Raw genomic sequence first — 113,852 nt, 5'->3', positions numbered from 1 at the left:
CGACCTCGTGGTGATCGTCACGCCGCCCGAGACGGTGCCGGAGGTGGTGGCGGCGGCGGGGCGCAAGGGGTGCGGCGCGGCGGTCGTCATCACCACGGGCCTCGGCAGCGGGCCGGATTCGCTCGCCGAGGCGGCGCGGGCGGCGGCGCGGCGGCATTCCCTGCGCCTCGTCGGCCCCGACAGCATGGGGCTGGCGGTGCCGCGGGCCGCCCTCAATGCCAGCCTGCTCGCCCGGGCGCCGCTTGCCGGCGACCTCGCGCTGATCTCGCAATCGCGCACCGTGGCGGCCGGCATCGTCGCCTGGGCGCAGGCGCGCGGCACCGGCTTCTCGGGCATCGTCTCCCTCGGCAACGCCCTCGACGTCGACATCGCCGACTGCCTCGACCATTTCGCCGCCGACATCCACACCCGGGCGATCCTGCTCTCGATCGGCACCGTGACCGACGCGCCGAAATTCATGTCGGCGGCCCGGGCCGCCGCGCGGGCCAAGCCCGTGGTGGTGCTGCGCTCCGGCCGGCACGACGTCGCCGCGCAGGCGATCGACGGGCGGCAAGCCACCCATACGGGCCTCCTCGCCCGCACCGACGCGGTCTACGACGCCGCCTTCCGCCGCGCCGGGCTCCTGCGGGTGCAGGATCTCGACGAGATGTTCTCGGCGGTCGAGACCCTGGGCCGCCAGCGCCCCTTCCCGGGCCGGCGCCTGGCGATCCTGGCCAACGGGCGCGGCGTCGGCGCCATCGCGGTCGACCGGTTGATGGATCTCGGCGGCAGCCTCGCCGGGCTCTCGGACGCCACGCGGGAGCGCCTCGCCGCGGCGTTCCCGGGCGCCGCCCCGGGGGCCTGGCGCAACCCGGTCGATATCGGCGCCGATGCCGACGGGCCGCGCTACGCCGCCGCCCTGGAGGCGCTGATCGCCGACCGCGACAACGACGCGGTCCTCGTCATCAACGTGCCGACGGCCCTGTCGGGCGGCAGCGCGGTCGCGACCGAGATCGTCGAGGCGGTGAAGAACGGCCGCAAGGGGACCTTCCGGGCCCGCCCGGTCTTCGCCGTCACCGTCGGCGACGAGGCGGCCGGGGAGATCCTGAGCCAGGCCGGCATCCCGCGCTTCGCCACCGATGCCGACGCAGTCGAGGGATTCACGCATCTCGTGCGCTACCGCGAGGCGCAGGACGACCTCACCACCACCCCGGCGGTGCTGCCCGACGACCTCGTGCCGGATGCGGGTGCGGCCCGGAGCATCGTCGATCGCGTGCTCGCCGAGGAACGGACGTGGCTCGACCCGCGCGAGATGGCGGACCTGCTCGCCGCCTACGGCATCCCGGTGCAGCCGGTGACCCTCGTGCCCGACGCCGACGCGGCGGCGGAGGTCGCCTGGCCGATCATCGCGGCGGGCGGCACGGTGGCGCTCAAGCTCGCCTCGCCGGACGTGGTGCACAAATCCGATGTCGGCGGCGTCCGGCTCGGGCTGACCAGCGAGGCGGCGGTGCGGGAGGCCGCCGCCGAGATGCGGGCCCGGGTGGCGCAGGAGCGGCCGGGCGCGCGGATCACCGGCTTCGTCGTCCAGGCGATGCTGCGCCGGACGCAGGCCCGCGAGCTGATCGCCGGGCTCGCCGACGACCCGGTCTTCGGCCCTGTCGTGGTGTTCGGCCGCGGCGGCACCGCCGTCGAGGTGATCGACGACCGGGCGCTGGCGCTCCCGCCCCTCGACCGGCGCCTCGCCGCCGACCTGATCGGCCGCACCCGGGTGGCGCGCCGGCTCAAGGCCTATCGCGACGTGGCCGCCGCCGACGAGGCGGCGGTCGCCCTGGTGCTGGTCAAGCTCGGCCAGCTCGCCGCCGACCTGCCGGAACTGCGCGAGCTCGACATCAACCCGCTGCTGGCCGACCGCGACGGCGTCATCGCCCTCGATGCCCGCGCCTGCGTGGCACCGCTGCCGCCGGAGCGCCGGCGCGACGCGGGCACCGGCCCGAGCCATGCCCGCTTCGCCGTGCGCCCCTATCCCCGGGCCTGGGAGCGGCGGATCGCCCTCGACGACCAGGCGATCCTGGTGCGGCCGGTGCGGGCGGAGGACGAGGGACTGTTCGAGGCGTTCTTCAAGCAGGTCAGCGCCGAGGACCTGCGCCTGCGCTTCTTCGCCCCGGTGCGCGACTTCAGCCACGCCTTCCTCGCCCGCCTCACCCAGCTCGACTACGCCCGCGCCATCGCCTTCGTGGCGATCGAGGAGGCGACCGGCACGATGATGGGGGCGGTCCGCCTCCACGCCGACGCCAACCACGAGACCGGCGAATACGCGATCCTCGTCCGCTCCGACCTCAAGGGCCTCGGCCTCGGCTGGTCGCTGATGGGGCTGATGCTCGACTGGGCGAAGGCCGAGGGGTTGCGCCACGTCGAGGGCCAGGTGCTGCGCGAGAACACCACCATGCTGGCGATGTGCCGCAAGCTCGGCTTTACGGTGAGGACGGACCCCTCCGATCCCGATCTGATGCTGGTGCGCCGCGCGCTGACGGAGGAGAGTGCCGCGCCCTCCCCTTGAGACTCAAGCTCTCGCAAGACTCTGCTCCCTGATGCGCGACACCCCTCCCCTCGACATCGCCGGCGGCCTGCTGCTCACCGCCGCCGCCGGCTTCGTCGATGCCGTCGGCTTCCTGCGGCTCGACGGCCTCTACACCTCCTTCATGAGCGGCAACTCGACCCAGTTCGCGGTCTCGCTGGCCCAACCCGGCCATCCGATCGCCTGGGAGATCGCCCTGCTGTTCGTCTCGTTCCTGGCCGGGGGGTTCTGCGGCAGCCTGGTCTCGCTGCACCTGCCGGGACGCTGGGGGCCGGTGGCGGTGCTGGGCCTCGAGGCCGCGCTCCTCGTCACCGCCCTCTCGACCGCGTTCAGCCCGGCGCTCCAGGGTCCGGCGCCGCCGCTGCTCGCCGCCGCCATGGGGGCGCAGAACGCGGCGCTGCGCCGGAGCGGGGGCTTCCGCCCCGGCGTCACCTTCGTGACCGGCACCCTCTACAGCCTGAGCCACACCCTCGCCCAGGCCGCCGCCCGGGTCGGGCCGGCCTTCGGCTGGGTGCCGGATGCCTGCACCTGGCTGGCTCTCGTCGGCGGGGCGGTGGCGGGGGCCCTGGCCTATCGCGGCTACGGGCTCGAGGCGCTGGTGGTGCCGGTGCTGGGGGTCGGGCTGGTGCTCGCCATGGCGGTCGGACGGGCGGTGCGGGCGGAGGCGACGGCGTGACGGATCGCCCGCGCGACTTCCTCCACCTCCGGCGCGAGCCGGCGAGCGGCATCGAGGCGGTGACGGCGCGGTTCCTCGGCCATGCCTACGACATGCATCACCACGACGAGTGGCTGGTCGGCGTGACCCATGACGGCGTCCAGGACTTCTACTGCCGCGGGGCCCGCCGGCAGAGCACGGCGGGACGGGTGATCCTGATCGAGCCCGGCGAGCGCCATGACGGCCAGGCCCTGCGGGAGCCGGGCTTCCGCTACAGCATGCTGTACCTGCCGCAGGCCTGGCTGCGGCGCGCGATGGGCGGCAGCGACGCCGGAATCGGCTTTCGCCGCACGCTCGCCGACGACCGGCGCCTCGGCGGCGCGATCGGCCGAGCCTGCCACGCCCTCTTCGGCACCGCCTCGCCGCTCGCGAGCGACGCGGCCCTCGACGACCTGGCCCTGCACCTGCGCCGCCATCTCGGCGCCGCGGAGCCCGCCCCGGTGCCGGCCGGCGATCCGGCGATCGCCGAGCGGGCGATGGACTGTCTCCAGGCCCATGCCGCGACGGCATTCGGCCTCGACGCGCTCGCCCGCGCCGCTGGCGCCGCCGACCGGTTCCAGCTCGCCCGGATCTTTCGCCGGCGCTTCGGCACCTCGCCGCATGCCTGCCTGATCGAGCTGCGGCTGGCCCGGGCCCGGGCGCTCCTGCGCGCCGGGGTTCCGCCGGCGGAGGCCGCGCTCGCCGCCGGCTTCTCCGACCAGAGCCATCTCGGCCGCCGGTTCCGCCGCGCCTACGGCCTCACCCCGGCCGCGTACCGTTCCGGGCGCACGAACGTTCCAGACGCCGCCCTCCCGCCCGGCTAGCCCTGCGGTCGATCACCCGCAGGGAGAGACCCCCGATGTTCGACACCAAGGTGGCCATCCTGGTCCGCGACGACCTCGCCGTGTGGCAGAAGCTGAACGTCACCGCGTTCCTGGCGACCGGCATCGCCGGCGCCGTGCCCGACGCCATGGGCGAGCCCTATTGCGACGCGGCCGGCCGCCGCCACGCGCGCCTCCTCGGCCAGCCGATGCTGATCTTCGCCGCGACCGAAGAGGTGCTCCGGCGCGCCTGGCAGCAGGCGATCCAGCGCGACCTCGTGCGCAGCGCCTATGTCCGGGCGATGTTCGGGACCGGGCACGACGCGGCGAATCGCGAGGCCTTCCGGGCCGAGCCCGCCGACGCGCCCGACCTCGTCGGCCTCGCCCTCCACGGCCCGAAGAAGGACGTCGACAAGGCGACGAAGGGGGCGGCGTTGCATCCGTAACGGGCAGGATCGTCGGAGGAGCAGGCAAAGCGCGGGCTCCTCCTCTCCCAGCAGGCGGGGAGAAGAGGACCCCTTCGCCATTTCCGGATGCCGGACAGCCTCCCCCGCGAGGACCCGCTGCATGTGCGGGCGGCATCGGGGCGGGCCGAGGCCGAGCGGCAGGCGGACTTCGCCCGGCGACCCGGGGTGGGGAGCGTCTGACGGGCAGTCCTTCGCGTTCCTGCTCCTCACGCCGCTCGCTGCCACCCTCCGCGACATCCCGGGCCCGCGCGGCGGAACCCGGGATCCATCACCGCTGACGGTTCGGGACGGAGCGGCGCGTTGTCTCCCAATTCTGCATGATCGGCGCCTACGAAGCCCGGGTTCTCGTCCGCGGCGAGCCTCGTGACGACGTCGAGACTTCTGAGGCAGGACCGGCAGGCGACAATCCCCGATCGAGGATCGTCACCCCTTCAGATGGTCCAGCGGCAACGCCGTCGTATATTTCACCTGATCGAGCGCGAAGCTCGACCGGATCTTTGCCACGCCGGGGATCCGGGTCAGGTGATCCACGATCAGGCGCTGGTACTCGGCCAGGTCCTCGACCACCACGCGCAGCATGTAGTCGGCCTCGCCGCTCATCAGGTAGCACTCCATCACCTCCGGCCGGTGGCGGATGGCGTCGGAGAAGGCCTGGAGGGCGGCCTGGGTCTGCCTCTCCAGCGAGACGTGGACGAAGACGTTGACGCGAAGGCCCAGCGCCTGCGGGTCGGCGACGGCGACGCAGCGCCGGATGATGCCCTTGGCCTTGAGGTCGGCGACCCGGCGCCAGCACGGCGAGGTCGAGAGGCCGACCGCCTCGGCGAGGTCGCCGATGCCGACCTCGCTGTCCTGCTGCAGATGCTCGAGGATGCGGATCGAGGCCGGGTCGAGGTCGACGGGTCTGGCCGGCACGGTCTGGCCTCATGCAGGGTGAAGCGCGGTCGAGACGACCGTCTATCACGCCTCACGCGGCAGGCGCATCCCGATCGTCCGCATCCGGATCGTTCCAGAGCCACGCCGCCCCGCGCACCCCCGAGGCGTCGCCGTGGCGGCTCTGCCGGATCGGGGTGTCGAAGCCGCCGCCGAAAACGTGCGGGGCGACGCGCTCCGGGAGAGCGTCGTAGATCTCCGGGATGGTCGAGAGGCCGCCGCCGAGCACGATCACGTCCGGGTCGAGGAGGTTGACGACGCCTGCGACGCCGCGGCCGAGCCGGTCGAGCCAGGCCGCGAAGGTCTCCCGCGCCGCCGCGTCGCCCTTGCGCATCGCCGCGACGATCGCCTCGCCGGTCATCGCCCGGTCGGTGCGCCGCGCGTGGTCGGCGGCCAGCCCCGGCCCGGAGAGCCAGGTCTCGAGGCAGCCGTGCCGGCCGCAATAGCAGGCCGGGCCCGGGCGCTCGTCGTCGCGGGGGGCGGGCAGCGGGTTGTGGCCCCATTCCCCGGAGATGCGCTGGCGCCCGGACAGGGCCCGGCCCGACAGGGCGATGCCCGAGCCGACGCCGGTGCCGAGGATCACCGCCCAGACGACGCCCGCCCCCTGCCCCGCCCCGTCGACGGCCTCCGAGACGGCGAGGCAATTGGCGTCGTTCTCGAGCCGAACCGGGCGGCCGAGGACCCGGGCGAGGTCGTCGCCGAGGGCTCGGCCGTTGAGCCAGGTCGAGTTGGCGTTCTTGACCAGGCCGGTCGCCGGAACGAGGGCGCCGGGGATGCCCACCCCGACCGTCCCGGTGCCCCACGCGTCGCCTTCGAGCGCGGCGACGAGGGCCGCGATCGCGCGGAGCGAGGCGTCGTAATCGCCGCGCGGGGTCGCGATCCGCCGCTCGCCCAGCACCCGGCCGGACCCGTCGAGGGCGATCCCGGCGATCTTGGTGCCGCCGAGATCGATGCCGATGCGAAGGCGCGCCATCGCCGTCAGGGCGCGACCGGGACCGGCTTCTCGTCGGCGATCTCGGTGCCGATGGCGAGGGGATTGGCCATCACCTCGCGCAGCTTGACCGGGTCGAGCTCGCCCTCCCAGCGGCTCACCACCACGCAGGCGACGCCGTTGCCGACGAGGTTGGTGAGCGCGCGGCACTCCGACATGAACTTGTCGATGCCGAGGATCAGCGCCATCGCGGCGACGGGCACCGGGTTGCCGGGGATGGCGCCCAGCGTCGCGGCCAGCGTCACGAAGCCGGCGCCGGTGACGCCGGACGCGCCCTTCGAGGTCAGCATCGCGACCGCGATGATGGTGGCGTACTGCCCGAAGCTGAGATCCGCCCCGACGGCCTGGGCCAGGAACAGGGTCGCCAGCGTCATGTAGATGTTGGTGCCGTCGAGGTTGAACGAGTAGCCGGTCGGGATGACGAGGCCGACCACCGAATCCGAGGCGCCGAGGCGCTTCATCTTCTGCATCATGTGCGGCAGCACCGTCTCGGACGACGAGGTGCCGAGCACGATCAGCAGCTCGTCCTTGATGTAGGCCAGGAACTTGATGATCGAGAAACCGGAGAAGCGCGCGATCAGCCCGAGCACGACGAGCACGAACAGGAGGCTCGTCAGGTAGAAGGTGGCGACGAGGCCCGCGAGGTTGCCGAGCTTGCCGATGCCGTACTGGCCGATCGTGTAGGCCATGGCGCCGAAGGCGCCGATCGGCGCCAGCTTCACGATCATGCCGATGATGCGGAAGAAGATCTCGCCCGCTGCCTCGATCGCATGGATGGCCGGCTTGCCGCGCTCGCCGAGGCCCGTGATGACGACGCCGGTCAGCACCGCGACCAGCAGGATCTGCAGCAGGTCGCCGCCTGCGAAGGCGTCGAAGTAGCTCTTGGGGATGATCGCCATGATGTGGGCGATCGTCGAATCGGCCTGCGCCTTGCTGACGTAGCCGGCCACCGCCTTGGCGTCGAGCTGCGCCGGATCGGCGCCGAAGCCGGCGCCCGGCTGCACGATCTCACCGACGACGACGCCGATAACGAGCGCGAGCGAGGACACCACCTCGAAGTAGATGAGCGCCTTGAGACCGACGCGGCCGACCTTCTTCAGGTCGCCGATCGACGCGATGCCGTGCACGATGGTGCAGAAGATGATCGGTGCGATCATCATCTTGATGAGCGCGATGAAGGCGTCGCCGAGCCATTTCATCGCCTTGGCGGTGTCGGGCGCGACGTAGCCGAGCAGGACGCCGAGCGCGATGGCGATGAGGACCTGGATATAGAGAACCTTGTACCAGGGCTGCGACGAGCCCGGGGCCGCCGCGGAGGGCGTGGCGTGCTGCATGTTCGTTCTCTCCCCACGATGCCGGCCGACGCGCGAGCGGCCGTCGCGTTGCGGCCTTGGCCGCGTGACTGTCATGTGGAACGGGCCGCGGCTCCGGCAGTGTAGAAAGGCCGGACCGCTCCGTCCAAATCGAAAATCCGGGAAAACCCTTCGGCTTTCTCCGTCCCTGCCCCGGCACCCTTGCGGCAACCGAAAACCGGCCCGCCCGTCTGCCGTCCCGTCCGGCGACCGGTCGCGGGCCGCCCGCGCGCGGCATGCCGCGCGCGGGCGGCGGCGTCAACGATTTAGCGGATTAGAGCAAGCGGTTCGATCGTGCCGGCCCGATTCGCCGCAGGCTGCGCCGCGCCCGAGACCCACCGGACCGGTTCCAATCGCACCGCCCCGGATATCCCGATTCGTTCGTCGCGATGATCGAGGAATCGATGTTCAAGCCTAAAATATTATTTTTTACATCTCTGAATTTTCAGTGATTTACGTTGTCAATACAAAATTTGACATCGTCCGCAAGTCGACATTTATAATTTTCGAGCTACGAAATTCGTGTCGTTCGGAGACTAAGCGATGACACCGTCATACGATATTTATCAGCAAGTATTTTCCATTTCCATGATGTCCAATAACCTCATCAGAATGAAAGGCGCAAAATTCGACCTTCAGAAGCAGTTGGAAAATCACATCCAGCTCTACCTGACCTACAAGGACCAGACACCGTCTGCAGGCACGGCCGCCACGGATCTGATCGGCGACTGGACGGTGACCTGGGGACCGATCGTCTACCAGGCCGAGGATTCGGACGTGGCCGACAACGCGATGCTGGTGGCCTGCAGCAACGTCACGCTCCCCGATGGCTCTACCAGGAAGATGGCCGTCGTCGCCATCGCCGGCACCGCGGCGATGTCGACCGTCGACTGGGAATGTGAGGACGGCGCCGCCGGCGACGGCAGCGCGATCACGGGTGTCGTGCCCTGGAAGGACTTCATCGCCACCCCGACGCATGCGGCCTCCCCGCCGGTCGCGGGCGAGGCCGTCATCTCCGTCGGCACCGCGACCGGCCTCTGCACGCTGCTCGGGATGACCGACCCGTCGCTGACGAACGCGCCGACGCTGCGCCAGCACCTCGCCACGCTCGACGCCGACATCCTGGTCGTCACGGGCCACAGCCTCGGCGGCGCCCTGTCGGCGGCGCTCGGCCTCTACCTCGTGCAGACCGGCACGACGCCGCAGATCGCGACGACCTACGTCTATCCGACCGCCGGCGCCTCGCCCGGCAACGACGTCTTCGCGCGGACCTTCGCCCAGGCGCTCCCGGCCGTGCGGGGCGCGGTGGCCTGGCAGTCGTGGAACCTCGACATCTGGAACACCCTCGACGTGGTGCCTCAGGCCTGGAGCACCGTCGGGACCGATCCGACGATCCGCACGCTCCACAACGTGAACGTGATCTACGGGAACGACGACCACTGCCCGCCGCGGTTCCTGAAGATCCCCACTCCGGGCCACGTCAAGGCGCTCTCGGCGCGCCTGCTGGGGTGGTCGCTGGACTCGACGGTCGCCTACACGCCGATTCCGGGCGCAAGCTTCCCCGGCCACACCGTCAATGTCATCCCGGACCATCCCGGCAGCGACATCGGCATGCCGGTCCTGGTCCCGCCGGTCGATTTCATCGGCTTCGCCGCCCAGGCACTCTACCAGCACGGCATGGCCTACGGGATCGCGATCTTCGCCGACCAGACGAGACGGTTGCCGGAGGACCAGAGCGACCCGGCCCCGAACGTCACGCGGGAGGGCCTCAAGGAGCTGCTCGGCTACTTCGAGACCTTGTTCAAGGCCAAGGGCGAGCGACCGTCCTGCCCGAACCTCGAGCCCCACGTCGAGGCCGCGGAGTAGCGCGCGGCCCGGTCGACGCGCGTGCCGCCGCGGAGCGCGCGGCGGCACGCCGACGGCGCCCTCAGGGCGTCGGCTGGGTCCGGCGCGGGCGCACGGTCCAGCGCTCGAAGGCCGGAGTGCCGTCGTCGCGGGCCGCGTCGCCCCCCGGCACCGCGGCGCCCAGCGCCTGGGACAGGCTCTCGATCACGTCGTCGATGCGGGTGTCCTGGTGCGGCTCCGGCGGCGGCGGGGCCGGCTCGGGGTGGGCCTCGGCCTGGGGCGGCGGGGGCGGTGCCGGCTCGTGGACCGGCTCGGGGTGAGCCTCGGCCTGGGGCGGCGGGGGCGGCGTCGGCTCGGGGGCCGGCGTCGCGATGCGGCGCAGCGCGTTGACCACGCCGGCATCGTCGCCGTTGCGGCTCGGCGCGGCGTAGCGGCCGAAGCCGTAGCGCGGCTCGATCAGGTCGAGCACGGCGTCGAGGGCGGCGTTGGACAGAGCGATCTCGCCGGGCTGCGGCACGCCCTGGAGGGCGATGCTGCGGCCCTCATAGGCCGGATCGGCGCTGACCTCGGGCCCGAACCACGGCGGGACGGAAAAGCCGTTGGCCTCGTCGGGGTTGTCGAACACCACCGAGACGATGTCGACATGGGCGGGGGCGACGTAGCGGTCGACGAGCACGTCGCGGCCGTTGCCGAGCGCCACCTGGGTGCGGTCGTAGGCGGCGCGGCCGGCGCAGACGTCGAGGAGCGCATCGCCATGGGCGCGCGGCACCTCGGTCCGCTCCTCGCTCGAGGTGCCGCCGTCGGAGGTGACGAGGACGAGGTGGCACTGGCCGCCATCGACGCGCACGAACGAGGTCCGGCCGGATTGAGGCGGGAAATAGCCTTCGGTGATGCGGGAGGAGCCGCGCTCCTTGCGGATCAGGCGGACCAGCGCCGGCGCAACCTGGAAACGTCGTACGAGGGTCATACGCTCAACTCCACGGGGGTCGCGGCCAAGAGACCGCCTGAGAGGCGATCGGCCGCGATCGGCGTCAACTCTCGCGTATCGACCGATCACGGCGACGGAATCAAGACCATGGCCCCGCCGCTCCCCGGTTTATTGACGGAATTCTATCGCGGCGGCTGCTCGGGAGGGGGATTGCTGGCGCATCCGGCCGGTCGCACCAGGCTCGCGGCGATCAGCGCCTCGGCGGCCGCGGCGAGCGTACGGTTCGGCCCTTCGGCGCCGAAGATCTGCCCGCAGGCGAACGCGCCCTCGATGAGGAGCAGGAGGGCATCCGCCAGGCGCACCGGCGACGTGATCCCGGCCGCACCATCCTCGATCCCGGCTGCGCCGGCCGCGGCGGCGGCTGCGGCGAGGCGGGCATGGAGCACGCGCTTGCCGTCGAGCACCGCCTCGCGGACGGGATGGCCGGCCTCCGGATACTCCACCGCGGCGTTGCTGAGCCCGCAGCCGCGAAAACCCGGCCGGGCGCTGCGCTCGGCGATGCCGGAAAGGAACGCCACGAGGCCCGCCCGCGGGTCGCCCGGATGCGCCGCCAGGGCCTCGTCGAGCCGGCCGACGAGGCCGGCGGCGTAATCCTCCAGGCAGGCGACGACGAGCGCGTCCTTCGAGGCGAAGCCGCGGTACAGGCTCGGCTTCGTCACCCCGGCCCGGGCCACGATCTCGTCGACGCCGACGCCCCGGATGCCGCGGCTGTAGAACAGCTCGCGGGCGGCCGCGCGGATCCGGTCGCCGGCCCGGGCCGGCTCGCTTCCATCCGCCTTTCGACCGTCCGCTCTCCGTGTCACCCTGGCGCCCCTTGACGATGTTACTGACCGGTACGTAACGTCCTAGCACGATTCGGGGAGGGTGTCCCAGCATGAGTTCGACAGTGTCGCCGCCGGGCCTCGCCTCCCCGGCATCCCCCAGCCCCGCCTCTCCGAGGCCGCGGCCGTTCGGCCAGAACTACGCCTTCGTGGTCGTGGGCGTGATCTTCCTGTGCCTGCTGGCGGCGGCCGGCCTGCGGGCCTCGCCGGGCGTGCTGATCCTGCCTCTCGAACAGGCCTTCGGCTGGAGCCGCTCCACCACCTCCTTCGCCGCCGGGCTCGGAATCTTCCTGTACGGGCTCGTCGGCCCGTTCGCGGCGGCCCTGATGCAGAGCTTCGGCATCCGCCGCACGCTCCTCTGCGCGCTCGCCCTGATGGCGGGCTCGACGGCGCTGAGCGCCCTGATGAGCGAGCCCTGGCACCTCATCGCCACCTGGGGCGTGCTGTCGGGCCTCGGCAGCGGCTGCGTCGCCATCGTGCTCGGCGCCACGGTGGTGAACCGGTGGTTCGCCGTGCGGCGCGGCCTGTTCATGGGGCTCCTGACCGCCAGCACCGCCACCGGCACGCTGATCTTCCTTCCCGGCCTCGCGGCGATCGCGCAGGCGGGCGGCTGGCAGCCGGTGGTGCTCACCGTCGCCTGCGCCATCGCGGCGCTGATCCCGGTCGTCGCCTGGCTCCTGCCGGAGCGGCCTTCCGACATCGGCCTCACCCCGTACGGCGCCGCTCCCGGCACGGCGTCCGAGCCGCCGCGGCGCGCCAATCCCTTTCGCGCGGCGATCGACGGGCTGGTGCGGGCGAGCCGGAAAGGCGATTTCTGGCTCCTGTTCGGCACGTTCTTCATCTGCGGGCTCACCACCAACGGGCTGGTGGGCACCCACCTGATCTCGTTCTGCGCCGACCAGGGCATCCCGGAGGTGCGGGCCGCCGGCCTTCTCGCGCTGATGGGCGTGTTCGACCTCATCGGCACCACGGGCTCGGGGTGGCTCACCGACCGCTACGACCCGCGCAAGCTGCTCTTCGTCTATTACGGCCTGCGCGGCCTGTCGCTGATGGCGCTGCCCTTCACCGACTTCTCGTTCTACAGCCTGTCGATCTTCGCGGTGTTCTACGGCCTCGACTGGATCGCCACGGTGCCGCCGACGGTGCGGCTCGCCAACGAGGCCTTCGGGGAGCGCGACGCCCCGATCGTGTTCGGCTGGATCGCCGCCGGCCACCAGCTCGGCGCCGCCACCGCGGCCTTCGGCGCCGGCCTGGTGCGGGCCTCGGAAGGCCGCTACCTCGAGGCGTTCCTGGCCGCCGGCCTCACGGCGCTGATGGCGGCGCTGATGTCGCTGATGATCGGCCGGATGCGCCAGACGGCACCGGCGGCGGCGTGAGGACGCGCGGGACGCACCGCGCGGCGCGTCCCGCATCCGATTCTCCTGTTTCGATATCGGCTTCGCGCGCCTTGCCCTGGTCGGGGCGACCGGTCTACCCCATCTGTTCGGCGGGCCGACCGGGCTCGCGACGTGAAGGCCGTTCTTCCGAGGTCATCGATGCTCACCGACACTCCCGCGGCCGGTAACGCCCCTGCGGGCGCCCTGATCAAGGACACCACCACCGCGACCTTCCGCCAGGACGTGATGCAGGAATCGCTGCAGCAGCCGGTGCTGGTCGATTTCTGGGCGCCGTGGTGCGGGCCGTGCAAGCAGCTCACGCCGATCATCGAGAAGGCCGTCAAGGACGCCGGCGGCAAGGTGAAGCTCGTCAAGATGAACATCGACGAGCACCCCCAGATCGCCGGCCAGCTCGGCATCCAGTCGATCCCGGCGGTCATCGCGTTCCAGCGCGGCCAGCCGGTCGACGGCTTCATGGGCGCCCTGCCCGAAGGCCAGGTTAAGGCCTTCATCGAGCGCCTCGTCGGTCCCCTCGGGCCGACCGCGGTCGAGGACCTGATGGCCGAGGCGAACGCGGTGGCCGAGGCCGGCGACACGGATGCCGCCGCCGAGATCTACGCCGCGGTGCTCGGTCAGGAGCCGGGCCATGCCGGCGCCATCGCGGCGCTCGCCCGCCTCGTCCTCGACCGCGACGACATCGAGGGCGCCCGCCGCTTCCTCGACGCGGCCCCGCCGGAGGCCGCCAAGGACCCGGCGATCGCCGCGGTGCGGGCGGCGATCGAGCTCGCCGAGCAGGCGGCGTCGCTCGGCGACCTCGCCGGCCTGCAGCAGCGGATCGACGCCGACCCGGCCGATTACCAGGCCCGGTTCGACCTCGCGCTCGGCCTCAACGCCAAGGGCAAGCAGCAGGAGGCGGTCGACCAGCTGATCGAGATCGTCCGCCGCGACCGCACCTGGAACGACGACGGCGCCCGCAAGCAGCTGCTGCAGCTGTTCGAGGCCTGGGGGCCGATGGACCCGATGACGATCCGCGGCCGGCGCAAGCTCTCGACCCTCATGTTCTCGTAGGGGGTCATGAAGTCCTGTCCGGCGCGGCATTACGCCGGACAGGTATCCACGCCGGAGGGCAGCGCCCTAGTTGGTACGCTGTGAGCCTGGGCCCGAGACGAAGGGGCCCTGGATCCCTTCGTTTCGCGCGGGAGCGACGCCGATGAGCATGAACGTCGCCTACAAGGGTCCGGCCGATTGCCCGGTCGTGATCCCGGTCTTTCCGCTTCCCGGCGCTTTGCTGCTGCCGCGAGGCCAGATGCCGCTGAACATCTTCGAGCCGCGCTACCTCGCGATGGTGGACGATGCCCTGCGCACCGACCGCGTGATCGGCATGATCCAGCCCGATGCAGAATCCGGCGAGACGCCGCTCTCGCCCAAGCTCTTTCGGGTCGGCTGCGCCGGCCGGGTCACCCAGTTCGCCGAGACCGGCGACGGCCGCTACCTGATCTCGCTCACCGGCATCGCCCGGTTCAGGATCGAGGAGGAACTGTCCACCACCACCGGCTACCGCCGCTGCAAGGTGACCTTCGCGCCGTTCGAGAGCGATTTCCACGCCCGTGCCGGCGAGGACGCGGTCGATCGCGCCGGGGTGCTGAAGGCCCTGCGCGATTTCGTCGATGCCAACGACCTCAAGGTCGACTGGGCCGGGATCGAGGAGGCGCCGAACGAGGCGCTGGTCAACGCGCTCTGCATGATGAGCCCGTTCGGCCCGCGCGAGAAGCAGGCGATGCTGGAAGCCCCCGACCTCAAGACCCGGGCCGAGGTGCTGATCGCCGTGACCGAGATGGAGCTGGTGCGGGGATCGGGCAGCGAACCGACGCTGCAATAGGCGGCGGTTTGGGGTAAGCCCTGGCGACCGTCATGTCGGAAGGAGCACCCGTGACCGATTCCACCCTCCCCGCCGAGGCCACCCGCATCGACCCGAAGCTGCTCGAACTGCTGGTCTGCCCCCTCACCAAGGAGCGGCTGGACTACGATTCCGCCCGCCAGGAGCTGATCAGCCGCTCGGCCAAGCTCGCCTATCCGATCCGCGACGGCATCCCGATCATGCTGCCGGAAGAGGCGCGGCAACTGGCGGATTGAGCGCGTTAGTATTCCTGCCCGGAGGCAGGATGGACGCCCCCTGCCCCGCCGCACAGGGTCATCCCGGGGCCGCGCAGCGGAGCCCGGGATCCAGAACCGCGGATGGTTCAGAAGCGAGCGGGCAGCCAGCCCTTTCGTTCTTTTTCACCCGAGCGTCTGCTCGATGGGAGCGTCAGTCGATCTGGCGCACCCACCGTACCTCTCCACGTCATCCTGGGGCTCGGCGCGGCCGAGAACTCGGGATCCGTGACCGCTGACGCGGAAGGCTGCGGCGGTCGCCGTTCCGATTCATTCCGAAAGGTCGGCGGTGATGAATCCCGGGTTCCGCTGCGCGGCGCCAGGATGACGATGGAGCGTCTCTCGACAAGCCGAGCCTGACTGGGCACCCGGTGAAGCCTCGATCGCTCCCCTACTTCGCACCCGGCCCGTAGGGCGGCCGCGGGATCGCCCGGTGGGCCGCCCGCAGGGCCGCCGACCAGCGCTCGCGCAGGTCGTGGAAATACGGCTCGCCGGCCTCGATCCGGTGCAGGACCTCGGTGTCGCAGGTGTTGCGGCGGATCACCGTCAGGTCGATCGGCAGGCCGACCCCCAGATTCGACCGCATGGTCGAATCCATCGAGACGAGGCCGACCTTGAGTGCATCGTAAATGTCGGTCCGGAAGGTTACCGCGCGGTCGAGGATCGGCTTGCCGTATTTGTGCTCGCCGATCTGCAGGAACGGCGCGTCCTGGCTGCAGGCGATGAAGTTTCCGGCGGAGTAGATCATGTAGAGCCGCATCGGCCCGTCGCCGATCTGGCCGCCGAACAGGAACGACACCTCGAAGCGCAGCTGCGCCGCCTCGAACCCGGCGCGCTCGATCGCCCGCACCTTGCGGATCGCCCGGCCGATCAGCTGCGCGGCGCGGAACATCGTCGGCGCGTCGTAGATCGTCTCGGGCTTGCCGGTATCGGGATCATCGACGCCCTCGGTCAGCAGCGACAGCACCGACTGCGTCACCGAGAGGTTGCCGGCCGAGGCGAGCGCCAGCACCCGCTCGCCGGGCTTCGTGAACATATGGAGCTTGCGGTAGGTCGAGATGTCGTCGAGCCCCGCATTCGTGCGGGTGTCGGCGATCATGACGAGACCCTCTTCCACCAGGATCCCGACGCAATAGGTCATCGCTCACCGCCCCCCGGCGATCGTCAGGCGGGCGGTCCGGTACCGCACGCGCGGCGCCACCCTGGCGCAGGCCCCTCGCTTAATCCAGTCCCTTCCGCTGCCGCGAGGTGAGGTGACGCGGGGCTATCGCGGCGGCGCCACAGGGGCCGCCCGTCAGCCCTGCGCCTGCGACTGGCCCTGCGCTTGCTGGGCTTGCTGGACTTGGGCCTGCGGCGCCCGGGCGTCGTCGACCCGCACCCGCACGGTCATGGTCTCGGTGCCGCCGCCGGTGCGGCTGCCGCGGACCGGAGCGGCGTCGAGGTAGTCGAGGCCGATCGCCACCCTCAGATGGGCTTCCGTGACCGCGATGCCGTGGGCCGGATCGAACCCGACCCAGCCGAGATCCGGCACCCGTGCCTCGACCCAGGCATGGCCGGCCTCCTGCTCCGCGGTGTCGGGCCGCCAGTAATAGCCCGAGACGTAGCGCACCGGGATCTCGAGATGGCGCGCCGCCGCGATGAAGACGTGGGCGAGGTCCTGTCCCACCCCCTTGCGCAAGGCGAAGGCCTCGGCGGCCGTGGTGGCGGCGCCGGTCGGGCCGGGGGCGTAGTCGACCGCCCGGTGCACGCCGGCGAGCAGGCGGTGCAGCCGGTCGAGCGGGTCGATGCTCGCGCCCACCGCCTCCTCGGCGAAGGACCGGATCGCCTCGTCGGCGACCGCGAAGCGCGATTCGCGCAGGTAGAACGGGTCGGGGAGCCACTCGGAGATGCCGCGCATCACCCCATGGGTCTCGGTGGTCTCGACCTCGCCGGTGACCCGGATGGTCAGCGCCTCCTCCAGCCCGTCGGCACTGAACACGTGGACGATGTTGCCGAATCCGTCCTCGCGCCGGCTCAGGCGGCCGTCGACGGTCGGCTCGATGCGCCAGGCGCGCACGTGCTGGCCGTCATGGTCGCGCGGCGTCAGCCGCAGCATCTGGATCAGGCCCCGGGCCGGGCTGTCGTACTGGTAGACCGTCTCGTGGACGACGCGGATGCGCATGGGATCGCGACGCTCGCTGTCACGCAAAAGCTGGGCCGTGCGGGGCGGTGCTATACACCGTCCCGCGGGAGGGCGAAACCGCCCGGGAGCCGGGTACCCGCCCGGGGGGCCGTCAGCCCAGATACTGCTCGACGATCGCGGCCCCGAGCCGGTTGTTCTCGGCGATGAAATCCTCGATGAACTCGTGCAGGCCGGCGGCGAAGATCTCGTCCACCGTGAGGTCGTCGAGCTTGGCCAGCATGCCGCGGGCGAGACGCTGGCTCGGCCCGCGGCGGCCATAGGCGTCGGCGATGCGGTCGAGGTTGCGCACCAGCATCTCGTAGCAATTGGCCAGGGAGCGCGGCATCTCGCGGTTGAGGATCAGCAGGTCGGCGACCAGCCAGGGCTTGATGCTCTCGCGGTAGACCCAGTGATAGGCGGTGAGCGCCGAGACCTCCCGCAGGATCGTGGTCCACTGGAAGTAATCGAGGCTGCCGCCGACCCGCTCGGTCTCGGGCAGCAGCACGTGGTACTTCACGTCGAGGATGCGGGCGGTGTTGTCGGCGCGCTCGATGGCGACGCCGAGCCGGGTGAACCAGTAGCCGTCGTTGCGCAGCATCGTACGGTAGGCCGAGCCGTCGAAGGCCAGCGACACGCCCTTCACCCAGTCGAGGAAGCGCGCGAATTCCTCGCGCGTCATGTCCCGTCCCTCGAAGCTGCGCAGGTGCAGGTAGGCCTCGTTGATCGCCTCCCACATCTCGCTGGTCAGCGCCGTGCGCACGGCCCGGGCGTTCTCCCGGGCGGTGTGCAGGCAGGAGCGGATCGAGGACGGGTTGTTGGGGCTGAAGGCCAGGAAGTCGCGGACGGTGTGCTCGTTGATGCTGTCGTAGAGCGGGCGGAACAGCTCGATGTTGCCGGCCGAGGCCAGCGCCGATTCCCACTCGTTGGCGTCGGCGCCGCCGTAATTGGCCGGCAGGGCGGAGAGGCGCAGGGCCGCGTCGAGGATGCGGGCGACGAAATCGGCACGCTCGGCGTAGCGCGAGAGCCAGTACAGGTTGTCGGCGGTGCGGGAGAGCATGGCGGCGAGAGGCTCACGCTGGGACGGTACGGGCGGACCGGGCCGGGAGCCCGGTCCGGCGAGGCTAGGCCGGACGGGTCAGCCGTCGAGCACCCAGGTATCCTTGGTGCCGCCGCCCTGGCTCGAATTGACCACGAGCGAGCCCTCCTTGAGGGCGACCCGGGTCAGCCCGCCGGGCACGATCCGGATCTCGTCGGCACCGCTGAGCACGAAGGGCCTGAGATCGACGTGGCGGGGCGCGACGCCGGAGGCGACGAAGGTCGGGCAGGTCGAGAGCGCGAGCGTCGGCTGGGCGATGAAGCCGTCCGGCGCGTGGCGCAGCTTGCGGCCGAATTCCTCGATCTCGCGCTTGGTGGCGTGCGGGCCGACCAGCATGCCGTAGCCGCCCGAGCCGTTGACCTCCTTGACCACGAGGTCGCCGAGATTCGACAGGACGTAGTTGAGTGCGTCCTTCTCGCGGCAGCGCCAGGTCGGCACGTTGTGCAGGATCGGCTCCTCGCCGGTGAAGAAGCGCACGATCTCCGGCATGTAGCTGTAGACCGCCTTGTCGTCGGCGATGCCGGTGCCCACCGCGTTGGCGAGCGTCACGCTGCCGCTCTGGTAGGCGCTCATCAGACCGGGCACGCCGAGGACCGAATCGGGCCGGAACACCAACGGGTCGAGGAAGTCGTCGTCGATGCGCCGGTAGATCACGTCGACCCGCCGCGGCCCCTCGGTGGTCCGCATGTAGACCACGTCGTCCTTGGTGAAGAGGTCGGAGGCCTCGACGAGGTCGACGCCGAGCTTGTCGGCCAGGAAGGAGTGCTCGTAGAAGGCCGAATTGAAGCGGCCCGGCGTGAGGAGCACCACGCTCGGGTCGCGGGCCGCGCTCATCGGCGCCAGGCTGCGCAAGGTCGCCAGCAGCGCGTCCGGATAGGCCTCGACCGGCGAGACCCGGTGCTTGGAGAACAGCTCGGGGAAGAGCCGCAGCATCACCTCGCGGTTCTCCAGCATGTAGGAGACGCCGGACGGCGTGCGGGCATTGTCCTCCAGCACGAAGAACTGGTCCTCGCCGGTGCGGACGATGTCGATGCCGGCGATGTGGACGTACTTGCCATGCGGCACCTCGAAATCCCGCATCTCCAGCCGGTAATGCGGGTTGCGGTAGACGAGGTCGCCCGGGATGATTCCGGCCTTGATGCATTCCTGCGGGCCGTAGATGTCGGCCAGGAACATGTTGAGCGCGGTGACGCGTTGCTTGAGGCCGCGCTCCAGGAAGCCCCATTCGGGCTTGGTCAGCACCCGAGGGATGATGTCGAACGGGATCAGCCGCTCGGTCGATTCATTGTCGCCGTAGACCGCGAAGGTGATGCCGATCCGGCGGAAGAACAATTCGGCCTGACTGCGCCGCGTGTCGAAATGCTCGGGCGGAGTCGTATCGAGCCAGGTCTTGAGCGCCGCGTACGCCTCGCGCACGGCGGCCGGGTCCAGTCCGCTCTCCTGGATTCCCGTCATCTCGTCGAACGCGCTGAGCGGCATGGGCGTCCCTCTGTTTGCAACGAAGCTAGACGCAAGACGGGGGCCAAGGCAAAGGAAATGCGTCCTTCCCCCCTGCCCGCGCACGACTTTGCGCAGCGTCAGGCGGCGCGGCGCGGGGGACGCCGCGGCTGGAGCGAATCTGCTCAATTTCGCGGCACGGCGGCGGGGACCGCTGATACCCCGCGGCGCTCAGATCAGCTTCAGCCCGCGGAAGCTCGCATGCCCGTCGCGGCCCACGATGATGTGGTCGTGCACCACGATGCCCAGCGGCCCGGCCACCGCGACGATGTCGCGGGTCATCTTGATGTCGGCCTGGGACGGGGTCGGGTCGCCGGACGGATGGTTGTGGACCAGGATCAGGGCGGTGGCCGAGAGTTCGAGCGCCCGGCGCACCACCTCGCGGGGATAGACCGGCGTGTGGTCGACGGTGCCCCTCCCCTGCACCTCGTCGGCGATCAGGCGGTTGCGCTTGTCGAGGAAGAGCAGGCGGAATTCCTCGCGCGGGGCGAAGGCCATGGCGGCCCGGCAGTAATCGATCACCGCGGCCCAGGACGAGAGCAGGGTGCGCTCGGCCACGGCACCGCGGGCGAGGCGGCGGCCGGCCGCCTCCATGATCTTGAGATCGGTGACGACCGAGGGGCCGATCCCGTCGATCTCGAGCAGCCGCTCGGCCGGGGCGCTGATGACCTCGGCGAAGCTGCCGAAGCGGGCGATCAGCGCCTTGGCGATCGGCTTCACGTCCCGGCGCGGAATGGCGCGGAACAGCACCAGTTCCAGGAACTCGTAGTCGGGCAGGGTGTCGCCCTGCGCGAAGCGGGCGCGCAGGCGGTCGCGGTGGCCGTGGTAATGCGGTTCCTCGGCCTTGTTGAGCGCGGGCGCGGCAGCACCCGCCTCCGCGAAACCGGGGGTGGGGCGGGGCGGGCGAGCCATGGCGGGCCGTCAGCTCGGCGGGCGGTCAGGCGGCCACGGTGTCGCGCGGCTTGTCCAGTCCCTTGGGCGAGAGGGTGAAGATCTCGACGCCGGTCTCGGTCACCGCCACGGTGTGCTCGAACTGGGCGGAGAGCGAGCGGTCGCGGGTCACCGCGGTCCAGCCGTCGGCCAGCACCTTCACGGCCGGGCGGCCGAGATTGATCATCGGCTCGACGGTGAAGAACTGGCCGGGGCGCAAGGCGACGCTGTAGCTCGGCTCGACGTAGTGCAGGATGGTCGGCGCGTCGTGATAGGTGCGGCCGAGGCCGTGGCCGCAGAAATCGCGCACCACCGAGCAGCGCTCGCCCTCCGCGAAGGCCTGGATCGCCGCGCCGATGTCGTTGGTGGTGCCGCCGGGCTTGATCGCCGCGATACCGCGCATCATCGCCTCGTGGGTGATCTCGCACAGGCGCGCCGCCTTGCGCGGCACCTCGCCGACATAGGCCATGCGGCTCGAATCGCCGTGCCAGCCATCGACGATCAGGCAGATGTCGAGGTTGACGATGTCGCCCTCGCGCAGCGGCTTGTCGTTCGGGATGCCGTGGCAGACGACGTGGTTGATCGAGGTGCAGATCGATTTCGGGTAGCCGCGATAGTGCAGCGAGGCCGGATAGGCGCCGTGATCCATCGCGAAGGTGTAGGCGAGGCGGTCGAGCGCCTCGGTGGTGATGCCGGGCGCCACCGCCTCCATCAGCAGGTCGAGGGCCTCGGCGGTCAGCCGGCCGGCCTTGCGCATCGCCTCGAAGGCCTCGGGGCCGTGGATCGGCGGCTCCTGCCGGCGGCCATCCTTGACCGCACTCTGCTCGTCACGACTCATCGGGGGCCCGGGAAATGCTGCTGGCGGCGCTCTGGATGTCGTCCGATGTAGGCGCTTCCGGCCCCGAAGCCAAGGAGGCCGAGACGGTAAGACGGCCGAGACGGCAAGGAGCGCGGACGGCCCGCGTCAGCGCGGGTCGACCCAGGCCCGCGGGCGCGCCGGCGCCGCCGCCGGGGTGCGTTGCGCCACCCGCACCGGCCGCGCCGAGACCCGGCGTGCCCCGTCCTGGCGCCGCACCCGGCGGGCGCTCCGCCTCGGGCGCCGGCCCGATTCGCCCCAGGCCGCGCCGACGACGCCGCCCACCACCGCGCCGATCGGCCCGGCGACGAGGGCACCCGCCACCGCGCCCGCGCCGGCCCCGACGACGGTGCGGCTCTGGGCCTGGGCGGCGGGGGCGCCGAGCAGGGTCGCGCCGGCGAGGGCGGCGAGAACGGCGAGCCTCGGCAGGAAACGGGTCACGGGCGATCCTCTCGTGGTCGGTGAAGCCGGTGGGGCGCCCCGATGTCGCAAGACCGTGACCAAAGGACGGCGGACCCTTCCGGGCCGGCCCGCACCCCTAGGCGCGGCGGCCCCGAGGGGCTAGGAGAACCCGAGATTCGGGGCCCGATGCGGCCCGGCAGCCAGGAATTCTGAGGCGATGGCAGACAAGGCGGTCCCGCACTTCCATAACCAGGACGGCGTTCCGGTCATCCAGGTCGGCTCCAAGGAGTTCATGTGCATCGGCGCGCTGCCGCCGTTCGACCATCCCCACGTCTTCCTCGACATGGGCGCCGACCACGAGATCATCTGCCAGTACTGCTCGACCCTGTACCGCTACAAGCCGGGCCTGAAGGCCGGCACGGCGGAGCCAGCCTCGAGCGTCTGGGACGACCGCGCCCGCCTCGCCGCCGAGTAAGCCTTGCTGCGGGAGTAGATCTTGGCTCAGGAGCGCCAGCCGGGGAGCCGTCCGGTCCCGGACCGGCCGGGCCTGCGCGTCGCGGTGGTCGGGGCCGGCATCGGCGGACTCACGGCGGCCCTGAGCTTGAGCGCCCGCGGGCACGACGTGACCCTCGTCGAGCGCCGCACCGCCTTCAGCGAGGTCGGGGCAGGCCTGCAGCTCTCGCCCAATGCCAGCCGGATCCTGACCGATCTCGGCCTCGGCATGCCGTTGCGCCGGGTCGCCGGCGAGCCGGCCCGGGTGCGGATCCGCAGCCTCGCTACCGCCCGCGACATCGGCGAGATCGCGCTCGGCGAGGCGATGCGCGAGCGCTTCGGCGCGCCCTACTGGGTGGTGCACCGGGCCGATCTCCAGACCATCCTGCTCGACGCCGCCCGCAGCCGCCCGGGCATCCGCCTCCGCGTCGGCCGCGCCGTCACCGGGGTGCAGGAGGGCGCGACGGCAGTCACGCTGACGCTCGCCAGCGACGGAGGCCGCACCGAAACCCTGACGGCCGACCTCGTGGTGGCGGCCGACGGGGTGCGCTCCGCCCTGCGCAAGGCCCTCGACCGGCGGGCCTTGCGCCCCCGCGGCGAGGCCGCCTGGCGCGCCACCCTGCCCCGCGAGGCGGTGCCCCCGGATTTCCTCGCCGACGAGACCGGCCTGTGGCTCGGCCCCGGCCGGCACGTGGTGCATTACCCGATCAATGGCGGGCGCCGGCTCAACCTCGTGGCGGTGGTGCCGGACGAGGGCGCCAGCGACGATTGGGGCGCCCGCGGCGAGCCCGCGCGCCTGCGCGCCGCCTTCGCCGACGCCGCCCCGCCCCTCGCCGGCCTGCTCGCCCGGCCCGAATCCTGGCTGGTCTGGTCCCTGGTCGACTGCCCGGCGGCCCGCCCGATGGCCCGCGGCCGGATCGCGCTCCTCGGCGACGCCGCCCATCCGGTACTGCCGTTCCTGGCGCAAGGCGCGGCGCTGGCGATCGAGGACGCCGCGGTGCTCGCCGCCTGCCTCACCCCCGCCCAGCCGGTGCCGGCGGCGCTCGCGGCCTATTCCCGCGCCCGGACCGAGCGGGTGCGCACCATCCAGGCCCATGCCCGCCGCAACGGCCGCATCTACCACGCCGGCCCCCTGGTGTCGGCCGCCCGCGACGTGGTGATGGGGCGGCTCGGCCCGATGCAGATGACCGAGCGCTACGCCTGGCTCTACGGCTGGCGGCCGCTCGCGCCGGCCTGATGGGCCTTGATCTGCGCCCTGCCCCCGGCTAACCCGGAGCGGCAGGGCAGCGCCCGCGCGGACGTGGCGGAATCGGTAGACGCACGAGACTTAAAATCTTGCGACCTCTGGTCGTGCGGGTTCGAGTCCCGCCGTCCGCACCAGCACTTAGCTCAATGTCAGGGGTTGCGGTCGAGGTCCGGGGTAACGCCACGGGTAACAGCGCACGCCGCCTCCGATGGTTCAAAATGCCTCAGATGGCGTCGTTCTAGCTTCCTTAAGGTCATAGAGTCCGGCCGGCGAGGCAGGGGCGTCATGCACCTACCTGCGGCCGGGCCGGGTTGTCAGACACGATGCACCAAGGCGGTGCGCTCAGCCTCAAGGATGGCGTCTGCCACATCTAGGCGGGCTATCGAGCGGCTCAGGTAGGCGTCGGCGATAAGCCGGTGCCGTTCCGATCTCACGAAGTCGGCACGTGCGCCTCGCGTGAGCCACACGGAGCGGATCAGGCGGAGCAGCCTCATTGGCGCGTGCCCCTATTGGGTTCAAAGTCGTCTAATGCCTGGGCTAAATCGCGGGACATCCGCTCGACTTTCAGCATCAAAAAGCAAAGTGCTTCCTGTTGCTCATCGAGCAGCCTAATTGTCCGCCACGTTGCCCCATCCTTAGGATCGGTCATCGATAGACAATGATCCAGCACGATCCGTGTCGCGGTGACCGCATTTCGCAGGTCGTATGCGTCCGACGACAGGTCGGTTAGGTCCGACTTCCGTTTCCCTGTCATGACATCCCTCCCATCAGGTCGGAGGGGTAGGGCTCGGAACGCCCGTCGAGTGCCCAGGCAGGCAACCAGCCGGGGCGTGTCATGATGGCCGCGTCTCGCTCGTTGTGGTCCGGCTCGTCTCCGAAGCCTGGGTACTCCTCCGGGAGCGTCAGACCCATGGACGACATGACTGCGCGGACAAACCGAATTGCTCGCTTGGCCTCAGTGTCAAAGTGCTCGTTGGCCGCCTCACCCTCCAGCATGATCGCCATGGCGAAAACGAGAGTGCGCATTCCTGTTGCTGTGCGCGGCGCAGGAAGGTCAAAGGCTTTGTCGGCCTGATCCCACAACCAGTGCGACACCTTGGTAGCGGCAGCCTCCTCCAGGCTGTTGAACCGCGCTTCGTTGCTGACGACGCGGGCTTGCTGGTGCCAGCGGTAGCCGATCAAGAGGCGGCGGTAGGCTTCGGCGTGGAGGGGGTCGCTCGCCTCACCGGCGCCCGAGTGGGCGAGACCGATGCCGGCGGGCACCGTCGAGGCAGCAGCGAGGCCTGTGAGGATCGCGCGGCGGGAGGTGGAGCGCTCAGCCATGACGCGCCTCCTCGCCCCGAAGCGCGCGGCAGAGTCGCTTGTAGCGGATCAGCTGCTCTTGCAGCCCGTCCGCATCGCCGATGCCGTTGTCGTCGGCGTCCTCACGGTCCTCCGGGCTCGGCGGCGAAACGAATGTGCCGCACAGGCTCGGCTCCGCGTCGCAGCCGTCCTCAAGATCGGGATCGCCGTCGAGGGCGTCGAGCAAGGCGATGTCCGCCTCGATGCAGCCGGCAATTGCGTCGCGCAGCTCGTGGATGCGGTGGCGCTCCACATCCATCTGAGCGGAGAGGTCGACGGGCATGCCGGCGTCGGCGAAGTAGGACTCTAGGCCCTGGCGCAACGCGACCAGCGCGGGAGCCTCAGGCTCAGCCTGCCGCATGGTGCGGAGCGCGACTGTGACAGGTCCGACCTGTGTGGAAGGCGAGCGTGAGCGTTCACCGGCGCGGGCCGGTGCTGTAGAATGATGGGTAGCCATGAGACGTCCTCGTACGACGTGTGTGGTCAGGGTCGGCTGAGCGGTTGCAGCCCTTCAGCCGACCCGGTATAATTAGCGCTAGAAAATGGGGGTTGGCAATAGCTAGCGCTAGAAATTCCTCACGAGGCCGCCCCCGCATCGACGCGACCCCGGTGAACGTGCGACTGCCACCAGAGCAGCTTGCGCCGCTCGACGCTTGGATCGCAGACCAGCCCGACCCGAAGCCCTCGCGGCCGGAGGCGATCCGAGAGGCGCTGGCGGAGCACCTGAAGGCGAAGGGCTATCTGAAGTGAAGGGCTGCACGGCTCTGGCTGTCGGTTTCCTGGTAGCCTCCAATTGGTCGCAAGCCGCCAACGCTCAGGAGAAGGCGCCAGACGACGAAGCACAACGCGTCCAGACATACTGCTTCGGACCGAACGCCAGCATGGCGGAAGGACGAGTCTGCTTCGGCAAGCAGGAGACGCGGATCAAGCGTCAGCTCGATGCCGCCGTTCGCAAGAAACTCTTCGACATCGGCGAGATCGCGAAGCGTACTCAGGACGATGGACCGCCGAACGGGCGTGAGACCGCCGATCGTGTGCGCGCATTGTTTAACAAGGAGCAAGCGGCCTGGGTGAACTACTCTGCCGCTCTATGTCGAGCACTGTCGGAATTTGGTTCCGGCACCGCAGGGGCAGTAGATGATGCCGCTCTTTGCCGAGTGCGTGCGATGATGAGGCGGATCGCCGATCTAAAGCGATAAACTGTGGCACTACAGCTACCCTGGTCACAACATTGGCTTGAGAGACAAAATTGGAAGCAAGAAATATTGTAGATCTTGAATTCATGCGCCGCGCTACGGCCATTCGTATAGGCCGTCTATATTATCCCGCAAATCTTGTTGAAAATATACTCGCTAGATACGCAAAGCAAATATTTGTTATTACTGATTATAATGAATTCCCATATTGCCTACGCGGCAGCGGAAGCGCAATCAGAAATGGCGATGATTGTTTTGTATTTTGTTGCGGCCATCAATTTCCCGACTACAACCCTGACAAAATTGTAATTCCATCGGAACTGGAGAAGGGCTTCTTGCTCTCGGCCTCGTTCATGAGATCGCCGCAAGTATCCGAAGAAAATAAAGACGAAGAATATATCGATATAAGAGCACTGAATTTTAATCATCTTGACTACGGCGACCGCTCGATATCAAGTGAGTTTTTCCCCCTTGATTTGAAAGACATGTGGCCAAACAATACCCTAAATCATTTTATAATTATTGGATTTCCTAGCACCTTGCAATTAGTAGATTACGAGGCAGAGATCCGCAGTAGGTCAGTTATTATTGGAGGATCATACGGCGGCGGCAGCAATGCCGATTATTTACACTACTTGACTATGCAGCGGATTAGTAACTTCGATGCAGATGGCTATAGTGGCGCACCTGTATTCCACGTCGGACGAGTCGGACTGTCATATTTTATTGGCTTTGCAGGTGTTGTTGTTCGAGGATCTAGATTGTCTGATCTGTTAAATTTTATTTCAGCCGAATACATATCTAACTTTTTCACTCCTGATATATCAACCTGATCATATATAATGTCAAATCCTCCCTCCAAAAAAATGTTTTTCCAACTCCAGCTGATCCATCGCTGCGCCTGCCGCAGTTTGCACGGCAAGCTCTGCACTCACCAACGCGGTCCCGATAATCTCAGCCGTTCGCCATCTCCTTCATCCGCAATCCGACGCCGATCATCACACCGCCACGCCACAAGCCGACATCTTCGGCCGGCCAACCCTTGCCAGCGAGCCCCGCCGCGGCATCGTTCAGCCGCCGACCTATTTCCATCTCCATGACTACTACCGGATCGTGCGAAGTTGCTCGCAATCCCGCGGCGGTGGCTGTGTCGGCAAGGTCGCGACCAGCGGCCATGCCTTCCTCAATTAGCCATTGCTCGCGCGTAGCCATCAGCCGGCCATCCGCCGATAAGCCTCGCCGCGCTCAAATTGAGTGCGGTCACGCTCTTGGTTGTTCACTGCGATAGCTTGGGTCAGAGCCGCCTGAACCTGCGCTTCGGTGAGCGTCGAACCGCGCAGGTCAAAGCTGTAAGATCGGGCATCGGTCATGGCAGGCGCGGCGTTCTGGTTCGCCGCACCGTTCTTCATGCTGACCGGGATGCTGCGGCCATCCGGCAATGGCACGTAGGCTTCCGGTCCTCTGCCTTCGCCGAAGATTGCCATCTGAGGCGAGTTCGCTACGCCGCCGTTCGCATATCGGTTCAGCGGCAGAGCACCGCGGCTCGTCATCACGCCGCCGTTGGCGAACCAATCAGCGGCGTCGCCGGTCACGAGACCATTGGAGGCATCGCCACCGAGCCCCAGGAAGCCAAGGAACCCGCTGCCGCCGTTTCTCCCACCGGCTCCGATTGGGCCGAGTGCCATGCCTAGAAGGCCGCCAGGTCCGGCGCCAGCGCCCTGCGTGCCTGCGAGGGCAGCGAAGGGACCTTGCCCGAACAAAGCCGCCTGTAGGGCCGCCCTGCCGAAGTTGCGGGCGAGGTCGGCAACCGCGCTGCTCCACGACCGGGTACTGTCTAGCAGCGGATCGATGAGGCCGCTTCCCATCTGCGCCAGCGACGACCACGCCGCTTGCGTGTCGCGAATGCTGGAATTGAGCCGGATCTGCTCTGCCAGCGCCTGGGCTCCCGGGCTGTCGGCGTTGTCGCCGTAGATCTGCCGGACCTGCGCGCTGACGACCTGCTCTTGCGGCGTGCGGCTCAACTGCGAACGCTGGAACAGCACCTCACGGGAGGCTGCCGCCTCGACATAGGCTTGCTGCTGCCGGCCGATCGCCGCGGACACCTCGTCAATCCTGCGACGGTTCGCATCGCTCAACGGAATGCCGTCAGCCTGGGCGCGGTTCAACAGCCCGGCCCGGGTCGTCAGCCGCTCCATCTCGCCGGCACTCTTGCCAAGGGCCTGCGCCTGAGCCTGCTGCGTCCGGGTGGACTGCTCCGAGACATCGTTTAGGGCGCGGGCCTGCGTGATGTCGTTCGACTGCGTGACGCCGCGCCGGACCTGCGCCCGCAGCTCGTCGGGCGTCGCAATCATCGTGCGCTCGGCACGCTCCGCCACATCCTTGAGCGTTTGGTTGTTGAAATACGGGGTATTGGGTCGATCCTGAAGTTCTTTCCGGTAAGAACCAATATCGAGCTTGCTCGCCATACCGAAGACGCCAGCGAAGCGTTCATCAATGCTCTGATACTTGTCGCCCTGGCCTAGACCGGCTTCGACCTGACTTTGTTTGACCTGCCGCTCAACCGGGTTCACCTCCAAGAGGCGGTTCGCTCGGCTCTGCGCAACCACGACCGTCGAGGCGCGCTCTTGGTCGGCTCGGGACCGGGCGAGTTCGCCTTCTAGAGCGGCGGCGGCACTCTGCTGCGGCGTCACATTGAGGCGGCTGTCGCCGGCAAGGACCCCAGCCCCGCGGTTCACGTTTGACCAGAAATTACTCCACGCATCACCAATGGTCGTTGTGACCTTCGTTCCTACGCTCGCAAGCTCGTTGTACTTCGCAAGGCGCGGATTGATCTCATCCAGCGCCATGCGCACTACATCGCCGCCGCGGCCTTGCCGTTGCATGTCCTGCAAGAGCCGGCTAGTCGTTGCGCTGTAGGTGCCGAGGCGGCCAGCATACTTGTCATAGGCCGCCGAGCCGTTCGTAAAGAACTCCTGCTGGATCTTCGCGGCGTCATCGAAGCTCGTGCCGAACGTCGTCGCAAAGTCGCGGGTGCTGTTGAGGGCGGCCGTCAGCGTGTCGCGCGTCGCGTTGCCGGTGCTGGCGAAGGCGGTCGCGTACCGGGTGGCGCTGTCCGTCGCCAGGGTGCTCGCCCGGCCAATCTTCTCGATCTCGCCGGCTGCGATCCCGCTTTGCTGGCCGAGCCCCGTCAGCCCGACCGCAACGGCTTTCTGGCTCGCGTCAAATTCGAGGTACGCCTTACCGATCACTCCGAGGCCGCCGGCCACACCTCCGGCGATGCCGAGGGACAGTGGCACAAGGCGCTGAACTTCCGTGACCACACCGCCGAGGATGCCCCGCACGCCGGCGCCAGGGCCGAAAATCTGCGCGATCTGTGGACCCTGCTGCATCAGGATCGTCAGCGGGTTCATTCCGCCGTACAGCGTCGTCCCGATGTCGATGAACTGCGCCCGCAGGTTCTGCACCTGATAGGCCGCAAGCTCTGTGGTCTTCGCACCGTCTGCTAGCGTCCGATGCCACCGGCCCGCCGCCGCCTCTGCCTGCACATGCGAGCGAATGCTTTGCTCAAGCATCGAATTGATGCCGTTGAGGCTCCGCTGCGCATTGGTAGCGGAAACACTCGCGGCATCGAACCCTCGACCTATCTGGGCTGCCGCCTTCTCTGTCCGACCCGCCGCGGCCGTGAGCTTGTCCAAGTCGGACGTTGCCCGCGTGAGCGGAGTGCTATCAACCTCGAACCCGAGCGCAGCCAGGTCAGCCATAGGCTATATTTCCCGGATCAGGGCTTCGGCCAGAAAGCACGGCCGGAAGCCGTGAGATCAGGTAGGCGAAGCGCAGATGCCAGCATGGACTGGTCGTAGTTGTGCGACAGGCCGAACGCGAGAAATTCGGGCCGGTGCAGGTCGTAAATCTTGCGGTTACGGCGCTCGGCGTCGGCGCGCTCGCACCGCTCCACGATCTCCACCAACTCGGTGCAGAGGGCGACGTACCGGCTGCGGAGCAGGTCGGCGCAAGCGTCAAGCTCGGCCTTCACCGCGGCGTGGATCCGCCGGGCCTCCGCCTCGTCCTCTGAGCGCTTCACCGCCTTGAACCGGACGTCGAGGCGCTCCCGGGCCGTCTTGAGCCGCTTCTGCGCGAAGGTGGCGCTGATGAGGTCAGCCTGCGCCTGCTCCACCTCGCCGGCCGGCGTGAGTGGGTCCAGGGCGCGCACCTCGACCTTGGACAGGCGAGCGGCGGTGGCGCTCAGTTCGGCGTCCACATCCCGCATCAGGTTCGAGACAGCACCGGAGGTCGTGGCATCGGTGAGCGCCGCGGCGATGCGATCGGAGAGGGAGGGCTGCGCCTCCACGAGGGAGAGATGAGCGCTCATCGGCGGAGCCCCATGCGGGTCTGCTGCGCCATGGTATTCGCGGCTCTGGCCTCACCGCTGAGGTGGTCCGCGAGGTAGCTCAGCGCGGCCTTCTCTCCGCTGTCGACCATCATGGGGCCGTAGCTGCCGAGCTGCGCCACGGTCCGAATGCGGGCGGCGAGCGCATTCGCTTGGCGCGCGGCGTCCTCCAAGACGACGGGGTTCGAAGCGCCCCGGATCATGCCGCTGATGTATCGGTACTTGCTCTGAAACTCGGACGGTACAGAGCCAAGGCTATCGTCCAGGGTCATCGGTGCATCCTTGATGTAGACGCTATGCGATCGGGCTCCATCGGCCATCCACATGCCAATGCGGATGCCTTCGCCGTCGTGCAGTGTGTTGCTCGCGGCCATGACGGCAATCTCTTCCTCAGTCGCGGCCGGGAAAAGCTTGCGCAGTCGGATCTTCCGTTCGTTCAAATTCCAGGTCATCCCCGCGCCTCTGCGCTCTCTGTCGGGGCAAGAATGGACGTTTGCGGCCCTGTGTCGAGATGGTCGGGGCCTGAATTGGCGACTTTGCGATTTTTGCAGCTTTGATGCGGACCGAAGCCAACGTCGATCGTTGTTTGCAAATCCGCTTGCTTGAAGAGTGGCAATTGCCGATATTGTAACGGAGGCCGAGTCTCAATGGCCCTAGCTTGTCTTTCGGTTATAGAAAAGGAGTACAGAGATGATAAGAAGCAAGTTATCACTTATAGCGTTCTTTGCAATTGGAACGAGCGCTTACGCTCAAGGGGCCGATTGTAATGCGCTGGCTCGAGATTTGGTTGTTAAAAATTTTAACTCGAGCTCATCTGACTACAGTAAGCTGCTTTTTCTCTCGAGCTTAACCCAAATGGACGAAAAAAGTGCAAGCGAGGCAATTTCTCGTTCGGGTAAAGTTAAGGTTGGCCCTATCAGCATAGGACCTGGCACATGGAATAATGATAAGAAAGAAAAGCTAAGATCTGAACTAGAGAAATTCATTAATGTTGATCAAATTCGCCAAAGTGCGGCGTCTCTGATCGTATCTTCTGGCGATGCCTCATCCGCATCTGTGGTTGAAAGCTGCTTGCGTAGTGGAGGTTTTTTTGTAAAACTACAGGATTTCGGAAAAAATAACGCTACTGCTGAAATAACGTGGACTAATTATCCTACATCTAATATTGCGGCCGTTATATCAGATATTACGGTTGTTAATGGATCTATTGTTGGCGGAGCTAGTTTTGCAAAAGATGGAGCTGAGCTCAAAGACAAACTGACGCAAACAATAACGATCAAACGCGACGATCCTAAGCAAGATCTACTTGTCGTTGCAAACACAAAGAATGCTGGTTCATCCAGAGGGTATCTCCCACCTTCCGAATTACCTCCTGCGCCTCCGCCTAAGTTGCTTAGAGTAGCTGTAGAAGGAGATGAGGTGCATGTAGGTTCTGGGGAACGTTACGATGGATGGAGAAATCCTGGATGTCAGGAGCATGTTATAGACAGCTGTGTGAAGCCTCAGCATGGTGGAAAAATTGTGATTGGCACGGGATCTTCCAAGATTGTCGCTCAATCTGGACGAGTTGGTTCGCGAAATCCTCGGGATAGTTCAGAGCAATATTGTGTAACATTTTGGGCCAACACTACTGCTTGCGAGACGCCAGTTTCGATAACGGGCAGAGCAATCGCAGTCGAAGAGTATACTGATCAAGCAGACTAATAATTCCAATAAACGAAATATTGGAATATGTTGTAATTTTTTGAAATCACTCGATGCATCTCTGTTATACAGACTTTTACTAAGGATTGATCTGGGGTACAGCTTCAAGCGGTACCCCAGCACGAATAAAGTAGGCCGCCACCAACCCGCTGCGCTCACCGGCGAGGTAGGCGCCGAGCGCGTCGAAGTCGTCGTCCAGCAGCATCAGCAGGGCCGGCGCTGAGACCTTCCAGGCGCCGCCCGCGATCCGGCGGCCGATGTGGTGCTTGGCCGCCCAACCGCGCACGGTGCTAGCCGAGCACTTCGCCACGAAGGCTGCCTCGGTGATGCTGATAGCCTCGGCCTTGTCGTAGGGGATGAGCACGAGAGGCTTGGTCATGTCATGGCCCGCTGGCGGTCCACTACGTCGAGCATCCCGTACCGGAAGCCGCGGGGCGGCTGCGCGATCACCCCGCACACCGCGTTTGCCACGTCGTCGTGCTCGCCGGGCGGGTGATCGATGCTGTCCCGGCTGCCGCGGGAGGTGCGGCGCTCAAGGTTGCATAGCTGCGACTTGAGCCTTGCAATGTCGAGCAGGCGAACGGTCTTGCTGTTTAGGCGGGGAAGAGCGGCCTGGTATATCTCAGACTTGGACATTTCGGCCAAATCATACCGGATATTGTTCTTCCGAAACGCTTCACGGGGCCACTCGCCGCCCCATCGATCGCCGACAACCACGCCCACCCGGTAGGCTTTGAGCACCAGGGCGAATTCCTCCACCGTGGTCTCGGGGGAGAAGGGAGGCGCCTTCTCTAGCACCCGGTCAACCACTATGGTGCCCTTCTCGTCGTGCGCGATGGCAAGCGTCATGCTGTCCTGGCCGGAGCCGCCGGCCGGATCGACAAAGGCGAAGTATTTGACCCGCTCGCCGGCTGGTAGTTCGGAAACCCCAGCGGCGGTGCAGGCGTCAACAACCTCGCTCGATACGAAGTCCTCAAGATCCTCCCGGAATTCGGCGCCGTACTCTGCCTTGGCGGATGCCGCATCGCGCTCATAGGCGCGGGCAACGACCTTCTCGGATAGCTTCGGGTTGAGGGTGCGGCTCGGCGCCTTGGCGATGAGCACTGCCGGATCGCCCTTCTGGCCGAAGTCCTTGCGGTAGGCGCCGTATAGCTCGCCTCGCTTGGCGTAGGGGCTGCTAATGATGATGAGTGGCCCGCCCGTGGTCCCCAGACCGGGCCGGAGCGCGTCTAGGATTTCCTTGTCCGGGTTCTTGCTGTTCTCGTTGCGCCAGAACGCCAACTCGTCGCAGAGCGCGGCCACGAGGGTGCCGCCGCGGGCCGTGCGGAAGTTGGCGGGGCGCACCTCGATGTCCACGCCCGTGTTCGTGCTCAGCATCTCCGACGTGCGATTGATCTCGTGATCTCGGAAAGCCGGGACGTGCTCGAAGATGCCGCCGATGTAGCTGAATGCCTTCGTGGCCTGGTACGTCGAGGCGGCCATGAGGGGCAGCGATCCGCGCTCCCCCGGCGCCAGCACCTCCGACCAGTCGCAGAGCACCGCGAAATATGCCGCCAGGACGCTCATGGCGCGCGTTTTGCCACCGCGCCGGCCGACGATGGCCCAAAGCTCCTCGACGGGCTCCCCGGGCTCGCTGGCGCGGCCGGTGAGGGTAGCGAAGATGGCGCGTTCGTTATTGGTCAGGGGCTCACCCTGCGACGCGATCAGCAGCACCCGCCACGCGGCCCAGCTCTCGCCTGAGAGGATCGTGCCGAACACGTCTGCATCGTCCAGAGCATCCCGCATCGTCAGCAAGCGCTTCATCAGAGCTTCCTCCTGGCGGCGATTTCCCGGGCGTTAGGCGGACGGCTGGCCTTGATCGGTCCCATGCGGCGGGCCTGCCGATCCATCCGGTCCGCAAGTTGGCCGTAGCCTTCGGCATCAATTGGCTTGCCGGCGGCTCGGTCAGCTTCCAGGCTCTCGCACTCGACAGCGAGTTGAGCGTACCGGCGGATGGCCTGCTGTTGCACGATGGTGATGGCCTTCGGGCCGCCGCGCTCCTCTGTGAGGTCGTGGATGAGGTCGGCGAGCCGTCTCCCCTCCTCTGTGCGAGCATCGACGTGGCGCACGTGGAGCCGCGAGCCGTTGGAGAGTGCGTTCCGGTGATGAACCGAGGTGGGCAACGTCATAGCTCCAGAAAATCGGTGCGCCCTTCCTCGGCTTGACCGCCCTCACCGTAAGTGCGGGCCACGGAGCCGAAGTTCCCGTTATCGGATGGAGCGCGGCACCCTCAGGAAACGGCCCGCGAAGCTGGTGACCGAATGAACAGCCGGAACAGCATCGCAGATTATATCTCCAATACGGGCCTAATTTACAAGTGGTTAGTAGCGCCTTGGCTCGAACTAATGGCGCATTATCACTGAATAACAGCGCGTAACACTGTATAAAATTGGACGACAGTATTGTAGGGCCGCCGCTTGCTGCGGAGGTTATCAGAGGCGACTCAGGACCCGCTGCACTTGCACGGCCTGCCAAGTGCTACCCCGCGGGGTAGGGATGCCCCGCTCGTTCAGCGCCTTGGCGAGCCCATAGGCCGAGGCGATGCCGGAAGCCTGCAGTTCGGCGATGACAGGACCGAGGCGGGCAGCCTGAGCGTCGCTCTTGGCACGCCGGGCGCGCGCTGCGGCCTCATGTTCCGCGTCGGTGAAGCTGTGCCCCTGGTAGCCGCCGAGTACCTTCCCACGGGCTTTTGCGGCCTGCAGAGCGGCTTTCGTGCGGGCGGAAATGGCTTCCCGCTCCTGCTCCGCCACAAGCGCCATGATGCCCACTGTGAGGCGGTTGGCGTCCGGCATGTCGGCGGCCACGAAGTCGATACCCGAGCGCTCCAGATCCCGCAGGAACCCCGGGTCGCGGGACAGGCGGTCCAGCTTCGCGACGATGAGCCGGCCGCCGTAGAGCCGGCAAACCGCGACCGCCTTGGCAAGCTCAGGCCGGTCCGAGCGGCGCCCGGACTCTACCTCGACAAACTCGCCCACAAGCTTCCAGCGCCCGCCGTTGAGGTAGCGCGCCACTGCCTCGCGCTGGGCTTCCAGGCCGAGCCCGCTGCGGCCCTGCTTCGCAGTGCTCACTCTGCTGTAGCTGACGAAATTGCCGGTCGCCATGGCTGGCCTTACAGATTGCTCGACGTTCGTTGAACATTATGTAATGCTTGCGCCTCGTGTCAAGTATGAAGCGGCGCCGCCCATTGGTCGCGCTGCCGGATATGAGATTAAACCCGTGCCGCCCTCGAACTCAGCGGCCTTGATTTCAGACCTATCGCCGAAACTCAGCTACTTGGACGGCGCTCCATTTTGCCACTGTGGGCGTATCGCGCCAAGACCAAGCTGTCGATATTCATCCGCACTGCCAAGCGGCGCCGAAGACCGCGCCAATTACCTCTCAGGGCGCCCTCGACGTGCCGGACAAACCGGACAAAGCGGACAAACGTCCCGGATGTCCGAGATGTCCAGAAACCGGACAAACCGGACGGACAGGACACGATCTCTAAGAGAGTGTCCTGTTTGTCCGGTGTCCGTGGGGGCGGTCATTCCTGTCCGTCCGGGACCTGCCAGACGTGGTCCACGCCCCCGATTTCACGGGTAGCGATCAGGCCCCGGTCCATCGCGGCCTTGAGCGCACGAGCGAACCCCTTGCGCTTGGCATCAGCCTGCTTCTCGGCGGTCTCGCCCGACACCGGGTAGGCGCGGCAGAACTCATCCCTCAGGGCGCTGACGCGAGCGGCGAGCACCTTCGGTCCCTCGCTGCCGAACGGCCAAGCATCTTTGCCGTCATCGATCAGCACCGTGCTCAAGGCTGTCCGGAACACGCGCAAGGACTGCGGCCATCGTTCCTTCGCCTTCGTCGGCTGCGGGGCCTGCTCCGCCTGCGTCTGCCACGTGACGATGCACGTCGTTACCGGCTCGTCGTCCTGGTCGACGCCGAGGGTGACGACTTCCAGGTTGTACGGGATCTCATACCCGCTCCGGGCGCCGCGGACTTTGCGCACCGCCATACGGGTATTGCTGATCTCCCCAGCCTCGCTGCGGGTCGCCAGCATCGCGAGCACCACATCGGCTGCTGCCTCCTTTGCCGACGATCCGCGGGTGCCCGTCTCTGACACCTTGCCGAAGTGATCGACACCGAGGACGAACGCGCCGGTTTCCCGGCTTAGCGCCCCCATGGCGTCCATCACCTTCTGCGTCTCGGATGCGCTGTTCTCGTCCTCGAACCCGGCACCGGCAGCCACGGTGTCGATCACCACCAGAACGATGGGCACACCGAACCGGCGGTCCATCTCAGCCGCGGCGGTCTTTGCGGTTGCAATCAGCCGGTCGAGACTGCCGGCCTTGGTAAGCGGCGGGCATTCCTCGATCCACACGAACGGCAGGTTGTCCGGATCGATCGGGGAACCGCCCGCGGCAGCCCGAGCCATCGAAGCGCCCCGCAGCTTGCCCTCAACGACGCCCCGGAGTCGAACCGGGATCTCGAAGGCACCCTCCGGCGCAATGAACAGCACGCCGCCGGTGCGCATCACCTTCCGGCCGGCGAACGGCTCGCCGGTCATCACGGACCCGCTCATATCGAGCACGCCGAAGGTCTTCCCGGCACCCCACTGTCCCGCCACCAGCCCCTTGCCGGTCTCGAACACCAAATGCCGGATCAGCCACGCCCGATCCGCATTCGGATCCGCCTCACCGTGCCAGTGGAGTTCGATTGGCTGTGGCGGCTCGGCCTGACGTGCGCCGCCGTGGCGAGCCTCTCGGCGCTCGCCGAACTGGGCGCGCTCGCGCGGTCCATCGGTCTTGCCGAACGATCGCTCCACCTCGCGCCAGAGCCGCCCCTGGTACTTCTCGGCTATGCCGTCCGGGTGAGCTGCGAGTTTCGTCTCGATCTCGCCGACCGACCAACCGCGGTCTTTCAGCTATCCGACGACGTGGTGGAATTGGTCACTGCGCTCAGTTTCGGGGGCACCGTACCGGATCAGCTCCTCAAGCTCGCGCGGCAGCTCCTCGGATCGCTCGAACCAGTGATCGTAACCGGCGCTGTTCCGCGTCATTTGTTGGCGCCGCTCACGATCGCGCTCCGCTCGCTGCCGCTCCTTCTCGGCCTTCGCGGATGCGTCGAGGCTCGACACCATCTCGTCAATCAGCGTGTCGAGGTCTGCCAGCTCGCCGGATGCTTCTTCGAGCACGTCGCCGGTAACGACGATGAACCGCTTAGCCCGGCGGTACGTCTCAAGCCGGGCTCCATCCGAATTCGGCACTGCCTGGTTGCGGTGCTCGTGCTCTCCGGTCGCGCGGCCGAGGATGCGCAAGCCGCTGCCGCTGACGGTCACCTCGACGTAGCTGCCGGCCCGCTCGATAAGGTCGAGGGCCCAACGGTCGATGCGTCCAGTCTCACTGTCCCTGCAATCGTCCAGATCGAAGGCCGCGATCTCGCTTCCCATCAGGGCGTAGCCGATACCGTCCGCATTGCCCTCGGCTACGACCCGCGCTGCACCAGCGAAATCCCCCCATGTAGCAGGGTTATCACTGGCAGCGCGGCGGTCCGGCGCACCGGCGCGGTAGGGCACCTTTGTCGGCTTGCCCGACTTCGGATCGGGCTCCCATTTCCACACCAGCCACCGGCGCTCAGCCATCATGGGCGCGAGGGCCGCAGGCAGGGAAGGAGCCTCTACTTGGAAAGCCGCAGTCATCGCCGGGCCTCCTGCGTGGCACGAAGCATCCCGAGGATGCCGATGGCTTGGCGCATGGCGGCGACGGCTTGGCGGGTCGCATAGTTGAGCCCGACATCGTCGGTGGCAGCCGCGTAGTCGACCGCCATACCGGTGTAGAAGTTGACCATGCTCAAGCACTCTGCCGCGCTCTCGCGCAGCATCTCGGGGCTGCCGTGGGCGGTGTGATCGGTGTTCCGGAGAGGCGCGTTCATGGCTCGCTCCCCCGGTTCGGCGCGCGCCGGCGGTGCAGCGTCGCGAACGTCGTCAGCACCTTCCGGCGGTCTAGGGAGGCGAGCTGCGCCAGCTGATCGACAGAGCGTCGGAGGGCATCGCCATCGTATTCCGCCTGCTCCAGCGTCGCGGCCAGATCAGCGCCGTGGCTGCCGCAGACAAGATGCACAATCGTTCTCAGACATCTGAGACGGGCGCGGCGCTCGGCCGTGCTCAGTCCGTCGGCCCACGGTCCATATCGATCGGCCGGCCGGAGTGCGGTGGTGGGGGCGCTCATGCGCGCCTCCCGGTCGTGGTGAACGCTAGCTCCGCAGCGACGCGAGCGAGTTCGGGGCTGAAATCGAACCGGCCCAAGATGCGCCGGATCTGGATTTGCGAGGCAATTTGCGCTACTTCGGAGAGGTCAGCCGCTATGCAGACACTTTCCGAGGCCCGCCGGCGTGCCACCGCCGCGCGGGCTTCGACGTTCATAGCCATAAGCGTTACGCGGCCTCCCGCTGCGAGGACTGGCGAAGTTCAAAGCCCTGAAGGTCAGCCAAGCGCCAGTAACGGCGCCCGTTGATCCGGATGGGCGCAGGAAATTGCAGCTTAGGATCTTTTTCCCAGCGCCAAAGCGTCATGTCGCTAATGTTGTACCGCTGCCGCACGTGGAGTGCCGGCAGCAGCTCCCCTGCTTGGCTAGTCTTATCAAGTGGCATCGCGTCGCTCCTCGTTAGGGGACGCTCGCCATCATGATCAGATGTTTGGCTAAGTCATTGAATTTGAATGAAGCGAAATATGAAGCTGACTTTCAATTCGTTTCTCTCCAACAGCTATGACGGCCGCTTGCGCTCTCTTCTGTAGAGCCTCGCCACTCTTAGCGCGCGGTTTTCCAGCGTGCCGGGACCTGCAATTTCAGGACCGATCATAATAGCGGCACGATTAGGTGACGATGCCTGTCCATTTTTCAGCATCTCATCAATCTTTGGGAATAATAATCGATCTTTTCTTTGCAGTCCTGAGTCTTTTCCACGACCAGGCTTCCGGTTGTTTATCGCAGGAAGTGGCGTCTCAATTTTTTTATCTGCTTGTTTTTTCGGATTTGCGCCTGATGGAGAAACAATACACCGCATAGCGTCGGGAACATATATTGCGTACCAGGGCTGTTCGCACATCCACTTGATTGCAGAGAGACGCTTCACTTGGATCTCGACCGGGCTATATTTAGGTCCGAAGTTGATAAATTCATTAAGCCAGCGATTGTGGAATTCTATCCTAGTGTCACTGCATGATATCCAATCGCACTTCGATTTAGCGGCTGATATGAAAGCGCTGCGCAACTTGACGGCGAGGCTTCCGTCACGGAATTCTTTATGAGCAACGCGCCAATCCGCACCGGTTTCCGCCTGCTTGGCAAGATGCAAAGCTAGAAGGTCGATTGTCCGATTGATATCTTCACACTCGTCCTGAAGCCATCCTTGAAAATATTCAGAGCCACTAACATCCGAATAGGCAGCCTCAAATATTTCCGCCTCAGAAACCAACTCAAATGAATAGTCAAAAATCAAGGCTGAGTGATCGTCAAAAGTACTATTCTTAATAATAGTTCTAATTATATCAGCCCTTATATTTGGCTGTTGCCGCGATGCCCATTTCGCGCTCTGGAGCAGCTGTTCCCTAAAAGCTCCGAAGTTCCCAATTGTCAAACCGCTCATTCTGCAAGCCTCGCGATATGCTGCGCCCACATCTCCAGCGCCGCCCGCTTCTCGTCGAGGTAAGCGTAGCGGTTATAAACGGCGGCGACGCCGCTGATCGTCCCAGAGCGGTGGTTCAGCACCGCTTCGATAACATGCGGGGTGACCTTGAGCCGTGCCATGCCCGAGCTGCAGGTGCGGCGCAGATCGTGAAGGCGCCAAGGCGGCATGCTGACGGCCTTTGGGTCCCTCCCCTGCTGGGCGGCCTCCTTGTTGGCGATCGTCAGCATGGCAGAGTCCAGGCGCTTCTTACCGGCGGAGTAGTCCGCCGCCGGCGCGGTACCGCTCCGCGTGAAGACGAAGCCGGCACCCACGATGCGAGGGGCTGCGTCGAGGATCGCGCGAGCCTGCGGCGACAGCGGCACGACGTGCTCAAGGGAATTTTTCGTTCGCACCGCCGGGATGGTCCAGACCAAGCCGTCCAGCTCCGGCCAGACCATCTTGCCGACCTCATCGCGCCGCTGGCCGGTAAGGAGGAGCAGTTGGACCATCGGGCCGAACGGGAAGCCGACCGCCTCCGCTGCCTTCCAGACGAGCCTAACTTCGGCATCGGTCAGCACGCGATCGCGGCTGGTCTCCGCCAAGGGCGGCTTAAGGCCGAGGAACGGTGTGGTTGGGATCATCCCCCGGGCGAGTGCGAAGTTAAACATCGCTCGCGTGGTGGCGAACACGCGGTTGGCGCCGGTGGTCATGCCCTTGTCGGTGAGGCTATCAACCAGCGCGACGACATCTGCTCGGCCAATGTCACCGATCCGGCGCTCACCCCAACATGGCAGCACGTGGTTGGTGATCAGCGCTGCGGCTGTCTCGGCGTAGCCCGGCTTTGCATTCGGCTTTAGATGCCGGTCCACGTAGATCGTCGCGACGTGCGCAACGCGATCCTTCTCGGCGACGCGAGCTGCAGCGGCGGCGGCTTTCTTCTCCACGAATGGATCACGGCCCAGGGCGACCATCTGCAGCGCCTCGCGGGCACGTGCTCGTGCTGCCCCTAGATCGAACAGCGGATAGGCGCCGATGGTGTACTTCCGGGGCTGCCCGTTGATGCGGTAGCGCACCGCCCACGACTTCGCCCCGCTCGGCTGCACGACCAAGTAGAACCCGGGCAGCGTCGCATCCGGAATTTCAAGCCGCCGCTCCGGGTTCGGCTTGTGTCGTTCTACACTTTGCACGGTGAGCACCTTCGCTGTCACGAGATGCGCTCCAGGGGTAACACGGGGGTATGCCAAAACGCCCGTTAAGGCGTGTTTGACAGTGTTACCCTGAGTGGCGCTTCCCGACAAGAAAGCTAAATGCTGCAAGGGGTTTGAGGCCGGGTGATGGGATCCACTGTGAGGCTGTGTTAGCCCCCATCACAGTTCTTAAAATCTTGCGACCTCTGGTCGTGCGGGTTCGAGTCCCGCCGTCCGCACCAATTTTGACCAGACAGAGCGCCTCAGCTTGCTGTGCAGAGTCATTTTTTTCATCTCTGATGTGCAATGCTAGTGGCTGGGCGCTCGTCGAAGGGTTCATCCTCCCCCGGCTGATCTCGCGCGCCGCCATCGGCGCACTCGCCGAGGCGATGCTGCAGGAGGATCCGTCCGGCCGGGCGTTCCGGGAGGAGCGCGCAGTGGGTCCGCATCCGGGCGGTCGAGCAGGGCCGATGGCGGCGGGTGCGGCAGCGGATCAGGGCGAGGGTGCGGGGAGGTGAGGCGCTACGCCCTTTCCCGGACGACTGAAGCGTCAGCGGAAGGAGATCCGGGAAAGGGGTGGGAGGCGAAGCGGTTGTCCGAGATGGAGGAGCAGTGTCAGGCGAGGGCCGGGATCAGCGTCCCGACCTCCGGCGCCCGCATCACCGCCCCCATCACCGCCACGGCGGCGGCGCCAGCCTCGCGGCAGGACGGGGCCGTCGTCGGGTCGATGCCGCCGAGGGCCACGACCGGCAGGCGTGCGGCCGCCTCACGCACAGCATCCACCCCCAAGGCCGGCCCGTAGCCCGGCTTGCTGGCGGTCAGAAAGATCGGGCTGAGGGTCGCGTAATCCGCCCCCGCCTCCCGCGCGGCCCGCACCTCGCCCATGGAATGCGCGGAGACGCCGAGCAGGGCGCCCCGCCCCAGCCGCGCCCGGGCCGGCGCCACGTCCGCCGCCGCGCCGAGCTGGACGCCGGCCGCGCCGACCCGGGCCGCCAGTTCGACGTCGCGGCCGATGGTGAGCGCCCCGCCGACCCGCGCCACCTGCCCGGCCAGGTTCTCGGCCAAGGCCGCGCGCTCCGCCTCCGGCAGGTCGCGGTCGCGCAGCCAGATCCAGCGGGCGCCCGCCGCGAGGCAGGCGGCGACGCGATCGGCCAGGGGCTCCGGGCAGCCGTGCCGGTCGGTGACGATCAGCAGGCGGGCGGGCAGGCTCACGAGCCGACGAGGCCGAGCTGCGGGCTCGACGGCTCGGCCCGGGCGCGGCGCGGGATGCGGCCGGCCAGATGCGCGAGGCGGCCGGCTTCGACGGCGTGGCGCATGGCGCCGGCCATCCGGACCGGGTCGTCGGCCTTGGCGACGGCGGTGTTGAGAAGCACTGCGGCGGCCCCCAGCTCCATCGCGATCACGGCGTCGGAGGCGGTGCCGATGCCGGCGTCCACGATCACCGGGACGGGCGAGCGCCGGCAGATCAGTTCGAGGTTGGCCGGGTTGGCCACCCCCATGCCGGAGCCGATCAACGAACCCATCGGCATCACCGCGGCGGCGCCCAGATCGGCGAGCCGGCTGCACACGACGGGATCGTCGTTGCAGTAGGGCAGCACCGTGAAGCCGGCTTCGACCAGCTGGCGGGTGGCCTCGATCGTCTCGGCGACGTCGGGATAGAGCGTCTCGCGGTCGCCGATTACCTCGACCTTGATCCAGTTGGTGCCCATCGCCTCGCGGGCCAGCTCCGCCGTCATCACGGCGTCGCGGGCGGTCTCGCAGCCGGCGGTGTTGGGCAGGAAGCGGGCGCCCTTCAGCCGCGCCACGGTGTCCGAGCCGTGGCCGTGGAGCGAGATGCGGCGGATCGAGACCGTCACCACCTCGGCGCCGCTCGCCCGCACCGCCTCGCTCATGAGGGCCTGGGTCGGGTAGCCGGCAGTACCGATGAGGAGGCGCGAGGACAGGGTCGTGCCGGCGATGACGAACGGGTCGTCGGGGGTGTCGGTCATGGGATGTCTCCGGATGTCTGGGGCCTAGCCGCCCTGCATGGCGCGCACGATCTCGACGCGGTCGCCCTCGGCGAGCGCCGTGCCCGCCCAGTCGCGCTGGCGCACCACCGCGCCGTTGAGCGCGATGGCGAAGCCCTGTGGCCCCGCCAGGTCGAGGTCGGCGGTCTCGTCGCGCCAGAGGGCGTCGAGGGTGGCGGCCTCGCTGTCGCGGGGCTCGCCGTTGACGAGGAGCTTCATGCGGGTTCTCCGGGGGTGCGGGCGAACCGGGCGAGGCCGAAGGGCGCCGCCACCGGCAGCGTCTCGCCGCGCAGGATCAGGGTGGAGACGGCCTCGGCGGTGACCGGGGCGAGGAGGTAGCCGTTGCGGTGGTGGCCGGCGGCCAGCACGAGGCCGGGAAGGGCCTCGCCGAGGATCGGGGCGTCGTCGTCCGAGGTCGGGCGAAAGCCGCTCCAGACGCCTGAGACCTGCATCTCCTCCACCCCCGGCAGGGCGCGCCGGGCGCCCTCCAGCAGGGCGTAGAGGCCGCCGGCGGTGAGGTGCGGATCGAAGCCGGTCTCCTCGACGGTGGCGCCGACGATCAGCATGCCGTCGCCCTTCGGTGCCATGTGGACCTGCTCGGTCCAGACCACGTGGGAGAGGGAGCCGCTGCGCGGCGTCATCTGCAGGGCCATCGACTGCCCCTTGAGCGGGCGCACCGGGAGCGCGAGATCCGGCACGAGGCTCCCCTCCCCGGCCCAGGCGCCGGAGGCCAGCACCACCGTGCCGGCGCGCAGGGGACCCGACGTGGTCTCGAGGCCGGTGACCCGACCGGCCTCGCGGGTGAGCGCCGTGACGGTGCAGCCCTCGATCAGCCGCCCGCCGGCGGCGCGGAACGCCCCGCGCAGGGCCGCCATCACCCGGGCGGGATCGACCTGATGGTCCTCGGGGCAAAACAGGCCGGCGGTGACGGTAGGGCGCAGGCCCGGCTCGCGGGCGCGCACCGCCGGACCGGACAGCCACTCGGCCCTGAGCCCGTCGCGGCGCTGGAGGTCGTGGCGGAAGCGCAGGCGCTCGACCTCGTCGCGGCCGAGGGCGATGACGAGGGTGCCCTCGCGGCGATAATCGACGGTGAGGCCCGATTCGGCCTCCAGCTCATCGCGGAACGGGTGCCAGAGGCGCTGGCTCTCGAGGCAGAGCGGCGACAGGGCCTCGGCCCCGGGCTCGTGCTCGGCGGCGGCGGCCAGCATGCCGGTGGCGGCGAGGCTGGCACCGTCGCCGGCCCGCCCGCGCTCGATCACCGCGACCGCCAGACCGCCCTTGGCGAGACGCCACGCCACCGACAGCCCGATCAGCCCTGCGCCGATCACCGCCACATCGGCGCGCTCCGGCAGCCTTCCGGACCGGGGATCCCCTGCCTGGAGATCCTCGGCCGGTCCGCCCCGCCGTCCGATCGTCTGCGCGTGCACCCTCGTCTCCACGGTGGCCCGGAGAGAGTGGACTGCGCCCGATTGCCGGATGATGCGCGTTCGGTCCTGACGGACCTGTCCAATCCCTACGCCGGTATGAGCCGGATCAGGTTCGAAGGATTTCCGCGCCGACCGGAGCCATGGGGCTCACGGTCCAGCGGTGTCTCAGCCCCTTGCCGGGGATCTCCCTGGAACGGCCGGAATTTGGCGAGCCGGCCCGCATTCGTCAACCACCCGCGATCACCCGCCCTTGCCGGGGCGATAGATCGCCATCTCCTCGGCGATACCGTCGAGGGGGTGGGTGCCGAGCAGCTCGGGATCGCCCCACAGGTAGTCGACGAAGGGCTTCGACATCAGGAGCGGCTCGGACAGGACCTTGTTGAGCTTGGCCAGGCGACTGGCGAGGTTCACGTCGCGGCCGATCACCGTGAAATCGAGCCGGGCGCCGGAGCCGACATTGCCGTAGGCCGCCTCGCCGTGATGGAGCGCGATGCCGATCTCGATGCGGGTCGGGAAGCGCCCGGCGCGGTTGGCCTCCTCGACGCGGCGGAGCGCGGCCTGGGCGGCGGTGAGCGCGCCTTGCGCCGCGCCGCCGAGATCGTCGCCGCTCTCGCGAAAGATCGCCAGCAGGCCGTCGCCCATGTATTTCAGCACCTCGCCGCCCTCGCTCTCGATCGGCGGGACGAGGCAGTCGAAATAGGTGTTGAGCAATTCCACCGAGGCCTCGGGGGCGAGCGCGTCGGTGAGGTGGGTGTAGCCGCGCATGTCGGCGAACAGGATCGCCGAGCGGATCCGCTCGACCTGGCCGCGGCGGATGAAGCCGGCCAGGATCGCCTGGTGCGGCCCGTCGCCGACATAGACCCGCAGCACGTGGTCGAGCCGTGCGTTGAGGCCGCGCATCTCCATCACCGCCGACAGGGTCGGGATGATGAAGCGGATGATCGCCAGATCGTCGTCGCCGAAGCCGCGCGGATCCCGGGTCGCGAAGGTGACGCCGTTCTTGGTGCCGTTGGTGAAGAACAGCGGCACGGTGATGTAATGGGTGTAGCCGGCCGCCTTCAGCTCCGGGATGATGCTGTAGCGGTCGTCCGGCGTCTCGCGCAGGTCGAGGATCAGCCACTCGCCGGTGGCGTAGACATGGGCGAAGGGGCTGCGGGCGAGCGCCTGCTCGGTCGCCTCGCCATGCGGGAAGAGGCGGAAGCTGACGCCGTCCTCCCGGGTCCAGAACCGGCCGACGCCGGAATAGTCGGAATGCAGCGCGTCGATGGCGGTGGTCGCCCGGTCGACCGGCACGCCGAGGGCGTTCAGCCGCTCGGCCATGCCGGCCAGGAGATCGCCGGATTCCGGCAGCCGCGCGCCCTCGCTGAGCAGCCAGTCGCGGAGCGCCACGCAATCGCGAAACAGGCCGATCGGGATGTCGCTCGCCTCCGACCCGTCCGCCGCGGCCGTGGGCGTCGGAACGGAGGTGGTGCGAGGCTGGTCGGACATGGCTCTGACATGGGCGCTGCCGTGCGGGACGGCAAGGCTTGGCAACGGGGCGGCGGGGCGCGCATCCGGCACTTGACTCGGAGGCGCGCCAGCATGGATCCGGCCGCGTGAGTGTAACGAAGAAGGCCCGGGAAGGGGTACCTCCCGGGCCTTCTGGCTGATCGTCGCAGACCTCAATTGTCGAGGAAGCTCCGCAGCTTCCGTGACCGGCTCGGATGCTTGAGCTTGCGCAGGGCCTTGGCCTCGATCTGGCGGATGCGCTCGCGGGTCACCGAGAATTGCTGCCCGACCTCCTCGAGGGTGTGGTCGGTGTTCATGCCGATGCCGAAGCGCATGCGCAGCACCCGCTCCTCGCGGGGGGTGAGCGAGGCGAGCACCCGGGTGGTGGTCTCGCGCAGGTTCGACTGGATCGCCGCGTCGATCGGCAGGACGACGTTCTTGTCCTCGATGAAGTCGCCGAGGTGGGAATCCTCCTCGTCGCCGATCGGGGTCTCGAGCGAGATCGGCTCCTTGGCGATCTTGAGGACCTTGCGCACCTTCTCCAGCGGCATCGCCAGCTTCTCGGCCAGCTCCTCCGGGGTCGGCTCGCGGCCGATCTCGTGCAGCATCTGGCGCGAGGTGCGGACGATCTTGTTGATCGTCTCGATCATGTGGACCGGGATGCGGATCGTGCGGGCCTGGTCGGCGATCGAGCGGGTGATCGCCTGCCGGATCCACCACGTGGCGTAGGTCGAGAACTTGTAGCCGCGGCGGTACTCGAACTTGTCGACGGCCTTCATCAGGCCAATATTGCCCTCCTGGATCAGGTCCAGGAACTGCAGGCCGCGGTTGGTGTATTTCTTGGCGATCGAGATCACCAGCCGCAGGTTCGCCTCGATCATCTCCTTCTTGGCCTGGCGGGCTTCGCGCTCGCCCTTCTGGACCATGTGGACGATCTTCCGGTATTCCTGGATCTCCAGGCCGGTCTCGGAGGCGAGCGAGATGATCTGCTCGCGCAAAGTCAGGATATTGACCGCGCCGCGCTCGGTGAAGTTCTTCCAGCCCTTGCCGCCGAGCCTGGCCACCCGCTCGACCCAGTGCGGATCGAGCTCGTAGCCCTGGTAGTGGCGCAGGAACTCGTCGCGGGCGACGCCGTGGTTCTCGGCGAGCCGCATCAGGCGGCCCTCGTGCGAGATCAGGCGCTTGTTGATGTCGTAGAGCTGCTCGACCAGCGCCTCGATGCGGTTGGCGTTCAGCGACAGCGACTTCACGTCGGCGACGACGGTGTTCTTCAGCTCGGAATAACGCTGGCCTTGCGACTCCGAGGCCGCCGCGCCCTTGAGCCGGGTCTCGGCCTGCTCGGCCTGGACCTTGCGCAGCTTGCGGTAGTTCTCGGCGATCGCGTCGAAGGTCTCGAGCACGCGCGGCTTCAGCTCGGCTTCCATCGCCGAGAGGGAGACGTTGTTCTCGAGGTCGTCCTCGTCGCCCTCGCCTTCCGGCGGGGTCTCGCCCTCGGCCTCCTCGTCGCCCTCCCCTTCGACCTCGCCCTCGGCGGGGCCGGCGCGGCCGTCGGGGCCGGCATAGGTCGCCTCGAGGTCGATGATGTCGCGCAGGAGCACCCGGCCGTCGACGAGTTCGTCGCGCCAGATGATGATGGCCTGGAAGGTCAGCGGGCTCTCGCACAGGCCGGCGATCATCGCCTCGCGCCCGGCCTCGATGCGCTTCGCGATCGCGATCTCGCCCTCGCGGGAGAGAAGCTCGACCGAGCCCATCTCGCGCAGGTACATCCGAACCGGGTCGTCGGTGCGGTCGGTCGGCTCCTTGGTGGTCTCGGCGCGGAGCGCGACCGGACGGGCGGCGGCGACCTCGGCCACCTCGCCGCCTTCGCTCGCCTCCTCCTCCTCGGCGCCTTCCTGCGGCGCGGCCTCGCCCTGCTGCTCGTCGGCCTCCTCGGCCTCGACCACGTTGACGCCGAGCTCGGACAGCTGGCCCAGCACGTCCTCGATCTGCTCGGAGGTGAACTCCTCCTGCGGCAGCACCTCGTTCAGCTCGTCGTAGGTGACGTAGCCGCGCTTCTTGGCGAGCTTGATCATCCGCTTGACGGAGGCATCCGTCAGGTCGAGGAGCGGGCCGTCGGTCTGCTGCTCGGGGGCCGCCTCGGTCTCGTCTCGTTCCGTTGCCTTCGTCGCCATGCTCAGCCTATGCTTCCCGGTGTCGGCAGTGCCCGGGCGGGGGAGGCTCCCGCCGTGCCGGCACCGTGATGTCTTGTCGGACGGCGCACGAGCCGCCCCAGGATCACGCAGATGTTGCAAGCCATTCGATCGACTTGCCGTTAACTAGTCCGGCGGCAAGCCGCAAGCGGCACGTCGCGTCAGGACGATTCGGTGCCTTCTGACGCGTCCGTCTCACCCTCCGTGGCTGCCACGACCGAGAGTCGGTTGTTCACGTCGCGCAGCCAGGCGAAATTGGCCTCCGTCTCCTCTTCCGCCAGGGCGCGTTCGGCCGCCCGAAGTTCGCTATGTAGCGTTCCGGCCTTCCTGTGCAAGATCACGGCCTGCCGAAGCGCGTCCTCCAGCCGCAGCGGATCGGCGTGCGGATCGAGCATCCAGCGATCGCTGGACACGACCTGGCCGGCGATACGGCCGGCCGCCGCCGCGAGCCCCGCCCGTTCGAGTCGTGCATCGAGGAGCGTCGCGTCGCCCGCTCCGCTCTCGGCGACGAAATCGAGCAGGACCCTCAGCAACGTCCGGGCGTCCGCTCCCTCGAACACCACACCGGCCAGTTCCTCGGCTTCGCGCGCCAGGAGCTCGGGATGGACGAGAAGCGTGGCGACGATCAAGGCCTCGCGCGAGGACGATCCGCCGGAGAACAGCGACGAGCGGGCGAGCAGCGGGCTCGCTCGGGCGGTGAGCCGCGGCGAGACCGGCGCCGGCGGCATCCCGCGCCCGCGGGGCACGAAGGGCGCGCGCTCCCGGTACGGGCGCTCGCCCCCGCCCTGCTGACGGGCGCCGCCATTGGGGCTCAATCCCCGCAGGCGGGCCTCGATGTCGTCGCGGTAATAGCGCTTCAGGGTCTCGTCGCGGATGCCGCCGATGATCTCGCGCAGGCGCTGGGCGAGGCCGGCCCGGCGCTCCGGCGTGTCGATCGGGCTCATCTCGGTCTCGCGCGACCACAGCACGTCGACCAGCGGCCGGGCGCCGTCGAGTACACGGTCGATCGCGCCGGGACCGCCGGTGCGCAGCAGGTCGTCCGGGTCCTGGCCCTCCGGCATCAGGGCGAAGCGCAGCGATTTTCCCGGCTGGAGTGCCGGCAAAGCCACATCGAGCGCGCGGTAGGCGGCGCGGCGGCCGGCACCGTCGCCGTCGAAGCACAGGATCGGCTCGTCGGCCATGCGCCAGAGCAGGCCGAGCTGGTCTTCCGTCAGCGCCGTGCCGAGCGAGGCGACCACCTCCGGGTGGCCGGCGAGCGTCATGGCGATCGCGTCGACGTAGCCCTCGACCGCGATCACCCGGCCGGTGTCGTGGGCGGGCTTTCGCGCGGCGTGGTGATTGTAGAGCATCCGCCCCTTGTGGAAGAGCGGCGTCTCGGAGGAGTTCAGGTATTTCGGCTTGGCGTCCGGGCTCATGCCGCGGCCGCCGAAGGCCACGACCTTCCCGCGCACGTCGCGGATCGGGAAGATCACGCGATCGCGAAAGCGGTCGAACGGGACCTTGATGTCGTCGCCGGTGGTGAGAAGATTCAGTTCCACCATCATCTCGGCCGGCACGTCCCGGGCGGCGAGATGGTCGCGCAGGGCATAGCGCTCCGGCGGGGCGTAGCCGAGGCGGAAGGTGCGGCGGATCTCGCCGTCGAGGCCGCGGCCGGCGAGATAGTCGCGGGCGCGCCCCCCGGCCCGGCCGGCGAGCTGGTCCTCGAAGAACGTGCAGGCCAGCTCCATCACCTCGAGGGCGCCGCGCCGCCGCGTCTCGCTCTCGCGCGAGGCCTCGCTCGGCGCCGGGAGCGCCACGCCGGCCTCGGAGGCCAGGCGCTCGACGGCCTCGGGGAACGAGACGCCTTCCGTCTCCATCACGAACGTGAAGATGTCGCCGTGCTTGCCGGACGAGAAGCAGTGATAGAACTGCTTCTGGTCGTTGACGTAGAACGACGGCGATTTCTCGGTATTGAACGGCGACAGGCCGCGCCATTCCCGCCCCGCCTTCTTGAGGCGCACGCGCCGGCCGACGACCTCGGAGGCCGGCAGCCGGGAGCGGATCTCTTCGAGCAGGTGAGGCGGATAGCGCAAGGGCGGGGTCCGGCTGAGGGACCTGCCTTGTAGCGCGTCTTGGTCAGCGGAGTCCTAACGATGCGGAGCCGATCGCGGCCGGCTCCGCATCTCGTCCTACTCCGCGGCGATCCGCGGCGCGTAGCCCAGCCGCGCGTTCAGCTCGCCGATCAGCTCGGAAGCGGCCTCGGCGATGACGGTGCCGGGCGGGAAGATCGCCGAGGCCCCGGCCTGGCGGAGCGCCGCGAAGTCGCCCGGCGGGATCACGCCGCCGACGACGATCATCACGTCGGGCCGGCCGGCCTCGTCGAGCGCCCGCTTCAGCTCCGGCACGAGCGTCAGGTGGCCGGCGGCGAGCGACGAGACGCCGACGATGTGGACGTCGTTCTCCACCGCCTGGCGTGCCGCCTCCTCGGGAGTGGCGAAGAGCGGCCCGATATCGACGTCGAAGCCGAGATCGGCGAAGGCCGAGGCGATCACCTTCTGGCCGCGGTCGTGCCCGTCCTGGCCCATCTTGGCGACGAGGATGCGGGGGCGCCGCCCATCCGCCTCCTCGAAGGCCTCGACCAGCCCGCGCACCCGCTCGACCGCCGCCGACATGCCGCCCATCTCCCGCTTGTAGACGCCCGAGATCGCCCGGATCTCGGCCCGGTGCCGGCCCCAGGCCTTTTCCAGCGCCTCCGAGATCTCGCCCACCGTGGCCTTGGCCCGCGCCGCCTCGACGGCGAGCGCGAGCAGGTTGCCGCCGCCCTTCGCGGCCTCGGTCAGGGCCGCCAGCCGCGCCTCGACCGCCCGCCCGTCGCGCTCGCCGCGCAGGCGCTTGAGCTTGTCGATCTGGAGCGTGCGGACGTTGCCGTTATCGACCCGCAGGAGATCGATCGCCCGGTCGCCGTCGGGCTTGTAGCGGTTGACGCCGACGATGACCTGCTGGCCGGAATCGATCCGCGCCTGGGTGCGGGCCGCCGCCTCCTCGATGCGCAGCTTCGGGATGCCGGCCTCGATCGCCTTGGCCATGCCGCCGAGCGCCTCGACCTCGCGGATATGGGCCGAGGCCCGGGCGACGAGGTCCTGGGTCAGCCGCTCGACATAGTAGGAGCCGCCCCAGGGATCGATGATCCGGGTGGTGCCGCTTTCCTGCTGCAGGAACAGCTGGGTGTTGCGGGCGATGCGGGCCGAGAAGTCGGTGGGCAGCGCCAGCGCCTCGTCGAGGGCGTTGGTGTGCAGCGACTGGGTGCCGCCCTGCGTCGCCGCCATCGCCTCGACGCAGGTGCGGGTGACGTTGTTGAACACGTCCTGGGCCGTCAGCGACCAGCCCGAGGTCTGCGAATGGGTGCGCAGGGCCAGGGACTTGTCGGATTTCGGGGAGAACTCCTTGACCATGGAGGCCCAGAGCAGGCGCGCCGCCCGCATCTTGGCCACCTCCATGAAGAAGTTCATCCCGATCGCCCAGAAGAACGACAGGCGGGGGGCGAACTTGTCGATGTCGAGCCCGGCCGCCAGGCCAGCGCGGATGTACTCGACACCGTCGGCCAGGGTATAGGCCAGTTCGAGGTCCTGCGTGGCGCCCGCCTCCTGCATGTGGTAGCCGGAGATCGAGATCGAGTTGAACTTCGGCATGTTGGCCGAGGTGTAGGCGAAGATGTCCGAGATGATCCGCATCGACCCGGCCGGCGGGTAGATGTAGGTGTTGCGGACCATGAACTCCTTGAGGATGTCGTTCTGGATCGTGCCGGCGAGCTTTTCCGGCGGGACGCCCTGCTCCTCGGCCGCGACGATGTAGAGGGCGAGAACCGGCAGCACCGCCCCGTTCATCGTCATCGACACGGTCATCTGGTCGAGGGGAATCCCCGAGAACAGCGTCCGCATGTCGTAGATCGAATCGATCGCGACGCCCGCCATGCCGACATCGCCCGAGACCCGCGGGTGGTCGGAATCGTAGCCGCGATGGGTGGCGAGGTCGAAGGCGACCGACAGACCCTTCTGCCCGGCCGCGAGGTTGCGGCGGTAGAACGCGTTCGAATCCTCGGCCGTGGAGAAGCCGGCATATTGCCGGATCGTCCAGGGCTGGCTCGCATACATGGTCGGATAGGGCCCGCGCAGGAACGGCGCGATGCCCGGATAGGATCCGGCGAGGTCGAGCCCGTCCCGGTCCTGCGGGCCGTAAGCCGCCTTCACCGGGATGCCCTCGGGGGTCATCCAGGGCTCGGCGGCCGCGATCGTCGCGGCGGCGGGGTTGGCCGCCGCGTAGGCGATCTCCGAGAAATCCGGGATGCGGGTCATCGGCCTGGGGCTCTCGTTGCTGGCGTTCCTTGACGCCGACTTATAGGCCCCGGTGCCGCTGCGGCCAATGGGTGGAAGGTCGAGGGTCGGGTGTGATCAGCGCACCTCACTCCCCGCCATCGTCCCGCGCGCCCGTGCCCGCGCCCAATCGCGCCGCCGCTGGTCGGCCTTCGACTCCGCCGCCTCGCGCTCCGCCGGGACGGTGGCGTAGAAATCCGCGACCGCGGCCCCGCCGTGGACGCGCTGGCCGCGGCCGGCCTCCTGCCGCAGGCGCCAGCAGCCGAGCGCCTGGCGCTCGCCGTCGCTCCGGGCGCGGGTGCAAGCCTCGGCCCGACGGTCGCGGGGCGAGGCGTCGGCGGCTCCCGGGAGGGCCGTCAGTACGAGGGGGGCCAGGAGGGCGAGACGGGCAGAGACGCGAGGAGACGGCGACGGCTTGCGGAGCATTCCGGACCTTTCGTATGGGGAGGTCTCAAGCCTAGAGACCCGTGCCCATGCCTGCAACCTTGCCGGGTCCCCGCTCGTCGGACAGCGCCGCGCGGCTGTGGGCGCCGCTCGCCGGTCTCGCCGCGAGGGAACAGCGGCTCGGCGCCTGGGCGCTGGCCCGCGGCCCGGTCGCGGCCGGGTTCTACGAGTTCCTGCGCTTCGGGGTGAAGCAGGGCTGGGCCTGCCTGTTCGGCGGGGCGTTGTGCGGGCTCCTGATCGTCACCCACCTCGCCTGGCCGGCCGGCGCGCCGGTCGCGCGCTACGATGCCCTCACCCTCGCGGCGGTCGCGATCCAGGTCGCGATGCTGGCCTTCCGCCTCGAGACCTGGGAGGAGGCCAAGGTCATCCTGGTGTTCCACGCCGTCGGAACCGCCATGGAGCTGTTCAAGACCGCGATGGGCTCCTGGGTCTACCCCGATCCGAGCTGGCTTCGCCTCGGCGGCGTGCCGCTCTTCACCGGCTTTCTCTATGCCAGCGTCGGCTCGTACCTCGCCCGGGTCTGGCGTCTGTTCGATTTCCGCTTCACCCGCCACCCGCCGCTCCCGGCCCTGATCGTCCTGTCGCTGGCGATCTACGTGAATTTCTTCACCCAGCACGCCGTCATCGACCTGCGCCTCGTCCTGTTCGCGGCGGCGGCCGCCCTTTTCGGCCCGTGCGTGATCCATTTCCGGGTCTGGCGGGTGTACCGACGCATGCCGCTGCTCCTCGGCCTCATCCTCGTCACCCTGTTCATCTGGTTCGCCGAGAATATCGGCACGGCGACCCGCGGCTGGATCTACCCGCACCAGGCCGCCGGCTGGGCGGCGGTGTCGCCGCAGAAGTTCGGCTCGTGGTTCCTGCTGATGATCATCTCCTACACCCTGGTGGCGCTGGCGAGCCGGCCCAAGGGAGTGATCAAGGCGCCGACCGGGACGTTCACCACGGCGGAGGCCCGTCCGAGCGTGGCCATTGACGTCGCATCCCCCCGGCCCACTTCCCCGCCAGCCGTCGCCGGTTCCCTGTCGGCCGGTTCTTTTTCATCGGAGTGACGCAACCGGTGCCCGATCGCTTCCTGCGGGTCGCCCTGACCACCGCCCTCGTGCTGCTGGCGCTGTTCGTGGCGCAGCCCTACGTCACCAGCCTGCTGTTCTCCGCCGATACGCCCCGCGCGGTGACGGCGCGGGGCGACCTGTCGCCGATCGAGGCCGCGACGGTCGCCCTGTTCGAGCGCGCGGCGCCGTCCGTGGTCTACGTCTTCGCGCGCCAGCCGCAGGGGTCGGTGACCTTCGATCCCGAGACCGGCGAGCGCCGGCAGGGCGGCGGCGAGCAGACCGGCTCGGGCTTCGTCTGGGACGCCGCCGGCCACGTCGTCACCAACAACCACGTCATCCAGGGCGGCGGCGACATCCAGGTCCGGCTGTCCACCGGCGAGGTGGTGCCCGCGACCCTGGCCGGCACCGACCCGAACTACGACCTCGCGGTGCTCAAGCTCGGACGGGTCACCGCCGCGCCGCCGCCGATCGCCATCGGCACCTCCGCCGACCTCAAGGTCGGGCAGTTCACCTACGCGATCGGCAACCCGTTCGGCCTCGACCACACCCTGACCACCGGCGTGGTGAGCGCGCTCCAGCGCCGGCTGCCGACCGCGGAGGGCCGGGAACTCTCCGGGGTGATCCAGACCGACGCGGCGATCAATCCGGGCAATTCCGGCGGCCCGCTGCTCGATTCCGCCGGGCGGCTGATCGGCGTCAACACCGCGATCTTCTCGCCCTCGGGCGCCAGCGCCGGCATTGGCTTCGCGATTCCCGTCGACGTGGTCAACCGCGTGGTGCCGAACCTGATCCGCACCGGCCGCACGCCCACGCCCGGCATCGGCATCGTGGCGGCGAGCGAGGACGCGGCGGCGCGGCTCGGCATCGACGGGATCGTGGTGGTGCGGGTGCTGCCGGGCTCGCCCGCCGCCGCCGCGGGCCTCCAGGGCGTCGACCCGGCGACGGGCGAACTCGGCGACATCATCATGGGGGTGAACGGCCGCCCGGTGCGCCGCCTCGCCGACCTGACCGCGGCGCTCGAGGCCAGCGGCCTCGACCGCAGCGTAATGCTCCAGGTCGAGCGCGACGGGCGGGCGATCACCCTGTCGGTCACCCCGGCCGATATGGGCCAGCGCCGGCGCTGACGGGGCGGTCGCGCCGCGGGGACGAAGACGCTATCCTGGCGCCCGTCCTCGCCGGAGCCCCTCCGTGACCCACCGCCTGCTCGCCGCCCTCCTGATGACGGCCGCCGCCCTGCCGGCCATGGCGGGCGAGCGGGGCGCGCAGCGGCCCCGCCTGTGCCCGCAGGACGCGCCGCCCGGCGTGCGCCTGCCCGACCGGCCGGAATGCCGCGAGACGCCCCCCGCCGCCGTCCGGGCGACGGCGCCGGGCTTCATCGACCTCGGCAACGGCACCTCGCTGCGCGTGAGCGGCCGGGCCGCCGTGGAGTTCGGCACCGTCAGGCGGTAGGCTTTCCTCGTCGGGGTCAAGCCGACCGTCGTCCTTCGCCGAGAATCGCGCACCCGTGCCCTGCCGCGCCGGAACCCTCCGGGCCGCCGGGGCATTCGCTGTTCAGGCGAGACGGAGGGCGCGATGATCCTGGCAGCCTGCGAGGGCCGGCACTGGCAGTACGAGATCGTCGAGCATGCCGACGGCTACGTCGTGCGGATGCGCGATCTCGAATCCGGCGATCTCGACGACGACGGGGTCACGGTGTTCCGCACCATGCCGGTCGCCTTCGCGTTCGCGGCGATGTCGGCGGCCTTCGACCGCTTCACCGCCTCGACCGACGAGGAGGCCGACGACGTCCAGATGGCGACCGACTTCGCGGTGACGGAGCGCGCCTTCAGCGATCTCAGCAGCCGCCTGTGCGACGGCGGCGTCGCCGGCCGTCTGGTCCAGGCCTGGGAGCGCCAGCCGGCGGAAGGCCCGCGGCTGACGCTGCACTGATGCAAGTCTCCGGAAAATTCCTTCCGGACATTGTGCCGTGAGCCCGCGCGGCGCCTGAGGGAAGCCGATATCCGCATCGCGAAGCGATCGGTCGGACATCGTATGACCCTCACGACCCGAACCGCTTCAGCACTTCCCCGGCCGCCCGCTCGCCGTCGAGCGTCGCGCCGCCGACGGTCATCGCGCCTCCGCCGGCCAGGGCCTCGCCGGCGAGAAAGATCCGGTCGGCCACCGGCACCCGCAGAGCCTCGCGGGCGGCGAGGTGGCCCGGGCGGGCGATCGAGTAGCTGCCATGCGCGTAGGGGTCGGTCCACCAGGCGGCCAGGCGCCCCGCGGTGACGGCCGGGCGGATCCCGGCCCCGAAGACGCTCGCCAGATGGTCGGTGACGGCGGCGACCGCTTCGCCCTCCCCGGCCTCGCACAGGGCGCGGGCGCCGTCGCCGCCGCAATGGAACACCGCCAGCGGCTTCCCGAACGGCTGCATCTCCAGGTAGGTGGTCAGGCCGGGCGTGCCGCTCGTCAGGATCACCGCGTCGCGCAGGTCTTGATCCCGCAGGCGGGCGGGATCGAGGGCGAGCCCGATCTTGGTGTAGGCGCCCATGCGCAATCCCGCCACGGCCTCGGCGGTCGCCGCGGGAAGGTCGGGGATGAAGCGAAGGGAGCCCGCCGCCAGCACGCCGACCGGCACCGTCGGAATCGCGTAGGCCGCCCGCAGGGTGCCGCGGGGGGTTTCGACCGCGACGCCGGGGCCGCGCCAGTCGATCGCGGTGGCGGGGGTGGCCAGCCGCACCGGCAGGTCGGCGTAATGCCCGGCCACCAGGGCGCCGTAGCCGTCGACCCAGATGTCGTCGCCGGACCAGAGCTGGTCGTAGTCGGCGCAGGAGACCCGGTCAGGCTCCTCGCCGAGGGTGAGGCGGGTGAGCCCGGTCGCGGCGGCCCGCGCCGCCTCGTCCTCGCCGGACACCGCCGCGGCCACCGAGCGGTCCGGCGCCGCCGGATGGTCGAGCAGGCTGCTGACCCGGCCGAACCCGGCCCGGCGCTGGCGCCGCTCGGCCTCGCTCGCCCGGACGCCGTCCTTCACCAGGACCGGCCAGGGGCTGGTCGCGTCGTCGCTGGTGCGCACCTTGGCCGCCCGGGCGATCTCCCGCCACGGGTTGCGCTCGGCCCAGTGCACGTATTGTCCGCCGGCATCGAAGCTGCGCCCGGCACCGAGCGAGGTATCGGTGAAGGCCCGGCCGCCGATGCGGCCGCGCGCCTCCAGCACCACGACGCTGTGGCCGCCGCGCCTGACCGCTGCTGCCGCCGCGAGCCCGGCGGCGCCCGCGCCGATCACCACGACGTCGACATCGGCCGCGGCACGGGCCTTGGCGGAGGTCGCCAGCACGGCCGCCCCGGCCAGGAGGGAGCGACGCGACAGCGCCATCCCGGTTCTCCGTCTGAATTGCCTGTTCGTCCTCACCTCGGCGGCGGTGGAGCCCCGGCAAGGCGTACGCGGCGAAATATCGCCCGGCCGCCCGCGCTTCCGTCCCGGCGCCGTCGCCGTTATGAGCGGCGGCATGCTGATCCGCTCCGCCCGCCCCGACGACGCTCCCGCCCTCTGGTCGATCCTCGAACCGGTGATCCGTGCCGGGGAAACCTACACGCTCGATCCGGACATGACCGAGGCGCAGGCCCTTTCCTACTGGACGGGGCCGGACAAGGAGACCTTCGTCGCCGAGGAATCGGGAGAGATCGTCGGCACCTACTACCTGCGGCCGAACCAGGCCGGCGGCGGCCGCCACGTCTGCAATTGTGGATACATGACCCGCGCCGGGGCGACGGGCCGGGGCATCGCCCGGCGGATGGCCGAGCATTCGCTCGATCACGCCCGCTCGCGCGGCTATCGGGGCATGCAGTTCAACTTCGTCGTCAGCACGAACGAGCGCGCGGTGCGGCTGTGGCACTCCCTCGGCTTCGCGACCGTCGGCCGGCTGCCCCTGGCGTTTCGGCATCCGGTCCATGGTGACGTGGATGCGCTGGTGATGTTCCAGGCGTTGTAAGGTCTCGAGAATCCTCGAGGCGCGCCGGTTCTCTCGATGAAACCGAATCCCTCGTTGTCATCCCGGGTTCTTGCCTGCGGCGAGCCCCGGGATCGCGCGAGCCTTGTCAGCGTGCGTGCCGGCTCGACTTGCCGGATGCGGCAATCAGGCTCTCACACTCGCCCCGCGAACGCCATCCGCCCCTGATTATGCCCGAGATTCCGTGGCATCCGCTCGGCCCGGAAGCCGGCGGCGCGCAGCCGCGCCAGCATCGCCGCCTCGTCATAGCGGGCGAGCCCGAGCGTGCGGCGCAGGGTGCGGTAATCCGACAGCAGGGTGCGGGCGAGGCCGAGGATCGCTGCCGGCAGAAAGCCCTCCCGCCGGGCGAAGGCGAGGAGGGACGTGGCATCCGCGACGGCGCCGAGCTGCGGCGGGATCACGTCGGCGAGGATCAGGCGGCCGCCGGGCTTGAGCAGGCGCCGCCAGATGGCCAGGCAGGCCTCGAGCTCGGCGGCGGTGAGGTACTGGGCCAGGGAATTCGCCACGACGAGGTCGAGGCTGCCCGCGGGCAAGGCGGCGACATCCTCCGGCGAGAGGACGTCGATGCCGGAATGATCGGCGAAGCGGGCGGAGAGGGCCTCGCGCTGGCGCGGGGAGGCGTCGCAGAGCAGGAGCCGGCCGCAGGCCGCCGCGACACGGTCGGCGGAGAGGGCCTCGCCGCTGCCGTGGTCGAGGACGACGGCGTCGGGATGCGGCACCAGGGCCGCCATCTCCCCGGCCAGCCCGGCATAGTGCCGGGCCTTGTGGCGCGCATTGACGTAGATCGGGGTGTCGCGGTCCCAGAACTCGCGCCAGGAGGAAACCACGACGAGGAGCCCCCGACCCGGGCGGGCGATCAGCCGCCGATGAGCAGGACCGAGACGGCCCGGTCGATCGAGAGGTAGAAGACCGCGAAGGCGACCAGGGCGGCCAAAGCGAACTCGGCGGCGTCGTTCGGCAGGGCGCGCAGCTCGCGCAGGGTCTCGCGGCCGTAGACGGCGCCGAGCCAGGCCAGGGTCAGCACCACCGGCATCGCGAACAGGAACGACCAGGTGCTCTCGACCCGGCTCGCCATCGGGTCCATCAGCGCGCGGATGTTGCGCACCCACGGAGCCTGGATGGCGGCCGCCAGGGTGGTGACCCAGGCGAGACCCACGGCGATGCCGAGATGGGTCGTGAAGGTGCGGTGCAGGCGCGAGAAGCTGTCGGTCGCGGCGTGGTCGGTCACTGGGCAAGCCCCCGAATTCGCGGCCCCGCGACGATCGTTGACGGCGTCGTCGCTCCGGGGCGGGTACGGCCGGGAGAATCGGCCGCGAGTTCGGGTTTTTTGTGGCTGCGGCCGGAACCGGCCGCAACCTTTTTCCAAGTTACGCGTTGCTGCCCTTCGTCTCGCGCATGAGCGTGACGAACCGGTCGAACAGGTAGTGGCTGTCCTGCGGGCCCGGCGAGGCCTCGGGGTGGTGCTGCACCGAGAAGGCCGGACGGTCGGTCAGCGACAGGCCGCAATTCGAGCCGTCGAACAGCGAGACGTGGGTCTCGACGGCGTTCGCCGGCAGGCTCGACGGGTCGACCGCGAAGCCGTGGTTCATCGAGACGATCTCGACCTTGCCGGTGGTGCGGTCCTTCACCGGGTGATTGGCGCCGTGATGGCCCTGGCTCATCTTCACCGTGCGGCCGCCGAGGGCGAGGCCCATCAGCTGGTGCCCGAGGCAGATGCCGAAGGTCGGGACCTTCTTGTCGAGGAGGGCGCGGATCACCGGCACGGCGTATTCGCCGGTCGCCGCCGGGTCGCCCGGGCCGTTCGACAGGAAGACGCCGTCGGGCTTCAGGGCCAGCACCTCCTCGGCGGTGGCGGTGGCCGGCACGACGGTGACGTCGCAGCCCGCCTTCGCCAGGAGGCGCAGGATGTTGCGCTTCACGCCGTAATCGATCGCCACGACCTTGAGGCCCTCGCCCGCGGCGCGGCTGCCGTAGCCGGCGGGGTGCTGCCAGGCGGTCTCGCCCCAAGCCTGGGATTCGCGGCTCGTCACCGGCGGCACCAGGTCGAGGCCTTCCATCGGCGGCAGCGCGGCGGCCTTGGCCGTCAGCGCCTCGCGGTCGAAGCGGCCGGCCGGATCGTTCGCCAGGATCGCGTTCGGCATGCCGCGGTCGCGGATGAGCGCGGTCAGGGCACGGGTGTCGACGCCGGTGATGCCGACGATGCCGCGGGCCTTCAGCCAGCCGTCGAGATGGCGCGACGAGCGCCAGTTGGACGGATTGGTGACGGCCGAGGCGATCACCGCACCGCGCACGCCGGAGGCGGGCGCCGCGTCGAGGCTCTCGAGGTCCTCGTCGTTGGTGCCGACATTGCCGATATGCGGGAAGGTGAAGGTGACGATCTGCCCGGCATAGGACGGATCGGTCAGGATCTCCTGGTAGCCGGTCATCGCGGTGTTGAAGCAGACCTCGCCGGCGGCCTCGCCGGTGGCGCCAATGCCGAACCCCTCCAGGATCGTGCCGTCGGCGAGCACCAGCAGGGCGGTCGCGACGGGCTCGGCCCAGCCTTCGGGTTGCGCGGGGGCGGCCGCGTCGTCTTGCAGCATGATCGTGAACTCGCTTATGTCGCGGCCGGGCACGGCCGACGGGCGCGGCCGGCTGTTTACGGGGCCGGCAACAGCCCGGTCAATCTGGGGATGCCCCGGTATCCCCTCAAGTGCCCCGCCTTTCAAGTGTCTTGTACCACACGACAACACCAGGAGACCGGCATGCTGCGCCAGCGCCTCACCGCCGAGATGAAAGAGGCCATGAAGGCCGGCGACAAGGCGAAGCTCGCCACCGTCCGGCTGATCCAGGCCGCCCTCAAGGACAAGGACATTGAGGCCCGCGGCCTGGGCAAGGAGCCGTTGAGCGACGAGGAGATCTTCGCCCTGCTCCAGAAGATGATCAAGCAGCGCAACGAGTCGGCCGGCGTCTACGACCAGGGCGGCCGCCCCGAGCTCGCCGAGGGCGAGCGCGCCGAGGCCGCGATCATCGCCCGGTTCCTGCCCCAGCAGATGGACGAGGAGGAGACGCGCGCGGCGGTCCAGGCCGCCATCGCGGAGACCGGCGCGACCTCGCCGAAGGACATGGGCAAGGTCATCGCGGCGCTCAAGGGCGCCCATGCCGGCCGGATGGATTTCGCCAAGGCGAGCGCGCTCGTGAAGGCGGCCCTGGCCTGACGGCCGGTTCGGCGAGGTGCGGCGGTCGATCGGCACGGAGACCGGCGCCCCTCCCCGTGATCCCGGACGCCGTCGCCGGGAGCCTGTTCCACGGCCTCAGCGGCATCGACACCCCTCCGGGTCATTCCGGGGCCGCGCCGCGGCCCCGGGACGACGATCGCGGCTGGAAGCCGGTCGCCGCACTCGACGGAGCGGTCGAGGGGAGCATGCAGGCCACCGCGCCGGAGGGCCACGAAACGATGCCCGGACTCCCGCCGCGATCGATGTAGAATAATAATGCACATCTTCTCGGCAGGATGTGCTTCTCTTTTCGCCACCGTCCCCGTGCGTATCGCGCGGTTGACGTAGCGGTTACATCCTGCTTCCCTTAGGTATTCATTAAGCAGTTTGTTGTCACCTCATCACGGTTTTTCGAGGAAACCGCCACCGGTTTCCGGCCTCCCGGGGGTCCGTGGTGAAGTCGCTGTTATCCATCCGGGCCCTGGTGCTCGGGATCACGCTCGCGCTCGGGGCGATCGTCGGGGCGATGACGCTCGACGGCGTGCTCACCGCCTGGACCAGCCACCGCCACGCGCAGACCGTCGCCACCGCGGCGAAGCTCGACCGGCACATCCTCGACGCGATGCAGGCCTTCCGGTCGGAGCGCGGCGACACCGCGGCGACCCTGAACCTGTCGGGCGAGCCAGTCGCGGCGATGCGCACGGTCATCGCCGGGCATCGCGGGCGGGTCGATGCGGCGCTGCGGGCGCTGCTGGCCGCCCCCGCCGATCTCGACGTGCCGGGGCTCGGCGCGGCGCTCAAGGACCTCGAGGCCGGATATCGCGACCAGCTCGCCCTGCGGGTCCGGGCCGACGAGGCCTATGCTCTCGAGGCGGGCGCCCGCGACAAGGCCCTGGCCCCGCTCGTGCTGCAGACCGGCGACGCCGTGCTGGCCCGCCTGGAGCGGGTCTCGACGGCGCTCGAGCGGCGGATGGCCGGGCTCGATCCGGCGACCCGGCTCCTGAGCGGCGTCAAGAACAACGCCTGGGCGACACGGGCCACCGCCGGCTCGGCGGCCGTGGTGGTCAACACGGTCCTGTCGACCGGAAAGCCGCTGACGGCGGAGCAGGCCGAGGCGGTGCAGGTGCTGCGCGGCCGCTACGAGGCGGCGTGGGCCCGGGTCGAGCGGGCCGCCGCCGACCTGCCGCCCGCCATCGCGGCCTCGGTCGCGGCCGCCCAGGCCACTTACTTCACCCCGGAGGTGACGGCGGCGATCCAGCGCAACCTGCGTGCCTTCGCGCCCGGAGCCGAGGCGGCGATGACGCTGCCGGAGTGGCAGAAATTCATCACCCCGAGGCTCAACACCCTGGTGGCGGTGGCGACCGAGGCCCTGAGCGCCGGGGTGCGGGAGGCCGACGAAGCCGCCGAGGCGGCCGAACGCCGGCTCGCCGTCAACGCGGCCCTCTTCGCGGCGGCCCTCGCGCTGGTGGCCCTGGCCTGCGCCGTGGTGCACCTGCGCATCGCCGTGCCGATCCGGCGCATGACCGGGGCGATGCAGGCGCTGGCGGACGGCGACACCGCCGTCGCGGTGCCGGCGGCCGGCCGGGCCGACGAGATCGGCGCCATGGCCGCCACCGTGCAGGTGTTCAAGGACAACCTGATCCGCAACCGGGCGCTGGAGGAGGAGACGGCCCTCGCCCGCGCCTCGGCCGAGGAGCAGCGCAGGGCCGGCATGCGCCAGATGGCGGACGCCTTCGAGCACGCGGTCGGCGGCATCGTCGGCCAGGTCTCCTCCGCCGCCACCGAGCTCCAGGCCACCGCCGAGGTGATGTCGGCGGGTGCGAGCCGGACCGCCGGGCGCTCCACCGCCGTCGCCAGCGCCGCCGGCCGGACGGCGGAGAATGTCGGCACCGTCGCGGCCGCGGCGGAGGAGCTCGGCGCCTCGGTCGCCGAGATCGGCCGCCGGGTTTCCGGCTCGGCCACCCTCGCCCGCCACGCCGTCGACGAGGCCGCCGGCACCGCCGGCCACATGCGGGACCTGAGCGAGGCGGTCGCCCGGATCGGCGACGTGGTCGGGCTGATCTCGTCGATCGCCGGCCAGACCAACCTGCTCGCGCTCAACGCCACCATCGAGGCGGCCCGCGCCGGCGAGGCGGGGCGCGGCTTCGCGGTGGTGGCGGCCGAGGTCAAGGCCCTCGCCGGCCAGACCGCGAAGGCCACCGAGGAGATCACCGGCCAGATCGGCCGCATCCAGGGCAAGACCGGCGCCGCGGTGGCGGCGATCGAGACGGTCGCCGGCCGGATCGCCGAGATCGACCGGGTGTCGGTCGGGATCGCCTCGGCGGTGGCGCAGCAGGGGGATGCGACGCAGGAGATCGTCCGCAACGTGGCCGACGCCGCCTCCGGCACCCAGGCCGTGACCCGCACGATCGAGGCCGTGGCCGGTGCGGCGGAGGAGACCGGGGCCGCGGCGACGCAGGTCCTGGCGGCCTCCTCGGAACTGTCGCGGCAATCCGAGCAGCTCTCGGCCGAGGTGGCGCGCTTCCTCGCCACCGTGCGGGCGGCTTGAGCCGCCGCATCCGGTCGGCCGGAGCGGGCCTCGGTCTCAAAACCGTCAAGGTCCTGGCGCCAAGCGGGCGCGGCCGCCCCCGGCGATTCGCCCTCCGCGAATGGCCTCGGGGCGGCGTCCCGTTCTCACGCTAGAAGCGCCAAGAGTGTTCGTCGACGCGCCCTCCCTCCCCGGTTCCGCCGCCGCGGCACCGCCCCGGCAGGCCCTCAACCTGCGCTGGCTCGCCGGCAGCCTGCTCACCGGCGTCACCGGCGCCGGGCTGATCGGCGTCGCGCTCTATCTCGCCGCCGCCGACGGCATCGTGGCGGTGCCGCCTGAGCGGGCGGTGGCGCCGCACGGCGACGGGGGCTCCGGCGACGTCGCCCGCAAGGGCGACCGGCTGGTCCGCGACGAGATGATCGTCGCGGCCAAGACCGCCTTCAAGGCGCCGATGACCGAGCGCGCCGGCGAGCGCGAGGTGATCCGCGTCCACGCCTACGTGCAGATCGCCACCGAGCTTCCCTTGCGCGCGCCCGACCTGCCGGTGCCGCCCTTCGACCCCCTGCGCAGCGCCCGGATCGAGGCGCCGGCCCCGGTGGAGGGTGAGTCTGACCCGGCCGAGACCGCCGTGACCCTGGTGCGCAGCCCCCTCGGCGCGGCGGCGGTCGAGGCGGAGATCGAGAATGGCGCGCCCGCCCTCACGGAGGCCGAGGTCGACGCCCTGGTGGCCGAGACCCAGGCGCTGGCGGGAGGGTCGCTTGCGGGCGGGACGCTGCCGCCGGCCTTCCCGGCCGAGCGCCTGCTCTCGCGGGCCCTGAGGCCGGCCGCCCTTCCCGACGATGCGACGGCCGAGGCGCGCTTCCGCAACATCGAGGTGCGGATCCTGCCCGAGAACCTGACCGAGATCGCCGAGAGCGGCGCCGGCGGCGGGCAGGCGGCCGGTCCCGCGCTGTTCGAGGAGCGCGACCTCGTGCTGGCCAAGGACCAGAGCCTCGAAGACCTGCTGAAGCGCAACGGCGCCGAGCCGGCGCGGCGGTCGGCCATGATGGCCGCCTTGAGCGCCCGGGCGAAGGGCGACCTGCCCGAGGGCCAGCACGTGCGCCTGCTGATCGCCCCGCAGGGCGACGGCCCGGGCGATCACCACGCGCCCGAGAGCCGCGGCATCGCCCGGGTCACGCTCTACGGCGAGGACGGGATCCAGGAGATCGTGGCAGCCAACGATCGCGGCGGCTTCGTCTCGGTGGCGCCGCCCCGGCCGGGCAACACCCCGGACGACGACGAGGAATCCGGCGTCACCCTGTACGAGAGCCTGTACGGCACAGCCCTGAAGAACGGCGTGCCGCGCCCGATCATCGAGGAGATGGTCCTGGCGCTGGCGACCTCCACCGACCTGCAGCAGCGCACCAGTGCCGGCGACCGGGCCGAGCTGTTCTTCACCGAGGACGAGGATGCCCGGCCGGAACTGCTCTACGTCGGCCTGCACGTCCACGACGAGACCCTCGGCCTCTACCGCTACCGCGTGCCGGGCTCGGGCGAGATCGACTATCTCGACCCGAGCGGCCGGTCGAGCCAGAAATTCCTGATGCGGCGGCCCGTGGCGGAGGGGCGGATCTCTTCGCCCTTCGGTGCCCGCCTGCACCCGATCCTCGGCTATTACCGGCCGCATAACGGCGTCGACTGGGCGGCGACCCGCGGCACCCCCATCATGGCGACCGGCGACGGCACCATCGTGTCGGCCGGCGCCCGCTCGGGCTACGGCAACCGGGTCGAGATCCAGCACGCCAACGGCTACACCACCGCCTACAACCACATGGCCCGGATCGCCCGCGGCATCGCGCCGGGCGCCCGCGTGCGCCTCGGCCAGGTGATCGGCGCCGTCGGCACCACCGGCCTCTCCACCGGCCCGCACGTCCACTACGAGGTCGCGATCAACGGCCGCTTCGTCGATCCGATGAAGATCCGCCTGCCGAGCGCCCGCGAGCTGTCGGGCCAGAGCCTCGCCGCCTTCCGCCAGGCGGAGGAGCAGATCGATGCGCTCCGCCAGAAGCACGGGGGCAAGACGGTGGCGGAGCGGACGTGACGGGGCGGTCCACCCGATCGGGGACCCGGACCATCGTCGGATCGTGGCGCCACGTCACACGACCCGGCGCTTCCCTCGGGCCTCCTCCCACCCGGAGCCGCATCCTGAGGTCGCGGGGTGGAGTACCGGTCCCCGGGGGCTTCACACCGCGGGCCGGCTACCCCACCGCCTCGCCGTCCCGCAGCGCCCGCCGCAGCACCTTGCCGACATTGGTCTTCGGCAGGCTGTCGCGGAAGACGATGCGGCGGGGCACCTTGTAGGCGGTGAGACCTTCGCGGGCATAGGCCCGCAGCGCGTCCGCCGTCAGGTCGGGGTCGCGGCGCACCACGTGGGCGACGACGCTCTCGCCGGTCTCCCCCGAGGGCTCCCCCACCACCGCCACTTCGAGCACGCCCGGATGGGCGGCGAGCACGTCCTCGACCTCGTTCGGGTAGACGTTGAAGCCGGAGACCAGGATCATGTCCTTCATCCGGTCGACGATGCGGACCTGCCCGTCGGGCTCGATCACCGCGATGTCGCCGGTGCGGAAGAAGCCGTCCGGGGTCATCGCCCGGGCGGTCTCGTCGGGTTGGCCCCAGTAGCCGGCCATCACCTGCGGCCCGCGCACGCAGAGCTCGCCGGGCTGGCCGATCGGCAGGGTGGTGCCGGCCGCGTCGCGGATGCAGACCTCCGTCGAGGAGACCGGGTAACCGATGGTGCCGGACCAGTCGTGCAGGCTGGGCGGGTTGATCGAGACGACGGGCGAGGTCTCGGACAGGCCGTAGCCCTCGATCACCGGCTTGCCGGTGACGGATTTCCAGCGCTTGGCCACCGGTCCCTGCATCGCCATGCCGCCCGCGATGGCATATTCGAGCCGCGACCAGTCGACCTTGCCGATATCGGGGTGGTTGAGGAGGGCGTTGAACAGGGTGTTGACGCCCGACAGGTTGGTGAAGCGGTTCTTGCGCAGCAACGCCACGAAGCCGCCGATGTCGCGCGGGTTCGGCACCAGCAGGCAGCACGCGCCGAGCCGCATCATGAAGAAGAAGCAGCAGGTCAGCGCGAAGATGTGGTAGAGCGGCAGCGCCGTCACCATCACCCGGCCCGGGCCCTCGTCGTCGCGCATGCCGAACCAGACCCGGCTCTGCTCGACATTGGCGGCGACGTTGCGGTGGGTGAGCATCGCCCCCTTCGACACGCCGGTGGTGCCGCCGGTATATTGCAGGAAGGCGAGGTCGTCGGGGCCGATCCCGACCGGCCGGAACGTCGCCTTGCGCCCCGCTGCCAGCGCCGCCGTGAACCGCGTGCAGCGTGCGGCCGGCAGCTCGAAGGGCGGGACCGCCTTCTTGAGGTGGCGCGCCGCCGCGGTGATCAGCGAGCCCTTCAGCCCGAGCCCGTCGCCGGCGCCGGCCACCACCACCCGCTTGAGGCCCGGCAGGTCGGGCAGCGCCTCGGCGACCGTGCGGCCGAAATTCTCCAGCACCACCAGCACCCGGGCGCCGGCATCGCGCAGCTGGTGGGTCAGCTCGCGCGGAGTGTAGAGCGGGTTGACGTTGACCACCGTGGCCCCGGCGAGCAGCACGCCGACGAGCGCGATCGGAAAGGCCGGCACGTTCGGCATCATCAGGGCGACCCGGTCGCCCTTGGCCACGCCCTGGCCCTGGAGCCAGGCCGCCATCGCCTCGCCCTCGCGCCTGAGCGCCGCGAAGGTCAGGGACGCACCGAAGCAGGTGACGGCCGGGCGGTCGGCGAAACGCTGCGCGCTGGTGTCGATCAGATCGACCAGGGTGCCGAGGCGCTCGACCGCGATCTCGGCCGGCACGGAGGGCGGATAGGCGGCGAGCCAGGGCCGCGGCGGGGTATTCGGATCCATCGCGCTCGACGCCTTGCCCATGAACTCCACCCTGTTCGGTGCCGGATGCCTCCCTCGGATGTCGCCCGGGGCTCCGGCTTTCGTTCCGGTTAGCGGCTCGCCCGGGGGGTTTCAACCGATGCGCGGGAGCCGATGCGGCGGACGACGGCATACGAGACGACGGCATGGGGCAGGAACGCCGCGAGCACGAGGCCGCCGGCCAGCGCCGCCTGTACACCGGAGAGAGGCAGCCGCGGGAAGCCGGAGAGCCCGAGATCCCGCGCGGCCGCCAGCAGGGCGAAGGCGAAGGCGAGCGTGACGAGGCGCAGGAGCCCGCGGCCGATTGCGCGCCAGCGGTCGCCACGGCTCGGCAGGCCGCTCACAACGACGGCCGGAAGGCCGATGGCGACGCCGAAGACCACGGCCGTCATCGCCACCCCGAGCCCTTGCGCCGCCATCATCGTCTGGCCGGACAGGAAGGCGACGCTGCCGACCGAGAAGCCGGTGCGCAAAACCAGCCCGCCATAGGTCGGGTGCAGCGACAGGCCCAGCACCAGGGCGAGGCCCAGGAGCGCGCCGAGCCAGCCGCGCCATCCGGGGGCGGATGCGGGCAGGAGCGCGACCCGCGCCATCCCGTAGGCGATGGCCGCGAAGAACAGCGGATAGCGGTCGACGAAGAAGCCGTAGGCGTACTGGCCGAATCCCGCCGCGTCGAGGCGCGCCTGCGTGACGGCGCCGGCTGCGACGAGCGCCACCGCCGCCAGGGCGGCCAGAAGGGGCGCGAAGGCGGCGAGCCGCCTCCGCCCGCGGGATGGCCGGGAGGTCATGGGACCGGCGGGGATGCCGGCGCTCACGCCTCGTAATGGTCGCGCACGAGCCGGTCGAGGAGGCGCACGCCCCAGCCCGAGGCCCAGGAGCGGTTGGTCTCGGTGGCCGGCGAGCCCATCCCGACGCCGGCAATGTCGAGGTGGATCCACGGCACGTCGTTGACGTAGCGCTTGAGGAACTGCGCCGCCGTGGCCGAGCCGCCGTGGCGCCCGCCGGTATTCTTCATGTCGGCGAATTTCGACTCGATCAGCTTGTCGAAGCCGGGGGCCAGCGGCATGCGCCAGACCTTCTCGCCGGTGGCCTCCCCGGCAGCCGAGAGGCGCTGGGCCAGCTCGTCGTTGTTCGAGAACATGCCGGCGAATTCCTGGCCGAGGGCGACCAGGATCGCGCCGGTCAGGGTCGCGAGGTCGATCATGAAGCGGGGCTTGTAGGTCTGCTGCACGTGCCAGAGCACGTCGGCGAGCACCAGGCGGCCTTCCGCGTCGGTGTTGATGATCTCGATCGTCTGGCCCGACATCGAGGTCACGATGTCGCCGGGGCGCTGGGCCTTGCCGTCGGGCATGTTCTCGACGAGGCCGATGGCGCCGAGCGCGTTCACCTTGGCCTTGCGGCTGGCGAGCGCGTGCATCAGGCCGACCACGCAGGCGGCGCCCGCCATGTCGCCCTTCATGTCCTCCATGCCGCCGCTCCCCTTGATGGAGACGCCGCCGGAATCGAAGGTCACGCCCTTGCCGATGAAGGCCACCGGCGCCTCGGAGGCGTCCTCGCCGCCGTTCCACCGCATGATGACAACCCGGGCCTCCTTGGCCGAGCCCTGCGCGACGGCGAGCAGGGCCCGCATGCCGAGCTTCTTCATGTCCTTCTCGTCGAGGACCTCGATCTCGACGCCGAGCTTCTCCAGGGCGGAGGCGCGGCGGGCGAACTCCTCGGGGTCGAGGATGTTCGGCGGCTCGTTGACGAGCTCGCGGGCGAGGATCACGCCCTCGGCGAGCCCTTCCGCCCCGCGAAGGGCCTTCTTCAAGCCCGCATTCTCGGGCACCAGCAGGGTCAGGCGCCCTCCCCCGCCCTGCTCCTCGCCCTCCGGCGACTTCTTGCTCTTGTAGCGGTCGAACTTGTAGGCGCGTAAGCGGGCCCCCAGCGAGAAGGCCGCGACCTCGTCGGTGCCGGGCGCGGTGCCGGGCCATTCGAGGACGACGGTGGCCGGGCGGCTGCCGAGCTTGCCGGCGGTGAAGCCGCCGAGCGTCGCCCAGTCGCGGGAGGCGGCGTCGTCGGAACCGGTGCCGATCACCACCAGCCGCTCGGCCGACAGGCCGGCCGGGGCGGTGACGACGAGGGCGCTCGACGCCTTGCCCTTGAACCGCTCGACGCCTGCGGCGCGGCTCACCAGTTCGGCCGCGCCGGGACCGGCGATCTCGGCGGCCCGCGGCGACAGGGCGAGGTCCTCGCCCACGAACAGCACGAGGTCGCCGCCGGGCCTGGCCTGCGCGCCCGACGTGGCGAGGGATTCGATCTCGATGCTGATGCCGTCCGCCATGGCGTTGCTTTCGTCCCGTCTCGGTGCGCGCGTCTCTCGGGGCGCCGCGTCGGTCCTGTGTAGCGGGGCGGGCCGCCGGAATGCAACGCGACCGGGTGTGCGTCCGCCCCCTGTAACCCACCAGCGCGCCACCGGCGGGCACGCACCCGTGACCGCATCAGCGCGCCACCAGCGGGCGCGCACCTGTGACCGCATCAGCGCGCCCGCCCGCAAAAGGCCTCACTTGCCGTGCTTGAGGGCACCCGATGCTTGTGCGGCCGGCAGGGCGCGCCTAACCAGCATCGACGCGGGAGGGGGCCCGACCGCAGCCGGCCGATGAAGCAGATCGAGCGATACATCTTCCGCATCGCCCTCGGGGCGTTCCTGTCGTGCCTGATCGGCCTCACCGGCGTGATCTGGGTGACGCAGGCCCTGCGCGAGCTGGACCTGATCACCGCCAAGGGCCAGACCCTGCTGATCTTCTTCCTGATCACCGGCCTGTCGCTGCCGACGCTCATCACCGTGATCGCGCCGGTCGCGCTGTTCATCGCGGTGGTCTACGCGCTCAACAAGCTCAACGGCGATTCCGAGCTGATCGTGATGAGCGCGGCGGGCATGTCGCCGCGCCACCTGATGCGACCGTTCCTGACGCTGGCGCTGATCGTCAGCGCCGCCATCGGCTTCCTGACCATCCAGGTGATGCCGTCGAGCTTCCAGGAACTGCGCGACGTGCTGACCCGGGTGCGCGGCGACTTCATCGCCAACGTGGTCAAGGAGGGACAGTTCACCACCCTCGACAGCGGGATCACCTTCCATTTCCGCGAGCGGGCGCCGAACGGGGCGCTGCTCGGCATCTTCATGCAGGACCGCCGCGAGGCCGGGAAGACGGTGGTCTACCTCGCCGAGCGCGGCCAGGCGGTCGATCTCGACGGGCAGACGTACCTGGTCCTGGAGAAGGGCAGCATCCACCGCCAGCAGCCGAACAGCCGCGATTCCTCGATCATCACCTTCCAGCGCTACGCCGTCGACCTCGCGGCCTTCACGCCGCCGGATGCCGACACGATCTACAAGCCGCGCGAACGCTCGACGGTGCAGCTGCTGTTCCCCGACGCCAACGAGACCTACTACAAGCTGACCAAGGGCCGGTTCCGGGCCGAGCTGCACGACCGCCTGTCGTCCTGGCTCTATCCCCTGGCCCTCGGGCTGATCGCCTTCGCGGCGCTCGGCGATCCGCGCACCACCCGCCAGGGGCGCGGGCTCGCCGTCGCCGGCGCGATCGCCGCCGTGGTGGGGTTGCGCATCGCGGGCTTCGCCGCCGCGAGCGCGGCGGTGCGCAGCCAGGGAGCGGTGGCGGCGGTCTACGCGGTGCCGCTGGTCGCGATCCTGCTGTCGCTCCTCGTCGCCTACCAGGGCAGCCGGGTGCGGGCCTTCAACGCGGCGGTGGCCCTGCGGCTGCGCCGCCTCTCGGAGGCGCTGCCGGCCCGGGCGCCCCGGGTGCGGGCGGGCTGAGCCGCCATGCTGATCGGCGTCACCCTCGGCCGCTACCTGGCGGCGCGCTTCCTGCGCATGATCCTTGGGGTCTTCCTCACGGTCTTCGCCCTCGTCTACACCCTCGACTTCGTCGAGCTGATGCGCCGCGCCGGCGACGCCGAGGGCGCCTCGGCCGCCGTGATGGCCCGCCTCGCCCTGTTCCGCACGCCGGCGGTCGCCGAGCAGGTGCTGCCCTTCGCGATCCTGTTCGGCGCCATGGCGGCCCTGCTGCAACTCAGCCGCAAGCTCGAACTGGTGGTGGCGCGGGCCGCCGGCATCTCGGCCTGGCAATTCCTGCAGCCCGGCGCGCTCGTGGCGCTCGGCATCGGCGCGTTCACGGTCGGGGTCTACAATCCGGTCTCGGCCGAGCTGAAGCAGCGCTCGACCGAGATCGAGGCCAAGATCTTCGCCAAATCCTCGAAGGCCGGTTCCGGCAAGGACCTGTGGATCCGCCAGCGCAGCATCGACGGCCAGGCGGTGATCCGGGCCGAGACCGCGATCGAGGGCACCACGACGCTCGCCGGCGTCGCGGTCTTCACCTTCGACGAGGCGGGCGCCTTCACCCAGCAGATGCAGGCGGCCCGGGCCACCCTGCACGACGGCTACTGGGAGTTGCAGGACGTGCGCGTCCAGGGCCTCGACCAGGAGCCGCAGAGCTACGACACCTACCTCATCGCCTCGACGCTCGACCCCTCGCAGGTGCGCCAGCGCTTCACCCCGCCGGAATCCGTGCCTTTCTGGCAACTCAACCAGACCATCGCCCGGACCGAGCGGGCGGGACTCGACGCCACGCGTTACCGCCTTCAGTACGACGTGCTGATGGCGCGGCCGGTGCTGTTCCTGGCGATGGTGCTGGTGGCGGCATCGGTTTCATTAAGGTTCTTCCGCTTTGGTGGCATCGGCAAGATGGTGCTCGGCGGCGTCGCGGCGGGCTTCGTCCTCTACGTGGCGCGGCAGGTGATGGAGGGCTTGGGAGCCTCTGGATTGGTCGCCGCGCCGGTGGCGGCGTGGTTCCCGGCCGTGGTAGGGAGTCTTCTCGGAACGCTCGCGCTTCTGCACCTGGAGGACGGCTGATGCCCGGCCTCCGGAGATGCGGCGCGGGCATAGCGGGTGCAGGGATGGGTCGAGTCGTGCGTAAGGCCGCGGGTGCCGCGGTCACGGGATCCCTGACGGTTCTGCTGGCCGCGGCCGTCACGGCGGGCGCGAGCGGCCTTGCGCACGCGCAGGGCACGCTCAACGACCGCCTCGCGGCCGGATCGGCCAAGAACGCGGCCAAGGGCAACAGCGAGCGCCTGCTCGTCGAGGCCAAGGAACTCGTCTACGACAACGACCGCAACACGGTCTCGGCGGTCGGCAATGCCGAATTGCATTACGGCCCGCGCACCCTGCTGGCGGACCGGGTGCGCTACGACCGCAACACCGGCCGGGTCTTCGCGGAAGGCAATGTCCGCCTTACCGACGAGACCGGCGCGGTGGTCACCGGCGACCGGATGGAGCTGACCGACGACTTCAAGTCGGGCTTCATCGATTCGCTGCGCATCCAGCAGACGATCGAGCAGCGCGGCCGTCCGGCCCGGGTGCGGTTCTCCGCCCCGCGGGCGGAGCGCGTCGCGGGCGAGACCACGACCTTCGAATACGGCACCTACACCGCCTGCGAGCCGTGCAAGGACCATCCCGAGCGGCCGCCCCTGTGGCAGGTCAAGGCGGCGCGGATCATCCACAACAACGAGGAACGCCGGATCTACTACGAGGATTCTTACCTCGAAGTGGCCGGCATCCCGGTTGCCTACCTGCCGTATTTCTATTCGCCCGATCCGACGATCCGGCGCGACACCGGCTTCCTGGCACCGCACTTCGTGTCCTCGAACGTGCTCGGTTACGGCATCGGCACGCCGTTCTTCTGGAACATCGCGCCCGATTACGACCTGACGGTCGAGCCGACCTTCCTGTCGAAGCAGGGCGTGCTCGGCCAGGCCGAGTGGCGCCAGCGCCTCGCCAACGGCTTCTACAACATCCGCGTCAGCGGCATCTTCCAGTCGACCCCGAGCGCCTTCCTGCCGGGGCCCCTCGGCTCGGGCGACCGCGACTTCCGCGGCTCGATCGAATCGGCCGGCCAGTTCTACCTCTCCCAGAACTGGCGTGCCGGCTGGGATGTCGTCGGCGTCACCGACAAGTGGTTCCTCGACAATTACCGCATCCGCAACCAGACCATCAGCACGGATTACTTCCGTGAGGCGGTGTCGACGGCCTTCCTGATCGGACAGGGCGACCGCTCGTGGTTCGAGGCGCGGGGCTACTACTTCAAGGGCCTGTCGACCTACGACTGGCAGAAGCAGCAGCCGATCGTCGCCCCGGTGATCGACTACGACAAGCGCCGCGACGGGCCCGACCCGATCGGCGGCGAGGTGCGCTTCCAGGCGAACTTCACGCACCTGACCCGGGACGCGACGCAGTACACCCAGATCCCGCGCACCGGGACCTACCTGCTCAGCCCGAGCGTCAACGGCATCTCCTTCCCGCTCTACAGCACCTGCTCGGTGTTCGAGCGCGGGCAGTGCCTGGTGAGCGGGCTGGCCGGCGACACCACCCGGGCCACCGCCCAGGTGTCCTGGCGGCGCACCTTCACCGACGAGTTCGGCCAGCGCTGGCAGCCCTTCGCCTACCTGCGCGGCGACGCGTTCTTCGTGAACCCGAACACGACCGGCTTCCAGAACAACGAGGTCAGCAACCTGTTCTCGCCGGAGTCGAACTTCTCCGGCCGGGTGATGCCGGCGGTCGGCCTCGAATACCGCTATCCCTTCGTCGCCGATTTCGGCCCGCTGGGCGTCCACACGATCTCGCCGATCGCCCAGGTGATCGCGCGCCCGAGCGAGACCCATATCGGCCGCCTGCCGAACGAGGACGCCCAGAGCCTCGTCTTCGACGACACCTCCCTGTTCGAGTGGGACAAGTTCTCCGGCTACGACCGGGTCGAGGGCGGCGTGCGCGCCAATCTCGGTGCCGAGTACTCGATCACCGGCCGCAACGGCTTCTACATGAACGCGATGTTCGGCGAGTCGATCGCGCTCGCCGGCGTCAACTCGTTCCGCCGCGGCGACATCGCCAATGTCGGCCGCGATTCCGGCCTCGAGACCACCCGCTCGGACTTCGTCTCGCGGTTCCAGGTCTCTCCGAACCAGAACATCAGCTTCATCACCCGGGCCCGGTTCGACAACGCCACCTTCGCGCTCAAGCGCCTCGAGAGCGGCATCACAGCGAAGTTCGCGCCGTTCCTGCCGCTCGAGACGTCGCTCATCTACGCCCGCTACGAGGCGCAGCCCGAGCTCGGCTACGATCGCCGCCGCGAGGGCCTGCAGGCCTCGGCGCTCTACAACATCACGCCGAACTGGTTCGTCACCGGCTCGGTGCTGTTCGATCTCTCGCACTACCTCCAGGTGCGCGAGTTCTACGCCACGGCGGCCCAGTCCTACTTCCTCAACCCGGTCGGCACCGCGCCGACCTACGACCGGGCCGACAAGTTCTACGTCTCGTCCTCGGGACTCGGCTTCGGCTATCGCGACGAATGCACGACGATCTCGCTCAACTACCTGTCGTCGCCGATCGAGACGGCGTCGGGCCTGCGCGAGCGCAACCGCACCTTCCTGCTGCGGATCGAGCTGCGCACCCTCGGCGAGGCGAATTTCCGCCAGAACCTCAGCACCACCACGACGGCGGACGGCATCGCGACGGCCCGGTGACGGGCCGGGCGCCAGAGGCTGGCGCGCGCCTTGCGCTTGCCCGGCATGAGCCGGGATGCCATGGCGCGGGGGCGCGCCACCACGCTACGGGATTCCCGCGATGACCACAGCCCTCGCGCTGACACAGGGCGATCCGGCCGGGATCGGCCCCGAGATCACCCTGCGGGCCTGGCTCGCCCGGGAGGAGAACGGGCTGGCGCCGTTCTTCGTCATCGGCGATCCGGGCTTTCTCGCGGGCCTCGCCGCCCGGCTCGGCCTCGCGGTGCCGCTGGCCGACGTGAGCCCCGAGACGGCGGCCGACGCGTTCGCCCGCGCCCTCCCGGTGGTGCGGCTGCCCAACGGCCTCGCCGTCACGGCGGAGCCGGGCCGGCCCGATCCGGCGAGCGCCGCCGGCACGATCGCGTCGATCGACGAGGCGGTGCGGCTGGTGCGGGCCGGCCGCGCGCGCGCCCTCGTCACCAACCCGATCGCCAAGCACGTGCTCTACGAGGCGGGCTTCCGCCATCCCGGCCATACCGAGTACCTGGCGGCCCTCGCCGCCGAACCCGGCGCCGCGCCGCCCACGCCCGTGATGCTCCTGTGGTCCGAGACGCTGGCGGTGGTGCCGGTGACGATCCACGTGCCGTTGCGCCGGGTGCCCGACCTCCTCACCGCCAACCTCGTGGTCGAGACCGCCCGCATCGTCGACCGCGACATGCGAACCCGCTTCGGGCTCGCCGCACCACGGCTGGTGCTGGCCGGGCTCAACCCGCATGCGGGCGAGGCCGGCACGATGGGCACCGAGGATCGCGACGTGCTGGCCCCGGCCGTCGAGCGCCTGCGGGCGGAGGGCATCGCCATCACCGGCCCGCACCCGGCCGACACGCTGTTCCACGCCCGGGCGCGAGCCGCCTACGACGTGGCGCTGGCCCCGACCCACGACCAGGCCCTGATCCCGATCAAGACGCTGGCCTTCGACGAGGGCGTGAACGTGACCCTCGGGCTGCCGTTCCTGCGCACCTCGCCCGACCACGGCACCGCCTTCGACATTGCCGGGAAGGGATTGGCGAAACCCGACAGCCTGGTGGCCGCCGTCAGGCTCGCGGGCCGGCTGACCAGGCCCCCGGAAGGAGTCGCGGCGTGAGCGCCCCGGACGGATTGCCGCCCCTGCGGGAGGTGGTGCGGGCGCACGACCTGATGCCCCGCCGGTCCCTCGGCCAGAATTTCTTGTTCGATCTCAACCTCACCGGCCGGATCGCCCGGTCGTCGGGACCGCTGGACGGCGTGACGGTGGTCGAGGTCGGCCCCGGCCCCGGCGGCCTGACCCGGGCGCTGCTGATGCACGGCGCGGCCAAGGTGATCGCGATCGAGCGCGACCCGCGTGCCCTGCCGGCCCTCGCCGAGATCGCCGCCCACTATCCCGGCCGCCTGGAGGTGGTGGAGGCCGACGCGCTCGCCTTCGATCCCCGGCCGCTGATCGGCGCGGGCCCGGCCCGGATCGTCGCGAACCTTCCTTATAATGTCGGCACCCAGCTCCTCACCGGCTGGCTCACCGCGGAGGCCTGGCCGCCGTGGTGGGAGTCGCTCACCCTGATGTTCCAGCGCGAGGTCGCCGAGCGCATCGTCGCCGATGAGGGCGACCGGGCGAATTACGGCCGGCTCGGCGTGCTGTGCGGCTGGCGCACGCAGGCCAACATCCTGTTCGACGTGCCGCCCTCGGCCTTCGTGCCGCCGCCGAAGGTGACGTCGAGCGTGGTGCGGCTGGTACCGCGGCCCGAGCCCCTGCCCTGCCGGGTCGGGGCCCTCGAGGCCGTGACCGGCGCCGCCTTCGGCCAGCGCCGCAAGATGCTGCGCCAGAGCCTGAAGGCCGCCGCCGCGGATCCCGGCCCGCTGCTCGCCGCCGCCGGCATTCCGGAGACGGCGCGGGCCGAGGAGGTGCCGGTGGCGGGGTTCGTGGCGATGGCGCGGGCGCTCTGACGACGGCCCCGGAGCCGCCCCGTACATCCGAATTGGGGCGTCCCGCCCCGAAATCGTCACCCCTGGATACGGCGCCCTGCACCTCCCGCCCCGGGCGCCCCGCGGCGGATCGCCTTCGCACGTGAACGGGCGGTTCCGGGCGACGGGCTGCCGCGAGCCGTCGCCACGAATGAAAAAGCCCCCGATCTGCAGGGATCGGGGGCTTCGCAATCAGAAGCGGGGAGCGGCGCTCCCCGCGGACAGCGCATTACCGTGTCTGCTGGATGGCCGAGACCACCCACGGGCCGCCGCGCTCGCGCATGAAGGTCCAGACCTCCGTCGCCTCGGGCGGGTTGGTCTCGACGACCCGGCCGCTGGCGCGCTCGATCATCGCGTCGCGCAGGGTGTAGCGCATCGCCACGGTGGCGTAGTCGACCGGGCCCTCGCGCCAGGATTCGGCGAGGTCGCCCTGCTGGAGCTTCACGTCGGCGATCTTGTTGACCAGGCCACGGGCGGCGTTGGCCCGGATCTCCTCGCCGAAGTAGCCGAACATCTCCGGCGTCGTCAGGCGGCGCAGGGTGGCGGCATCCTCGGCGCCGTAGGCGAGCTGGACCTGGCCGAGGGTGCGCTCGAAGGCCTCGAAGTCCTGCGGGCCGATGCCGACCTCGTCGCGCTTGGCCGGACGGGCCTGCTGCGCGGCCGCGCCGCCGCCGAGGCCCGCGCCGAGGCCGCCCAGACCACCGCCGAGACCACCACCAAGCCCGCCGCCCATGCCGCCGGGACCGGAGGCCGGGCCGCTGCGCTCGTAGGCGCCCGCCATGGCCGGCTCGGCCCGGCGGCGACGGAAGAAGCGCAGGGCCAGCATCACCACGCCGACCAGCAGGCCGACCTGGAGCAGCAGGCCGAGGAAGGAGGCGATGCCGCCGAGGCCGCCGAAGAAGCCGCCGCCGATCAGCGCGCCGAGCAGGCCCGCGCCGAGCAGGCCGGCGAAGAAACCGCCGCCGAAGCGCCGTTGCGGCGCGGCCGGGGCACCCATCGACGAGCCGGGCTGGGTCATCGAGCGCTGCATCGGCGCCGGGGCGCCGGGGGCGGTCGCGGTCGCGGGCGGCGCCGAGTAGGTCTTGGAGCCGCGCGAACCCATGGAGGAGCCGCTGCCGGGACGCGCCTCGCCGGCCGTCGCCGCCACGGCCATCAGGGCCGCCAGGCCGAAGGCCAGAGCCGTCCGGCGGCCGCGGGTGAAGGGGGTCATCATCGGTTCGTCTCAGCCTCGCGCAATCACCGGTCCGGGGCGTCGATGCCCCCGACCGCACATATGGGGGCGTGGGTGGCGCAGTAGAAGGGAGGCATCGCGCCCGATGCCGTCACTGTTATAACTACACGCGATGAAGAGTCACCGATCGGCGCCAGATCTGCCAAGCGATAAATTTTTGCGGTGATCGGGATTATCCCATGACGGCACTTCGTTGCGGACGCGCCCGCGGTGCCTCGGCCGCCGGGAAGGTCATGCGCACGCAGGTGCCCTCGCCGGGGTGGCTGCGCAGGGCGACGGCCCCGTTCTGGCGCTTGACCACGGCATTGAGGATGGCGAGGCCAGCGCCGCGGCCGGGCTCGCGGGTGGTGAAGAACGGCTCCAGCGCCCGGGCCAGCACCTCCGGCGCCATGCCGGTGCCGGTATCGGTCAGGCTGAGCGCGACGTGGCGCCCCGCCGCCCCGTCGGCGGCGACGCCCTCGCCACCGTGGTTGCGGGTCTGGACCGTGACGCGCCCGCCCGCCGGCATCGCCTCGGCGGCGTTGCGCAGCAGGATCTGCAGGATCAGCTCGGTCTGGACCGGATCGAGGCAGGCGATCCACAGGTCCTCGGCGAGATCGAGCTCGAGTGTGCATCCGGGCCCGAGCAGGCCCGGCGCCTGCTCGCACCAGTCGCGCAGCAGGCGGTTCAGGTCGATGGCCCGCGGCTCCGGCCGGTGCTTGCGCGAGAAGGCCAGGAGGTTGCGGGTCAGCGCCGAGGCGCGCTCGGCGGCGTCGGTCGAGCGGGTCAGGGCCCTCTGCACGAAGGCGTCCGGATGCTCGCCGAGGCGCCGGCGCAGGCCGTCGATGTAGCCGACCAGGATCTGCAGCAAGTTGTTGAACTCGTGCGCGACGCCGTTGGTGAGCTGGCCCAGGGCCTCGCGCCGTTGCGCCAGGGCGAGGGCCGCCTCGAGATCGCGGCAGCGCGAGGTCTCGACGAGCTGGACCAGGCCCGCCCCTTCCGGCCCGTCCACCGGGGAGAGGTGCAGCATCGCCCACAAGGTCGCGCCGTCGGGCCGGCGCAGGGGCAGTTCGGCGCCGGCCGTCCCGCCGGCGGCGAGGAGCGCGCGCAGGGCCGCCTCGGCCTCGGGTCCGGCAGCGAGGGCCGCGAGCGCCGGCGCCGCGAGGCCGTCGCCCCCCTCCCCGAGCAGGGCACGGGCGGCCGGGTTGGCGAACAGCACGGCCCCGTCGGGACCGGGCGCGACCAGGAGGGACGGCAGGGGGGCGGCCGCCAGCGCGGCGCGCAGTCGCCCGGCCTCCCCCAGCGTCTCAGCGACCGGCACTGGCGCGGGGACATCCGGCACGGGGGGACCTCCGTGGTGGCGCGGGCCGGAGCCGCACGTCCCGCGGCGGTCGGATCGCCGCCGCTTTCCGGCCCGGTAATCTAGTGCAAGTCCGGCCGGGGTGGAAACCGCGCCCGCCGGCGCCGTCGGACCTAGGCCGAAGCATCGTGATCCCGCGCATCGTCGTCGACCAGGATCGTCGGCCCGAAGGTCTCCTCGAAGCGCCCCCGCAGCACGGCATCGACCTCCGGCAGGGTGACCGGCCGGCCGAGATCGACCAGGCTGGTAACGCCATGCTCGCGCACGCCGCAGGGCACGATGCCGGAGAAGTGGGACAGGTCCGGCTCGACGTTCAGGCTGATGCCGTGGAAGGTCGCCCAGCGCCGCACCCGGATGCCGATCGCCGCGATCTTGTCCTCGACGCCCGGCCCCTTCTCCGGCCGGCGCACCCAGACGCCGACCCGGTCCTCGCGCCGCTCGCCCCGCACCGTGAAGGCGTCGAGGGTGGCGATCAGCCAGGCTTCGAGGGCGGCCACGTAGGCGCGCAGGTCCGGCCGCCGGCGGTTGAGGTCGAGCATCACGTAGGCCACCCGCTGCCCGGGGCCGTGATAGGTGTATTGCCCGCCGCGCCCCGTGCGGTGGACCGGAAAGCGCTCCGGCGCCACCAGGTCCTCCGCCTTCGCCGAGGTGCCGGCGGTGTAGAGCGGCGGGTGCTCGACGAGCCAGACGCGCTCCAGGGCGCGGCCCTCCGCGATCGCGGCCGCCCGCGCCTCCATCGCGACTTCCGCCTCGCGGTAATCGAGCAGGGGATCGCGCACCACCCATTCGACGGGGGGGCTGCCGGGGGCGGGCAGGAGGCGGCCCGGGGCGGTACCGAGGCGGTCGTTTACCAAGGCTTCACCATAAGATCGGATTGTTGGCGCATCGTCTCATGTCAGGGTGGGTGCGTCCGTTGGCGGTTCTCGACATACTCAAGGTGGACCTCGCTGTCGTGCTCGGGCGGACCCGGATGCCGATCCACATGCTGCTGCGCATGGGGCGCGGCGCCGTGATCGAGCTCGATTCCACCGATAGCGATATGGTCGAGATTCTCGCCAACAACCACCCGATCGCCCGCGGCCAGATCGTGGTCACGGGCAACCGCATCTCCGTGGAGGTGACGGAGCTGATCCGCAAGGCCGAGGTGGTGCAGGAGCCCGGCATCCGCATCGGCGACGGCGCCGCGCTGCTGGGCGCCCTGTCGGACGTCCTCTAGGCGAGAATGTTCGCCGGATCCGCATCGGGGCGCTTGCGTCCCCGGGAGGGGACTGGTATTCGCAGCCTCGCTTCGGACGGGTCTCACCCCCGCCCCGCCGCTTCCGGCGAGACGAAGCTTTCCGCGGCCGTGGCGGAATTGGTAGACGCGCTAGCTTGAGGTGCTAGTTGGGCAACCAGTGGAGGTTCGAGTCCTCTCGGCCGCACCATTCCTTCCCGCAGGGAATCGAATGGAGACTGAATTCGGCACGACCGGCTCGATCACGATCGAGGCGTCTCGCCGGATGAGGTTGCCGATGCATACCGCCACGTGGCGGTTCGTGCAGTCGATAGATTGATGCGTTTTTTTCGATGGATCCGGATCGTTTTGATGTCCGGAACTCTCCGCGGCCGTGGCGGAATTGGTAGACGCGCTAGCTTGAGGTGCTAGTTGGGCAACCAGTGGAGGTTCGAGTCCTCTCGGCCGCACCATCCTGCCATTGCGCAGGATCCCCGGGTCATCGGCCCGGCTGGTGCCGATCCGGCGATGTGAGTGAGGGTGCGTTCTTCGCTGCCTCCATCGACCGAAATCTCCCCGAATTCGACGATGTGACCCGCTCGCCCCCTCCTTCGGCTGTGCCCGAGGCGCTCTATCGCGGCGACGCGCGGTGACGGACCGCCTCCCGGGCGAGCGGGCACGAGATGTCACGTGCACCTTGTCGCGACGTGAGCCTTTCTGCGGCCGCGCAAGAGATGTCCGGGGGAACCGGATAGCCCCCCCTCCCCGATACATCCTGGCTTGCCTGGGATTTGCAGGCGACGGGCGAAGCGGGGCAGAGGGCCTGGAGAATCGAAGATCCCACGCCCATTCAGGAAGCGAAGCACGTGGACACGGGGCCGGAGCGAGGGTCGGGAGGGCCCCGACGCGTGAGGCGTCTGCGCCCCTCTCACCCTCACGGCGAACCGGCAGTTCTCTGCGGGCTCCCGGAGCCCTTCGGAGCCCGGGCCTCTTCCCGCAACGGACGTTGGGCCTGCCGGCGTCAGTTGAGGAAGCGCGGCACGACGAAGCGGATGCCGAGGAGGCCGACCAGCGCCAGCGCTCCGCTGACCATCAGCACGTACAGCATCGACGCATCGGACCCGTAACCGGGATAGAAGGACGACCGGCAGATCTTCACGATGTGCATGAGGGGATTCCACTGCACATACTCGTAGATGACCGCCGGCATCGATTCGGTCACGATGAACGCACCACTGGTGAAGTAAAGAATCAGAACCGGAACAATGACGCCGATCATCCACGGCTGAAATATCTGCGAGATGAAGACGTTCATGAAACCCATGGACGTCGCGAAGCCGAGCGCGAGCAACATGCTCTCGCAGAAGGCGAAGGGATCCCGGGGCACGACCGACGCCCCGGAGCACGCCGCGATGGCAAAGACGAGGGCGATGCTGAGGCTGCTGGTGCAAACCTCGACCAGGGCGCGCGACATGACGACGTCGAAGAACTTGACCTGTGGGAAGTAGATCAACTGCTTGTTCATCAACGGCCCCTCCATCATCTTGCGGGACATGTAGTTCAAGATGATGTAAGGTGACAGGCCGGAGACCGCGAACAGCACGATGCTGTCGCCGATCGGCGCAGGGATGTGCCGGAGCGCGTAGAAGCTGGTGATGACCAGGATGTGCGCGCAGGGCCATCCGACCGCGACGGCGTAGCCCCACATCGTGCCGCCGAACCGGGTGCGGATGTCGCGCAGCATGAGCGCGCCGAGGACGTCCAGCTGGATCTCGAGCGCCGATTTCGCCTGATACGCCATCCACCGCTCCCGTCGGGCGACCCGCGGCCCGTCTCGCGGGCGCCTTAGGCCGACATTGCGGCAACCGGGTGACCGGCCGTGGTCACGCCTCGTCCGCCGCCGGCAGGGTCCGGGCCTCGCCGTGGTAGGCACGGTTCGGGCGCATGTCGACGGCCGAGGCCATGCGGTTCGACATGTTGAAGAAGCTCGCCACCGCGGAGATGTCCCACAGGTCTCGCTCGGAGAAGCCGGCATCGCGAAGGGCGTCGCGGTCCTCCTCCTCGATCGTCCAGGGCGCCTCGGTGAGCGCCACCGCGAAGTCGAGCATGGCGCGGTGGCGGGGCGAGAGGTCGGCGGCGCGGTAGTTCATCACCAGCATCTCGGCCAGAACCGGATCGCCCGACAGGCTGCGCACGGCGGCGCCGTGCGCGGTGAGGCAGTAGTAGCAGCGGTTCACGCTCGACACCGCGACGGCGATCATCTCGCGCTCCAGCTTCGACAGGCCGGAGGGCGCCAGCATCAGGTCGTTGTAGAGGGCCGCGAACGCCTCGAGCTTGGCGTTGTCGTGGGCATAGGCCAGGAGCACGTTCGGCACGTAGCCGATCTTCTCGCGGCATTTTTCGAAGTAGGCCCGCATCTCCGGCGACAAGTCCGGCGAGGGGGCGAGGTCGAGGGCCATCACGGTGCCCTCCATCTCCTGCGCCGCCGGCCGCTCACCGACCTCGGGCTTGCCCCCCGCCTTCTTCCTGCCGCCGGTCATGATCCTGCCCTCTCGATCATCATGCGCGAGCTATAGGCAGTTTGCCCGTTGAGCGCGAGGCCGGGGTTGCGGGGGAAAACCCGCTGTGCCACCGCTCAGGTCGCCAACCTCGGCAGAGGAACAGCAGGAGAGGAAGAGCCACCGTGGAACCCTCGACCGCGACCGCGACCGCCGAAGCGAAGGCCAGCCGCACCGACCTGATCGCCGCCGCCGCAGCCCTCGCCGAGGACCGGGGCGGCCCCGGCGGCTTCGTCCGCGACCTCTTCGGCCGCGTCGCGCCCGAGGATCTCACCGCCTACGCGCCCGAGACCCTGGCCGAGCTGGCGCTCGCCGCCCGGGCCCACCTCGCCGCCGCCCGGCCCGGCCGCACGATCAGCGCCGTGCGCCTCTCCGACATCGAGGTCGAGCAGGGCGGACGCCGGCGCGACCTCACGGTGCTGGAAGCGGTCAACGCCAACCGGCCGTTCCTGCTCGATTCGACCCTCGCCGAGCTCGTCGCCCGCGGCTACCAGCCCCGCCTCGTCGCCCACCCGATCCTCGGGGTCGAGCGCGACGCCGCGGGCGCCCTGGTGCGCGTCGTCGGCGAGACCACGAGGGATTCCGGGGAGACCGACGGGCTCGCCCGCGAGAGCTTCATCCACGTCCATCTCGACCGCATCGACGACGAGGCGGCCCGCGCCACCCTCGCCGCCAGCCTGGCCCGGGTCTATGCCGACGTCGCGGCCGCCGCGTCCGACCACGCGGCGATGACCGAGCGCCTGGCCGAGGCCGCCGCGTCCTACGGCGACGCGGCCGGCCCGCTCGCCGCCGACGAGCGGGCCGAGGCCGGCGCCTTCCTCGACTGGCTGCGCGACGGGCATTTCGTGCTTCTGGGCCTGCGCGAGTACCGCGACGAGGGCGGGGCGGACCATGCCGGCGTGAGGGGAAGCGGGCTCGGCCTGCTGCGCGACCCCGCCGTCGAGGTCCTGCGCCGCGGCGACGCCATGGTGGCGGTGACGCCGGAGATCCGTGCCTTCCTGGAGGGGCCGGAGGCGCTCCTCGTCACCAAGGCCAGCCTGCGCTCGCGGGTGCGCCGGCAGGCCCATCTCGACATGGTGGCGATCAAGCTGTTCGCACCGGGGGGCGGCCTGCCCGGTGAATTGCGCCTCGTCGGCCTCTTCACCGGCAGCGCCTATGCGAGCCGGGCCGAGGAGGTGCCGTATCTGCGCCGCAAGGTGGCGGCGGTGCTCAGCCGTGCCGGCCTCGACCCGACGAGCCATGCCGGGCGCTCCCTCGTCCACGTGCTCGAGACCTATCCGCGCGACGACCTGTTCCAGATCGACGCCGACCTGCTCCTGCGCTTCGCCCTGGCCATCGTCTCGCTCGCCGACCGGCCGCGGGTGCGGGTGCTGGCCCGGCCCGACAAGTTCGGCCGCTTCGTCTCGCTCATCGCCTACCTGCCGAAGGACCGCACCGACGCCCGGCTCCAGGCCCGGATCGGCGCCTACCTCGCCGAGGAACTCGGCGGACGCCTCTCGACCATCGCGCCGGACTATCCCGAGGGGCCGCTCGCCCGCCTCCACGTCATCGTGGCGACGCCGGGGGCGCCGCCCGACGAGATCGACGCGGCCCGGCTGGAGGCCGGCATCGCGGAACTCGCCCGCACCTGGGCCGATTCCCTGCGCGAGGCCCTGGGCGCCGCCCGCGGCGGCGATGCCCGCGGTCTCGCCGCGGTCTATGCCGACGCCTTCCCGGCGGGCTACCGCGAGATGTATAGCGGTGCCCAGGCCCTGCCCGACATCGCCATCCTGGAGCGAATCTCGGAAGGCCAGCCCCGGGCGGTCGACCTCTTCCGCCGGCCCGGAGACCCGGAGACCCGGATCGGCCTCAAGGTCTTCTCCCGCGGCGCGGCGCTCCCCCTGTCCGAGCGGGTGCCGGTGCTGGAGAATCTCGGCTTCCGGGTGATCGAGGAGCGCTCCTACCGCCTCAAGCCCGAGGGCGCCGGCGCCCGGGTCTGGCTGCACGACATGGTGCTGGAGCGCGCCGGCGGCGGCGCCCTCGACGTCGCGGCGGTCGAGGGCCCGGTCGAGGCGGCGCTTCTCGCGCTCGCCCGCGACCTCGCCGAATCCGACGCCTACAATCGCCTGGTGCTGGAAGCCGGGCTCGGCTGGCGCGACGTCGCGCTGGTGCGGGCGCTCGGGCGCTACCTGCGCCAGCTGCGCATCCGCTACGGCCAGGACTACCTGGCGGCGACGCTGTCGCGCCACCCGGCCCTCGCCCGGCGGCTGGTGGCCCTGTTCTACGCCCGGTTCGACCCCCGCCGCGACGGCGACCGGGCCGCGGCGCAGGACGCCGTGCGGGCCGAGATCGAGACGGATCTCGCCGGGGTGACGAGCCTCGACGAGGACCGGATCCTGCGCCGCTTCGTCAACCTCGTCGAGGCCGCGCAACGCACGAACTTCTTCCAGATCGGCCGCAACGGCCTTCCCCCCGAGACCATCGCGTTCAAGTTCCGCTGCGCGAAGGTCGAGGGCATGCCGCTGCCCCGGCCGCTCTTCGAGATCTTCGTCTACTCGCCCCGCGTCGAGGGCGTGCACCTGCGCTTCGGCTACATCGCCCGCGGGGGCCTGCGCTGGTCGGACCGGCCGGAGGATTTCCGCACCGAGGTGCTGGGCCTCGTCAAGGCGCAGCAGGTCAAGAACGCCGTGATCGTGCCGGTCGGCGCCAAGGGCGGGTTCTTCCCCAAGCGCCTGCCGCCGCCCTCCGACCGCCAGGCCTGGATGCAGGAGGGCACCGAGAGCTACCGGATCTTCATCCGCACGCTGCTCTCGCTCACCGACAACATCGTCGACGGCAGGATCGTGCCGCCGCCCGCCACCGTGCGCCACGACGAGGACGATGCCTACCTGGTGGTCGCGGCCGACAAGGGCACCGCCACCTTCTCGGACATCGCCAACGCCCTGTCGCTCGAGGCGCATCACTGGCTCGGCGACGCCTTCGCGTCGGGCGGCAGCCAGGGCTACGACCACAAGCAGATGGGCATCACCGCCCGCGGCGCCTGGGAGGCGGTGAAGCGCCACTTCCGCGAGGTCGACATCGACATCCAGGCCGAGCCGGTCACGGTGGCGGGCGTCGGCGACATGTCGGGCGACGTGTTCGGCAACGGCATGCTGCTGTCGCGCTGCCTGAAGCTCGTCGCCGCCTTCGACCACCGCGACATCTTCCTCGACCCCGATCCCGACCCGGCGAAGGCCTATGCCGAGCGCAAGCGCCTGTTCGCGCTGCCCCGCTCGTCCTGGGCCGATTACGACCGCTCGACGATCTCGCCCGGCGGCGGGGTGTTCTCGCGCCAGGCCAAGGCGGTGCCGCTGTCGCCCGAGATTCGCGCCCGGCTCGGCCTCGACCGCGAGGAGGCGACGCCCGCCGAGGTGATGCAGGCGATCCTGCGCGCGCCGGTCGACCTCCTGTGGTTCGGCGGCATCGGCACCTATGTGCGGGCCGCCGCCGAGAGCGACGACGAGGCCGGCGACCGGGCGAACGACGCGATCCGGATCACCGGCTCCGAGCTGCGCGCCCGGGTGGTCGGCGAGGGCGCCAATCTGGGTCTCACCCAGCGTGGCCGGATCGAGGCCGCGCGGCGCGGGGTCCGCCTCAACACCGACGCGATCGACAACTCGGCCGGGGTCAACACCTCGGACGTCGAGGTCAACATCAAGATCGCCCTGGCGACGCCGGAGCGCGACGGGCGGCTCAGCCCGGAGAGCCGCAACGCGCTTCTCTCCGGCATGACCGAGGCGGTGGCCGACCTGGTCTTGCGCAACAACCAGCTCCAGACCCTGGCCCTGTCGCTCGCCCAGCGCTCCGCCGCGACCGAGACGGGCTTCGTCAGCCGGCTGATGCAAGGGCTGGAGGCCGACGGGCGCCTCGACCGCAGCGTCGAGTTCCTGCCCTCCGACGCCGCTCTCGCCGAGCGGGCGCAGGGCGGCGAGGGCCTGACCCGGCCGGAACTTGCGGTGCTGCTGGCCTATGCCAAGCTCGCCCTCAAGGACGCGCTCCTCGACAGCGCGGTGCCGGACGACCCCTACCTCGCCCGGGAGCTGGAGCGCTCGTTCCCGCCGGTCCTGGTGGCCCGCTACCCCGACGCGGTGCAGGGGCACCGCCTGCGCCGGGAGATCATCGCGACGAGCCTCGCCAACGCCATCGTCAACCGCGGCGGGCCGACCCTGGTCAGCCGGCTGTCCGACGAGACCGGCGCCGAGGCCGCCGCCATCGCCGCCGCCTTCGCGGTCACCCGCGACGCCTTCGGGCTGATGGACCTCAACAAGGCGGTGGACGGGCTCGACGGCACGATTTCCGGCGAGCAGCAGCTCGCCCTCTACGCCGACTTGCAGGACCTGTTGCGCCAGCGGATGGTCTGGTTCATCCGCAACGGCGAGGCCGCCCCCGGCGGCATCGAGGCGGCGGCGCAGCGCTACCGCGACGGCATCGCGGCGGTCTCGGCCGCCCTGCCGGGCGCCCTCCCCCCGGCCGCCGCCGAGGCGCTGGTCCGGCGCATCCGGACCCTCGTCGATCACGGCGTGCCGGAAGCCCTGGCCTCCCGCCTCGCCGCGTTGAGCGAACTCGGGGCCGCGCCGGACATCGTCCAGGTCGCCGAGGCCACCGGCCGTTCGCCGGCGGCGATCGCCGCGACGCATTTCGCGCTCGCCGACCTGTTCCGCCTCAACGCGCTGTCGGCCGCCGCCCGGGCGGTGCCGGTGGCCGACACCTTCGACCGCATCGCGCTGGAGCGCGCGGTGGCGGGCATCGCCGCGGCGCACCGGACCCTCACCGCCGAGGCCGCGGCCTACGAGGCGCAAGGAGCCGCCGCGGTCGAGACCTGGAGCGCCGCCCGCGGCGCGACGCTGGCGCGCATCCGCACCGCGATCGCGGCGATCGCCGCGTCGGGCCTCACGGTGTCGAAGGTCTCGGTGGCGGCGAGCCTGCTCGGGGACCTGGCCCGACCGGGCTCATCCCAAGCCATGACCGGCCAAGCCATGACCGGCCAAGCCATGACAGATAAGCCATGACGGAGCCGGCGACCGGCGCGCCGGATTTCGGGGACGCGTTCCGGGCCCGCTTCGCGGAGCTGATCGCCTGGCGCCGCGACGTGCGGCGCTTCCGCCCCGATCCGGTGCCGGAGGAGGCGTTGCGGGCCTGCCTCGCGCTCGCCTGCCTCAGCCCGTCGGTCGGCAACAGCCAGCCCTGGCGCTTCGTGCGCGTCACGGATCCCGAACGGCGCGCCGCGGTGACCGCGAGCTTCCGCCGCTGCAACGACGCGGCCGCCGCTGCCTACGACGACGAGCGCGCCGCCGCCTATCGCCGCCTCAAGCTCGCCGGCCTGCGCGAGGCCCCGGTGCATCTGGCGGTGTTCTGCGACGAGGCCACGGCGGCCGGCCACGGCCTCGGCCGCGCCACCATGCCGGAGATGCTGCGCTACTCCGCCGTGACGGCGGTCCACACCTTCTGGCTCGCCGCCCGGGCCCATGGCCTCGGCGTCGGCTGGGTCTCGATCCTGTGCCCCGGGGAGGTCGCGGCCGCCCTCGACGTGCCGGAGGACTGGTGCCTGATCGCCTATCTCTGCGTCGGCTCCCCGGCCGAGGAGCATGCCGACCCGGAACTCGTGCGCCACGGCTGGCAGGCGCGGCAGGAGACGGGCGCGATGATCTTGGAGCGGTGAGGGTGGGCGCGAGGCGATGCGACGGCGTGGTTCCGTTCGCCGCCGCCCTCACCCCGCGTCAGGCATGGGCCTGCGCCGCCGCCAGGATACCGACGCCGATGGCGATCACTCCGATGCCGAGAATCATCAGCGGGGTCACCGGCTCGCCGAACAGGAGCGCGCCGCCGAGCGCCGCGCCGACCATGCCGATCCCGGCCCAGATCGCGTAGACGATGCCGATCGGCAGCATGTCCATGCTGGTCGACATCAGCCACAGGGCCGTGCCGTAGCCGAGAGCGACGAGGAGCGTCGGGCCCGGTCGGGTGAGTCCGTCCGCGGCCTTGAGGGCGAGCGTCGCCGTGATCTCGGCGCCGATCGCCACCGCGAGGGTGAGGAAGGGGTTCATGCGCTCGCCGTCAGCGGCAGGGCCTGGCTCGGAGACGGCGCCACGAACATCTCGAGGTCGTCGGCGAATTGCTCGGCGATGTCGGGGGCGTTGTCGAGGCAGACCTTGAGATAATCCGTGAAGGCCGGCGGCGGCGTCAGCCCCTCGGCGAGGAGCCGGGCGTTCGAGAAGGTCAGGTCGAGGGAGCAGAAGGCGTAGTAGGCGCGCACCGCCCGCAGCATCGCCTGCTTGAGGGCACCGTCGAGGCCGAAGGTCTCGGCGAAGCGCCGGCGCAGCAGCGCCCGGTCGGCGGCGAGGTCGAAGCGGGCGAAGTCGTCGCGCGGGCCGCCCGCCGGATCGGCGTCGGCGAAGGCCCGCATCAGGTCGGCCCACCGGGCATGCGCGCCCTCGCCGGCCGAGACGTGATAGAGCTTATGGGCAAGGTGCGGCTTGCGCAGCAGGCCGAGCAGGCTGTCGGCAACCCAGTCGACCGGGACGATGTCGACGGCGCTCTCGGGCGCGCACGGCACCAGGCGCAGGCGGTCGGCGGCGCGGATCACCCACAGGATGCTCGAGCTCGGCGCCGCGCCGAGCGTCGAGTGACCGACCACGATCGACGGACGGGCGACCACGATCGGCAGGTCGGCGAAGCTGCCGGCGAGCGAGGTCTCGGCGGCCGCCTTGGAGACCGTGTAGGCGACGAGGTGGCGGGCCTGGGGCGAGGGATAGGCCGCCTCCTCGACGAGGGCGGGCGCCTCGGTGCCGCAGATCATCGCGGTGCTGACGTGCAGGAAGCGGACGAGGCCCGGCATCGCGCGGGCGCGCCGGGCGAGCGCCAGCGTGCCGTCGTGGTTGGTACGGCTGACCCGCTCCTCGCCCCACCACGACGTGTCGGCGGCGAGATGCAGCACGTGGGTGACGGAGTCGAGCCGCGGGTCGGCGTCGAGATCGGCCCGGGTGAAGTCGCCCGGCACCACTTCGACCGCGCGGGCGAGGCGCTGGGCGGTGAACGGGTCGGTGAAGCGCGACAGCCGCGCGGCGATCCGCTGCCGGCCCTGGTCGGCGGTGGCGCAGCGGACGAGGCAGACCCATTCGGTGCCGTCGCGCCGGCTCAAGGCCTGGTGAAGAACGGCGCCGCCCAGAAAGCCGGTTGCGCCCGTCAGTAATATCCGTGCCACGCTGGACCTCCCACGTTCAGGAGAGATGCCACAAGTGAGCGGGCAGAAAATCCGTTCCAGCGGCACCGTCTTCGTAATCACGCAGTATGTTGCTCTTACGCAACCGTCTATTTCTCGTTTTGCTTAGTCCATTCGAGGATAAATCGCGCAAGAAATATAGTAGAAACGAATGGATATAGGCATAACGACATAGGCGCACGCGGGCGCCGTCGCAGCCCCATCACGGGGAATGGCGGCGCCGGCGATCAGAAACTTTGAGAAACAGAGACGGTGCGGCGATTCCGGGGCTCAGCCCCGGGTCAGCAGATGCGCGAGCAGCGCCCGCAGCTGCGCCGGCTTGAGCGGCTTGTGGACCAGCTCGCAGCGGGCCGCCCGCACCCGCGCCTCGACCTCGGACGAGTGGTCGGCGGTGGTGATCACCGCCGGGATGTCGTGGCCGTGGACCGAGCGCAGCCATTCCACGGTGTCGAGGCCGCAGGCGCCGCCGTCGAGGTGGAAATCGGCCACGACCACGTCGGGGCTCCAGGTCGTGCCGAGGAGGCGGACCAGGCTCAGGTGGTCGCGCGCCGCGAAGGCGTTGGCGTCCCAGCCGTGAAAGAGCCGCGCCAGGGCCTCCAGCGCCGCCTTGTCGTTCTCGATCAGGGCGATGCGGGCTCCGGTGAGGCTCGTCGGCGGCACCAGCGAGGGAGCGGGGCGGGGCGCCTCGGGAGCGCAGGGCGGCAGGTGCAGGCTGAAGCGCGAGCCGTGGCCGACTCGCGAGTCGAGGCTCAAGGGATGGCCGAGGGCCTGGGCCGAGCGGCGCACGATCGACAGGCCGAGGCCGAGCGCGATCTCGCCGTCGACGCTCTCGCGCCCGCCGCGGTGGAACTCCTCGAAGATCAGCTCCTGCTCGTCCTCCGGGATGCCGGCGCCGGAATCGACCACGTCGATGCGGATCTCGGCGCCGCGCCGGCGCGCCGCCACCAGCACGCCGCCGGCCGCGGTGTAGCGGATCGCGTTGGAGACCAGGTTCTGCAGGATGCGCTGGAGCAGCACCAGGTCGCTCCTGACCCAGTACCGGCCGCCGCGCACCGACAGGCGCAGGCCCTTGCGGGCGGCGAGCGGCCCGAAGCTCGCCTCGATGCTCTCCAGTACGTCGGCGACCCGCACCGGCCGCACCACCGGCTGGATCAGCCCGGCATCGAGCTTCGAGATGTCGAGGAGCGTCTTGATCAGGTCCTCGATGGTCTGCAGGCCGCGCTCGACCTGGCCGACGACGACGCGGGGCTCCGGCCCCATCCGCATCTCGGCGAGGGCCGAAATCGACAGCCGGGCGGCGTTGAGGGGCTGGAGCAGGTCGTGGCTCGCCGCGGCGAGGAAGCGGGTCTTCGAGCGGTTGGCCCGCTCGGCCTCCTCCTTGGCGGCGGTGAGCGCCTGGTTCGATCGCTCCAGGCTGCGCATCAGGGCCGTCAGCTCCTCGGTGCGGGAGCGGACCTGGCCCTCGAGGGTGATGGCGGTCTGGAACAGCGAGTAGGCGCTGCCGCGCTGGTCCATCGTGCGCTCGACCTGGGACATCAGGGCGGCGTTGATGCGTTCCAGCTTGGCGATGCGGCGGTGGAGGGACGCGACGTCCTCACCGGCCCCCGACTTGTTCATGCTCACGGCCCGGCGGGCCGGCCGATGGCGATGCCCGTGAAGGTCTGGTTCAGGTGCATCGAGCGGTACTGCTCGCCATAGGTCTCGAAGCCGACGACGTTGTAGTGCCGATAGAGCTCGGCGATGCTGTGGCGGGCCTGGTGGATCTCGGCGTCGAGGCGGCGCAGCACGCATTCAAAGCCGATCACCAGGTCGACGCCGCCCAGCCGCGCGTCGAGCCGGGCGAGTTCCTCGCGGGTCGCCTCGACCAGATCCTTCTGGCGCGCCAGCGTCAGCACCACTCCGCTCTCGATGGCGCAGTGGAAGCTGAGCGACTGGTCCGGGTTGAGGTGGCGGATCGAGCGGCAGAAATAGTCGCCGCCGACCCGCACGACGAGCGGATGCGCCGCGAAGCTCGTCGGGGTGAGCGCGTCGGGATCGATGCCGAGCGCGTTGGCGTACTCGACCGCCGCCGGCTCGGCATTGAGTTCGCGCACCGTGCGCTGCTCGTGGTCGGTCTCGGTGACGACGAACTTGACGCCGGTCGGCTCGAAATTGTCGTTCTTGAAGATCTCGACGGGGAAGTCGGATTCGATCAGCAGCAGGATCGCGGCCCGGCGGTGGACCTGCCCGTCATGGATCAGGGCGGTCTCGGAGAAGGTCAGCTCGTCGCCGGCCGATCCGCCGACGAGGGGCACCCCGTCGAGGCCGTAGCCGATCGCGGCGATCACCGTCTCCTCGGCGTTGGCGAGCCCGTCGATGAGAGAGATCGCGAAGCGCTGGCCGCCGCGGCTGATCGTTTCCATGGCGCAGCGCAGGGAGCGGATCGAGGCCGAGGCCCGCTCGGCGTCGAGACGATCGACCGATTCCAGCACCGCCGAGGCGATGCGGAACCCCTCGTGCGGGAAGGCGATGGCGACGAGGCCGCGGTCGAGCCCGGCCATCGGGCTGATCTCGCCCGAGGAGGTGCAGCCGGCGACCCGCACGCCCGGGAAGGCACGCGCCAACGCCGCGTTCAGCGCCTCGACTCCGTAGACCGGCGAGAAGAAGATGATGAGGTGGGCGATGCGGGCGACGTCGAGGGAGGCGGCGAGCGCCGCCACGGCGGCCTCCGCCCCGGTCGCCTCGGTCCAGGCCGTCTGAATCCCGCAGCGATGCGAGCGCGTGCGCGTGCCCTGCGCCACCGGCTGTCTCCCCCTGGTTGCCGTCTTGCTTGTCGCCGTCTCAGTACCGGCTCTCGCCGCATTATGCGGCGGACCGGAAAGACTGGCAACGCGGCAAACGTCGTCGAGGGCGTGGCTTACCGTAAGGCACGCATGCGCGGCAAGGCACGCAGGCGCGGCCGGTGCGGCGGCCGCGCCTGCGCTTCGAGGACCGGAGGGGCGATCGCCCCCGCGATCGGCCACCGGCGGCGCCCCACGCGCCGCCGGCGACCAGATGCCACGCTCCGGTCCCGCCCGCTCCGCGGCCAGAGGGTCCTTGGAGGAGGTCCTTCACCGCCGAGGTCGCACGACGATAGGGCCGGCGCGCCGCCGCCCACCATTGGACCAAGGTGCAGAGCGCGGGATCGTCATCGGGCCTCCATACTAAAGCACTGTGGCTGCTGCCGCACCCCCCATGGTAACTCTTCCCTCGACTTCAAGGGTACGGCAGATCTGCTGTCCCCGATCTGCCATCGCGCATGCCGCAAGGTAACAGGCGACGGCCGATGCGCTTGCCGTCAGGCGATGCGCGCCTGCCCACTCGCGTGCCGCCCGGCGATGCGCGGTTGATGAGGATGATCCGTCGCGATGGTGGGATTGACCAGCCCGGCTCCAGGAGTATCTCTTCCGCGGCCGGACGGGGCGCCGACGCCCCTCGCGGAGGGGTCGGACATGCACCTGATCATCGTCGACGACCACCCGCTGTTCCGCGATGCCCTGGGCAGCGCCGTCCGCCTCGCCTTCCCGGCCGCCGAGGTCGAGGAGGCGGACGGGATCGACAGCGCCTGCGCGGCCCTGTCCCGGGGCCGCTCGATCGACCTGACCCTGCTCGACCTAACGATGCAGGGCGTCAACGGCTTCGACGGGTTGATCGCGATCCGTACCCGCTTCCCGCGCATCCCGGTGCTGGTGGTCTCGGGCCTCGACGATCCGCGCATCGTGCGCGAGGCGCTCGCCCACGGCGCCGCCGGCTTCGTGCCGAAGGCCGCCGGCAAGCCGGTGCTGATCCGCGCCATCACCGACGTGCTCAACGGCGCGGTGTTCGTGCCCGACGGCACGGCCGGCCCGGCCGAGACCCCCGGCCGCAAGACCGGCAAGGCGCCGATCGCCGAGCGCATCGCCGAGCTGACCCCGCAGCAGGTGCGGGTGCTGCTGATGATCCGCCAGGGCAAGCTCAACAAGCAGATCGCCCACGAGCTCGGCGTCGGCGATTCGACCGTGAAGGCCCACGTCTCGGAGATCCTGCGCAAGCTCGGCGTCATCAGCCGGACCCAGATCGTCATCGAGACCGCGAACCTGGATTACGATCACATCCTGGCAGGGCTGCCGTCGAGCTGAGGCCGGCGAACTCCTCCGTTTCTCTCATCCCGCACGCGACCTCCTCCCGAGGCGTCGGTCGATCGCAGGCCGACCGCCCTCGAAGGAGGGCCGTACGAACCGCCGTGGCCTCTGAGCCCTCCTTCAAGGTTCGCCTCACCCGCACGTCAGGATGAGGTTGCGGGAGGGACAAGGCCCAGCCTGCGGCAAGTGCGGCGGCGCCACGCGCCTGAAACGCCGATCATCCGTTCCTACGACGAAAGTCTGATCCCAGCGCGGCACACCCGCGTCCCTGCCACATTGGCAGTCCTCACCGTTTCCTTTACCCGAAAGTCGAAGGAAGCCGCCGAAGCGTGTCGTGAGCCCGGCGGCACAGCCGGGAGGAAACCTCATGACTGCCGTCCGCAAGCACGGGCCCTGGGCCCTGGTGGGCGCGCTCGGGGCCGCTGCCCTCGCCGTGGTGGCGACGCAGCGCGGCGAGACTGTCAACGCGCTCTGGATCGTCGTCGCGGCGGTCTCGGTCTACCTGATCGCCTACCGTTATTACTCGCTGTTCATCGCCGACCGCATCATGCGGCTCGACCCGACCCGCGAGACCCCGGCATTGCGCCACAATGACGGGCTCGATTACGTCCCGACCGACAAGTACGTCCTGTTCGGCCACCATTTCGCGGCGATCGCGGGCGCCGGCCCGCTGGTCGGCCCGGTGCTGGCGGCGCAGATGGGCTACCTGCCGGGCCTGCTCTGGATCCTCGCCGGCGTGGTGCTGGCCGGCGCCGTGCAGGACTTCATGGTGCTGTTCGTCTCGATGCGCCGCGACGGCCGCTCGCTCGGCGAGCTGATCCGCTCGGAACTCGGCACGATTCCCGGCATCGTCGCGCTGTTCGGCGCCTTTCTGATCATGGTCATCATCCTGGCGGTGCTGGCGCTGATCGTCGTCAAGGCGCTGGCCGAGAGCCCCTGGGGCACCTTCACGGTGATGGCGACGATCCCGATCGCGCTCCTGATGGGCGTCTATTCGCGCTGGATCCGCCCGGGCCGCATCGGCGAGGTCTCGATCCTCGGCTTCGTCCTGCTGATGGCCGCGATCCTCTACGGCCAGATCGTCGCCGACGACCCGACCCTCGCGGCGATGTTCACCTTCACCGGCACGCAGCTGTGCTGGATGCTGATCGGCTACGGCTTCGTCGCCTCGATCCTGCCGGTCTGGCTGCTGCTCGCCCCGCGCGACTACCTCTCGACCTTCCTCAAGATCGGCACCATCGTCGGCCTGGCGCTCGGCATCCTGGTGCTCGCGCCGCATCTGCAGATGCCGGCGGTGACGAAGTTCGTCGACGGGACCGGGCCGGTCTGGTCGGGCTCGCTGTTCCCGTTCCTGTTCATCACCATCGCGTGCGGCGCGGTCTCGGGCTTCCACAGCCTGATCTCGTCGGGCACCACTCCGAAGCTGATCGACAACGAGGTCAATGCCCGCTTCATCGGCTATGGCGGCATGCTGATGGAATCCTTCGTCGCCGTGATGGCGCTCGTCGCCGCCAGCGTCATCGATCCGGGCGTGTACTTCACCATGAACGCGCCGGCCGCGGTCGTCGGCACCACGCCGGAGAGCGCCTCGGCGGCGGTCACCGCCATGGGCTTCCCGATCTCCGCCGAGACCATCAGGCAGACCGCGTCCGACGTCGGCGAGCACACCGTGATCTCGCGGGCCGGCGGCGCGCCGACGCTGGCGGTCGGCATGGCCCACATCATCTCCAACGTCGTCGGCGGCAAGGCGATGATGGCGTTCTGGTACCACTTCGCCATCCTGTTCGAGGCCCTGTTCATCCTCACCGCCGTCGATGCCGGGACCAGGGCCGGGCGCTTCATGCTCCAGGACCTGATCGGCGTCGCGGTGCCGGCCTTCAAGGACACGGCGTCCTGGGGCCCGAGCATCGTGGCGACCGCGCTGTGCGTCGCCTTCTGGGGCTTCTTCCTCTACCAGGGCGTCACCGATCCCCTCGGCGGCGTGAACACGCTGTGGCCGCTCTTCGGCATCTCGAACCAGATGCTGGCGGCGATCGCGCTGACGCTGTGCACCGTGGTGATCTTCAAGATGAAGCGGGAGCGCTACGCCCTCGTCACCATCGTGCCGACGCTCTGGCTCATCGCCTGCACCCTCACCGCCGGCCTCCAGAAGGTCTTCTCCGCCGATCCGCGGGTGGGCTTCCTGGCGCATGCCGAGCGCTACGCGACCGCGCTCGCCGAGGGCAAGGTGCTGGCCCCGGCCAGGAGCGCCGACCAGATGCGCCAGATCGTCTTCAACGACCGCGTCGACGCGGTGCTGGCGCTGCTCTTCGTCGCCGTCGTGGTGGCGATCGTGGTCTTCGGCATCCAGGCCTGCCTCAAGGCCTACCGCGCCGACCGCTGGACGGCCCTCGAGGCCGATCCGCGGGCGGTGCCGGCAGCGGCGGAGTGAGCCGATGAGCGCCGCCGCCGAATCCCTGCGGGAGCGCTGGGCGACCCTGACGCGCTGCGTCTGCGACGGCGCGCGGCTGATGGTCGGCCAGGGCAACTACGACACCTACGTCGCCCATATCCGCAAGACCCACCCCGACCAGCAGCCGATGACCGCGACGGAGTTCTTCCGCGAGCGCCAGAACGCCCGGTTCGGCGTCGGCGGCCGCGGCGGCTTCCGCTGCTGCTGACCCCATCGCCCACGCAGGACCCCTTAACCCTGCGCGGGCGAAACAACACGCAATTCCAAATCCGGTTCCAGCAAAGACGAATTCTCTTCACGAGTCTTTCAGGAGACAGGTTTAAGCCTTGCGGCGGGATGATGGCGCGGCCGTCGCAAGTCGCCACGGGCCGAACACGATCGGGTAAAGCGTGCCTTAACTAGGGCTGATCCCGCAGCATGGCCGTAGCGCGCAATCGGCACGGCTTCGCCGGCCGGGTCGGTGGTAGGACAGAGATCCCTTCCCCGCACCCGCCGTGACACCCGTGGCCTCCCTGACGCTTCCCTTCGCCGCCGCCCCTTCCGCCCGCCCGGCCCTGCCGGCGGTGCTCGGCGACCAGCCCCTGCGCGGCATCGTGCTGGTGGTGATCTCGACCGTCTTCCTGTCGAGCTCCGACGCCACCGCCAAGTTCCTCACCGGGCAGCTCTCCGGGATCGAGGTGGCGTGGCTGCGCTACACCGGCTTCCTGGCGGTGATGCTGATGGCGGCCGTGATGCGGGCCCGTCTCAAGCGCGGCGCCTCGCCGTTCCGCAGCGCCCGGCCGGGCCTGCAGGTGGTGCGCGGCATCGCCCTCGTCGGCTCCGCCCTGCTGTTCCTTGCGGGCCTGCGCTCCCTGCCGGTCGCCGAGATCACGGCGATCGCCTTCGTCTCCCCGATCTTCGTCACCGCCCTGTCGATCCCGGTGCTCGGCGAGAAGGTCGGCGCGCGGCGCTGGGCCGCCGCCCTCGTCGGCCTCCTCGGCGTGCTCATCATCGTGCGGCCGGGCACCAGCGCCTTCCAGGCCGCGGCGATCCTGCCGATCGTCTCGGCCCTGTTCTGGGCCGCGGCGCTCGTCGTGACCCGCAAGATCAACGGCTACGACGCGCCGCAGACCACCATGACCTGGTCGGCCGTCGTCGGCTTCCTGATCCTGTCGGCCATCGTGCCCTTCGTCTGGGAAACCCCCAACCTGACCCAGGTGGCGGTCGGCGCCGCGATCGGCTTCATCTCGACCGCCGGGCACTGGATCGTCACCATCGCCTACCGCCATGCCCCGGCCTCGACCCTGGTGCCGTTCTCCTACAGCCAGATCATCTGGGCCGGCCTCCTCGGCTTCCTGTTCTTCGGCACCGTGCCGGACGCCGTGATGGGCCTCGGCGTCCTGGTGATCTGCGGCAGCGGCCTCTACACCGCCCACCGCGAGCGGATGCGCCGCATCCCGGCCCCGACCGGGGTGCTGCCGGCGGGCGGGGTGCGCTGAGGAGCGTATCCTTCTCTTCCCGTCGACGAGCACCGATCGCTACGGGCGGCCCCTCGGGAGCCGCCCAACTCTCGTTTCCGGGCAGATTCATCGACCCGGGCCGACGCCACCCGTTGACCCTGGGTCACTACAACAGCAAGCTCCTCGCGAGAGGGTGAAGCGCCATCCTCGTCCGGGAGGGTGATCATGCCTCACATTCTCGTCCTGCTCGTCGCGAACGGCATCAGTCTCGTTCTGTTCGAAGCGATGCGGGCAGTGCTCGATGGGACGCTGGGTCCCGCGATCATCCCGCTCGCGGCCGGGTTGGTGACCTGGTCGACGATGGTCCTGGCGGCGTCGATGCCACCGGCCGAGCGGCTTTTCTCGAGCCACCAGCGCATCGGCTGGGTTCTCGGCGGGCAGCTTGGGCTGGTCCTCGCCGTCATGCAGGGGGCGCCCCTCTGGCGCCTTCCGGGCGGCTACGACAAGTACGTCGTCTTCGCCCTGCTCGCCCTGCCCGTCGCCGCGATGAGCCATCTCACCGTCTGCGCCCTGTTCACCCGCGCCGAGCGCGACGCCTGGGCGGGGCGGCGGCGCGGCCGGTCGGCGGAGGCGTCGGACACGCCGTCCGCGTGACACCCCGCCCTTCCCACTCGTCCCCAACCCCTCTAAGGACACGCCTCCCCGCCGCCCCGGAATCACGGAGTCGTCATGTCCAGCATCACCCAGCGCATCGCCACCGAGCTCGGCGCGCAGGAATGGCAGGTCAAGGCGGCGGTGGATCTGCTCGACGGCGGGTCGACGGTGCCGTTCATCGCCCGCTACCGCAAGGAGGTGACCGGCACCCTCGACGACGCGCAGCTGCGCACCCTGGAGGAGCGCCTGCGCTACCTGCGCGAGCTGGAGGCTCGGCGCGCCGCGATCCTGGAGAGCGTGCAGGCCCAGGGCAAGCTCGACGACGCGCTGAAGGGTCAGCTCCTCGCCGCCGACACCAAGGCGCGGCTCGAGGACCTCTACCTGCCGTTCAAGCCCAAGCGCCGCACCAAGGCGCAGATCGCCCGCGAGGCGGGCCTGGGGCCCCTCGCCGAGGCGCTGCTGGCCCGGCCGGACCAAGTGCCGCTGAATGCCGCCGCCCCCTTCGTCGACGAGGCGAAGGGCGTGGCGACGCCGGAGGCGGCGCTGGAGGGGGCCCGCGCCATCCTGGTCGAGCGTTTCGCCGAGAATGCCGAGCTGGTCGGGCAATTGCGCGAGGCGTTCTGGACCCGCGGCCGCCTCGTCTCGCGGATGCGCGAGGGCAAGGAGCAGGCCGGCGCCAAGTTCTCCGACTATTTCGACTTCTCCGAGCCCCTGACCCGCCTCCCCTCGCACCGGGTGCTGGCGCTGTTTCGCGGCGAGAAGGAGGAGGCCCTCGACCTGCGCCTCGACGAGGCGCCCGAGGGCGTCGACGCCCAGAGCCTCTATGACGGCCGCATCGCCCTCTCGGCCGGCATCCAGGACCGCGGCCGGCCCGGCGACCGGTGGCTGATGGAGGCGGTGCGCTGGGCCTGGCGCACCAAGCTGCGGCTGTCGATCGAGCTCGACCTGCGCGCCCGCCTCTGGGAGGCGGCGGAAGTCGAGGCCGTGCGGGTCTTTGCCGGCAACCTGCGCGACCTGCTCCTCGCGGCGCCCGCCGGGGCGCGGCCGACGCTCGGCCTCGATCCCGGCTACCGCACCGGCGTGAAGGTCGCGGTGGTGGATGCCACCGGCAAGGTGGTGGCGACCGACACGATCTACCCGCACGAGCCGCGGCGCGACTGGAACGGCTCGCTGATGACGCTCGCCAGGCTCTGCCGCGCGCACGGAGTCGAGCTGGTGGCGATCGGCAACGGCACCGCCTCACGGGAGACCGACAAGCTCGCCGCCGAGCTGATCGCCAAGCAGCCGGAACTGAAGCTCACCAAGGTGATGGTGTCGGAGGCCGGCGCCTCGGTCTACTCGGCCTCGGCCTATGCCAGCCAGGAACTGCCGGGGCTCGACGTGTCGCTGCGCGGCGCCGTCTCGATCGCCCGGCGGCTGCAGGATCCGCTCGCCGAACTGGTGAAGATCGAGCCGAAGGCGATCGGCGTCGGCCAGTACCAGCACGACCTCGCCGAGGGGAAGCTGTCGCGCTCCCTCGACGCGGTGGTGGAGGATTGCGTGAACGGCGTCGGGGTCGACGTCAACACCGCCTCCGGCCCGCTCCTCGCCCGGGTCTCGGGGCTCAGCCAGCGGGTGGCGCAGAACATCGTCACCCACCGCGACACCAACGGGCCGTTCCGCAGCCGCTCGGGGCTGAAGAAGGTCGCGGGGCTGGGACCGAAGGCGTTCGAGCTGTCGGCGGGCTTCCTGCGGATCCAGAACGGCGACGACCCGCTCGATGCGTCCGGCGTGCATCCGGAGGCCTATCCGGTGGTGCGCCGCATCCTCCAGGCGACGAAGAGCGACATCAAGACGGTGATCGGCAACGGCACGGTGCTCAAGAGCCTGAATCCGAAGACCTTCACCGACGAGACCTTCGGCCTGCCGACCGTCACCGACATCATCGCCGAGTTGGAAAAGCCCGGCCGCGACCCGCGCCCGACCTTCAAGACCGCGACCTTCCAGGACGGCGTCGAGAGCATCGGCGATCTGAGGCCCGGCATGGTGCTGGAGGGCGTGGTGACCAACGTCGCGGCCTTCGGCGCCTTCGTCGATATCGGCGTGCACCAGGACGGGCTCGTCCACATCTCGGCCCTGTCCAAGACCTTCGTGAAGGACCCGCGCGCAGTGGTGAAGCCCGGCGACGTGGTGCGGGCGAAGGTGCTGGAGGTGGACGTGCCGCGCAAGCGCATCTCGCTCACCCTGCGCCTCGACGACGAGGTCGGCGCCCGGCCGGCCCGCGAGCAGGGCGGCCAGCACCGGGACATGCCCCGCCGCGACGCCCCGCGGCCGCTAGGACGCCGCGAGGAGCCGGCGGGCGGTGGGGCGCTGGCGGATGCGCTGCGTAAGGCGGGGCTGGATCGCGGGTCGCGGCGCTGACGGGAGGGCCGACGACGATCGTACGAAGTCCGGACGATGCCTTTCGGACTTCGCCACACCAGCCCGCGCGGTAGAGCCGGAGGCTGCCCACGTTTGAGCGAAGCCGACTTCCGCATGGCGAACGCGATGGCGCAGCAATCGCCGAGCAAGCGATCGGACGTCGTCTGAGAGCCCGCCTGACCTAGTCGACGGTCTTCACACACTCCCCGTCATTCCGGGGCGCGTAGCGGCGCCCGGAACGGCACGGTGGATTTGATAGCGGTAGAGACCAATCAAGCAGGCTTTGACAGCGGCTCGTTTGCGCGCCCCTACTTCCCCGGCGCCGCATCGCTCGCCGTGGTGAACGTTCCCTCGAACCGGCCGCGCTGGGTGTCGGCTGCGCAGGCGACGGTGGAGCGGCCGGGCGCGGAGGCCGGGAAACGGCAGGAGCCGACGGTCATCAAGGTGTCGCGGGTGATGCCGCCGTCGGCCGTCTTCACGGTGAGGATCACGGCGCTGACCGGCTGGAGCGCGTCGACGCCGACCTCCTCCTGGCGGTCCTGCGGCATGCCGGTGCCGCTGAAGCTCACGGTGGTGCCGTCGCTCGAGGTGAAGTCGAACGAGGTGCGCCGGCCCTGGACCATGTTGACGAGGCTGTCGCTGCAGGTCGGGCTGACGTCCTTGCCGGCGATGACGAGCTTCTCGCAGGCGCCCTTGAGCACGTTGCGGGTCAGCGGCTGGGCATGGGACTCGACCGTGCAGGACAGGCCGAGGAGGAGCAGGAGGGTGAGGACGCGTGTGAGCATGGCGGGAATGTAGGGAGCCCTCGGCGCAATCCAAATGGGGATTTCAGTGGAGCGCGGCGGCGATCGCATCCGCCGCCCGCTCGCCCTCCGCGAAGGCGCCGCCCGCCGTGCCCCATTGCTCCCGCGACAGGGCCTCGCCGGCGAACCAGACCCGCTCGCCCACCGCCTCCTTCAGGAGGTCGCGGGCCGTCGTGTGGCCCGGCGGCACCACCGCCCAGGAGCCGCGCGACCAGGGATCGTGGCGCCACTCCGTCACCGCCGGCACCGCCAGGTCGCGCAAGGCGCCGCGGCCGACCTGCTCCGTCAGGGTCTCGCGCACCAGCCGCCGCGCGCCGTCGGCCCCGGCGCGGGCGGCGTCGAGGCGGTCGGCCATCGGCACGTCGAGCTCGAAATAATGGAACGGCGTGCCGTCGACCCGCGTCAGCAGGCCCGGCGGCTGGAGACGGCCGCCGATCAGGCTCGCCAGCCGGTCGCGGCCCTGGAACGGCGAGGACGGCCAGTGCAGGACGACGTGCTCGTAGATGCCGGTCCGGAACCCGTCGATCGCCGCGCGGAAAGGGTCCGGCAGGTCCGGGGCGAAGCGGAGCGCGGGGGCGGGCTCCTGCATCACCATCATCGGGGCGGTGACGAGGGCGGCGCGGGCCGTCAGGGTGCCCCGGCTGCCGAGATCGAGCCGCACGCCCTCCCCTGCCCAGTCGAGGGTCGTGACGGGCGTGGAGAGCGCCACCGGCAGCCCGGCGGCGAGGCGGGCGAGGTAGGCGCCGTAGCCGCCGGCGATGAAGAAGTTGTCGCCGTATTCCATGCTGGGGAAGTCGTGCAGGCTCACCTCGGTCAGCGGCCGGCCCGAGACGAGGCCGTGGACCAGGGCGACCCGCCGCCCCCAGGGCCCGAGGCCCGGCGGCAGGGCGCCGGCGGCGGGCCGGTCCTCGCCGTGGAGGCGCGCACCGTCGGTCATCGCCCGGTCGGCGACCGACCAGGCGCGGCCGAAGGCCAGCTCCTCCGCCGGACGGCCGGGACGGCGTCCGACCCAGAAATGGCTCTCCTGCGCCGCCCGGCGCAGCGGCTCGCCGCGTTCGAAGCCGAGCGCCACCAGCGGGTTGATCGGCCCGGCATGGAGCCAGTGGGCACCGAGATCGACCGGGTGGCCGCGCAGAGGCGTGGTGACGGTGCGGCCGCCGAGGCGCGGGCGCGCCTCCAGCAGCGCCACCGACAGGCCGCGGGCGAGGAGCCGGCGCGCCGCGCCGATCCCGGCGGCGCCGGCGCCGATCACCGCGACGTCGGGGGCGGTCGGCAGGGCCGCGAGGGGCGGGACGGCAGTGGGCTTCAAGTGGTCGTGAGCGGCACGCGGCATCCCGTGATCCTTGCGGTTACCCTTGCTTCGCTGCGGTGCCGGTCGCCGCCGCGATCGCGGCGAGCCAGCGGGCCAGCCGCGCGCGGCTCGTCGCCGGGACCGGACAGCCGACCTGGCTGCGAATGTAGAGCGCGAGGCTGGACCGGCCCTCCCCGCGGCCGACGATCTCGACCGTGACGGTGTCGGGGCAGCGCAGCCATGCGGTGCGGGCGACGTAGCGGTCCTGCTCGCCCCAGGCATCGGTGAAGACCAGCGCGGTGCGCGGCTGGCGCTCGGCCACCGCCCGGACGATCTCGCGCAGGCGCGCACCGGCGACCGGGTAATCCGGCGGCACCGCATCGGCTTGCGCGCGGGGGCAGACATCCGGCGCGCAGGCGAGGGCGTCGCGGCGGGAGGGCGCGCGGCGCAGCGCTGCGAAATCGACCGGGCCGAGATCCGGCGCCCCGAACAGGGCGATCCAGACCTCGTCGATCCCACCGGGCTCCTCGCCGCGGGCGACCGCCGTCGCGAAAACGGCCAGGGCCGCCAGGACGAGGCCGAGGAGGACGAGGCCTGCGAGCCGTCCGATCACCGATGCTCCCTCACCGAGGCTCCTTCACGGCGCCGGCCGGACTCGCCAGACACGCAAGGGGGAATCCTGCACCGGCACCGGCTCCAGCCCGGGCGGCAGGACCTCGCCGCGCCCGAGGCGGGCGGCCAGGCTCGGCGCCTCGCCCGCCGTCGCCGGCGGCGCGCAGGCCACGATGTAGTCCGCGCCGACCCGCCGCGCCACCGCCGCCGTGGCGGCCTCGTCCCGGAACGCCTCGAGCGAAGCCGCGAGGCCCGGCAGCGCCCGGTGGTAGGGCGCCGCCACGACGGAATGGTGGCCGTGCAGAAGCAGGCCGGGGCCGAGATCGATTTCAGCGAGAATCAGCCCCGGCGGCAGGACGTCGAGGGCGGCGATCGAGCGGCGGTCGCTGCAGCTGCGCCAGGCGGCGTGCTCGGCCGCGAACGTGGTACCGGCGCCGGCGAAAGCCTGCGGGAGCGAGGCGAGGAGGACCCAGAGCTTGCCGCACAGGGCGAGGCTCAAGGTCAAAGCGGCGAGGCGCCGGCGCGGGCCTGCCTCCGGCACGCGCAGAAGCGCGACCGCCCGGTCGAGGACCGGGCCGGCCACCAGGGGCACGAAGGCGCCGGCGACGTAGAGGCCACGAAACTGCGTCGCGCCGAGGACCGCGCCGAGGCCGAGCGCGCCGGCCGTCGCGGCCATCAGGGCGCGCTCCTCGGCATGCCGCCCGCGCCAGGCCCGGAAGCCGGCCGCGACGGCGCCGATCCAGACCGGCAGGTGGCCGGCGAGGACAGCGTCGGGCGCGATCCGGACGAGCTGCCAGACCGGGAGCATCTCGCGCACCTTCACCAGCCATTCCCGGCGCACGAGATCGGGCATGCCGGTGAACGGCCCGGCGGCGCAGGCCGGGAACAGGACGAGAAAGCCTCCGATCGCGACGCCGCCGCAGGCGGCCAGCACGGCGAGCCGTGCGCCCCTCCCCCCGGGAACGAGGGCGGCGATCCCGGCGGTGACGGCCGCAGCGGCCGAGAGCCACAGCCAGGGCGGCGAGAGGGCGTCGCAGGCGGTGGCCGTCCACAGGGCGGGCGCGGTCTGGAGCGCGAACAGGAACGGGGCGACGAGCCCGAGGGCGAGGCCGAAGCCGAGGAAGGGCGGCAGGGCGGCGCGCCCGTCGCGCAGCCAGAGGAGCGCCAGGACGAGGCCGGCCCCGGCGATGAAGGGCAGGGCCTCGAGCCCGACCGCCAGCGAGAAAGCCGCCAGCACTCCCGCGACGGCGCCGTCTCGCCCCGTCGGGGCCGGCCGGGCGAGGCGGAGGACCAGGGCGAGGATCGCGCAGATCTGGACGTTGTGATGGTCGATCCGGCCGGGGGCGAACAGGCCGGTGACGAACACCGCCTGGCCCGCCGCGAACAGCGTGAAGGCCGCGGCCCGCCAGCCGAAGACCCGGCGGACGCCGCGATACAGGATCGCGGCGTAGAGGCCGAGCAGCGTCAGCGGCCACAGCAGGGCGGCGATCCCCTCCGCCAGGACCGGCCCGGCGACGGGACGGGCCAGGAGGACGAGGCCGGCGATCGGCGCGTCGACGAGGCGCGACCAGTGCATCGGCGGGGCGCCGGCGTGGCGGTGCTGGGCGAGGTCGAACCAGGGCTGGCCGACGACGAGGTCGCGCACCTCGATCATCCGCATCGCGTCGTCGGTATCCGGCAGGCGCAAGTCGCGCAGGACCGCCAGGAGATCGGGCCAGGACAGCACCCCGGCGACGCTCGCCAGAACGATGATCCAGACGACGGCCGGCCGCTCGAACGGCGAGCGCTCCACCGCTCCGGCCTTCTCTCCGGAGCCGGCCTGGGGAAGCGGGGCGGCAAGCATGGCGATGTCCCGGCGGCCCTCGATCGAGGCGTGATCCGGCGTCGCATGCCCGCCCTTACCCCCCGGTTAGCAGGGGCGGTTGAGCGGTTCTTTACCATCCGGCCGGTAAAGCTCGGGGAGAACCCTTGTGCGTCGCGGCCGAGCCGCCCCGGAGTAGCCCGAGCGATGAGCCTTCACACCGAGACGCTCGTGATCGGCGCGGGCCCGGCGGGCCTGACCGCCGGCTACATGCTGGCCAAGGCCGGCCGCGACGTCGTGGTGCTGGAGCGCGACGCGGAACAGGTCGGGGGCATCAGCCGCACGGTCGAGTACAAGGGTTTCCTGTTCGACATCGGCGGCCACCGCTTCTTCTCGAAATCGAAGGAAGTGGTCGATCTCTGGAACGAGATCCTGCCGGACGACTTCATCGAGCGGCCGCGCCTGTCGCGGATCTACTACAAGGGCAAGACCTACGCCTACCCGCTCAAGGCGTTCGAGGCCCTGCGCAACCTCGGGGTCGTCGAGAGCACGGCGTGCGTCGCCTCCTATCTCTGGGCCCGGGCGCGGCCGATCCCCGAGCCGAAGAGCTTTCACGACTGGGTCCGCAACCAGTTCGGCGAGCGGCTGTTCTCGATCTTCTTCAAGACCTACACCGAGAAGGTGTGGGGCATGTCCTGCGACGACATCTCGGCCGACTGGGCGGCCCAGCGCATCAAGGGCCTCGACCTCGGCGCGGCGATCCGCGACGGGCTCAAGCGCTCGCTGGGCCTGCACCGGCGGGCGGCCGCGGACGGCACGGTCATCAAGACCTTGATCGAATCGTTCCGCTATCCCCGCCGCGGCCCCGGCATGATGTGGGATGCCGCCGCGGCCGCGATCCGGCGGAACGGCGGCCGGGTGGTGCTCGACCGGCGGGTCGATACCCTGTCCTACGATGCCGGCACCACGCTGTGGACGGTGAGCGCCCGGCGCCAGGACGGCAGCCGCGAGACCTACACCGCCCGCAACGTCGTCTCCTCGGCACCGATCCGCGAACTGGTCGGGGCGATCCGCCCGGCGCCCTTGAGCACCTTCCAGGCGCGCTCCCTGCGCTACCGCGACTTCGTCACCGTGGCGCTGATCGCCCGCGCCAAGGACAGTTTCCCGGACAACTGGATCTACGTCCACGACCCGGCGGTGAAGGTCGGGCGGGTGCAGAACTTCCGCTCGTGGTCGCCCGAGATGGTGCCCGACGAGTCCTATGCCTGCCTCGGCCTCGAATATTTCTGCTTCGAGGGCGACGGGCTGTGGAACGCCCCGGATTCCGAGCTGATCGCCCTCGCCCGCCGCGAGATCGGCCTGATCGGCCTCGTCGACCCGGCCAGCGTCGTCGATGCCTGCGTGGTGCGCCAGCCCAAGGCCTACCCGGTCTATGACGACGCCTACCGGGCCCACGTGGCGACGATTCGCCGGGACCTCGAGGGCAGCTTCCCGACCCTCCACCTCGTCGGCCGCAACGGGATGCACAAATACAACAACCAGGACCACGCGATGATGACCGCGATGCTGACGGCGCAAAACATCCTCATCGGCGAGCGGCGCTACGACGTCTGGAACGTCAACGAGGATGCCGAATACGCCGAGGCCGGGCTGTCGGGAGCGCGGGAGGCCCTGGGCAGCGAGCGGATGGTGCCGCGCAAGGTGGCGTGACCGCCCACGATGCCGACGGATTCAGCGCCGGCCCCCGCAACAGAAGGCCGCCCGCCCCCGCCATGTCGGCTCCCGGGCGAGGAAGCCGGCATCAAACCAAGCCCAGGCCCAGGCGGCCAGGCTTAAGCGGAGCAGGGCACCGTCTCGTTGACGTGGTGCACGCCCAGGATCCGGTGGTCGATCGTCCCCCCTAGCAGGCTGAATGCCGCCCAGCCGTGCAAGCACGGCCCCGGCGAGCGCCCGCCATCATACGGGGCGAACGGCAGAGAGCTGCGTCCGTTGCAAGGAGCCGATTGTCCGGGCCGCCTTGACGGAGACGTAAAGGCGGCCCGGGCTCGAAGGTGGCTTAGGATCAAAGGTGGCTTAGGATCAAAGGTGGCTTGGGGGGCAAAGATGGCTTGGGGTCAGCGCGCCGCGATCGGCTGCTTGACCGGGACGGGTGGAAGCAGCCGGTCGATCTGAGCCGGGGAAAGCCGGCCGGTCGCCGGGGCGCCGAGCCCGCGCTGGAACTTCGCGATCGCCGTCCGGGTCTCCTCTCCCGGCCTGCCGTCGGTCTTGCCGGCGTAATGCCCGGCCTTGGTGAGCACCTGCTGAATCCGCCGCCACTCCTCCGGCTGCAGGGCCGCCTCGGTCCGCGCCGGCAGGGCGACGACGGTCATGGCCGCCGGCGTTCCGGTGCCCGCTTCCTTGATGCCCAGACCCTTGCTGGCGGAATCCTTGCCGCTGGCATCCTGCCCGGCCGTCCCGGCAAGCGACACCTTGAGGACGGCGAGCCGGCCTTTGATCTCGGACAGGGCCCGGTCGGCCTCGGTGCCGCCGCTGGCGAGATCGACAAGGCGCTCCCGCTGCCGGGACAGCTGGTCGCGGGCGGCGTCGATGCCGCGGGACGTCTCTTCGAGGCCGCCGATCGTGCCGGCAAGCCGCTGGATCGCCTCATGGTTGGTCTGCGCGGTGCGGCCGAGCTCCGAAAGCCGGTCGGCGACCTGCCGGATCCCGGTCTCGCCCTCGGTCCGGGCCGCCTCGATCCGGCCGACCTGCTCGGCGATCTCGGCGCGCAGGGCGGCCCGGGCCGATTCACCCTCGGTCCGGGCGGCGTCCAGCGCCTCGCGCTGCTCGGCAATCTGGGCCCGCAACGCCGCCATCTCGCGGGTCGCCGCCTCGATGCCCGCCCGGGCCTCGGCCGCGCCGGCCTCCGCCGCTTCCTTGGCCGCCGCTGCGGCCCGCCATCCCTCCTCGTCGGCCTTCGCCGCGCGGCGCAGGCCCTCGATCGAGGCGCCGACGAGGTCGAGCTCGCCCCGGCGCCGGACGACGTTCAGGTCGAGCGCCTCCATGTCGGCATCGAGACGGCGCGACCGTGCCGCGAGGTCGCGTCCCAGCGTCTCGCTCTCTCCCAGGGCGGCGAGGCGGACCGCGCCGGGGTCGTGGTCCTCGGTCCCGACGCCCTCCCGCAGGCCTCGGCCCGCCTGCGCCAGGACCGCTTCGACCGTGCCCGCGGTCTCGTCGCGCGACAGGAGCACGGCCGCTCCGGCGAGGAGGAGGAGCGCGGCGGCCGCCAGGGCGGCGCGCAAGCCGCGGGTTCGGGGCGGCCGCCCGGCCGGCGCGGGGACCGGCACGGGGCCGGACCGGTCCTCGCCCGCCGAGGGCCCGGCGCCCGTGAGACAACCGGCATCACGCAGATTGATCAGGATCTGCACGCATCCCTGGATTTCCCGCAGGGTCACGAGCAGGCATTCCTTGTCCTCGGCCCGCAGCATGCTGAGCGGGAGGGCGTGCGCGGCCTGCATCGCGGCCCCGAGATCGGGGTCGATGTAGCGCGAATAGACGGGATGCTGCAGCAGGCATCGTGCGACGACGGAATATTTGCTCCTGATGGCGTAAAAATTGTCATCCTGGAAGCCGTTATTGATGAAACGCGCAACATCGACCAGCTCTGCCAATTCACCAGCGAGAATTTCAAGGTCGTCGTGTCGTCGAACGGGAACGACGGCGCGTTTCCCGGCGAGGCGGCGCAGGACCCAGCACGCGGCAATGAACAAAAATATGCCGGCAACGGCCGCGACAGCGAGAGTCTGCCTGTCCGGATCCATGCCATATTCCCCCAGCCATTAGTTTTTCTCCTACGACATGGTAGATGACCTTAGGTCCTTTTCAAGGATATTTTTATGAATTCGTCCGCGAATCCGTTGCGCCGGCCGCGAGGATGTGAATCCGGCCGGTTCGGCGTCGCGCCGGGCCGGCCGTCCCGCCCCCGTCGCCTCGGATGCGAGCGGCCGCGGCGAGCATCCCCCGGCCGCGACCCGGACGGGCGCGGCGCAAAGCGCTTCACAGGGCCCGCCCCCTCGACTAAGGAGCCGACAAGAATTCCTGCATAGACCGCTCCAGCCGAGACCCGCGGAAGGACTCCACGACCATGACCGGCTTCGACCATGTCGGCCTGACCCGGCCCGCCTCGCAGCTCGTGACCGTGTTCGGGGGATCGGGCTTCCTCGGCCGCCACGTCGTCCGGGCGCTGGCCAAGCGCGGCTATCGGATCCGGGTGGCGGTGCGCCGGCCCGACCTCGCCCAGTTCCTCCAGCCCCTCGGCCGCGTCGGCCAGATCGTCGGCGTGCAGGCGAACCTCCGCAACCCGGCCTCGATCGTCCGGGCGGCGGAGCACGCCGACATCGTGGTCAACCTCGTCGGTATCCTGCAGGAGAGCGGCAGCCAGAGCTTCCAGCGCCTCCAGGCCGACGGCGCCGCCGAGGTCGCGCGGGCGGCGGCGGCGGTGAACGCCCCGCTGGTCCACGTCTCGGCCCTCGGCGCCGACGCGCATTCGGCCTCGGCCTATGCCCGCTCGAAGGCGCTCGGCGAGGCCGGCGTGTTCGCGGCGCGGCCCGACGCCATCGTCTTCCGCCCCTCGATCGTGTTCGGGCCGGGCGACAGCTTCTTCAACCGCTTCGCGTCGCTCGCCCGCATGCTGCCGGTGCTGCCGCTCGCCGGCGCCGGCGCACGGATGCAGCCGGTCTTCGCCGGCGACGTCGCCGAGGCGATCGCCCGCGCGGTCGAGGGCCAGCTCCAGGGCGGCCGGGTCTACGAGCTCGGCGGGCCGGAGATCCTGACCCTGCAGCAGCTCGTCGAGTACACCCTGAAGGTGACGATGCGCAGCCGCATCGTGCTGCCGCTGCCGGCCCCCGCCGCCCGGCTCCAGGCCCGGGTGATGGAGATCGTCGACACCGCGACGCTGGGCCTCCTGCCCGACACCCTGAAGCTCACCCGCGACCAGGTCACCCTGCTCCAGAGCGACAACGTCGTGTCGGAGGCCGCGAAGGCGGAAGGCCGCACGATCGAGGGCATCGGCATCGCCCCGACGGCGATCGAGGCGGTGGTGCCGGGCTATCTCTGGCGCTTCCGCAAGGCCGGCCAGTTCGCCACCGGCCGCGGCACCCCCGAGATGGCCGCGACCCCCGACCTGATGGCCCCCGAGCCGATGGGCCCGGGCTCGCAGCACCACCCAGGCGATGCGAGCGGCCCGGCGGTGGGGCAGCTCGCGGCGGGGGCCGGCCCGGCACCGGGGGTGCGCTGGGGCAAGCGGCAGTAACCCGGCGCGGCAGGGTCTCGTGAAGAAGGGCGGCTCCGAGGAGCCGCCCTTTTTCTTGCCGCCCTCCTTCGGACGGTCGTAGCGTCGGCGGAGGGAGATCCGGGATCAGGCACCGGAGGTGGTGCGACGCGGCCTGCCACGCGGAGGCTTCGCGACGTCCCGCGCGGGATCCCGGATCGCGTTCCGCTGTCGCCGCACCCGCCCGGGAATGGGCGGCGGCAGGACGACGTACGTCCCGCCCCATTCAGTCTCAGGCCGACATCCTCAGATCGACCGCACGGCCCCGCCGTCGACCCTGACCATGCTGCCGGTGACGTAGGAGGCGCGCTCGGAGGCCAGGAAGCACGCCACGTCGGCGAATTCCTGCACGCGGCCGTAGCGCTTGGCAGGAATCGCCGCCCGGGCGGCCTCGGCGATCTCCTCGCGGGACTTGCCCTGGGCCTTGGCGTTGGCGGTGTCGAGCTCGCCGGTGCGGTCGGTCTCGATGCGGCCGGGCAGGATCATGTTGACCGTGACGCCGTCGGCCGCGACTTCCGCCGACAGGGTCTTGGCCCAGCCGGCGATCGAGGCGCGCAGCGCGTTCGACATCACGAGGTTCGGGATCGGCTGCTCGACGCCGCTCGAGGCCACCACCACGATGCGGCCGAAGCCGGCCTGGCGCATGCCCGGCAGGACGAGGCCGGCGAGGCGGAAGACCGGGGTCACCATCGCCTCGAACTGGGGCGTCCAGGCCTCGGGCTGGACCGTGAGCGCGGTGCCGGCCGGCGGACCGCCCGTGTTGGCGATCAGGATGTCGACCCCGCCGAGATGCTCCTTCGCGGCCGCAAAGATCGCCTCGACATTCTCCTTCAGGCTGCCGACGAAGGCGTGGGCGCGGCCCTGGCCGCGGGCGTTGATCGCCGCCACCGCCTCGTCCAGGCGCTCGGCCGTGCGGGCGGTGAGCAGCACGTTCGCCCCCTCGGCCGCCAGGGCCTCGGCGATGCCGCGGCCGAGCCCGCGGCTGGACGACAGGACGAGGGCGCGCTTGCCCGTGAGACCGAGATCCATGGTGTTTCCTCCCGTGATGGTCGAGCTTGCTTGTCGGTCGAGCTTGCTTGGGTTCGCCAGGCACTAACACACGCACCGTCGCCATCCCACCCGAGACCTCGTCCCGACGTGCTGCCGCTTGCAGCGCGTCGGGAGGAGGGTCGGGACGGGACGAGCGGGGTGAAGGAAGCCGCTCAGGCCGTTTGGCCGGCCAGGCGCTTCAGCCAGCCTTCCGCCTGCGCCCGCACGTTGTCCGGCGCGGTGCCGCCGTAGCTGGTGCGGCTCTTCACCGAGTTCTCGACGCCGAGCACCGCGAAGACCGCGTCGGTGATCCGCGGCTCCTCCGCCTGCATCACCGCGAGCGGCAGCGCCTCGAGCCCGATGCCGCGGGACGAGGCCTCGCCGACGAGGCGCCCCGTCACGTGGTGGGCATCCCGGAAGGGCAGGCCGAGTTCGCGCACCAGCCAGTCGGCAAGGTCGGTGGCGGTGGCGTAGCCGGAGCCGGCCGCGACCTTCAGGACGTCCGGCACGGGCTCCAGGTCGCGCACCATGCCGGCCATGGCGGCCAGGCACAGCGAGAGGGTCTGGAGCGCGTCGAAGGTGCCCTCCTTGTCCTCCTGCATGTCCTTCGAATAGGCGAGCGGCAGGCCCTTCATGACGATGAGCAGGCCCGACAGCGCGCCGATGATCCGGCCGGACTTCGCCCGCACCAGCTCGGCGGCGTCGGGGTTGCGCTTCTGCGGCATGATCGAGGAACCGGTCGTGAACCGGTCCGACAGCTTGACGAAGCCGAACTGGGCCGAGGTCCAGACCACGATTTCTTCCGCGAACCGCGACAGGTGCACCGCCGCGATCGCCGCCGCCGAGAGCGCCTCCAGGGCGAAGTCGCGATCGGCCACCGAATCGAGCGAGTTCGCGGTCGGCCGGTCGAAGCCGAGGCTGCTCGCGGTGGCGTGGCGGTCGATCGGGAAGGACGTGCCGGCGAGCGCCGCGGCACCGAGCGGGCACTCGTTGAGGCGGGCGCGGGCGTCGCGGAACCGGCCGCGG

102 protein-coding genes, 3 tRNA genes and 1 riboswitch (2 of these 106 only partly in view) are annotated in these 113,852 nt (G+C 70.1%); of the genes, 43 read left to right on the top strand and 62 right to left on the bottom strand.

The window, feature by feature from the left end:
* The 4 genes in view from G4G93_RS05405 to G4G93_RS05390 are tightly spaced (at most 35 nt apart) and all read left to right on the top strand, a layout consistent with a single transcriptional unit that may run on beyond the window.
* Nucleotides 1-2,536: the 3' portion of a bifunctional acetate--CoA ligase family protein/GNAT family N-acetyltransferase gene (locus G4G93_RS05405; protein WP_165081930.1), read on the top strand. It extends 209 nt beyond the left edge of the window; the window shows 2,536 of its 2,745 coding nt (coding positions 210-2,745); the start codon falls outside the window, past its left edge; its stop codon occupies nt 2,534-2,536.
* Nucleotides 2,537-2,567: 31 nt separating this feature from the next.
* The gene (locus tag G4G93_RS05400; protein ID WP_165081928.1) at nt 2,568-3,230 is read left to right on the top strand and encodes a YoaK family protein; all 663 of its coding nucleotides are present in this window, start codon (nt 2,568-2,570) and stop codon (nt 3,228-3,230) included.
* A complete protein-coding gene (locus G4G93_RS36560; protein ID WP_312891723.1) occupies nt 3,227-4,072 on the top strand; it encodes an AraC family transcriptional regulator in 846 nt (281 codons plus the stop codon). Before G4G93_RS05400 ends, G4G93_RS36560 begins: the two co-directional genes overlap by 4 nt.
* A gap of 35 nt (nt 4,073-4,107) precedes the next feature.
* The gene (locus tag G4G93_RS05390; protein ID WP_165081926.1) at nt 4,108-4,515 is read left to right on the top strand and encodes a DUF2000 domain-containing protein; all 408 of its coding nucleotides are present in this window, start codon (nt 4,108-4,110) and stop codon (nt 4,513-4,515) included.
* Nucleotides 4,516-4,959: 444 nt separating this feature from the next.
* Here the strand turns inward: G4G93_RS05390 and G4G93_RS05385 are convergent, their stop codons facing one another.
* From G4G93_RS05385 to dctA, 3 genes are read right to left on the bottom strand one after another with little or no spacing between them, the layout of a single operon-like run.
* Complete coding sequence (locus tag G4G93_RS05385; RefSeq protein ID WP_165081924.1) at nt 4,960-5,448, bottom strand: Lrp/AsnC family transcriptional regulator; 489 nt, start codon at nt 5,446-5,448, stop codon at nt 4,960-4,962.
* 52 nt (nt 5,449-5,500) lie between these two features.
* Complete coding sequence (locus G4G93_RS05380; RefSeq protein WP_165081922.1) at nt 5,501-6,439, bottom strand: ROK family protein; 939 nt, start codon at nt 6,437-6,439, stop codon at nt 5,501-5,503.
* 5 nt (nt 6,440-6,444) lie between these two features.
* Nucleotides 6,445-7,791 carry a C4-dicarboxylate transporter DctA gene (dctA, locus tag G4G93_RS05375; RefSeq protein ID WP_165081920.1) on the bottom strand — a complete coding sequence of 449 codons (1,347 nt, stop codon included), beginning with the start codon at nt 7,789-7,791 and terminating at the stop codon, nt 6,445-6,447.
* 663 nt (nt 7,792-8,454) lie between these two features.
* Between dctA and G4G93_RS05370 the strand changes: the two genes are divergently transcribed.
* A complete protein-coding gene (locus G4G93_RS05370) occupies nt 8,455-9,675 on the top strand; it encodes a lipase family protein (protein WP_165081918.1) in 1,221 nt (406 codons plus the stop codon).
* Nucleotides 9,676-9,736: 61 nt separating this feature from the next.
* On the opposite strand, the gene G4G93_RS05365 is transcribed toward G4G93_RS05370, so the two are convergent.
* Both G4G93_RS05365 and G4G93_RS05360 read right to left on the bottom strand, forming a co-directional pair.
* Entirely contained in the window at nt 9,737-10,621 is an 885-nt protein-coding gene (locus tag G4G93_RS05365) for a hypothetical protein (RefSeq protein WP_165081916.1), read from the bottom strand.
* A gap of 143 nt (nt 10,622-10,764) precedes the next feature.
* Nucleotides 10,765-11,445: a TetR/AcrR family transcriptional regulator gene (locus G4G93_RS05360; protein WP_165081914.1), complete on the bottom strand. Its 681-nt coding sequence runs from the start codon at nt 11,443-11,445 to the stop codon at nt 10,765-10,767.
* Nucleotides 11,446-11,516: 71 nt separating this feature from the next.
* Here G4G93_RS05360 and G4G93_RS05355 point away from each other — a divergent pair, with 71 nt between their 5' ends.
* The 4 genes from G4G93_RS05355 (at nt 11,517) to G4G93_RS05340 (ending at nt 14,972) form a co-directional block, all read left to right on the top strand.
* Nucleotides 11,517-12,839, top strand: coding sequence for an MFS transporter (locus tag G4G93_RS05355; RefSeq protein WP_165081912.1), 1,323 nt, complete (start codon nt 11,517-11,519; stop codon nt 12,837-12,839).
* Between the two features lie 159 nt (nt 12,840-12,998).
* Nucleotides 12,999-13,907, top strand: a complete 909-nt coding sequence (gene trxA / locus G4G93_RS05350) for a thioredoxin (RefSeq protein ID WP_165081910.1) — start codon at nt 12,999-13,001, stop codon at nt 13,905-13,907.
* 142 nt (nt 13,908-14,049) lie between these two features.
* Nucleotides 14,050-14,718: an LON peptidase substrate-binding domain-containing protein gene (locus G4G93_RS05345; protein ID WP_165081908.1), complete on the top strand. Its 669-nt coding sequence runs from the start codon at nt 14,050-14,052 to the stop codon at nt 14,716-14,718.
* A 50-nt stretch (nt 14,719-14,768) separates the two neighbouring features.
* Complete coding sequence (locus tag G4G93_RS05340) at nt 14,769-14,972, top strand: Trm112 family protein (RefSeq protein WP_312891722.1); 204 nt, start codon at nt 14,769-14,771, stop codon at nt 14,970-14,972.
* 409 nt (nt 14,973-15,381) lie between these two features.
* Here G4G93_RS05340 and G4G93_RS05335 read toward each other — a convergent pair whose 3' ends face one another.
* The 7 genes from G4G93_RS05335 to G4G93_RS05305 all read right to left on the bottom strand — a co-directional run bounded on the left by G4G93_RS05335 (nt 15,382) and on the right by G4G93_RS05305 (nt 21,971).
* Nucleotides 15,382-16,131, bottom strand: a complete 750-nt coding sequence (locus G4G93_RS05335) for a peptidase (RefSeq protein WP_165081903.1) — start codon at nt 16,129-16,131, stop codon at nt 15,382-15,384.
* 153 nt (nt 16,132-16,284) lie between these two features.
* Nucleotides 16,285-17,151 (bottom strand): transglutaminase family protein, encoded by an 867-nt coding sequence (locus tag G4G93_RS05330; RefSeq protein ID WP_165081901.1) that lies wholly within the window; start codon nt 17,149-17,151, stop codon nt 16,285-16,287.
* Between the two features lie 112 nt (nt 17,152-17,263).
* A complete protein-coding gene (locus G4G93_RS05325; RefSeq protein WP_165081899.1) occupies nt 17,264-18,208 on the bottom strand; it encodes an alpha-E domain-containing protein in 945 nt (314 codons plus the stop codon).
* A 78-nt stretch (nt 18,209-18,286) separates the two neighbouring features.
* Nucleotides 18,287-19,726, bottom strand: a complete 1,440-nt coding sequence (locus G4G93_RS05320; protein WP_165081897.1) for a circularly permuted type 2 ATP-grasp protein — start codon at nt 19,724-19,726, stop codon at nt 18,287-18,289.
* Nucleotides 19,727-19,915: 189 nt separating this feature from the next.
* Nucleotides 19,916-20,656, bottom strand: a complete 741-nt coding sequence (radC, locus tag G4G93_RS05315; protein WP_165081895.1) for a RadC family protein — start codon at nt 20,654-20,656, stop codon at nt 19,916-19,918.
* Between the two features lie 25 nt (nt 20,657-20,681).
* Complete coding sequence (gene map, locus G4G93_RS05310) at nt 20,682-21,512, bottom strand: type I methionyl aminopeptidase (protein WP_165081893.1); 831 nt, start codon at nt 21,510-21,512, stop codon at nt 20,682-20,684.
* A gap of 126 nt (nt 21,513-21,638) precedes the next feature.
* Complete coding sequence (locus G4G93_RS05305; protein WP_312891721.1) at nt 21,639-21,971, bottom strand: DUF456 family protein; 333 nt, start codon at nt 21,969-21,971, stop codon at nt 21,639-21,641.
* 178 nt (nt 21,972-22,149) lie between these two features.
* Here G4G93_RS05305 and G4G93_RS05300 point away from each other — a divergent pair, with 178 nt between their 5' ends.
* The 3 genes from G4G93_RS05300 (at nt 22,150) to G4G93_RS05290 (ending at nt 23,804) form a co-directional block, all read left to right on the top strand.
* Nucleotides 22,150-22,407, top strand: a complete 258-nt coding sequence (locus G4G93_RS05300) for a zinc-finger domain-containing protein (RefSeq protein WP_165081891.1) — start codon at nt 22,150-22,152, stop codon at nt 22,405-22,407.
* 21 nt (nt 22,408-22,428) lie between these two features.
* Nucleotides 22,429-23,661, top strand: a complete 1,233-nt coding sequence (locus tag G4G93_RS05295; RefSeq protein ID WP_246736551.1) for an FAD-dependent oxidoreductase — start codon at nt 22,429-22,431, stop codon at nt 23,659-23,661.
* Between the two features lie 57 nt (nt 23,662-23,718).
* A tRNA-Leu gene (locus tag G4G93_RS05290) sits at nt 23,719-23,804 on the top strand.
* Nucleotides 23,805-24,420: 616 nt separating this feature from the next.
* Here G4G93_RS05290 and G4G93_RS05285 read toward each other — a convergent pair.
* Nucleotides 24,421-24,993, bottom strand: coding sequence for a hypothetical protein (locus G4G93_RS05285; protein ID WP_165081889.1), 573 nt, complete (start codon nt 24,991-24,993; stop codon nt 24,421-24,423).
* A complete protein-coding gene (locus G4G93_RS05280; protein ID WP_165081388.1) occupies nt 24,986-25,468 on the bottom strand; it encodes a hypothetical protein in 483 nt (160 codons plus the stop codon). Before G4G93_RS05280 ends, G4G93_RS05285 begins: the two co-directional genes overlap by 8 nt.
* A 158-nt stretch (nt 25,469-25,626) precedes the next feature.
* On the opposite strand from G4G93_RS05280, the gene G4G93_RS35760 reads away from it, so the two are divergent.
* From G4G93_RS35760 to G4G93_RS05270, 3 genes are read left to right on the top strand one after another with little or no spacing between them, the layout of a single operon-like run.
* Nucleotides 25,627-25,761, top strand: a complete 135-nt coding sequence (locus tag G4G93_RS35760; RefSeq protein WP_246736550.1) for a ribbon-helix-helix domain-containing protein — start codon at nt 25,627-25,629, stop codon at nt 25,759-25,761.
* A complete protein-coding gene (locus tag G4G93_RS05275) occupies nt 25,758-26,210 on the top strand; it encodes a lysozyme inhibitor LprI family protein (protein ID WP_165081887.1) in 453 nt (150 codons plus the stop codon). The genes G4G93_RS35760 and G4G93_RS05275 overlap by 4 nt, the downstream gene beginning before the upstream one ends.
* Nucleotides 26,211-26,260: 50 nt before the next feature.
* Nucleotides 26,261-27,040 (top strand): hypothetical protein, encoded by a 780-nt coding sequence (locus G4G93_RS05270; RefSeq protein ID WP_165081885.1) that lies wholly within the window; start codon nt 26,261-26,263, stop codon nt 27,038-27,040.
* A 121-nt stretch (nt 27,041-27,161) separates the two neighbouring features.
* Here G4G93_RS05270 and G4G93_RS05265 read toward each other — a convergent pair whose 3' ends face one another.
* From G4G93_RS05265 to G4G93_RS05250, 4 genes are read right to left on the bottom strand one after another with little or no spacing between them, the layout of a single operon-like run.
* Nucleotides 27,162-27,419, bottom strand: coding sequence for a hypothetical protein (locus G4G93_RS05265; RefSeq protein WP_165081883.1), 258 nt, complete (start codon nt 27,417-27,419; stop codon nt 27,162-27,164).
* On the bottom strand, nt 27,419-29,968 hold the full coding sequence (locus G4G93_RS05260; RefSeq protein ID WP_165081881.1) for a phage tail length tape measure family protein: 2,550 nt from the start codon (nt 29,966-29,968) through the stop codon (nt 27,419-27,421). The genes G4G93_RS05265 and G4G93_RS05260 overlap by 1 nt, the downstream gene beginning before the upstream one ends.
* Nucleotides 29,969-29,985: 17 nt before the next feature.
* Entirely contained in the window at nt 29,986-30,576 is a 591-nt protein-coding gene (locus G4G93_RS05255) for a hypothetical protein (protein WP_165081879.1), read from the bottom strand.
* Complete coding sequence (locus tag G4G93_RS05250; protein WP_165081877.1) at nt 30,573-31,046, bottom strand: hypothetical protein; 474 nt, start codon at nt 31,044-31,046, stop codon at nt 30,573-30,575. Before G4G93_RS05250 ends, G4G93_RS05255 begins: the two co-directional genes overlap by 4 nt.
* Before the next feature lie 238 nt (nt 31,047-31,284).
* Between G4G93_RS05250 and G4G93_RS05245 the strand changes: the two genes are divergently transcribed.
* Nucleotides 31,285-32,298, top strand: coding sequence for a hypothetical protein (locus G4G93_RS05245; protein ID WP_165081875.1), 1,014 nt, complete (start codon nt 31,285-31,287; stop codon nt 32,296-32,298).
* Nucleotides 32,299-32,377: 79 nt separating this feature from the next.
* On the opposite strand, the gene G4G93_RS05240 is transcribed toward G4G93_RS05245, so the two are convergent.
* The 20 genes from G4G93_RS05240 to G4G93_RS05145 form a co-directional block, all read right to left on the bottom strand.
* Nucleotides 32,378-32,677 carry a hypothetical protein gene (locus G4G93_RS05240; protein ID WP_165081873.1) on the bottom strand — a complete coding sequence of 100 codons (300 nt, stop codon included), beginning with the start codon at nt 32,675-32,677 and terminating at the stop codon, nt 32,378-32,380.
* Entirely contained in the window at nt 32,674-34,101 is a 1,428-nt protein-coding gene (locus G4G93_RS05235) for a hypothetical protein (RefSeq protein ID WP_165081871.1), read from the bottom strand. Before G4G93_RS05235 ends, G4G93_RS05240 begins: the two co-directional genes overlap by 4 nt.
* Nucleotides 34,101-34,460, bottom strand: a complete 360-nt coding sequence (locus tag G4G93_RS05230; protein WP_165081869.1) for a hypothetical protein — start codon at nt 34,458-34,460, stop codon at nt 34,101-34,103. The genes G4G93_RS05235 and G4G93_RS05230 overlap by 1 nt, the downstream gene beginning before the upstream one ends.
* Before the next feature lie 309 nt (nt 34,461-34,769).
* Nucleotides 34,770-35,438 (bottom strand): recombinase family protein, encoded by a 669-nt coding sequence (locus G4G93_RS05225; RefSeq protein ID WP_165081867.1) that lies wholly within the window; start codon nt 35,436-35,438, stop codon nt 34,770-34,772.
* Nucleotides 35,439-35,860: 422 nt separating this feature from the next.
* Nucleotides 35,861-37,138 (bottom strand): AAA family ATPase, encoded by a 1,278-nt coding sequence (locus G4G93_RS05220; protein ID WP_165081865.1) that lies wholly within the window; start codon nt 37,136-37,138, stop codon nt 35,861-35,863.
* Between the two features lie 99 nt (nt 37,139-37,237).
* Nucleotides 37,238-38,011: a hypothetical protein gene (locus tag G4G93_RS05215; protein WP_165081863.1), complete on the bottom strand. Its 774-nt coding sequence runs from the start codon at nt 38,009-38,011 to the stop codon at nt 37,238-37,240.
* On the bottom strand, nt 38,008-38,244 hold the full coding sequence (locus tag G4G93_RS05210) for a hypothetical protein (RefSeq protein WP_165081861.1): 237 nt from the start codon (nt 38,242-38,244) through the stop codon (nt 38,008-38,010). Before G4G93_RS05210 ends, G4G93_RS05215 begins: the two co-directional genes overlap by 4 nt.
* Nucleotides 38,241-38,540 carry a hypothetical protein gene (locus G4G93_RS05205; protein ID WP_165081859.1) on the bottom strand — a complete coding sequence of 100 codons (300 nt, stop codon included), beginning with the start codon at nt 38,538-38,540 and terminating at the stop codon, nt 38,241-38,243. Before G4G93_RS05205 ends, G4G93_RS05210 begins: the two co-directional genes overlap by 4 nt.
* Nucleotides 38,541-38,745: 205 nt before the next feature.
* Entirely contained in the window at nt 38,746-38,961 is a 216-nt protein-coding gene (locus G4G93_RS05200) for an AlpA family transcriptional regulator (RefSeq protein ID WP_165081386.1), read from the bottom strand.
* Between the two features lie 114 nt (nt 38,962-39,075).
* Entirely contained in the window at nt 39,076-39,957 is an 882-nt protein-coding gene (locus tag G4G93_RS05195; protein WP_165081857.1) for a hypothetical protein, read from the bottom strand.
* The gene (locus G4G93_RS05190) at nt 39,954-41,186 is read right to left on the bottom strand and encodes a site-specific integrase (protein WP_165081855.1); all 1,233 of its coding nucleotides are present in this window, start codon (nt 41,184-41,186) and stop codon (nt 39,954-39,956) included. The genes G4G93_RS05195 and G4G93_RS05190 overlap by 4 nt, the downstream gene beginning before the upstream one ends.
* Nucleotides 41,187-41,780: 594 nt before the next feature.
* On the bottom strand, nt 41,781-42,377 hold the full coding sequence (locus G4G93_RS05185; RefSeq protein WP_165081853.1) for a thiamine phosphate synthase: 597 nt from the start codon (nt 42,375-42,377) through the stop codon (nt 41,781-41,783).
* Entirely contained in the window at nt 42,374-43,153 is a 780-nt protein-coding gene (locus G4G93_RS05180) for a thiazole synthase (protein ID WP_165081851.1), read from the bottom strand. The genes G4G93_RS05185 and G4G93_RS05180 overlap by 4 nt, the downstream gene beginning before the upstream one ends.
* A gap of 24 nt (nt 43,154-43,177) precedes the next feature.
* Nucleotides 43,178-43,390: a sulfur carrier protein ThiS gene (thiS, locus tag G4G93_RS05175; RefSeq protein ID WP_165081849.1), complete on the bottom strand. Its 213-nt coding sequence runs from the start codon at nt 43,388-43,390 to the stop codon at nt 43,178-43,180.
* Nucleotides 43,387-44,598 carry a glycine oxidase ThiO gene (gene thiO, locus G4G93_RS05170; RefSeq protein ID WP_395412776.1) on the bottom strand — a complete coding sequence of 404 codons (1,212 nt, stop codon included), beginning with the start codon at nt 44,596-44,598 and terminating at the stop codon, nt 43,387-43,389. The genes thiS and thiO overlap by 4 nt, the downstream gene beginning before the upstream one ends.
* A 65-nt stretch (nt 44,599-44,663) precedes the next feature.
* Nucleotides 44,664-44,797, bottom strand: a riboswitch (TPP riboswitch).
* 41 nt (nt 44,798-44,838) lie between these two features.
* Entirely contained in the window at nt 44,839-46,086 is a 1,248-nt protein-coding gene (locus G4G93_RS05165) for an adenylate/guanylate cyclase domain-containing protein (RefSeq protein ID WP_165081847.1), read from the bottom strand.
* A gap of 173 nt (nt 46,087-46,259) precedes the next feature.
* Nucleotides 46,260-48,257 carry an RNA polymerase sigma factor RpoD gene (rpoD, locus tag G4G93_RS05160; RefSeq protein ID WP_165081845.1) on the bottom strand — a complete coding sequence of 666 codons (1,998 nt, stop codon included), beginning with the start codon at nt 48,255-48,257 and terminating at the stop codon, nt 46,260-46,262.
* 179 nt (nt 48,258-48,436) lie between these two features.
* Nucleotides 48,437-50,347, bottom strand: coding sequence for a DNA primase (dnaG, locus tag G4G93_RS05155; protein WP_165081843.1), 1,911 nt, complete (start codon nt 50,345-50,347; stop codon nt 48,437-48,439).
* Nucleotides 50,348-50,443: 96 nt separating this feature from the next.
* Nucleotides 50,444-52,606, bottom strand: a complete 2,163-nt coding sequence (gene scpA, locus G4G93_RS05150) for a methylmalonyl-CoA mutase (RefSeq protein WP_165081841.1) — start codon at nt 52,604-52,606, stop codon at nt 50,444-50,446.
* Between the two features lie 96 nt (nt 52,607-52,702).
* On the bottom strand, nt 52,703-53,050 hold the full coding sequence (locus G4G93_RS05145; protein WP_165081839.1) for a hypothetical protein: 348 nt from the start codon (nt 53,048-53,050) through the stop codon (nt 52,703-52,705).
* A 47-nt stretch (nt 53,051-53,097) separates the two neighbouring features.
* Here G4G93_RS05145 and G4G93_RS05140 point away from each other — a divergent pair, with 47 nt between their 5' ends.
* From G4G93_RS05140 to G4G93_RS05125, 4 genes are all read left to right on the top strand, one after another.
* Nucleotides 53,098-54,117 (top strand): DUF817 domain-containing protein, encoded by a 1,020-nt coding sequence (locus G4G93_RS05140; protein ID WP_206289527.1) that lies wholly within the window; start codon nt 53,098-53,100, stop codon nt 54,115-54,117.
* An 8-nt stretch (nt 54,118-54,125) separates the two neighbouring features.
* Entirely contained in the window at nt 54,126-55,244 is a 1,119-nt protein-coding gene (locus tag G4G93_RS05135; protein ID WP_165081837.1) for a S1C family serine protease, read from the top strand.
* 64 nt (nt 55,245-55,308) lie between these two features.
* On the top strand, nt 55,309-55,569 hold the full coding sequence (locus G4G93_RS05130) for a hypothetical protein (RefSeq protein ID WP_312891718.1): 261 nt from the start codon (nt 55,309-55,311) through the stop codon (nt 55,567-55,569).
* A 123-nt stretch (nt 55,570-55,692) separates the two neighbouring features.
* The gene (locus G4G93_RS05125) at nt 55,693-56,049 is read left to right on the top strand and encodes a hypothetical protein (protein WP_165081835.1); all 357 of its coding nucleotides are present in this window, start codon (nt 55,693-55,695) and stop codon (nt 56,047-56,049) included.
* Between the two features lie 109 nt (nt 56,050-56,158).
* Here G4G93_RS05125 and G4G93_RS05120 read toward each other — a convergent pair whose 3' ends face one another.
* Entirely contained in the window at nt 56,159-57,472 is a 1,314-nt protein-coding gene (locus G4G93_RS05120) for an FAD-dependent oxidoreductase (RefSeq protein WP_165081833.1), read from the bottom strand.
* Between the two features lie 133 nt (nt 57,473-57,605).
* Between G4G93_RS05120 and G4G93_RS05115 the strand changes: the two genes are divergently transcribed.
* On the top strand, nt 57,606-58,088 hold the full coding sequence (locus G4G93_RS05115; protein WP_165081830.1) for a GNAT family N-acetyltransferase: 483 nt from the start codon (nt 57,606-57,608) through the stop codon (nt 58,086-58,088).
* 152 nt (nt 58,089-58,240) lie between these two features.
* Here G4G93_RS05115 and G4G93_RS05110 read toward each other — a convergent pair whose 3' ends face one another.
* The 3 genes from G4G93_RS05110 to carA form a co-directional block, all read right to left on the bottom strand.
* Complete coding sequence (locus G4G93_RS05110) at nt 58,241-58,933, bottom strand: class I SAM-dependent methyltransferase (protein ID WP_165081828.1); 693 nt, start codon at nt 58,931-58,933, stop codon at nt 58,241-58,243.
* 29 nt (nt 58,934-58,962) lie between these two features.
* Entirely contained in the window at nt 58,963-59,334 is a 372-nt protein-coding gene (locus G4G93_RS05105; protein WP_165081826.1) for a hypothetical protein, read from the bottom strand.
* 139 nt (nt 59,335-59,473) lie between these two features.
* Nucleotides 59,474-60,688 (bottom strand): glutamine-hydrolyzing carbamoyl-phosphate synthase small subunit, encoded by a 1,215-nt coding sequence (gene carA / locus G4G93_RS05100; RefSeq protein WP_165081824.1) that lies wholly within the window; start codon nt 60,686-60,688, stop codon nt 59,474-59,476.
* A gap of 162 nt (nt 60,689-60,850) precedes the next feature.
* On the opposite strand from carA, the gene G4G93_RS05095 reads away from it, so the two are divergent.
* From G4G93_RS05095 to G4G93_RS36555, 3 genes are all read left to right on the top strand, one after another.
* Complete coding sequence (locus G4G93_RS05095; RefSeq protein WP_165081814.1) at nt 60,851-61,303, top strand: GatB/YqeY domain-containing protein; 453 nt, start codon at nt 60,851-60,853, stop codon at nt 61,301-61,303.
* Between the two features lie 454 nt (nt 61,304-61,757).
* Nucleotides 61,758-63,851: a methyl-accepting chemotaxis protein gene (locus tag G4G93_RS36385; RefSeq protein WP_165081812.1), complete on the top strand. Its 2,094-nt coding sequence runs from the start codon at nt 61,758-61,760 to the stop codon at nt 63,849-63,851.
* Between the two features lie 145 nt (nt 63,852-63,996).
* A complete protein-coding gene (locus tag G4G93_RS36555) occupies nt 63,997-65,910 on the top strand; it encodes a M23 family metallopeptidase (RefSeq protein ID WP_312891716.1) in 1,914 nt (637 codons plus the stop codon).
* Between the two features lie 157 nt (nt 65,911-66,067).
* Here G4G93_RS36555 and G4G93_RS05080 read toward each other — a convergent pair whose 3' ends face one another.
* From G4G93_RS05080 to G4G93_RS05070, 3 genes are all read right to left on the bottom strand, one after another.
* Nucleotides 66,068-67,762 (bottom strand): AMP-binding protein, encoded by a 1,695-nt coding sequence (locus G4G93_RS05080; protein WP_165081808.1) that lies wholly within the window; start codon nt 67,760-67,762, stop codon nt 66,068-66,070.
* A gap of 89 nt (nt 67,763-67,851) precedes the next feature.
* Nucleotides 67,852-68,568 (bottom strand): hypothetical protein, encoded by a 717-nt coding sequence (locus G4G93_RS05075; RefSeq protein ID WP_165081806.1) that lies wholly within the window; start codon nt 68,566-68,568, stop codon nt 67,852-67,854.
* A 23-nt stretch (nt 68,569-68,591) separates the two neighbouring features.
* The gene (locus G4G93_RS05070; RefSeq protein ID WP_165081804.1) at nt 68,592-70,103 is read right to left on the bottom strand and encodes a leucyl aminopeptidase; all 1,512 of its coding nucleotides are present in this window, start codon (nt 70,101-70,103) and stop codon (nt 68,592-68,594) included.
* Nucleotides 70,104-70,418: 315 nt separating this feature from the next.
* On the opposite strand from G4G93_RS05070, the gene lptF reads away from it, so the two are divergent.
* The 5 genes from lptF to rsmA all read left to right on the top strand — a co-directional run bounded on the left by lptF (nt 70,419) and on the right by rsmA (nt 77,305).
* Nucleotides 70,419-71,591, top strand: a complete 1,173-nt coding sequence (lptF, locus tag G4G93_RS05065; protein ID WP_165081802.1) for an LPS export ABC transporter permease LptF — start codon at nt 70,419-70,421, stop codon at nt 71,589-71,591.
* 6 nt (nt 71,592-71,597) lie between these two features.
* On the top strand, nt 71,598-72,686 hold the full coding sequence (gene lptG, locus G4G93_RS05060; protein WP_165081801.1) for an LPS export ABC transporter permease LptG: 1,089 nt from the start codon (nt 71,598-71,600) through the stop codon (nt 72,684-72,686).
* Nucleotides 72,686-75,349 (top strand): LPS-assembly protein LptD, encoded by a 2,664-nt coding sequence (locus tag G4G93_RS05055; RefSeq protein WP_246736549.1) that lies wholly within the window; start codon nt 72,686-72,688, stop codon nt 75,347-75,349. The genes lptG and G4G93_RS05055 overlap by 1 nt, the downstream gene beginning before the upstream one ends.
* A 100-nt stretch (nt 75,350-75,449) precedes the next feature.
* On the top strand, nt 75,450-76,472 hold the full coding sequence (gene pdxA / locus G4G93_RS05050; RefSeq protein ID WP_165081797.1) for a 4-hydroxythreonine-4-phosphate dehydrogenase PdxA: 1,023 nt from the start codon (nt 75,450-75,452) through the stop codon (nt 76,470-76,472).
* A 53-nt stretch (nt 76,473-76,525) separates the two neighbouring features.
* A complete protein-coding gene (gene rsmA / locus G4G93_RS05045; RefSeq protein ID WP_246736575.1) occupies nt 76,526-77,305 on the top strand; it encodes a 16S rRNA (adenine(1518)-N(6)/adenine(1519)-N(6))-dimethyltransferase RsmA in 780 nt (259 codons plus the stop codon).
* Nucleotides 77,306-77,552: 247 nt separating this feature from the next.
* Here rsmA and G4G93_RS05040 read toward each other — a convergent pair whose 3' ends face one another.
* The 3 genes from G4G93_RS05040 to lipB form a co-directional block, all read right to left on the bottom strand.
* The gene (locus G4G93_RS05040) at nt 77,553-78,536 is read right to left on the bottom strand and encodes a TIM44-like domain-containing protein (protein WP_165081793.1); all 984 of its coding nucleotides are present in this window, start codon (nt 78,534-78,536) and stop codon (nt 77,553-77,555) included.
* Between the two features lie 190 nt (nt 78,537-78,726).
* On the bottom strand, nt 78,727-79,875 hold the full coding sequence (locus G4G93_RS05035; RefSeq protein WP_312891714.1) for an ATP-binding protein: 1,149 nt from the start codon (nt 79,873-79,875) through the stop codon (nt 78,727-78,729).
* A gap of 131 nt (nt 79,876-80,006) precedes the next feature.
* On the bottom strand, nt 80,007-80,747 hold the full coding sequence (lipB, locus tag G4G93_RS05030) for a lipoyl(octanoyl) transferase LipB (protein WP_165081791.1): 741 nt from the start codon (nt 80,745-80,747) through the stop codon (nt 80,007-80,009).
* 59 nt (nt 80,748-80,806) lie between these two features.
* Between lipB and G4G93_RS05025 the strand changes: the two genes are divergently transcribed.
* The 3 genes from G4G93_RS05025 (at nt 80,807) to G4G93_RS05015 (ending at nt 81,579) form a co-directional block, all read left to right on the top strand.
* Nucleotides 80,807-81,109 (top strand): FliM/FliN family flagellar motor switch protein, encoded by a 303-nt coding sequence (locus G4G93_RS05025; RefSeq protein WP_165081788.1) that lies wholly within the window; start codon nt 80,807-80,809, stop codon nt 81,107-81,109.
* Nucleotides 81,110-81,232: 123 nt separating this feature from the next.
* Nucleotides 81,233-81,317, top strand: a tRNA-Leu gene (locus G4G93_RS05020).
* Nucleotides 81,318-81,494: 177 nt separating this feature from the next.
* A tRNA-Leu gene (locus G4G93_RS05015) sits at nt 81,495-81,579 on the top strand.
* A gap of 548 nt (nt 81,580-82,127) precedes the next feature.
* On the opposite strand, the gene G4G93_RS05010 is transcribed toward G4G93_RS05015, so the two are convergent.
* Together G4G93_RS05010 and G4G93_RS05005 are read right to left on the bottom strand one after the other, a co-directional pair.
* A complete protein-coding gene (locus tag G4G93_RS05010; protein WP_165081786.1) occupies nt 82,128-82,907 on the bottom strand; it encodes an ABC transporter permease in 780 nt (259 codons plus the stop codon).
* An 82-nt stretch (nt 82,908-82,989) separates the two neighbouring features.
* On the bottom strand, nt 82,990-83,580 hold the full coding sequence (locus tag G4G93_RS05005; RefSeq protein WP_395413792.1) for a peroxidase-related enzyme: 591 nt from the start codon (nt 83,578-83,580) through the stop codon (nt 82,990-82,992).
* A gap of 209 nt (nt 83,581-83,789) precedes the next feature.
* On the opposite strand from G4G93_RS05005, the gene G4G93_RS05000 reads away from it, so the two are divergent.
* Both G4G93_RS05000 and bluB read left to right on the top strand, forming a co-directional pair.
* A complete protein-coding gene (locus G4G93_RS05000) occupies nt 83,790-88,691 on the top strand; it encodes an NAD-glutamate dehydrogenase (protein ID WP_165081782.1) in 4,902 nt (1,633 codons plus the stop codon).
* Nucleotides 88,688-89,341, top strand: a complete 654-nt coding sequence (gene bluB, locus G4G93_RS04995; protein ID WP_165081780.1) for a 5,6-dimethylbenzimidazole synthase — start codon at nt 88,688-88,690, stop codon at nt 89,339-89,341. The genes G4G93_RS05000 and bluB overlap by 4 nt, the downstream gene beginning before the upstream one ends.
* 58 nt (nt 89,342-89,399) lie before the next feature.
* Here the strand turns inward: bluB and G4G93_RS04990 are convergent, their stop codons facing one another.
* The 4 genes from G4G93_RS04990 to G4G93_RS04975 form a co-directional block, all read right to left on the bottom strand.
* Complete coding sequence (locus tag G4G93_RS04990) at nt 89,400-89,726, bottom strand: multidrug efflux SMR transporter (protein WP_165081778.1); 327 nt, start codon at nt 89,724-89,726, stop codon at nt 89,400-89,402.
* Nucleotides 89,723-90,883 (bottom strand): SDR family oxidoreductase, encoded by a 1,161-nt coding sequence (locus G4G93_RS04985; protein WP_312891713.1) that lies wholly within the window; start codon nt 90,881-90,883, stop codon nt 89,723-89,725. Before G4G93_RS04985 ends, G4G93_RS04990 begins: the two co-directional genes overlap by 4 nt.
* A gap of 288 nt (nt 90,884-91,171) precedes the next feature.
* A complete protein-coding gene (locus G4G93_RS04980) occupies nt 91,172-92,518 on the bottom strand; it encodes a hybrid sensor histidine kinase/response regulator (RefSeq protein WP_165081776.1) in 1,347 nt (448 codons plus the stop codon).
* Between the two features lie 2 nt (nt 92,519-92,520).
* Nucleotides 92,521-93,681, bottom strand: coding sequence for an FIST N-terminal domain-containing protein (locus G4G93_RS04975; RefSeq protein ID WP_165081774.1), 1,161 nt, complete (start codon nt 93,679-93,681; stop codon nt 92,521-92,523).
* Nucleotides 93,682-94,287: 606 nt separating this feature from the next.
* On the opposite strand from G4G93_RS04975, the gene G4G93_RS04970 reads away from it, so the two are divergent.
* The 6 genes from G4G93_RS04970 (at nt 94,288) to G4G93_RS04945 (ending at nt 101,985) form a co-directional block, all read left to right on the top strand.
* A complete protein-coding gene (locus G4G93_RS04970) occupies nt 94,288-95,037 on the top strand; it encodes a response regulator (protein WP_395412753.1) in 750 nt (249 codons plus the stop codon).
* 370 nt (nt 95,038-95,407) lie between these two features.
* Nucleotides 95,408-97,471, top strand: coding sequence for a carbon starvation CstA family protein (locus G4G93_RS04965; RefSeq protein ID WP_165081770.1), 2,064 nt, complete (start codon nt 95,408-95,410; stop codon nt 97,469-97,471).
* 4 nt (nt 97,472-97,475) lie between these two features.
* Complete coding sequence (locus G4G93_RS04960; RefSeq protein ID WP_165081768.1) at nt 97,476-97,700, top strand: YbdD/YjiX family protein; 225 nt, start codon at nt 97,476-97,478, stop codon at nt 97,698-97,700.
* Nucleotides 97,701-98,004: 304 nt separating this feature from the next.
* Nucleotides 98,005-98,970, top strand: a complete 966-nt coding sequence (locus G4G93_RS04955) for a DMT family transporter (RefSeq protein ID WP_206289543.1) — start codon at nt 98,005-98,007, stop codon at nt 98,968-98,970.
* 186 nt (nt 98,971-99,156) lie between these two features.
* Nucleotides 99,157-99,585, top strand: a complete 429-nt coding sequence (locus G4G93_RS04950; RefSeq protein ID WP_165081764.1) for a hypothetical protein — start codon at nt 99,157-99,159, stop codon at nt 99,583-99,585.
* Nucleotides 99,586-99,660: 75 nt separating this feature from the next.
* Entirely contained in the window at nt 99,661-101,985 is a 2,325-nt protein-coding gene (locus G4G93_RS04945) for a Tex family protein (RefSeq protein WP_165081762.1), read from the top strand.
* Between the two features lie 308 nt (nt 101,986-102,293).
* On the opposite strand, the gene G4G93_RS04940 is transcribed toward G4G93_RS04945, so the two are convergent.
* The 4 genes from G4G93_RS04940 to G4G93_RS04925 are packed head-to-tail and all read right to left on the bottom strand — an operon-like array spanning nt 102,294 to nt 106,534.
* A complete protein-coding gene (locus tag G4G93_RS04940) occupies nt 102,294-102,770 on the bottom strand; it encodes a hypothetical protein (protein WP_165081760.1) in 477 nt (158 codons plus the stop codon).
* A gap of 43 nt (nt 102,771-102,813) precedes the next feature.
* Nucleotides 102,814-104,121 carry an NAD(P)/FAD-dependent oxidoreductase gene (locus tag G4G93_RS04935; protein ID WP_165081758.1) on the bottom strand — a complete coding sequence of 436 codons (1,308 nt, stop codon included), beginning with the start codon at nt 104,119-104,121 and terminating at the stop codon, nt 102,814-102,816.
* Nucleotides 104,122-104,137: 16 nt separating this feature from the next.
* A complete protein-coding gene (locus tag G4G93_RS04930) occupies nt 104,138-104,692 on the bottom strand; it encodes a hypothetical protein (protein WP_206289526.1) in 555 nt (184 codons plus the stop codon).
* A gap of 24 nt (nt 104,693-104,716) precedes the next feature.
* Nucleotides 104,717-106,534 (bottom strand): hypothetical protein, encoded by a 1,818-nt coding sequence (locus G4G93_RS04925; RefSeq protein WP_165081756.1) that lies wholly within the window; start codon nt 106,532-106,534, stop codon nt 104,717-104,719.
* 165 nt (nt 106,535-106,699) lie between these two features.
* Between G4G93_RS04925 and G4G93_RS04920 the strand changes: the two genes are divergently transcribed.
* The gene (locus tag G4G93_RS04920) at nt 106,700-108,202 is read left to right on the top strand and encodes an NAD(P)/FAD-dependent oxidoreductase (RefSeq protein ID WP_165081754.1); all 1,503 of its coding nucleotides are present in this window, start codon (nt 106,700-106,702) and stop codon (nt 108,200-108,202) included.
* A gap of 122 nt (nt 108,203-108,324) precedes the next feature.
* Here G4G93_RS04920 and G4G93_RS35485 read toward each other — a convergent pair whose 3' ends face one another.
* Both G4G93_RS35485 and G4G93_RS04910 read right to left on the bottom strand, forming a co-directional pair.
* Nucleotides 108,325-108,423: a DUF2243 domain-containing protein gene (locus G4G93_RS35485; protein ID WP_246736548.1), complete on the bottom strand. Its 99-nt coding sequence runs from the start codon at nt 108,421-108,423 to the stop codon at nt 108,325-108,327.
* A 183-nt stretch (nt 108,424-108,606) separates the two neighbouring features.
* Entirely contained in the window at nt 108,607-109,986 is a 1,380-nt protein-coding gene (locus tag G4G93_RS04910; protein ID WP_165081752.1) for a peptidoglycan-binding domain-containing protein, read from the bottom strand.
* Nucleotides 109,987-110,028: 42 nt separating this feature from the next.
* On the opposite strand from G4G93_RS04910, the gene G4G93_RS04905 reads away from it, so the two are divergent.
* Nucleotides 110,029-110,337 carry a hypothetical protein gene (locus G4G93_RS04905; RefSeq protein WP_165081750.1) on the top strand — a complete coding sequence of 103 codons (309 nt, stop codon included), beginning with the start codon at nt 110,029-110,031 and terminating at the stop codon, nt 110,335-110,337.
* A gap of 275 nt (nt 110,338-110,612) precedes the next feature.
* Entirely contained in the window at nt 110,613-111,779 is a 1,167-nt protein-coding gene (locus G4G93_RS04900) for a complex I NDUFA9 subunit family protein (protein ID WP_165081748.1), read from the top strand.
* Between the two features lie 264 nt (nt 111,780-112,043).
* Here G4G93_RS04900 and G4G93_RS04895 read toward each other — a convergent pair whose 3' ends face one another.
* Both G4G93_RS04895 and argH read right to left on the bottom strand, forming a co-directional pair.
* Nucleotides 112,044-112,826, bottom strand: a complete 783-nt coding sequence (locus G4G93_RS04895) for an SDR family oxidoreductase (RefSeq protein ID WP_165081746.1) — start codon at nt 112,824-112,826, stop codon at nt 112,044-112,046.
* Between the two features lie 173 nt (nt 112,827-112,999).
* A protein-coding gene (gene argH, locus G4G93_RS04890) for an argininosuccinate lyase (protein ID WP_165081744.1) crosses the window boundary here: on the bottom strand, nt 113,000-113,852 show its 3' portion. 539 nt of this gene lie beyond the right edge of the window; 853 of the gene's 1,392 nt are visible here — the last part of the coding sequence; the start codon falls outside the window, past its right edge; it ends in the stop codon at nt 113,000-113,002.

The organism is Methylobacterium sp. DB0501 (assembly GCF_011043735.1).
GTDB classification, from domain to species: domain Bacteria; phylum Pseudomonadota; class Alphaproteobacteria; order Rhizobiales; family Beijerinckiaceae; genus Methylobacterium; species Methylobacterium alsaeris.
This window is presented reverse-complemented; position numbering and strand designations above follow the sequence as displayed.

Excerpts from the sequence above, each read along its gene's own strand:
- G4G93_RS05400 (WP_165081928.1), top strand. The coding sequence starts at position 2,568 with ATGCGCGACACCCCTCCCCTCGACATCGCCGGCGGCCTGCTGCTCACC.
- G4G93_RS05390 (WP_165081926.1), top strand. The coding sequence starts at position 4,108 with ATGTTCGACACCAAGGTGGCCATCCTGGTCCGCGACGACCTCGCCGTG.
- G4G93_RS05380 (WP_165081922.1), bottom strand. The coding sequence starts at position 6,439 with ATGGCGCGCCTTCGCATCGGCATCGATCTCGGCGGCACCAAGATCGCC.
- dctA (WP_165081920.1), bottom strand. The coding sequence starts at position 7,791 with ATGCAGCACGCCACGCCCTCCGCGGCGGCCCCGGGCTCGTCGCAGCCC.
- G4G93_RS05365 (WP_165081916.1), bottom strand. The coding sequence starts at position 10,621 with ATGACCCTCGTACGACGTTTCCAGGTTGCGCCGGCGCTGGTCCGCCTG.
- G4G93_RS05355 (WP_165081912.1), top strand. The coding sequence starts at position 11,517 with ATGAGTTCGACAGTGTCGCCGCCGGGCCTCGCCTCCCCGGCATCCCCC.
- trxA (WP_165081910.1), top strand. The coding sequence starts at position 12,999 with ATGCTCACCGACACTCCCGCGGCCGGTAACGCCCCTGCGGGCGCCCTG.
- G4G93_RS05345 (WP_165081908.1), top strand. The coding sequence starts at position 14,050 with ATGAGCATGAACGTCGCCTACAAGGGTCCGGCCGATTGCCCGGTCGTG.
- G4G93_RS05335 (WP_165081903.1), bottom strand. The coding sequence starts at position 16,131 with ATGACCTATTGCGTCGGGATCCTGGTGGAAGAGGGTCTCGTCATGATC.
- G4G93_RS05330 (WP_165081901.1), bottom strand. The coding sequence starts at position 17,151 with ATGCGCATCCGCGTCGTCCACGAGACGGTCTACCAGTACGACAGCCCG.
- G4G93_RS05325 (WP_165081899.1), bottom strand. The coding sequence starts at position 18,208 with ATGCTCTCCCGCACCGCCGACAACCTGTACTGGCTCTCGCGCTACGCC.
- G4G93_RS05320 (WP_165081897.1), bottom strand. The coding sequence starts at position 19,726 with ATGCCGCTCAGCGCGTTCGACGAGATGACGGGAATCCAGGAGAGCGGA.
- radC (WP_165081895.1), bottom strand. The coding sequence starts at position 20,656 with ATGGCTCGCCCGCCCCGCCCCACCCCCGGTTTCGCGGAGGCGGGTGCT.
- map (WP_165081893.1), bottom strand. The coding sequence starts at position 21,512 with ATGAGTCGTGACGAGCAGAGTGCGGTCAAGGATGGCCGCCGGCAGGAG.
- G4G93_RS05300 (WP_165081891.1), top strand. The coding sequence starts at position 22,150 with ATGGCAGACAAGGCGGTCCCGCACTTCCATAACCAGGACGGCGTTCCG.
- G4G93_RS05285 (WP_165081889.1), bottom strand. The coding sequence starts at position 24,993 with ATGGCTGAGCGCTCCACCTCCCGCCGCGCGATCCTCACAGGCCTCGCT.
- G4G93_RS05280 (WP_165081388.1), bottom strand. The coding sequence starts at position 25,468 with ATGGCTACCCATCATTCTACAGCACCGGCCCGCGCCGGTGAACGCTCA.
- G4G93_RS05265 (WP_165081883.1), bottom strand. The coding sequence starts at position 27,419 with ATGGCTACGCGCGAGCAATGGCTAATTGAGGAAGGCATGGCCGCTGGT.
- G4G93_RS05260 (WP_165081881.1), bottom strand. The coding sequence starts at position 29,968 with ATGGCTGACCTGGCTGCGCTCGGGTTCGAGGTTGATAGCACTCCGCTC.
- G4G93_RS05255 (WP_165081879.1), bottom strand. The coding sequence starts at position 30,576 with ATGAGCGCTCATCTCTCCCTCGTGGAGGCGCAGCCCTCCCTCTCCGAT.
- G4G93_RS05250 (WP_165081877.1), bottom strand. The coding sequence starts at position 31,046 with ATGACCTGGAATTTGAACGAACGGAAGATCCGACTGCGCAAGCTTTTC.
- G4G93_RS05245 (WP_165081875.1), top strand. The coding sequence starts at position 31,285 with ATGATAAGAAGCAAGTTATCACTTATAGCGTTCTTTGCAATTGGAACG.
- G4G93_RS05240 (WP_165081873.1), bottom strand. The coding sequence starts at position 32,677 with ATGACCAAGCCTCTCGTGCTCATCCCCTACGACAAGGCCGAGGCTATC.
- G4G93_RS05235 (WP_165081871.1), bottom strand. The coding sequence starts at position 34,101 with ATGAAGCGCTTGCTGACGATGCGGGATGCTCTGGACGATGCAGACGTG.
- G4G93_RS05225 (WP_165081867.1), bottom strand. The coding sequence starts at position 35,438 with ATGGCGACCGGCAATTTCGTCAGCTACAGCAGAGTGAGCACTGCGAAG.
- G4G93_RS05215 (WP_165081863.1), bottom strand. The coding sequence starts at position 38,011 with ATGACTGCGGCTTTCCAAGTAGAGGCTCCTTCCCTGCCTGCGGCCCTC.
- G4G93_RS05210 (WP_165081861.1), bottom strand. The coding sequence starts at position 38,244 with ATGAACGCGCCTCTCCGGAACACCGATCACACCGCCCACGGCAGCCCC.
- G4G93_RS05205 (WP_165081859.1), bottom strand. The coding sequence starts at position 38,540 with ATGAGCGCCCCCACCACCGCACTCCGGCCGGCCGATCGATATGGACCG.
- G4G93_RS05200 (WP_165081386.1), bottom strand. The coding sequence starts at position 38,961 with ATGCCACTTGATAAGACTAGCCAAGCAGGGGAGCTGCTGCCGGCACTC.
- G4G93_RS05195 (WP_165081857.1), bottom strand. The coding sequence starts at position 39,957 with ATGAGCGGTTTGACAATTGGGAACTTCGGAGCTTTTAGGGAACAGCTG.
- G4G93_RS05180 (WP_165081851.1), bottom strand. The coding sequence starts at position 43,153 with ATGACCGACACCCCCGACGACCCGTTCGTCATCGCCGGCACGACCCTG.
- thiS (WP_165081849.1), bottom strand. The coding sequence starts at position 43,390 with ATGAAGCTCCTCGTCAACGGCGAGCCCCGCGACAGCGAGGCCGCCACC.
- G4G93_RS05165 (WP_165081847.1), bottom strand. The coding sequence starts at position 46,086 with ATGTCCGACCAGCCTCGCACCACCTCCGTTCCGACGCCCACGGCCGCG.
- rpoD (WP_165081845.1), bottom strand. The coding sequence starts at position 48,257 with ATGGCGACGAAGGCAACGGAACGAGACGAGACCGAGGCGGCCCCCGAG.
- scpA (WP_165081841.1), bottom strand. The coding sequence starts at position 52,606 with ATGACCCGCATCCCGGATTTCTCGGAGATCGCCTACGCGGCGGCCAAC.
- G4G93_RS05145 (WP_165081839.1), bottom strand. The coding sequence starts at position 53,050 with ATGCTCCGCAAGCCGTCGCCGTCTCCTCGCGTCTCTGCCCGTCTCGCC.
- G4G93_RS05140 (WP_206289527.1), top strand. The coding sequence starts at position 53,098 with ATGCCTGCAACCTTGCCGGGTCCCCGCTCGTCGGACAGCGCCGCGCGG.
- G4G93_RS05125 (WP_165081835.1), top strand. The coding sequence starts at position 55,693 with ATGATCCTGGCAGCCTGCGAGGGCCGGCACTGGCAGTACGAGATCGTC.
- G4G93_RS05120 (WP_165081833.1), bottom strand. The coding sequence starts at position 57,472 with ATGGCGCTGTCGCGTCGCTCCCTCCTGGCCGGGGCGGCCGTGCTGGCG.
- G4G93_RS05115 (WP_165081830.1), top strand. The coding sequence starts at position 57,606 with ATGCTGATCCGCTCCGCCCGCCCCGACGACGCTCCCGCCCTCTGGTCG.
- carA (WP_165081824.1), bottom strand. The coding sequence starts at position 60,688 with ATGCTGCAAGACGACGCGGCCGCCCCCGCGCAACCCGAAGGCTGGGCC.
- G4G93_RS05095 (WP_165081814.1), top strand. The coding sequence starts at position 60,851 with ATGCTGCGCCAGCGCCTCACCGCCGAGATGAAAGAGGCCATGAAGGCC.
- G4G93_RS05080 (WP_165081808.1), bottom strand. The coding sequence starts at position 67,762 with ATGGATCCGAATACCCCGCCGCGGCCCTGGCTCGCCGCCTATCCGCCC.
- G4G93_RS05075 (WP_165081806.1), bottom strand. The coding sequence starts at position 68,568 with ATGACCTCCCGGCCATCCCGCGGGCGGAGGCGGCTCGCCGCCTTCGCG.
- G4G93_RS05070 (WP_165081804.1), bottom strand. The coding sequence starts at position 70,103 with ATGGCGGACGGCATCAGCATCGAGATCGAATCCCTCGCCACGTCGGGC.
- lptF (WP_165081802.1), top strand. The coding sequence starts at position 70,419 with ATGAAGCAGATCGAGCGATACATCTTCCGCATCGCCCTCGGGGCGTTC.
- lptG (WP_165081801.1), top strand. The coding sequence starts at position 71,598 with ATGCTGATCGGCGTCACCCTCGGCCGCTACCTGGCGGCGCGCTTCCTG.
- G4G93_RS05055 (WP_246736549.1), top strand. The coding sequence starts at position 72,686 with ATGCCCGGCCTCCGGAGATGCGGCGCGGGCATAGCGGGTGCAGGGATG.
- pdxA (WP_165081797.1), top strand. The coding sequence starts at position 75,450 with ATGACCACAGCCCTCGCGCTGACACAGGGCGATCCGGCCGGGATCGGC.
- rsmA (WP_246736575.1), top strand. The coding sequence starts at position 76,526 with ATGCCCCGCCGGTCCCTCGGCCAGAATTTCTTGTTCGATCTCAACCTC.
- G4G93_RS05040 (WP_165081793.1), bottom strand. The coding sequence starts at position 78,536 with ATGATGACCCCCTTCACCCGCGGCCGCCGGACGGCTCTGGCCTTCGGC.
- G4G93_RS05010 (WP_165081786.1), bottom strand. The coding sequence starts at position 82,907 with ATGGCGTATCAGGCGAAATCGGCGCTCGAGATCCAGCTGGACGTCCTC.
- G4G93_RS05005 (WP_395413792.1), bottom strand. The coding sequence starts at position 83,580 with ATGGAGGGCACCGTGATGGCCCTCGACCTCGCCCCCTCGCCGGACTTG.
- bluB (WP_165081780.1), top strand. The coding sequence starts at position 88,688 with ATGACGGAGCCGGCGACCGGCGCGCCGGATTTCGGGGACGCGTTCCGG.
- G4G93_RS04990 (WP_165081778.1), bottom strand. The coding sequence starts at position 89,726 with ATGAACCCCTTCCTCACCCTCGCGGTGGCGATCGGCGCCGAGATCACG.
- G4G93_RS04980 (WP_165081776.1), bottom strand. The coding sequence starts at position 92,518 with ATGAACAAGTCGGGGGCCGGTGAGGACGTCGCGTCCCTCCACCGCCGC.
- G4G93_RS04970 (WP_395412753.1), top strand. The coding sequence starts at position 94,288 with ATGGTGGGATTGACCAGCCCGGCTCCAGGAGTATCTCTTCCGCGGCCG.
- G4G93_RS04965 (WP_165081770.1), top strand. The coding sequence starts at position 95,408 with ATGACTGCCGTCCGCAAGCACGGGCCCTGGGCCCTGGTGGGCGCGCTC.
- G4G93_RS04960 (WP_165081768.1), top strand. The coding sequence starts at position 97,476 with ATGAGCGCCGCCGCCGAATCCCTGCGGGAGCGCTGGGCGACCCTGACG.
- G4G93_RS04950 (WP_165081764.1), top strand. The coding sequence starts at position 99,157 with ATGCCTCACATTCTCGTCCTGCTCGTCGCGAACGGCATCAGTCTCGTT.
- G4G93_RS04945 (WP_165081762.1), top strand. The coding sequence starts at position 99,661 with ATGTCCAGCATCACCCAGCGCATCGCCACCGAGCTCGGCGCGCAGGAA.
- G4G93_RS04940 (WP_165081760.1), bottom strand. The coding sequence starts at position 102,770 with ATGCTCACACGCGTCCTCACCCTCCTGCTCCTCCTCGGCCTGTCCTGC.
- G4G93_RS04935 (WP_165081758.1), bottom strand. The coding sequence starts at position 104,121 with ATGCCGCGTGCCGCTCACGACCACTTGAAGCCCACTGCCGTCCCGCCC.
- G4G93_RS04925 (WP_165081756.1), bottom strand. The coding sequence starts at position 106,534 with ATGCTTGCCGCCCCGCTTCCCCAGGCCGGCTCCGGAGAGAAGGCCGGA.
- G4G93_RS04920 (WP_165081754.1), top strand. The coding sequence starts at position 106,700 with ATGAGCCTTCACACCGAGACGCTCGTGATCGGCGCGGGCCCGGCGGGC.
- G4G93_RS04910 (WP_165081752.1), bottom strand. The coding sequence starts at position 109,986 with ATGCAGGCCGCGCACGCCCTCCCGCTCAGCATGCTGCGGGCCGAGGAC.
- G4G93_RS04905 (WP_165081750.1), top strand. The coding sequence starts at position 110,029 with ATGCTGCAGCAGGCATCGTGCGACGACGGAATATTTGCTCCTGATGGC.
- G4G93_RS04900 (WP_165081748.1), top strand. The coding sequence starts at position 110,613 with ATGACCGGCTTCGACCATGTCGGCCTGACCCGGCCCGCCTCGCAGCTC.
- G4G93_RS04895 (WP_165081746.1), bottom strand. The coding sequence starts at position 112,826 with ATGGATCTCGGTCTCACGGGCAAGCGCGCCCTCGTCCTGTCGTCCAGC.